The 113,927-nt window shown below is 67.3% G+C and carries 109 protein-coding genes (1 of these 109 cut by a window edge); 40 read left to right on the top strand and 69 right to left on the bottom strand.

Features of this window, described 5'->3' with window-relative positions; genetic code table 11:
- Positions 1-571, top strand: the end of a protein-coding gene (locus D4766_RS00285) for a molybdopterin molybdotransferase MoeA (RefSeq protein WP_120715628.1). The gene continues 605 nt to the left of window position 1, outside the view; the window shows 571 of its 1,176 coding nt (coding positions 606-1,176); its start codon lies beyond the left edge, outside the window; the stop codon is at positions 569-571.
- 68 nt (positions 572-639) lie between these two features.
- A complete protein-coding gene (gene lexA, locus D4766_RS00290) occupies positions 640-1,323 on the top strand; it encodes a transcriptional repressor LexA (protein WP_120715629.1) in 684 nt (227 codons plus the stop codon).
- Positions 1,324-1,326: 3 nt separating this feature from the next.
- Here the strand turns inward: lexA and D4766_RS00295 are convergent, their stop codons facing one another.
- Complete coding sequence (locus D4766_RS00295; protein ID WP_325049091.1) at positions 1,327-3,444, bottom strand: ComEC/Rec2 family competence protein; 2,118 nt, start codon at positions 3,442-3,444, stop codon at positions 1,327-1,329.
- A 134-nt stretch (positions 3,445-3,578) separates the two neighbouring features.
- Here D4766_RS00295 and gltX point away from each other — a divergent pair, with 134 nt between their 5' ends.
- Genes gltX through D4766_RS00310 form a run of 3 tightly spaced genes read left to right on the top strand, consistent with a single transcriptional unit; the run spans position 3,579 to position 6,514 of the window.
- Entirely contained in the window at positions 3,579-5,000 is a 1,422-nt protein-coding gene (gene gltX / locus D4766_RS00300) for a glutamate--tRNA ligase (RefSeq protein WP_120715631.1), read from the top strand.
- 11 nt (positions 5,001-5,011) lie between these two features.
- Positions 5,012-6,298 carry a citrate synthase gene (locus D4766_RS00305; protein WP_120715632.1) on the top strand — a complete coding sequence of 429 codons (1,287 nt, stop codon included), beginning with the start codon at positions 5,012-5,014 and terminating at the stop codon, positions 6,296-6,298.
- 12 nt (positions 6,299-6,310) lie between these two features.
- A complete protein-coding gene (locus tag D4766_RS00310) occupies positions 6,311-6,514 on the top strand; it encodes a hypothetical protein (protein WP_120715633.1) in 204 nt (67 codons plus the stop codon).
- Position 6,515: 1 nt separating this feature from the next.
- On the opposite strand, the gene D4766_RS00315 is transcribed toward D4766_RS00310, so the two are convergent.
- The 4 genes from D4766_RS00315 to D4766_RS00330 form a co-directional block, all read right to left on the bottom strand.
- Positions 6,516-7,898: a sensor histidine kinase gene (locus D4766_RS00315; protein WP_120715634.1), complete on the bottom strand. Its 1,383-nt coding sequence runs from the start codon at positions 7,896-7,898 to the stop codon at positions 6,516-6,518.
- Positions 7,899-7,900: 2 nt separating this feature from the next.
- A complete protein-coding gene (locus D4766_RS00320) occupies positions 7,901-8,851 on the bottom strand; it encodes a hypothetical protein (RefSeq protein ID WP_120715636.1) in 951 nt (316 codons plus the stop codon).
- Positions 8,852-8,877: 26 nt separating this feature from the next.
- Positions 8,878-10,074 carry a hypothetical protein gene (locus D4766_RS00325; RefSeq protein WP_120715637.1) on the bottom strand — a complete coding sequence of 399 codons (1,197 nt, stop codon included), beginning with the start codon at positions 10,072-10,074 and terminating at the stop codon, positions 8,878-8,880.
- 71 nt (positions 10,075-10,145) lie between these two features.
- Entirely contained in the window at positions 10,146-10,448 is a 303-nt protein-coding gene (locus D4766_RS00330) for an Hpt domain-containing protein (RefSeq protein WP_120715639.1), read from the bottom strand.
- Positions 10,449-10,519: 71 nt separating this feature from the next.
- On the opposite strand from D4766_RS00330, the gene D4766_RS13645 reads away from it, so the two are divergent.
- Complete coding sequence (locus D4766_RS13645; protein WP_162935600.1) at positions 10,520-13,165, top strand: coiled-coil domain-containing protein; 2,646 nt, start codon at positions 10,520-10,522, stop codon at positions 13,163-13,165.
- 33 nt (positions 13,166-13,198) lie between these two features.
- Here the strand turns inward: D4766_RS13645 and D4766_RS00340 are convergent, their stop codons facing one another.
- The 22 genes from D4766_RS00340 to D4766_RS00440 form a co-directional block, all read right to left on the bottom strand.
- Complete coding sequence (locus D4766_RS00340; protein WP_120715640.1) at positions 13,199-13,468, bottom strand: DUF1467 family protein; 270 nt, start codon at positions 13,466-13,468, stop codon at positions 13,199-13,201.
- The gene (locus tag D4766_RS00345; RefSeq protein ID WP_234024828.1) at positions 13,465-15,117 is read right to left on the bottom strand and encodes a ribonuclease J; all 1,653 of its coding nucleotides are present in this window, start codon (positions 15,115-15,117) and stop codon (positions 13,465-13,467) included. Before D4766_RS00345 ends, D4766_RS00340 begins: the two co-directional genes overlap by 4 nt.
- A gap of 1 nt (position 15,118) precedes the next feature.
- On the bottom strand, positions 15,119-15,919 hold the full coding sequence (locus tag D4766_RS00350) for a type III pantothenate kinase (RefSeq protein ID WP_120715644.1): 801 nt from the start codon (positions 15,917-15,919) through the stop codon (positions 15,119-15,121).
- A gap of 19 nt (positions 15,920-15,938) precedes the next feature.
- Positions 15,939-16,649: a biotin--[acetyl-CoA-carboxylase] ligase gene (locus D4766_RS00355; RefSeq protein ID WP_120715646.1), complete on the bottom strand. Its 711-nt coding sequence runs from the start codon at positions 16,647-16,649 to the stop codon at positions 15,939-15,941.
- A gap of 10 nt (positions 16,650-16,659) precedes the next feature.
- A complete protein-coding gene (gene nuoN / locus D4766_RS00360) occupies positions 16,660-18,123 on the bottom strand; it encodes an NADH-quinone oxidoreductase subunit NuoN (RefSeq protein WP_120715647.1) in 1,464 nt (487 codons plus the stop codon).
- Positions 18,123-19,694 carry an NADH-quinone oxidoreductase subunit M gene (locus D4766_RS00365; protein WP_120715649.1) on the bottom strand — a complete coding sequence of 524 codons (1,572 nt, stop codon included), beginning with the start codon at positions 19,692-19,694 and terminating at the stop codon, positions 18,123-18,125. Before D4766_RS00365 ends, nuoN begins: the two co-directional genes overlap by 1 nt.
- On the bottom strand, positions 19,694-21,754 hold the full coding sequence (gene nuoL, locus D4766_RS00370) for an NADH-quinone oxidoreductase subunit L (RefSeq protein WP_120715651.1): 2,061 nt from the start codon (positions 21,752-21,754) through the stop codon (positions 19,694-19,696). Before nuoL ends, D4766_RS00365 begins: the two co-directional genes overlap by 1 nt.
- Positions 21,755-21,762: 8 nt before the next feature.
- Positions 21,763-22,068, bottom strand: a complete 306-nt coding sequence (gene nuoK / locus D4766_RS00375; protein ID WP_120715652.1) for an NADH-quinone oxidoreductase subunit NuoK — start codon at positions 22,066-22,068, stop codon at positions 21,763-21,765.
- Positions 22,065-22,682 carry an NADH-quinone oxidoreductase subunit J gene (locus D4766_RS00380; protein WP_120715654.1) on the bottom strand — a complete coding sequence of 206 codons (618 nt, stop codon included), beginning with the start codon at positions 22,680-22,682 and terminating at the stop codon, positions 22,065-22,067. The genes nuoK and D4766_RS00380 overlap by 4 nt, the downstream gene beginning before the upstream one ends.
- A gap of 15 nt (positions 22,683-22,697) precedes the next feature.
- Positions 22,698-23,183 (bottom strand): NADH-quinone oxidoreductase subunit NuoI, encoded by a 486-nt coding sequence (gene nuoI / locus D4766_RS00385; protein WP_120715656.1) that lies wholly within the window; start codon positions 23,181-23,183, stop codon positions 22,698-22,700.
- The gene (gene nuoH / locus D4766_RS00390) at positions 23,180-24,223 is read right to left on the bottom strand and encodes an NADH-quinone oxidoreductase subunit NuoH (protein WP_120715657.1); all 1,044 of its coding nucleotides are present in this window, start codon (positions 24,221-24,223) and stop codon (positions 23,180-23,182) included. The genes nuoI and nuoH overlap by 4 nt, the downstream gene beginning before the upstream one ends.
- Entirely contained in the window at positions 24,220-24,453 is a 234-nt protein-coding gene (locus D4766_RS00395; RefSeq protein ID WP_120715659.1) for a hypothetical protein, read from the bottom strand. The genes nuoH and D4766_RS00395 overlap by 4 nt, the downstream gene beginning before the upstream one ends.
- Positions 24,450-26,465 (bottom strand): NADH-quinone oxidoreductase subunit NuoG, encoded by a 2,016-nt coding sequence (gene nuoG, locus D4766_RS00400; protein ID WP_120715660.1) that lies wholly within the window; start codon positions 26,463-26,465, stop codon positions 24,450-24,452. Before nuoG ends, D4766_RS00395 begins: the two co-directional genes overlap by 4 nt.
- Complete coding sequence (gene nuoF, locus D4766_RS00405) at positions 26,465-27,754, bottom strand: NADH-quinone oxidoreductase subunit NuoF (RefSeq protein ID WP_120715662.1); 1,290 nt, start codon at positions 27,752-27,754, stop codon at positions 26,465-26,467. Before nuoF ends, nuoG begins: the two co-directional genes overlap by 1 nt.
- Positions 27,754-27,897, bottom strand: coding sequence for a hypothetical protein (locus D4766_RS13650; protein WP_162935601.1), 144 nt, complete (start codon positions 27,895-27,897; stop codon positions 27,754-27,756). Before D4766_RS13650 ends, nuoF begins: the two co-directional genes overlap by 1 nt.
- Positions 27,891-28,559 carry a complex I 24 kDa subunit family protein gene (locus D4766_RS00410; protein WP_120715664.1) on the bottom strand — a complete coding sequence of 223 codons (669 nt, stop codon included), beginning with the start codon at positions 28,557-28,559 and terminating at the stop codon, positions 27,891-27,893. The genes D4766_RS13650 and D4766_RS00410 overlap by 7 nt, the downstream gene beginning before the upstream one ends.
- Before the next feature lie 114 nt (positions 28,560-28,673).
- Positions 28,674-29,885, bottom strand: coding sequence for an NADH-quinone oxidoreductase subunit D (locus tag D4766_RS00415; RefSeq protein WP_120715665.1), 1,212 nt, complete (start codon positions 29,883-29,885; stop codon positions 28,674-28,676).
- On the bottom strand, positions 29,882-30,448 hold the full coding sequence (locus D4766_RS00420) for a hypothetical protein (RefSeq protein ID WP_120715667.1): 567 nt from the start codon (positions 30,446-30,448) through the stop codon (positions 29,882-29,884). The genes D4766_RS00415 and D4766_RS00420 overlap by 4 nt, the downstream gene beginning before the upstream one ends.
- Positions 30,445-31,392, bottom strand: a complete 948-nt coding sequence (locus tag D4766_RS00425) for an NADH-quinone oxidoreductase subunit C (RefSeq protein ID WP_120715668.1) — start codon at positions 31,390-31,392, stop codon at positions 30,445-30,447. Before D4766_RS00425 ends, D4766_RS00420 begins: the two co-directional genes overlap by 4 nt.
- A gap of 14 nt (positions 31,393-31,406) precedes the next feature.
- Complete coding sequence (locus tag D4766_RS00430; RefSeq protein WP_234024829.1) at positions 31,407-32,012, bottom strand: NuoB/complex I 20 kDa subunit family protein; 606 nt, start codon at positions 32,010-32,012, stop codon at positions 31,407-31,409.
- Entirely contained in the window at positions 32,003-32,377 is a 375-nt protein-coding gene (locus D4766_RS00435) for an NADH-quinone oxidoreductase subunit A (protein ID WP_120715670.1), read from the bottom strand. Before D4766_RS00435 ends, D4766_RS00430 begins: the two co-directional genes overlap by 10 nt.
- A gap of 100 nt (positions 32,378-32,477) precedes the next feature.
- On the bottom strand, positions 32,478-33,908 hold the full coding sequence (locus D4766_RS00440; protein WP_120717953.1) for a coniferyl aldehyde dehydrogenase: 1,431 nt from the start codon (positions 33,906-33,908) through the stop codon (positions 32,478-32,480).
- Positions 33,909-34,039: 131 nt separating this feature from the next.
- Here D4766_RS00440 and D4766_RS00445 point away from each other — a divergent pair, with 131 nt between their 5' ends.
- A complete protein-coding gene (locus D4766_RS00445) occupies positions 34,040-35,236 on the top strand; it encodes an acetyl-CoA C-acyltransferase (RefSeq protein WP_120715672.1) in 1,197 nt (398 codons plus the stop codon).
- Here the strand turns inward: D4766_RS00445 and D4766_RS00450 are convergent.
- Entirely contained in the window at positions 35,233-35,703 is a 471-nt protein-coding gene (locus D4766_RS00450) for an SH3 domain-containing protein (protein ID WP_120715674.1), read from the bottom strand. The genes D4766_RS00445 and D4766_RS00450 overlap by 4 nt on opposite strands.
- Before the next feature lie 100 nt (positions 35,704-35,803).
- Here D4766_RS00450 and D4766_RS00455 point away from each other — a divergent pair, with 100 nt between their 5' ends.
- A complete protein-coding gene (locus D4766_RS00455; protein WP_120715676.1) occupies positions 35,804-36,811 on the top strand; it encodes a 2-hydroxyacid dehydrogenase in 1,008 nt (335 codons plus the stop codon).
- Positions 36,812-36,850: 39 nt separating this feature from the next.
- The gene (locus tag D4766_RS00460) at positions 36,851-37,279 is read left to right on the top strand and encodes a nuclear transport factor 2 family protein (RefSeq protein ID WP_120715678.1); all 429 of its coding nucleotides are present in this window, start codon (positions 36,851-36,853) and stop codon (positions 37,277-37,279) included.
- Positions 37,280-37,288: 9 nt separating this feature from the next.
- Here D4766_RS00460 and D4766_RS00465 read toward each other — a convergent pair whose 3' ends face one another.
- The 6 genes from D4766_RS00465 to D4766_RS00490 all read right to left on the bottom strand — a co-directional run bounded on the left by D4766_RS00465 (position 37,289) and on the right by D4766_RS00490 (position 44,733).
- Complete coding sequence (locus D4766_RS00465; protein ID WP_234024830.1) at positions 37,289-38,680, bottom strand: NAD(P)H-dependent flavin oxidoreductase; 1,392 nt, start codon at positions 38,678-38,680, stop codon at positions 37,289-37,291.
- A gap of 44 nt (positions 38,681-38,724) precedes the next feature.
- Positions 38,725-39,447, bottom strand: coding sequence for a class I SAM-dependent methyltransferase (locus D4766_RS00470; RefSeq protein ID WP_120717955.1), 723 nt, complete (start codon positions 39,445-39,447; stop codon positions 38,725-38,727).
- A 38-nt stretch (positions 39,448-39,485) separates the two neighbouring features.
- Positions 39,486-40,613 carry a peptide chain release factor 2 gene (prfB, locus tag D4766_RS00475; protein WP_120715680.1) on the bottom strand — a complete coding sequence of 376 codons (1,128 nt, stop codon included), beginning with the start codon at positions 40,611-40,613 and terminating at the stop codon, positions 39,486-39,488.
- A 107-nt stretch (positions 40,614-40,720) separates the two neighbouring features.
- Positions 40,721-41,266 (bottom strand): peroxiredoxin, encoded by a 546-nt coding sequence (locus D4766_RS00480; protein ID WP_120715682.1) that lies wholly within the window; start codon positions 41,264-41,266, stop codon positions 40,721-40,723.
- Positions 41,267-41,292: 26 nt separating this feature from the next.
- On the bottom strand, positions 41,293-43,809 hold the full coding sequence (locus D4766_RS00485; RefSeq protein WP_120717956.1) for a penicillin-binding protein 1A: 2,517 nt from the start codon (positions 43,807-43,809) through the stop codon (positions 41,293-41,295).
- Positions 43,810-43,860: 51 nt separating this feature from the next.
- Positions 43,861-44,733, bottom strand: coding sequence for an N-acetylmuramoyl-L-alanine amidase family protein (locus tag D4766_RS00490; protein WP_120715684.1), 873 nt, complete (start codon positions 44,731-44,733; stop codon positions 43,861-43,863).
- A 458-nt stretch (positions 44,734-45,191) separates the two neighbouring features.
- Between D4766_RS00490 and D4766_RS00495 the strand changes: the two genes are divergently transcribed.
- A complete protein-coding gene (locus D4766_RS00495; protein ID WP_120715685.1) occupies positions 45,192-47,990 on the top strand; it encodes an Rne/Rng family ribonuclease in 2,799 nt (932 codons plus the stop codon).
- Between the two features lie 155 nt (positions 47,991-48,145).
- Complete coding sequence (locus D4766_RS00500) at positions 48,146-48,979, top strand: MBL fold metallo-hydrolase (RefSeq protein WP_162935602.1); 834 nt, start codon at positions 48,146-48,148, stop codon at positions 48,977-48,979.
- Here the strand turns inward: D4766_RS00500 and D4766_RS00505 are convergent, their stop codons facing one another.
- Positions 48,980-49,606, bottom strand: a complete 627-nt coding sequence (locus D4766_RS00505) for a class I SAM-dependent methyltransferase (protein ID WP_120715689.1) — start codon at positions 49,604-49,606, stop codon at positions 48,980-48,982. It abuts the gene before it with no gap.
- A gap of 86 nt (positions 49,607-49,692) precedes the next feature.
- On the opposite strand from D4766_RS00505, the gene mobA reads away from it, so the two are divergent.
- Positions 49,693-50,475: a nucleotidyltransferase family protein gene (gene mobA, locus D4766_RS00510; RefSeq protein WP_120717957.1), complete on the top strand. Its 783-nt coding sequence runs from the start codon at positions 49,693-49,695 to the stop codon at positions 50,473-50,475.
- Here the strand turns inward: mobA and D4766_RS00515 are convergent.
- The 3 genes from D4766_RS00515 to D4766_RS00525 all read right to left on the bottom strand — a co-directional run bounded on the left by D4766_RS00515 (position 50,454) and on the right by D4766_RS00525 (position 53,574).
- Complete coding sequence (locus D4766_RS00515) at positions 50,454-50,960, bottom strand: nucleoside/nucleotide kinase family protein (RefSeq protein WP_162935603.1); 507 nt, start codon at positions 50,958-50,960, stop codon at positions 50,454-50,456. The genes mobA and D4766_RS00515 overlap by 22 nt on opposite strands.
- A gap of 211 nt (positions 50,961-51,171) precedes the next feature.
- Positions 51,172-51,903 carry a methyltransferase family protein gene (locus tag D4766_RS00520; protein WP_120715693.1) on the bottom strand — a complete coding sequence of 244 codons (732 nt, stop codon included), beginning with the start codon at positions 51,901-51,903 and terminating at the stop codon, positions 51,172-51,174.
- An 87-nt stretch (positions 51,904-51,990) separates the two neighbouring features.
- Positions 51,991-53,574 carry a lipopolysaccharide biosynthesis protein gene (locus D4766_RS00525; RefSeq protein WP_120715695.1) on the bottom strand — a complete coding sequence of 528 codons (1,584 nt, stop codon included), beginning with the start codon at positions 53,572-53,574 and terminating at the stop codon, positions 51,991-51,993.
- Between the two features lie 146 nt (positions 53,575-53,720).
- On the opposite strand from D4766_RS00525, the gene sdhB reads away from it, so the two are divergent.
- The 4 genes from sdhB (at position 53,721) to D4766_RS00545 (ending at position 56,856) form a co-directional block, all read left to right on the top strand.
- Complete coding sequence (gene sdhB, locus D4766_RS00530) at positions 53,721-54,503, top strand: succinate dehydrogenase iron-sulfur subunit (protein ID WP_120715697.1); 783 nt, start codon at positions 53,721-53,723, stop codon at positions 54,501-54,503.
- Positions 54,504-54,505: 2 nt separating this feature from the next.
- Positions 54,506-54,976, top strand: a complete 471-nt coding sequence (locus D4766_RS00535; RefSeq protein ID WP_120715699.1) for a PaaI family thioesterase — start codon at positions 54,506-54,508, stop codon at positions 54,974-54,976.
- Complete coding sequence (gene zapE, locus D4766_RS00540) at positions 54,973-56,088, top strand: cell division protein ZapE (RefSeq protein ID WP_120715701.1); 1,116 nt, start codon at positions 54,973-54,975, stop codon at positions 56,086-56,088. Before D4766_RS00535 ends, zapE begins: the two co-directional genes overlap by 4 nt.
- A 69-nt stretch (positions 56,089-56,157) precedes the next feature.
- Entirely contained in the window at positions 56,158-56,856 is a 699-nt protein-coding gene (locus D4766_RS00545) for a pirin family protein (protein WP_120715702.1), read from the top strand.
- Here D4766_RS00545 and D4766_RS00550 read toward each other — a convergent pair.
- From D4766_RS00550 to D4766_RS00605, 12 genes are all read right to left on the bottom strand, one after another.
- Positions 56,853-58,748: an XrtA/PEP-CTERM system amidotransferase gene (locus D4766_RS00550; RefSeq protein ID WP_120715703.1), complete on the bottom strand. Its 1,896-nt coding sequence runs from the start codon at positions 58,746-58,748 to the stop codon at positions 56,853-56,855. The two genes, D4766_RS00545 and D4766_RS00550, sit on opposite strands and share 4 nt — an antisense overlap.
- 10 nt (positions 58,749-58,758) lie before the next feature.
- A complete protein-coding gene (xrtA, locus tag D4766_RS00555) occupies positions 58,759-59,754 on the bottom strand; it encodes an exosortase A (RefSeq protein ID WP_120715704.1) in 996 nt (331 codons plus the stop codon).
- Positions 59,744-60,967, bottom strand: coding sequence for a TIGR03087 family PEP-CTERM/XrtA system glycosyltransferase (locus D4766_RS00560; RefSeq protein WP_120715705.1), 1,224 nt, complete (start codon positions 60,965-60,967; stop codon positions 59,744-59,746). Before D4766_RS00560 ends, xrtA begins: the two co-directional genes overlap by 11 nt.
- Positions 60,967-62,025: a FemAB family XrtA/PEP-CTERM system-associated protein gene (locus tag D4766_RS00565; protein WP_162935604.1), complete on the bottom strand. Its 1,059-nt coding sequence runs from the start codon at positions 62,023-62,025 to the stop codon at positions 60,967-60,969. Before D4766_RS00565 ends, D4766_RS00560 begins: the two co-directional genes overlap by 1 nt.
- A complete protein-coding gene (locus D4766_RS00570; protein ID WP_194955800.1) occupies positions 62,022-62,912 on the bottom strand; it encodes an XrtA system polysaccharide deacetylase in 891 nt (296 codons plus the stop codon). Before D4766_RS00570 ends, D4766_RS00565 begins: the two co-directional genes overlap by 4 nt.
- Positions 62,913-62,928: 16 nt before the next feature.
- Positions 62,929-64,065 carry an XrtA/PEP-CTERM system-associated ATPase gene (locus D4766_RS00575; RefSeq protein ID WP_120715707.1) on the bottom strand — a complete coding sequence of 379 codons (1,137 nt, stop codon included), beginning with the start codon at positions 64,063-64,065 and terminating at the stop codon, positions 62,929-62,931.
- A 19-nt stretch (positions 64,066-64,084) separates the two neighbouring features.
- Positions 64,085-65,710: a preprotein translocase subunit YajC gene (locus D4766_RS00580; protein WP_120715708.1), complete on the bottom strand. Its 1,626-nt coding sequence runs from the start codon at positions 65,708-65,710 to the stop codon at positions 64,085-64,087.
- A gap of 4 nt (positions 65,711-65,714) precedes the next feature.
- Positions 65,715-66,794 carry a P-loop NTPase family protein gene (locus tag D4766_RS00585; RefSeq protein WP_120715709.1) on the bottom strand — a complete coding sequence of 360 codons (1,080 nt, stop codon included), beginning with the start codon at positions 66,792-66,794 and terminating at the stop codon, positions 65,715-65,717.
- A gap of 13 nt (positions 66,795-66,807) precedes the next feature.
- Positions 66,808-68,319, bottom strand: a complete 1,512-nt coding sequence (locus tag D4766_RS00590) for an XrtA system polysaccharide chain length determinant (protein WP_120715710.1) — start codon at positions 68,317-68,319, stop codon at positions 66,808-66,810.
- A 14-nt stretch (positions 68,320-68,333) separates the two neighbouring features.
- Entirely contained in the window at positions 68,334-68,981 is a 648-nt protein-coding gene (locus D4766_RS00595) for an XrtA/PEP-CTERM system exopolysaccharide export protein (RefSeq protein ID WP_120715711.1), read from the bottom strand.
- Positions 68,982-69,154: 173 nt separating this feature from the next.
- Complete coding sequence (locus tag D4766_RS00600; protein WP_120715712.1) at positions 69,155-70,384, bottom strand: pyridoxal-dependent decarboxylase, exosortase A system-associated; 1,230 nt, start codon at positions 70,382-70,384, stop codon at positions 69,155-69,157.
- Positions 70,381-71,895 (bottom strand): acyl-CoA ligase (AMP-forming), exosortase A system-associated, encoded by a 1,515-nt coding sequence (locus tag D4766_RS00605; protein ID WP_120715713.1) that lies wholly within the window; start codon positions 71,893-71,895, stop codon positions 70,381-70,383. The genes D4766_RS00600 and D4766_RS00605 overlap by 4 nt, the downstream gene beginning before the upstream one ends.
- A gap of 26 nt (positions 71,896-71,921) precedes the next feature.
- On the opposite strand from D4766_RS00605, the gene D4766_RS00610 reads away from it, so the two are divergent.
- From D4766_RS00610 to D4766_RS00625, 4 genes are read left to right on the top strand one after another with little or no spacing between them, the layout of a single operon-like run.
- Complete coding sequence (locus D4766_RS00610; RefSeq protein ID WP_234024831.1) at positions 71,922-72,896, top strand: GNAT family N-acetyltransferase; 975 nt, start codon at positions 71,922-71,924, stop codon at positions 72,894-72,896.
- Positions 72,897-72,931: 35 nt separating this feature from the next.
- A complete protein-coding gene (locus D4766_RS00615; protein WP_194955775.1) occupies positions 72,932-73,222 on the top strand; it encodes an acyl carrier protein in 291 nt (96 codons plus the stop codon).
- The gene (locus tag D4766_RS00620) at positions 73,219-73,917 is read left to right on the top strand and encodes an alpha/beta hydrolase family protein (RefSeq protein ID WP_407701499.1); all 699 of its coding nucleotides are present in this window, start codon (positions 73,219-73,221) and stop codon (positions 73,915-73,917) included. The genes D4766_RS00615 and D4766_RS00620 overlap by 4 nt, the downstream gene beginning before the upstream one ends.
- Positions 73,914-74,690: a hydrolase 1, exosortase A system-associated gene (locus D4766_RS00625; protein ID WP_120715714.1), complete on the top strand. Its 777-nt coding sequence runs from the start codon at positions 73,914-73,916 to the stop codon at positions 74,688-74,690. Before D4766_RS00620 ends, D4766_RS00625 begins: the two co-directional genes overlap by 4 nt.
- On the opposite strand, the gene D4766_RS00630 is transcribed toward D4766_RS00625, so the two are convergent.
- The 7 genes from D4766_RS00630 to D4766_RS00660 form a co-directional block, all read right to left on the bottom strand.
- Positions 74,687-75,889 carry a class I SAM-dependent RNA methyltransferase gene (locus D4766_RS00630; RefSeq protein ID WP_120715715.1) on the bottom strand — a complete coding sequence of 401 codons (1,203 nt, stop codon included), beginning with the start codon at positions 75,887-75,889 and terminating at the stop codon, positions 74,687-74,689. The two genes, D4766_RS00625 and D4766_RS00630, sit on opposite strands and share 4 nt — an antisense overlap.
- Positions 75,886-77,283 carry an NAD(P)H-hydrate dehydratase gene (locus D4766_RS00635; protein ID WP_120715716.1) on the bottom strand — a complete coding sequence of 466 codons (1,398 nt, stop codon included), beginning with the start codon at positions 77,281-77,283 and terminating at the stop codon, positions 75,886-75,888. The genes D4766_RS00630 and D4766_RS00635 overlap by 4 nt, the downstream gene beginning before the upstream one ends.
- Positions 77,270-77,626 (bottom strand): hypothetical protein, encoded by a 357-nt coding sequence (locus D4766_RS00640; RefSeq protein WP_162935605.1) that lies wholly within the window; start codon positions 77,624-77,626, stop codon positions 77,270-77,272. Before D4766_RS00640 ends, D4766_RS00635 begins: the two co-directional genes overlap by 14 nt.
- The gene (gene ilvD / locus D4766_RS00645) at positions 77,623-79,467 is read right to left on the bottom strand and encodes a dihydroxy-acid dehydratase (protein ID WP_120715718.1); all 1,845 of its coding nucleotides are present in this window, start codon (positions 79,465-79,467) and stop codon (positions 77,623-77,625) included. The genes D4766_RS00640 and ilvD overlap by 4 nt, the downstream gene beginning before the upstream one ends.
- Positions 79,468-79,533: 66 nt before the next feature.
- A complete protein-coding gene (locus tag D4766_RS00650; protein WP_120717962.1) occupies positions 79,534-80,265 on the bottom strand; it encodes an N-formylglutamate amidohydrolase in 732 nt (243 codons plus the stop codon).
- Positions 80,265-81,074 (bottom strand): 4-(cytidine 5'-diphospho)-2-C-methyl-D-erythritol kinase, encoded by an 810-nt coding sequence (locus D4766_RS00655; RefSeq protein WP_120715719.1) that lies wholly within the window; start codon positions 81,072-81,074, stop codon positions 80,265-80,267. Before D4766_RS00655 ends, D4766_RS00650 begins: the two co-directional genes overlap by 1 nt.
- Before the next feature lie 309 nt (positions 81,075-81,383).
- Entirely contained in the window at positions 81,384-83,033 is a 1,650-nt protein-coding gene (locus D4766_RS00660; RefSeq protein ID WP_120715720.1) for an electron transfer flavoprotein-ubiquinone oxidoreductase, read from the bottom strand.
- Positions 83,034-83,059: 26 nt separating this feature from the next.
- Here D4766_RS00660 and D4766_RS00665 point away from each other — a divergent pair, with 26 nt between their 5' ends.
- The 6 genes from D4766_RS00665 to D4766_RS00690 all read left to right on the top strand — a co-directional run bounded on the left by D4766_RS00665 (position 83,060) and on the right by D4766_RS00690 (position 88,885).
- The gene (locus D4766_RS00665) at positions 83,060-83,869 is read left to right on the top strand and encodes a uracil-DNA glycosylase family protein (protein ID WP_162935606.1); all 810 of its coding nucleotides are present in this window, start codon (positions 83,060-83,062) and stop codon (positions 83,867-83,869) included.
- The gene (locus tag D4766_RS00670; protein WP_120715722.1) at positions 83,866-85,635 is read left to right on the top strand and encodes a lytic transglycosylase domain-containing protein; all 1,770 of its coding nucleotides are present in this window, start codon (positions 83,866-83,868) and stop codon (positions 85,633-85,635) included. Before D4766_RS00665 ends, D4766_RS00670 begins: the two co-directional genes overlap by 4 nt.
- Positions 85,635-86,162: a molybdenum cofactor biosynthesis protein B gene (gene moaB / locus D4766_RS00675; RefSeq protein WP_120715723.1), complete on the top strand. Its 528-nt coding sequence runs from the start codon at positions 85,635-85,637 to the stop codon at positions 86,160-86,162. Before D4766_RS00670 ends, moaB begins: the two co-directional genes overlap by 1 nt.
- Before the next feature lie 39 nt (positions 86,163-86,201).
- Positions 86,202-87,287 (top strand): PA0069 family radical SAM protein, encoded by a 1,086-nt coding sequence (locus D4766_RS00680; RefSeq protein WP_120717963.1) that lies wholly within the window; start codon positions 86,202-86,204, stop codon positions 87,285-87,287.
- A gap of 138 nt (positions 87,288-87,425) precedes the next feature.
- Complete coding sequence (locus D4766_RS00685; protein ID WP_120715724.1) at positions 87,426-88,493, top strand: PAS domain-containing protein; 1,068 nt, start codon at positions 87,426-87,428, stop codon at positions 88,491-88,493.
- A gap of 5 nt (positions 88,494-88,498) precedes the next feature.
- Positions 88,499-88,885, top strand: coding sequence for a response regulator (locus D4766_RS00690; RefSeq protein WP_120715725.1), 387 nt, complete (start codon positions 88,499-88,501; stop codon positions 88,883-88,885).
- On the opposite strand, the gene D4766_RS00695 is transcribed toward D4766_RS00690, so the two are convergent.
- The 5 genes from D4766_RS00695 to D4766_RS00715 all read right to left on the bottom strand — a co-directional run bounded on the left by D4766_RS00695 (position 88,882) and on the right by D4766_RS00715 (position 93,182).
- Complete coding sequence (locus D4766_RS00695) at positions 88,882-89,385, bottom strand: GNAT family N-acetyltransferase (protein ID WP_120715726.1); 504 nt, start codon at positions 89,383-89,385, stop codon at positions 88,882-88,884. The two genes, D4766_RS00690 and D4766_RS00695, sit on opposite strands and share 4 nt — an antisense overlap.
- 16 nt (positions 89,386-89,401) lie before the next feature.
- A complete protein-coding gene (locus D4766_RS00700; RefSeq protein ID WP_120715727.1) occupies positions 89,402-91,201 on the bottom strand; it encodes an acyl-CoA dehydrogenase C-terminal domain-containing protein in 1,800 nt (599 codons plus the stop codon).
- A 12-nt stretch (positions 91,202-91,213) separates the two neighbouring features.
- Positions 91,214-91,672: a MerR family transcriptional regulator gene (locus D4766_RS00705; protein WP_120715728.1), complete on the bottom strand. Its 459-nt coding sequence runs from the start codon at positions 91,670-91,672 to the stop codon at positions 91,214-91,216.
- 33 nt (positions 91,673-91,705) lie between these two features.
- Complete coding sequence (gene hisI, locus D4766_RS00710; protein WP_234024833.1) at positions 91,706-92,086, bottom strand: phosphoribosyl-AMP cyclohydrolase; 381 nt, start codon at positions 92,084-92,086, stop codon at positions 91,706-91,708.
- Positions 92,087-92,420: 334 nt separating this feature from the next.
- A complete protein-coding gene (locus tag D4766_RS00715; RefSeq protein WP_234024834.1) occupies positions 92,421-93,182 on the bottom strand; it encodes a ComF family protein in 762 nt (253 codons plus the stop codon).
- A gap of 38 nt (positions 93,183-93,220) precedes the next feature.
- Between D4766_RS00715 and D4766_RS00720 the strand changes: the two genes are divergently transcribed.
- Entirely contained in the window at positions 93,221-93,982 is a 762-nt protein-coding gene (locus D4766_RS00720) for a class I SAM-dependent methyltransferase (RefSeq protein WP_120715729.1), read from the top strand.
- On the opposite strand, the gene ppdK is transcribed toward D4766_RS00720, so the two are convergent.
- From ppdK to D4766_RS00735, 3 genes are all read right to left on the bottom strand, one after another.
- Positions 93,979-96,675, bottom strand: a complete 2,697-nt coding sequence (ppdK, locus tag D4766_RS00725) for a pyruvate, phosphate dikinase (protein ID WP_234024835.1) — start codon at positions 96,673-96,675, stop codon at positions 93,979-93,981. The two genes, D4766_RS00720 and ppdK, sit on opposite strands and share 4 nt — an antisense overlap.
- A gap of 102 nt (positions 96,676-96,777) precedes the next feature.
- Complete coding sequence (gene glyS, locus D4766_RS00730) at positions 96,778-98,997, bottom strand: glycine--tRNA ligase subunit beta (protein WP_120717967.1); 2,220 nt, start codon at positions 98,995-98,997, stop codon at positions 96,778-96,780.
- The gene (locus D4766_RS00735) at positions 98,994-99,896 is read right to left on the bottom strand and encodes a glycine--tRNA ligase subunit alpha (RefSeq protein ID WP_120715730.1); all 903 of its coding nucleotides are present in this window, start codon (positions 99,894-99,896) and stop codon (positions 98,994-98,996) included. Before D4766_RS00735 ends, glyS begins: the two co-directional genes overlap by 4 nt.
- A gap of 50 nt (positions 99,897-99,946) precedes the next feature.
- On the opposite strand from D4766_RS00735, the gene D4766_RS00740 reads away from it, so the two are divergent.
- From D4766_RS00740 to D4766_RS00765, 6 genes are all read left to right on the top strand, one after another.
- On the top strand, positions 99,947-100,909 hold the full coding sequence (locus D4766_RS00740) for a TraB/GumN family protein (protein WP_234024836.1): 963 nt from the start codon (positions 99,947-99,949) through the stop codon (positions 100,907-100,909).
- Entirely contained in the window at positions 100,906-101,781 is an 876-nt protein-coding gene (locus tag D4766_RS00745) for a TraB/GumN family protein (protein ID WP_120715732.1), read from the top strand. Before D4766_RS00740 ends, D4766_RS00745 begins: the two co-directional genes overlap by 4 nt.
- Positions 101,782-101,900: 119 nt before the next feature.
- Complete coding sequence (locus tag D4766_RS00750) at positions 101,901-102,602, top strand: 50S ribosomal protein L25/general stress protein Ctc (protein WP_120715733.1); 702 nt, start codon at positions 101,901-101,903, stop codon at positions 102,600-102,602.
- A gap of 32 nt (positions 102,603-102,634) precedes the next feature.
- Positions 102,635-103,189, top strand: coding sequence for an AAA family ATPase (locus tag D4766_RS00755; RefSeq protein ID WP_162935607.1), 555 nt, complete (start codon positions 102,635-102,637; stop codon positions 103,187-103,189).
- Positions 103,190-103,203: 14 nt separating this feature from the next.
- Positions 103,204-103,773, top strand: a complete 570-nt coding sequence (gene pth / locus D4766_RS00760) for an aminoacyl-tRNA hydrolase (RefSeq protein WP_120715735.1) — start codon at positions 103,204-103,206, stop codon at positions 103,771-103,773.
- Entirely contained in the window at positions 103,773-104,378 is a 606-nt protein-coding gene (locus D4766_RS00765) for a CPBP family intramembrane glutamic endopeptidase (RefSeq protein WP_120715736.1), read from the top strand. The genes pth and D4766_RS00765 overlap by 1 nt, the downstream gene beginning before the upstream one ends.
- Here D4766_RS00765 and D4766_RS00770 read toward each other — a convergent pair.
- Positions 104,375-104,644: a hypothetical protein gene (locus D4766_RS00770; RefSeq protein WP_162935608.1), complete on the bottom strand. Its 270-nt coding sequence runs from the start codon at positions 104,642-104,644 to the stop codon at positions 104,375-104,377. The genes D4766_RS00765 and D4766_RS00770 overlap by 4 nt on opposite strands.
- A 64-nt stretch (positions 104,645-104,708) precedes the next feature.
- Between D4766_RS00770 and ychF the strand changes: the two genes are divergently transcribed.
- Together ychF and D4766_RS00780 are read left to right on the top strand one after the other, a co-directional pair.
- The gene (gene ychF, locus D4766_RS00775; protein ID WP_120715738.1) at positions 104,709-105,809 is read left to right on the top strand and encodes a redox-regulated ATPase YchF; all 1,101 of its coding nucleotides are present in this window, start codon (positions 104,709-104,711) and stop codon (positions 105,807-105,809) included.
- A 70-nt stretch (positions 105,810-105,879) separates the two neighbouring features.
- Entirely contained in the window at positions 105,880-106,677 is a 798-nt protein-coding gene (locus D4766_RS00780) for a DUF1206 domain-containing protein (protein ID WP_120715739.1), read from the top strand.
- Here the strand turns inward: D4766_RS00780 and D4766_RS00785 are convergent.
- Entirely contained in the window at positions 106,661-107,065 is a 405-nt protein-coding gene (locus D4766_RS00785; protein WP_120715740.1) for a MerR family transcriptional regulator, read from the bottom strand. The two genes, D4766_RS00780 and D4766_RS00785, sit on opposite strands and share 17 nt — an antisense overlap.
- A gap of 42 nt (positions 107,066-107,107) precedes the next feature.
- On the opposite strand from D4766_RS00785, the gene D4766_RS00790 reads away from it, so the two are divergent.
- Genes D4766_RS00790 through D4766_RS00805 form a run of 4 tightly spaced genes read left to right on the top strand, consistent with a single transcriptional unit; the run spans position 107,108 to position 110,345 of the window.
- Positions 107,108-107,848: a MauE/DoxX family redox-associated membrane protein gene (locus D4766_RS00790; RefSeq protein WP_120715741.1), complete on the top strand. Its 741-nt coding sequence runs from the start codon at positions 107,108-107,110 to the stop codon at positions 107,846-107,848.
- 10 nt (positions 107,849-107,858) lie between these two features.
- Complete coding sequence (locus D4766_RS00795; RefSeq protein ID WP_234024837.1) at positions 107,859-108,443, top strand: DUF305 domain-containing protein; 585 nt, start codon at positions 107,859-107,861, stop codon at positions 108,441-108,443.
- An 11-nt stretch (positions 108,444-108,454) separates the two neighbouring features.
- Positions 108,455-109,879, top strand: a complete 1,425-nt coding sequence (locus D4766_RS00800) for a hypothetical protein (RefSeq protein WP_234024838.1) — start codon at positions 108,455-108,457, stop codon at positions 109,877-109,879.
- A 1-nt stretch (position 109,880) separates the two neighbouring features.
- Positions 109,881-110,345, top strand: a complete 465-nt coding sequence (locus D4766_RS00805; protein WP_120715742.1) for a MaoC family dehydratase — start codon at positions 109,881-109,883, stop codon at positions 110,343-110,345.
- A 29-nt stretch (positions 110,346-110,374) separates the two neighbouring features.
- Here D4766_RS00805 and D4766_RS00810 read toward each other — a convergent pair whose 3' ends face one another.
- Together D4766_RS00810 and mutL are read right to left on the bottom strand one after the other, a co-directional pair.
- Positions 110,375-110,875, bottom strand: a complete 501-nt coding sequence (locus tag D4766_RS00810) for a hypothetical protein (RefSeq protein WP_120715743.1) — start codon at positions 110,873-110,875, stop codon at positions 110,375-110,377.
- A complete protein-coding gene (gene mutL / locus D4766_RS00815) occupies positions 110,875-112,674 on the bottom strand; it encodes a DNA mismatch repair endonuclease MutL (protein ID WP_120715744.1) in 1,800 nt (599 codons plus the stop codon). The genes D4766_RS00810 and mutL overlap by 1 nt, the downstream gene beginning before the upstream one ends.
- 191 nt (positions 112,675-112,865) lie before the next feature.
- Here mutL and D4766_RS00820 point away from each other — a divergent pair, with 191 nt between their 5' ends.
- Positions 112,866-113,909: a rod shape-determining protein gene (locus D4766_RS00820; RefSeq protein WP_120715745.1), complete on the top strand. Its 1,044-nt coding sequence runs from the start codon at positions 112,866-112,868 to the stop codon at positions 113,907-113,909.
- The last annotated feature ends 18 nt before the right edge of the window (positions 113,910-113,927 follow it).

Consider the following 113,927-nt stretch of genomic DNA (forward strand, 5'->3'; position numbering starts at 1 on the left):
GATCGCCGGTCTCGCGGATGCCGAACGAGTGGGGCCGGTGCCCGACGATCATGCGAAATTGCTGGCGGCGTTCGAAAACGCGAGCGACGCCGACGTCATCGTGACGACCGGCGGCGCTTCGGTGGGCGAGCACGACCTCGTGCGTCCTGTGTTGGAGGACTGGGGCGCGCGGATCGATTTCTGGCGGGTGGCGATCCGGCCGGGAAAACCGCTCATGATCGGTCGACGCGGCTCGCAATGGATCGTGGGTTTGCCGGGCAATCCCGCCTCGGCATTCGTCACCGCATTCTTGTTCGTCCTTCCCGTGCTTCGCAGGCTCGGCGGGGCATCGGCGGACGAAGCCTCGCCTAAGGCTCTGCCGGCGATCCTCGCGGACGGCGTGCCCGCCGGCGGAAGGAGGCGCGAATTCCTCCGCGGCATCCGCAAGGGCGCGACGGTCGTTCCGATTGCCGAGCGCGATAGCAGTGCGCTGCGCGCATTGGCGGCGGCCGATTGCCTTATCGACCGTCCCGCCAATGCGGATGCCTTGACTGCCGGGGCGCCTGTCGCGGTCTATCCGCTAGACGCTTGACGCCGCTAACGAAGTTTCCTAATTGTTCCGCGTTCGTTCCCGAATTGGAACGCTTGTGGAGTAGCCGGATGCTCACCGCCAAGCAACGCGAATTGCTGCAGTTCATCACCACCCGCCTCGAGGATGACGGAATCTCGCCGTCCTTCGAGGAGATGAAGGAGGCGCTCGACCTCAAGAGCAAGTCCGGCGTCCACCGTCTGATTTCCGCACTAGAGGAGCGCGGCTTCATCCGCCGCCTTCCCAACCGCGCCCGCGCGCTGGAAGTCGTGCGGCAACCCGAGGACATGGTCGCCGTGCCGAGGGCCAAGGCCAACGACAACGTCGTGCCGCTGCGCGCGCCGGCTCCTTCGCGGCCGCGACCGGCTAACGACATCGTCGAGCTACCTCTCCACGGGAAGATCGCTGCGGGCGTACCGATCGAGGCACTCGAGAGCGATCGCACCCTGCCCGTCCCCGCCGCGCTTCTGGGTCCCGGCGATCACTACGCGCTGGAGGTTTCGGGCGACTCGATGATCGAAGCCGGCATCTTCGACGGCGATTTCGCGCTCGTGAAGAAGACCGATGTCGCCCGCGATGGCGAGATCGTCGTTGCGCTCGTCCGCGACGAAGAAGCGACCCTCAAATACCTTCGCCGCGAGAACGGGATGATCCGGCTCGACCCCGCCAACGGGGCCTACGAACCGCAGGTGTACCGGGCGAACGAGGTGCAGGTGCAGGGCAAGCTGGCCGGCCTTCTCCGCCGCTACCACTGATCGCTATCGGTATCGCTCGGCCGCATTGCGGCGGGCGGTCCACCACGGATGGTCGCCCTGCCGGGCGGCCACCGTCGTGAGGCGCGGCGGGTCGAGCGTTATCGCCAGCCCGCCGTTCGCATCCAGAAACCGGCGATCGGCCTTGAGCCAGCGCGGCCGGCAGCTGGCGGGCAGCCAGCGGTCGGCGACGACGATGTCCGACCGTTCGCATGCCGCCGCCAGCGCGCGTTCCTCGATCCGCGACCTGCTTCGGGCGAGCAGCACGGTCCAGGTTTTCCCTCCGCGATCGATCGCCAAGGCGCAGAAGTCGGCGCTGCACCGCGCGCCGGGCCAATCGGCGATCGCCAGCGGATCGCCCTTCATACCGGCCATTTCGAGCAGATTGTCGCGCGCATAGTCGCTCCGCCCTTCGCGCAGGACGAGCAGGCGATCGCCCTCGCCGGCGATACCGACATGTCGGCCATCGCCCGAAACCAGCATGTCGGGCGTCGGCGTGACCAGCAACATGCCGCCGGCTATCGCAATCGAAACGAAACCCCACAGGCGCCGCCGCCCCTTCCACAGCGCCAGCCAAAGAAGGCCGGCTATGAACAGTGCGTACGTTCCCCACCCCATCTGCGGCATGAGACGAACCGCCCCCGGCTGTGCGGCGGTGTAATGCGCGATACCGAGGAGGAGATCGAGCGATTGCCCGGCCAGCCACCACACCGGCCCGCCGAGCCCGAACAGGTCGAGCACGAGCGCAAGCGCGATCAGCGGCATCGACGCAACCGTCACCAGCGGAATGGCGACGACGTTCGCGATCGCGCCGTAGAAGCCGGCGCGGTGGAAGTGGAACAGCACGATCGGCATCAAGGCCAGTTCGATGACCACGCCCGTCAACAGCAGCATGGCGGCGCGGCGTCCTGTCCTGGACAGCCAGCTTTCCTCGCGCGGGACGAGGAACGCGCGGATCGGCGCGGCCTCGTGGAGGGCGACGATCGCGACGACCGCGGCGAAGCTCATCTGGAAGCTCGGCCCCATCAGGGCCTCGGGCCAAATGAGCAGGACGGCGAAAGCCGCAGTGGCGACCATCCGCATGGAAAGCGCCTCGCGCCCCATCGCCAGCGCGGCGAGCACGAGCAGGGCGCCGATCACGCTGCGCACCGTCGGCACCTCGGCCCCTGTCAGCAGCGTGTAGGCGATGCCGGCGCCCGCACCGCACACGGCGGCGACCAAGGGCAGGCGGATCCGAAGCACCAGCCAAGGCCACAGCGCCAGCAGCCTCAAGGCCAGAACATAGGCCGCCGCAATCACCGCGCTCACGTGTACGCCGCTGATCGACAGCAAGTGGGTAAGGCCGGAATCGCGCATGGCGACTTCGTCGGCTTCGGCGATCCCGCCCCGGTCACCGCTGGCGAAGGCGGCGGCGATGCTTCCCGCCGATCCGTCGAGCCTCGAGCGGACGTGCGCCGACAAGGCTCGCTGGATGCTAGCGACGCTTCCCCCGGTCGCCGTAGGTTCCACCACCTCGATGTCGCCGATGGCGCTTCCCGTCGCGGCGAGGCCCGCGAACCAGGCCGTGCGCGCGAAATCGTAGGCGCCGGGGACCATCGGCGGGGCAGGTGGCATCAGCCGCGCGCGCACCCTCACCCTTGCGCCTTCGGCTACCGTCGCGGGCATCGCTTGCGTCGGTACGTTGAGCCGCACCTTACGCGCCGTTCCGGTTTCGGCGTCGCGATAGGCGAGGACGAGCCGAACCCGGCCTTCCGCAGGCTGGTTCTGGCGTGAAAGCACTCGGCCGTCGATCCAGCTCACGCCAGGCCGGGCAAGAGGCTCCGCGCCGACCGTCGCCGAGCGCATCCAGATCGCACCGGTGCCGAGCGCGATCAACAAGGCGACGGCAGTCACGGCGGCGTGCAGATGTGCACGCCCATCATGCCCGCGCCATGCCGCTTGCGCCCCGATGGCAATCAAAACGCTCGCGCCGATCATGGCCAGCCAAGCGACCGGTCCGGGCAGGACGAACCATGCGCCGACCCCCCCGGCGAAGGCGACCGTCATCCACGGTGCCCGGTCGAATCCCGCCGTGGCCAGAAACGCTTCCGCCCGGTCGGCGAAACCTGCGGGGAGGCTGGACAAGGGCGCGCCCATGGGCCAAGACTGCTGCAATGCAGCATCGCCCGGTGGAGCCCCCTGCTCCTCACCCCCGGAGAGGGGCACCAGCGGCGCGGTACCGATCGCCATGATTGCAACGGATAAGGACGAGATTTCGGATGGCAAGCGCTAGCGCGAAAGTGGTCACCCGCTTCGCCCCCTCGCCTACCGGATTCCTGCATATCGGCGGCGCCCGCACCGCGCTTTTCAACTGGCTTTATGCCCGCCATCATGGCGGCACTTATCTGCTACGGATCGAGGACACCGACCGCGCCCGCTCGACCGAACCTGCGATCGAGGCGATCTTCGACGGTCTGCGCTGGCTCGGGCTCGACGGCGACGAGCCTGCGACCTTTCAGTTCGAACGCTCCGCCCGGCATGCGGAAGTTGCACACGAATTGCTGGCGAAGGGCGCGGCCTACCGCTGCTACCTCACCCCCGAAGAACTCGCGGAGCGGCGCGCCGCGGCGCAGGCGGAGCGGCGGACCTTCCGGATCGACAGCGAGTGGCGCGATGCCGACCCCGCGACCTGGCCTGCAGATGCGCCGTACGTGGTCAGGATCAAGGCCCCGCGCGAAGGCGAGACGACCATCGCCGACGAGGTGCAGGGCTCCGTCACCGTCGCGAACTCGGAGATCGACGATTTCGTCCTGCTCCGGTCCGACGGTACGCCGACCTACATGCTCGCGGTCGTCGTCGACGATCACGACATGGGCGTCACCCACGTCATCCGCGGCGACGACCACCTCAACAACGCGTTCCGGCAGATCGTCATCCTGAATGCGATGGGATGGCCGGTGCCGACCTACGCGCACGTCCCGATGATCAACGGTGCCGACGGCGCAAAGCTGTCGAAGCGGCATGGCGCCATCGGGGTCGATGCCTACCGAGACGAGATGGGGCTGCTGCCCGAAGCGGTGTTCAACTACCTCCTCCGCCTGGGCTGGGGCCACGGCGACCGGGAGGAGATCACCCGCGAGGAAGCCATCGAGCTGTTCGACCTCGCCGGCGTAGGCAAGAGCCCGAGCCGCTTCGACATCAAAAAGCTCGAAAACCTCAACGGCCACTACATTCGCGAGGCGGACGACGCGCGTCTTGCCAGTCTCGTCGCGCCCCGGATGGGGCCGCATGCCGACGAGGCCCTTCTCGCCCAGGCCATGCCGCAGCTCAAACTGCGCGCAAAGACCCTCGACGAGCTCGCCGCGGGTGCGGCGTTCCTGTTCAAGGAGCGCCCGCTTGCCCTCGACGAGAAGGCGGCCGGTTTGATGACCGACGACGCGCGGGACCTGCTTGCCCGCATTTCCGCGCGGCTTGTCGGCGAGGCGGACTGGACCGTTCCGGCGCTGGAGGCGAACCTCAAGGCCTTCGCCGAGGACCTCGGCCTCGGGCTCGGCAAGCTCGCCCAGCCGATGCGCGCGGCGCTGACCGGCACGACCACTTCACCCGGAATTTTCGACGTACTCGCCCTGCTGGGGCGCGATGAATCGCTGGCGCGTCTTGACGCGCAGGCGGCACGCGCCGAAGCGGGCCCGGCAAACTAAGGAGACCGACGATGGCCGACAAAACGGCGACCCTTAATTACGGCGGCACGGACACGACCCTGCCCGTCCTCGAAGGCAGCGTCGGGCCCGAGGTCATCGACATTCGCAAGCTCTACGGCCAGACCGGGGCCTTCACCTACGATCCCGGCTACAAGTCGACCGCGAGCTGCGAGAGCGCGCTCACCTACATCGACGGCGACGAAGGCGTGCTGCTCCATCGCGGCTATCCCATCGGCCAGCTGGCCGAACAGTCGACCTTCATGGAAGTCAGCTACCTGCTGCTGAACGGCGAGCTGCCGACGCAGGACGAGCTCGACGACTTCACCTACACGATCACGCGTCACACGATGATCCACGATCAGATGCGGCAGTTCTATCAGGGCTTCCGCCGCGATGCGCACCCGATGGCGATCATGTGCGGCGTGGTCGGCGCACTGAGCGCGTTCTATCACGACAGCACCGACATCTCCGACCCGGAACAGCGCAAGATCGCCAGCCACCGGCTGATCGCCAAGATGCCGACGATCGCGGCGATGGCATACAAGTATTCGGTCGGGCAGCCGTTCCTCTATCCCGACAACTCGCTGAGCTACACCGGCAATTTCCTGCGAATGACTTTCGGCGTCCCGGCCGAGGAATACGAGGTGGTGCCGGCGGTCGAGAAGGCGATGGACCGGATCTTCATCCTCCACGCCGACCACGAACAGAACGCCTCGACCAGCACCGTGCGCCTCGCCGGTTCCTCGGGCGCCAATCCGTTCGCGTGCATTTCGGCCGGTATCGCCTGCCTGTGGGGACCGGCGCATGGCGGCGCGAACGAAGCGGCGCTCAACATGCTGCGCGAGATCGGCACGCCCGACAAGATCCCGCATTACATCGACCGCGCCAAGGACAAGAACGACCCGTTCCGCCTGATGGGTTTCGGCCACCGTGTGTACAAGAACTACGATCCGCGCGCGACGGTAATGCAGAAGACGGTGCGCGAGGTGTTCGATGCGCTGAAGGTCGACGATCCGCTGTTCGAAACCGCGCTGCGGCTCGAGGAACTGGCGCTGAAGGACGACTACTTCATCGAAAAGAAGCTGTTCCCGAACGTCGATTTCTACTCGGGCGTTATCCTCTCGGCGATCGGATTCCCGACGACGATGTTCACCGCGCTCTTCGCCCTCGCCCGCACGGTGGGCTGGGTCGCGCAGTGGAACGAGATGATCAGCGATCCCGCGCAGGTCATCGGCCGTCCGCGCCAGCTCTACACCGGACCGACCCAGCGCGACTACGTGCCGGTCGATCAGCGCTAGGGCGACTGGTCTATGCGCGCCCTGCGGCTGCTCGCCCAGATCCTCGGGGTCGCGCTCGTCCTCGCGGGCGGATTGTGGGCCTTGCAGGGGCTGGGGCTGGTCATGTGGCCGGCCGAAAGCTTCATGCTCGCCGAGCGCAAGTGGGCGCTCTACGGCGGCATTACCGTGGTGATCGGCGTCGTGCTGTTCTGGTGGGGCAGCCGACGCCGGGTCTAGGCTAGGCGCGCGGCAGCGTGAGGGTGAAGGTCGCGCCCTTCCCCGGCTCGCTCGCCACGGTCAGGTCCCCGCCCATCGCGCGCGCCAGTCGGCGCGAAATGTAGAGGCCCAGCCCCGATCCGCCATCGTTGTTGCGGCCAAGTCGTTCGAACTTCTCGAAAACGGCCTCGTGTTGGTTTTCGGCGAGGCCGGGACCTTCGTCCGTCACGCTGATTGCCGCGCGTGCGCCGGCATCGTCCAGCGACAACGTAACGGTCGATCCTTCGGGCGAATAGCGGACCGCGTTGCCGACGAGGTTGAGCAGGATCTGCAGGACCCGCCGGAACTCCGCGATCGCCGACAGGCTCTCGCCCTCGCCCGGCGCCACGAGATCGATGCCGCGTTCGCGCGCGCGGACGCCGAGAATGCCGACCGCCCGCTGCGCGACATCCGACAGGTCTATACGGTCGGGCGCGGTGGCGAAATCTTCGGCCTCCACCACCTCCAGATCGGACAGGTCCTCGATCAGCGCGAGGAGGTGCTGGCCAGCCGCGGCGATGTCGGCGGCGTAGTTGCTGTACTCGTCGGCCAGCGGCCCGGCGAGACGCGAACGGATCGTCTCGGCGTTAGCGATGATCCGCGCGATGGGCTGGCGCAGGACGGGCGTCAGTTCGCGGCCGAACGAATGGCCGGACTTCACGCCGGGTTCGGGCGCGCGCGGCGTCGCTTTGGCCATCGGCACATCGGCGACGAGCAGCAGCTCGAACCCGCCGCTCGCGCCATCGGGTTGCCCGATCGGAACGAGCGTGACCGTCCACCGCCGGTCCGATCCCGGAACGGTGCACTCCGCGCCGTCGAGCAACCGCCAGTGCACGGGCTGCCGATGGGCGACCGCGGGAAACTCGACATGCTCCGACCACGGCCTGCCGGGCTCGTCGCGCATCGCCCTGGCAAGGTCGGCAAGGTCGGGCGCGTGCGCGTCCACCGCGAGAACCCGCTGCCGGCCATCGAGCCGGGCGACCAGTTCGGCAAGGCCGCGATCGATCTCGAGCTTTCGGTCGTTGACCTCCTCTTCCGACAAGGGCGCGCGCGGGGCGGTCTGCCACGCACCGACCGCTATCGAGCAGCCGCCGTCGGTCCCGTTGGCCTCGTCGCCGTTGTCGGGCGCAATCTCGACCCAGGCGCGGACGGTATCTTCGCCGTCGAACGCCTCGATCGTGCGGGCCAGCCTGAGGCCGAGCGTCCGGGCCTTGCGCACCACCTCGAGGAGTTGCGGCACGGCGAGCGTTCCGGGCAGCTCGCCCCCGCAGCGGCGCTGGAGACCGGCCAGCGGCTCGTCGGCCGACACCAGGCGATCGAGCGCGTCGGTGCGCGCGCGGGCGATGACGGCGTGAGCGGAAGCCATGATCAGTACGCGCCGACGCGGGCGGATGCAGCAAGCAGCGCGGCAGCGCGGTCGGTCCGGAGCGCATCGAATCCCTCGGGCAGCGACACGTCGGGGTGGATCGTCAGGAACTGTTCCTCGATCTCCTTGGGCTTGAGGCCCGCGGCGCGCAGCGACAGCGCAAGCCGGGCGAGCTGGCGATCGTTGGTGGCGACGATGGCGAGATCGCGCTCCTGATGGGTCATCGCCGACAGCGCGGTGAGGAACAGGGCAACCCCGCCGTGTCCGACCGCGAGTGCAGCGCGGGCACCTGCCCCCATTCCGGCGACGAGCCGGGCCAGCAGGCCGAGCCGGCCAGCCGATTCGTCGTAGGCTTCACGCAGCTTCGCCGCGACGGGAGCGGTATCGCCCTCCGCCCCGTTCGCCCACACGGACAGCGCGGCGTGGAACAGGTCGGCAGGCAGTTCGCCCAGCGGCAGCTCCATGCGCCGCTGATGCTGGACGAAGCGGGCCTGCGCTGCGAGCGCGCCCATCGCCGCGCTCGCCACGGCGGTATCGTCGGATGCCACCAGCGCCTGCAACAGCGGCGACAGGACGGGATCGATGGCGTTCTTGCTCTCCAGCCGTGCGACGAGATGCCATTCCAGCGCGCGGGCGTGGCAGTGCGCGACCAGACGCTCGTCCATCAGCAATCGCTGCACGAGATCGTCGCGCATCCGGTCGGCGAACCCCCGCGTGTCCGCCATGTCCCGGCTTTCCGCCTCGGCGACGAGCAGTTGCCGCGCGATATCGCCGGTCATGGCGCGGACGCGGCTGACGATCTCGTCGCTGAACAGCGAATGGTCGTGGTTGGCAAGCAGGTGGCCGAGCACCGGGCCGACGGTGCCGAGCACGACGTCGCCTTGCGCGAGTTCGTCGCGCAGGACGGCTTCCACCGGCGCTTCGCTCGATTGGGGCATGACCGCATCGTTCATCGTCGGCCGTCCTAGCGCCCCTGTGGTTAAGCCCGCGTTAGCTGCGCGCTTGGGGCAAGGAGCCGCAATCCGAGCGCCGCAACCGAGAGCAAGGCGATGCCGGGCGCAAAGATGCTTGCCGCCGCCAGCACTGCCGCGACCGACAGCACGAGAACCCGGTCGCCGAAGGGGCGCAGCAACGACGGTGCCACGTCCTCGCGCGCCAGGCGCATCGCGGCGACAATGACCGCCGCGGCGAAGGGCGCGCTCCAGTCGCCGAACGCTGCGGGGCTCGCCGCGCATGCAATCAGCGCCAGGTCGAGCGCCGCATCGCGCGCGGCGATCGGCCAGCGCTTCGGCGCGATCCCGCTTCCGGCCGCGGCGAAGGCGTCCAAAGCCGTCCCGGTCGAAGCGATGAACGCCGCCACCGCCAGCATCGCCAAGCCGATGGCGCTGTATCCGAAATAGCCCGTCGTGGCGCCCCCGGCGGTGAGCAATCCGCTCGCCGCCGTCAGGGCGACCGGCAACTGCGGGCGGCGCGCGATCGAGCGGGTGAGCCAACGCGCCGTGCGATAGGCCAGCGTGTCGCTCGGACGCGCCGGTCCCGGTTCCGGCACCCCGCGGGCATACCACAGCGGCTCGAACCGCGCGGCGACCTTCGCGTCGGACAGGGTCGCCCAGCGGCCTTCGTCGAGCCACTGGTCCGGTACCTCGACGCAGCGCGTGCCGCGTTGGAGGGCGATACGCAGCAGCCCGGCGGAAGGATCGGCATCGGGTGGCAGGTCGGCCAGCGCCTCCACCGCATCGCCGCGCGTGGCCAGCACGCCGGCCCATGCGCGGTCGCGGTCGATACGCTCGAACCCCCAGGGTACGGCCCGCTCGGCTGCGAAGACCCCGATGCCGGCGCGGCCCGAAAGCGCGTCGTGCAGCCATTCGCGGTCGGGCAGGATGCCGGGCGCAAAGACGAACAGCGTGTCGGCCGCCGCGACGAGACCGGAGAGCATGCGGGCGCGCCAAACCGCGTGGAATTTCGCCCCCCGGCGCTCCGCTTCGCGCTGCAGCGCGGCCACCTCCGCCACCGGTTCTGGTGCGAGGCAGACGATCCGTTCGCATTCGAGCGCGAGCGCGGCGTGCAGTTGGTGCCAGGCAATGGGCTGCCCTGCGAGACGCGCGGGCGTGCCAGACGCGCCTTCGCCGTCCGCTTCCTCCGCCAATCGATCCAAGGTGATCAGCGCGATGCGCACCGCTGCCCGCTCCTGCCGCAAAGGTCGGCAGGGTTACGGCGCGCCAGGGTATTTGGCTAGCGTCGGAAAGCCTAAGGCGCGACGAAGCGGTCGCGGAACCGTTCGATCCGGCGCAGCACCGTGGGCTCGCCCGGCGCGGCGGCCACGGCTTCGTCGGCAAGGTCGATGAGGTCGCCGGCATGGAAGCTCGCGGCGAGGCCCTTCAGGCGCTGGGCCGCGACCGTCCAGTTCCCGTCGCAGCGCGCCCTGCGCATGAGGTCGAGATGATGATCGAGGCTGTCCGCGAACGCGGCGCGAAGCTCGGCGAGCAGCGCGGGATCCTCGCCTGCGGCAGCCGCGAGCGTCGCGTCGAATGAACCCTGTTCGTATGCCATCGGCGGCAATCCTAGGTCCGCGATGATTAAGACTCTGTTGATCATGTCTGCTTTGGTGTAAATTCGCCGGCATGAGTGGGGGATCACACATCCGGGCCGTGGGCCACGGAAGCGGCGCCGACGCGCCCGGCGAGGCTATCGCGGAGGGCAGCGAGCTGCTGGTTCTGGAAGAGGACTGGGTCGCCGATTCGCCCGCCGGAGACCAGTGGACGGAAACGCAGTGGATCGACGAGCCCGAGCGCCCGCGCGGCGAATGGCTCGCCCCTTCGCTCGCCGGACTGGCGATCGCGGGATGGACCGGCTTCTTCGTCTGGGCGCACCTCCCCGCCTTCACCGGCGGCGCGGCGCCTGCCGAATGGAGCGAGCTCGTGTCGCAGTGGGCGATGCCGGTTCTGCTGGTCGTCGGCGTCCTGTTGCTCGCGCTGCGCTTGAGCCGGCGCGAGGCGGGCCGTTTTGCCGACGCCGCCGTGTCGCTGCGCGGCGAATCCGAGGCGCTCGAGGCACGTCTGTCGGTCGTGAACCGCGAACTCAGCCTCGCGCGCGAATTTCTCGCAAGCCAGACCCGCGATCTCGAATCGCTCGGCCGGGTGGCGACGCAGCGTCTGTCGGAAAATGCCGACCGCCTGCAGGACCTCGTGCGCGACAACGGTACCCAAGTCGAGGCGATCGCTGGCGTCAGTCGCTCGGCGATGGAAAACATGGACCGGCTGCGCGGTGACCTGCCGGTCATCGCCAACGCCGCGCGCGACGTGTCGAACCAGATCGGGGCCGCGGGCAACACCGCCCACGGCCAGCTCGACGAACTGGTCGCCGGGTTCAACCGCCTCAACGAATTCGGGCAGGCGAGCGAACGACAGGTCGCGGTGCTGCGCGACCGGGTCGATGCCGCCCTCGCCGCTTTCGGTGCGCAGGCCGCCCAACTCGACGAGATCGCGGGAGCCCGCTTCGCAGCCTTGCGCGACAAGAGCGAGGCATTCCGCGCCGAACTCGACGGGCGCGAGGTCGAAGCGCTGGCCGCCATGCGGCACCGCGCCGACCGCCTGCGCGAGGAGATCGGCGAGGCATCGGGCGAACTCGACACGCAGGAAGCAGAGCTGCTCAAGTCGCTGCAGGCCCGCGTCGCCTCGATCCGCGAGAGCGCCGATGCGATCGGCGTCAGTCTCGTCGGGGGAGAACGCGAAGCCATCACGGCATGGCGAACCCGGGTGGAAGAGTTCAAGGCGGACTTCGAGAATGCCGTCCGCCATGTCGAATCGATTGATCAGGCCGCGAAGACCGGCGCGGCAGAGCGCCTGCGCGTCATCAGCGAGGAAGCCGAGCTCGTCGACGCGAAGCTGACCCAGTCACATGCGCTTTTCGTGGAGGAGATCGGCCGTCGCCGTGCACAGGCGACCGAGCTTGCAGCCGAACAGGCCCACCTCATCGGCGCGCGCCTTGCCGAAATCGACGCCGCCATTGCCGAGCGGCGCGAAGCCCATGCCGCGCATTCGGCGACGCTGGTCGCTCAGGGCGAGGAGATCGCGGGCAAACTGGCCGCGCTCGGCCACGAGATGGAGCGTGCGGCGGGTCACGGCCGCATGGCCGGCGGCGACCTTGTCGCCGCGCTCGATTCGCTGAGCGATCGACTGGGCGCAAGCCGCGCGGAACTGGGCGACACCGATCGCCGCGTGGCCGAACTCACCGAAGCAAGCGTCCGGCTGCTCGAACTGATTCGCGCCAGCGCCGAACACAGTCGCACCGACCTTCCGGCCTCGATCGGCGATGCTGAGCATCGTCTTGCCGAACTGGGCCGTCAGGGCGAGGCGCTTGGGCTGATGCTGGGCGACGCGGGCGAGAAGAGCCGCGCCGTATCGGACTATGTCATCGTCGCGCAGCGCGAGGGCGCGGCAGCGATGGAGGCGGTCGATGCCTTCCACGAGCGCACCGCCGATGCGCACCGCGACACGCTGGCGCAGATCGCGATCGTCCGCGATCACCTGTCCGAGCTCGCGGATCGCACAGAAGCGCTCTCGGGCGCGGCGCAGGGCAGCCTGCGGGCGGCGATCGCGGAACTGGAAGAGGCAGCGGGCGGTGCGGTCGCGGGAATCGAAACCGGTGCCGCCGACCGGATCGAGAAAGTCGCCGCGCGTATCGCCGACGAGGCGACCGCAGCGGTCGACCGGGCCCTCAAGGTCCGTGTCGGCGACGCGCTGTCCGAACTGGAAGCCGGCGCGGCCGAAGCCGTCGGCGCGGGTCGCGATGCGGCGATCCAGCTTCGCGACCAACTCGCCAAGGTCAACGAATTGGCAGGGCATCTCGAAAGCCGGGTTGCCCTCGCCCGCCAGCGTGCGGAAGAACAGGTCGATACCGACTTCTCGCGCCGGGTCGCGCTGCTCACAGAGAGCCTCAACAGCAACGCGATCGATATTGCGCGGGCGCTCGACAGCGACGTAAGCGACACCGCGTGGACGAGCTATCTGCGGGGCGACCGCGGAATCTTCACCCGCCGGGCGGTGCGCCTGCTCGAACCGTCGCAGGCGCGCGACGTGGCCGAACTGTACGACGGCGACCGCGATTTCCGCGAACACGTGAACCGTTACATCCACGACTTCGAGACGATGCTGCGCACGATGCTGTCGACCCGCGACGGTCACACGATCGGCGTCACCCTGCTCAGCAGCGACATGGGCAAGCTCTATGTCGCGATGGCGCAGGCGATCGAACGGCTGCGGGACTGATCGTTCGCTCCGGCATGCCGCGCTGGCGCGGCGCTACACGGCGTCGATCGGGTAACCGAGCTTTTCGAGCGTGATCCAACCGTAAGTGTAGTTCGCCACCCACAGCGCGGTGAGCACGGCGGCGATGACCGTCGCCCGCTTGAGCAAGCGACCGGGGCGGAAATTGGCCGGCGCACTGTCGGCCTGCCCCGGCGTCTTTTCCAGCCCCATCTCCTCGTGCGTCCGCACGCCGAACGGCAGCAGGACGAACGCCGTCCCCACCCAGACGAGGAAGTAGATCGCCAGGATCGACGTCCACTTCACGCGGCATCTCCGGGCATGATCACGCGGACCTGTGGGCGCTTTCCGCTCCAGCGGGTGGCGGCGCGGCGGGCGGCGAGGCGCGCGGTTTCGGCCAGCTTGTCGCGGTCGCGCGCGTCGGCACCGCGCAGCTTGCCCAGCGCCTGCGCAACGTCCCGCTCGGTCTCGGCGACGAAGGCTGCGTAATCCTCGTCGAGCGGCAGGCCGATCCCCTCCACGAAGATGCCGCCCTTGGGGCCGACGACGACCACGACGATGCCCTCGCGCGCGAGGCGGCGGCGCATGACCACCGCATCGCCGTCGGCGGGCGCGATGATGTCGCCGTCGAGGACGAGGCGGCCGCTGCGGACTTCGGCCAGCTTGCCCGGCTTGCCCGGGGCGAGGCGGACGATGTCGCCGTTCTTCTGGACGACGGCCTGCGGGATCCCGTTAGCCTTCCCCAGTCGCGCCTGTTCGGCCATGTGGCGCATCTCGCCGTGGACCGGCACTAGCACCTGCGGGCGCAGCCATCCGTACAGCGCTTCCAGCTCGGGCCGCCCGGGATGGCCTGAGACGTGGATCATGCTCTGCCGGTCGGTCACCATCACGATGCCGCGCTGGGCGAGGATGTTCTGGATGCGCCCGATGGCAAGCTCGTTGCCGGGAATCTGGCGGCTCGAGAACAGGACGACGTCGCCCGCCGATAGCTCGATGGGATGGTTCTCCTCGGCGATCCGGGCGAGCGCGGCGCGGGGTTCGCCCTGCCCGCCGGTCGCGACGATCAGCACCTCGCCGCGCGGCAGCCCCATCGCCGTGTCGAAGTCCACCGTGTCCGGCAGGTCGGCGAGATAACCGTTGGCCTGCGCGACCTCGATGATCCGGTCGAGCGAGCGGCCCGCGACGCACAGCCTGCGCCCCGTCGCCTCGGCCACGGCACCCAAAGTATGCAGCCGCGCGACGTTGCTGGCGAACGTGGTGACGAGCACGCGGCGGCCGTCCCATTTCGCCACCTCGTCGTGCAGGGCACGATAGACCGCCCCTTCCGATCCGCTGGCCGACGGATTGAACACGTTGGTGGAATCGCACACGAGCGCAAGTACGCCCTCGTCGCCGATGTCCTGCAGTTCCTCTTCGGTGGTCGGTTCACCGACAATGGGTTCCTCGTCGAGCTTCCAGTCGCCGGTGTGGAATACCCGCCCGTGGGGGGTGTCGATCAGCAGGGCATGCCCTTCCGCGATGGAATGCGCGAGCGGGAGGTACGAAATGTCGAACGGGCCGAGGCTGAACTGCTCCAGATCCTCGACCACCACGAGTTCGACCTCGTCGACAAGGCCCGCCTCCTGCAGCTTGCGGCGGACGAGATCGGCGGTGAACGGGGTGGCGTAGAGGGGCACGCCGAGGTCCGCGGCGAAATAGGGTACGGCCCCGATATGGTCCTCGTGCGCGTGGGTGAGGACAATCCCCTCCAGCGCGTCGGCACGCTCCTCGATGAAATCGAGGTCGGCGAACACGAGGTCGATGCCGGGATATTCGTTGCCGCTGAACGTCATACCGAGATCGACCATCAACCAGCGGCCCTGGCAGCCGTAGAGGTTGACGTTCATCCCGATCTCGCCCGATCCGCCCAGGGCAAGGAACAGCAGTTCGTCCTCGGGCGTGTAATCCTTCTTCAAATCATTTCGCCTTCTGGCTGGCGCGCTCGGCCAGGATGGCGAGCCCGTCGAGGGTGAGGTCGGCATCGACGGCGTCGAAGATGTCGGTGTGCTTGTCGAACAGGATGGCGAGCCCGCCGGTCGCGACGACCTTGGCCGGCCGGCCGATTTCGGCGCGCATGCGGGCGATCAACCCTTCCATCATCGCGACGTAACCCCAGAACACGCCGATCAGCATCTGGTCTTCGGTGTTGCGGCCGATCACGCTGTCGGTGCGCGGCGCCTCGATGGCGATCCGGGGCAGTTTCGCCGTGTTGCCGACAAGCGCGTCGAGCGACAGGTTGATGCCCGGCGCGATGATCCCGCCCTTGTAGGCGCCGGTGAAGTCGACCGCGTCGAACGTCGTCGCGGTGCCGAAATCCACCACGATCAGGTCGCCCTCGAACTTCTCGTGCGCCGCGATGGTGTTGAGCGCGCGGTCCGCGCCCAGCGAGTTGGGCTGGTCGACATCGACCGCGATCCCGTAGGCCGCGTCCCCTTCGCCGGCGACGAGCGGGGTGATGCGGAAGTATTTCTCGGCCAGCGTGGTGAGGTTGTGGATCGCGCGGGGGACGACCGAGCCGACGATGATCTGGGTGATGTCCTCGCGTGTCACCCCCTCGATCGCGAGCAGCTGGAGCAGCCAGACCGCGTATTCGTCGCCGGTGCGGCGCGGGTCGGTCGCGATGCGCCAGCGCGCCTTGATCCGGCGCCCCTCCTCCCCTTGCAGGTCGAAGAGCGCGAAGACGACATTGGTGTTGCCGACATCGGCGGCGAGGAGCATCGCGAGTGTCCTTTCGCGTTCAGGCGAGAAATACGTCGCCGGCGTGGATAGTCCGGATCGTCCCGTCTTCCAAACGCAGCATCAGCGAACCGGTTGCGTCGAGGCCCACGAACCGGCCGCGCGCCTCCCCGCCGGCGGGCTCGTGAACGGTCAGCGGGGTGCCTGCGGGATGGGCGGCGAGCTGCCACCGGCGCAGGAGCGGTTCGATACCGACCGAGCGCCAGCGTTCCAGCTCGCGGTCGAAAGCGGCGGCAAGCGCCGAGGCGAAGCCGTCGCGCCCCGGCGCGGGCCCGAGCGAGGAGAGAGCCAGGGTCTCGCGACCGGGCACATCCGGGGCGGAGGCGAGATTGACCCCGATGCCCACGACGACGGCGTCGCCCTCCCCTTCCAGCAGGATGCCGGCCATCTTGGCACGACCGATAAGCAGGTCGTTCGGCCATTTGAGCGACAGGGCGGCGGGATCCGCCAGCAACGGGGCGACCGTTTCGTAGAGCGCGAGACCCGCCAGCAACGCCAGTGTGTGCGGCGGGGGATCGTGCGGCCCCCTGCGGACGACGGTCGAGCCCATGAAGTTGCCCGCGCCGTCGGACCATGCGCGGCCTTGCCGCCCGCGCCCAGCAATCTGTCGGTCGGCGACCAGCCAGTCGCCCTCGGACACGCGCTCGCCCGCGCGCAGGGCGGCGAGCAGATCGGCATTGGTCGATCCGGTCTCGGCGACCGTGGTTATCAACGCGGCGCGCTCAAGCGGCGAGGAACAGCGCAGCGGCCGCGGTGTCGGTGAGGTTGCCGAGCCACCCCATCAGAAGATAGCCCAACGGCGAAATCACGATCGTCGACCCGATCAGGAGCGTCCAGTGTGCCCGGTCGTTGCGGCCGTTCACCCGATCGACGGCGTCGTCGAAGAACATCACCTTGATGACCTTGAGATAGTAGAACGCCCCGATCACACTGCCTGCGATGGCTATCAACGCCAGCGGCAGCAGGTTCGCCGCCACCGCCGCGTTGAAGATGACCAGCTTGGCATAGAAGCCGAGCAGCGGCGGTATGCCCGCAACGCTGAACATCACCAGGGCGAGGCACCACGCGATACCGGGTTGCGTGCGGCTGAGACCAGCGATGTCGCCGAACGTTTCGAGCTGGTTGCCCTCCGCATCGCGCAGCATCAGCACCGCGACGAAGCTGCCGATCGACATGACGACGTAGATTGCGAGATAGACGAGCATCGCGCTCGCCCCCTGCGCTGTCGCCGCGGCGAGGCCGACGAGGATGAAGCCGACGTTGTTGATCGAGGAGTACGCAAGCAGCCGCTTGAGGTTGTCCTGCCCGATCGCGCCGAGTGCCCCGACGACTATCGAGGCGAGCGCGACGAAGGACACCACCTGGCGCCAGGCGTCGGGTTGCCCGCCGAACGCGTCGATGGCGACGCGCATCAGCAGCGAGATCGCCGCGACCTTGGGGGCGGTCGAGAAGAACGTCGTCACCGGCGTCGGCGCGCCTTCGTAGACGTCGGGCGTCCACATGTGGAACGGGACTGCCGAGATCTTGAATGCGAGCCCCGCGAGGACGAAGATCAGGCCGAAGAGCGCCCCGGTGGACAGGCCGGTCGCCATAGACGCCCGAATGCCGGCGAAGCTCGTCGTACCGGCGAACCCGTAGGTAAGGCTCATGCCGTAGAGAAGGATGCCGCTCGCGAGCGCGCCGAGCACGAAATACTTCAGCCCCGCCTCTTCCGACCTACTGTCCGTGCGCAGGAAAGCAGCGAGGACATAAGCCGCCAGACTGTTCATCTCGAGCCCGATGTAGAGCGTCATGAGATCGGCGGCCGAAACCATGAGGCTCATGCCGAGCACAGCGAACAGGATAAGCACCGGATATTCGGCGCGCATCGCGTCCCACCGCGCGAAGAAGCGCGGCGCGATCATCAGGCTGGCCGCGGCCGCGATGTAGATCAACAGCTTCGAGAAGGCGGCGAACGCATCGACGCGCAACTGCCCGAAGAACGCCTGCGTGCCCGCCCCCATGTCGCCGCCCGACAGGACGGGCACGGTGAAGGCGGCGGCGCCGAACAGGATCGCGACCGCGGCGACGGAGATCGCCCGGCTCGCCTTGTCGCCCAGCCACGCGGCGGCGAGCAGCAGGATCAGGCCGCCGATCGACAGGATCGTCTCGGGGACGATCAGCGAAAGCGAAGTCTGAAGGTCCATCAGTGCTGGCCCTCCGCTTCACCGCCGTGTTCGGCGCCGGTCCCTTCGGCATGCGGCATCGCGTTGGCCGCCTGCGTGCGGCGCCCGGTCTGCGCGAGCGCACTGTCGTAGTGTGGCTTGGCGCGGGCGACGCGGGCGTCGAGCGCGGCGATATCCTTGCGCATGGGGGCGAGGAAGCTTTCCGGATAGACGCCCATCCACAGCACCGCCGCGGCGATGGGGGCGAGCATCAGCCACTCGCGGGCGGTGAGGTCGGGCATGGCGGCGGCATCGGCGTTCTTCTGCACGCCGAACGCCACCCGCCAGTACAGGTACAGCATGTAGGCCGCGCCGAGGATGATGCCGGTGGTGCACACCAGCGTGACGAAGGTGGATACCTGATACGTCCCGGCGAGGCTGAGGAATTCGCCTACGAACCCGCTGGTGCCGGGCAGTCCGATGCTGGCCATCGTGAACAGCAGGAAGAAGATCGCGTACTTCGGCATGTTGATCGCCAGCCCGCCGTAGCGGTCGATCTCGCGCGTGTGCAGCCGGTCGTAGATCACGCCCACACACAGGAACAGCGCGCCCGATACGAGCCCGTGGCTGAGCATCACGATCATCGCCCCTTCGAGGCCCTGCACGTTGAAGGCGAACAGGCCGATGGTCACGATCCCCATGTGCGCGACCGAGGAATAGGCGATAAGCTTCTTCATGTCGTGCTGGACCAGCGCGATGAGGCTGGTGACGATGACCGCGATCATGCTGAGCGCGAAGATAAGCCAGGCCAGCTGCGCGCTCGCTTCGGGGAACATCGGCAGGCTGAACCGAATGAAGCCGTAGCCGCCCATCTTCAGCAGCACGCCCGCCAGGATCACCGAACCGGCGGTGGGTGCCTGCACGTGCGCGTCGGGCAGCCAGGTGTGCACCGGCCACATCGGCATCTTCACCGCGAAGCTCGCGAAGAAGGCGAGGAACAGCCAGGTCTGCGCGCGCGGATCGAAATCGTACTGCATCAGCGTGGGGATGTCGGTCGTGCCGGCGGTGTTGATCATCCACAGCATCGCGACCAGCATCACGACCGAACCGAGCAGCGTGTAGAGGAAGAACTTGTAGCTCGCGTAGATGCGGTCCTGCCCGCCCCAGATGCCGATGATGAGATACATCGGGATGAGGCCGGCTTCGAAGAAGATGTAGAACAGCAGAATGTCTTGCGCCGCGAACACGCCGATCATCAGCAGTTCCATGAACAGGAACGCGGCCATGTATTCGCCGACCCGCTTCTCGATCGAATCCCAGCTGGCGAGGATGCAGATCGGCATCAGGAACACGCTGAGCACGATCAGCAGCAACGCGATCCCGTCGATCCCGAGCGCGTAGCTGAAACCGGAGAACACCTCCGCCCGCTCGACGAACTGCCACTGGGCACCGCCGACGTCGTAACTCGCCCACAGCGCGATGCCGAGCGCGAGGTCGACAAGCGTGGCGACGAGCGCGACCATGCGCGCGGCCTTCGCCTCGAGGAAGAAGCAGGCCAGCGCGCCGACCAGCGGCACGAGCAGCATCACGGAAAGGATCGGGAAGCCCCCCATCAGAACAGAACCCAAGTAATCGCGGCGACGAGGCCGATCAGCATCCACAGGGCATAGGTATTGAGGAAGCCCGACTGGATGCGCTTGGCCCCCACGGTCCCCTGCGCCACGGCCCAGGCCGCGCCGTCGGGGCCGAACCGGTCGATCGTGCCCTTGTCGATCCACTTCCAGAACTTGTCGCCGAACCAGAAGGCCGGGCGGACGAACAGCACGTTGTAGAACTCGTCGAAGTACCACTTGTTGAACACGAAGCGATACACCGGGCCGAGCTGCTCCGCGACCATGCCGGGGAAGCGGGTGTTGCGGATGTAGCCGTACCAGGCGGTCACGAAGCCGAGCACCATCACGATGAACGCGGCGTACTTCACCGGCCACGGCACGGCGTGCATCGCGTGGATCAGGTTCTCGTTGTAGAAGATCGCGCCCTGCCAGAACCCTTCGGTGTCGAGGAAGGCGGGGGCGAACACCTGCCCCGCCGCGATCGCGCCGAGCGACAGCACGCCGAGCGGCACGAGCATCGGCCACGGGCTCTCGTGCGGGTGATACCCCGCGGTCCCGTCACCGTGGTCGGGATCGGGTACGTGGTGTGCGACATCGTGGCCCGCGTCTTCCTGGCGGGGCGGGTTGTGCTCATCGGGCTCGTCGTGTCCGTGATGGACAGCGTGCTGGATGTGCTCGCTCTCCGCCCAGCGCGGCTTGCCGAAGAAGGTGAGGAACACCAGCCGCCAGCTGTAGAAACTGGTCAGCAGCGCGGCGAACACGCCCATCCAGAACGCGAAGCTCGCCATCTCGGTGCCGCGCGCGAACGCGACTTCGATGATCGCGTCCTTCGACCAGAAGCCGGCGAAACCGAGGTGCAGGTCGTAGATGCCGAACCCGGTGATCGCCAGCGTACCGGCCATCATCGCCCAGAACGTGAGCGGGATATGCTTACGCAGGCCCCCGTAATACCGCATGTCCTGTTCGTGGTGCATGGCGTGGATCACGCTGCCCGCGCCGAGGAACAGCAGCGCCTTGAAGAAGGCGTGCGTGAACAGGTGGAACATGGCCGCGCCGTATGCCCCGACGCCGGCCGCGAAGAACATGTAGCCGAGCTGCGAACAGGTCGAATAGGCGATGACCCGCTTGATGTCCCACTGCGTCGTGCCGACGGTCGCCGCGAAAATGCAGGTCGCAGCGCCGATGAACGTCACGAAGGCGAGCGCGATCGGCGCGGTCTCGAACATCGGGCTGAGGCGGCACACCATGAACACGCCGGCCGTGACCATCGTCGCGGCATGAATCAGCGCGGAGACCGGGGTCGGACCCTCCATCGCGTCGGGCAGCCAGGTATGCAGGCCGAGCTGCGCCGACTTGCCCATCGCGCCGATGAACAGGAGGATGCAGAGCACGTCCATCGTGTCGACGCGGTAACCGAGGAACCCGATCGTCGCGCCCGCCATGCCCGGCGCGGCGGCGAGGATCTCGGGGATCGAGGTCGTGCCGAACACCAGGAACGTGCCGAAAATGCCGAGCATGAAGCCGAGATCGCCCACGCGGTTGACGACGAACGCCTTCATCGCCGCCTTGTTGGCGCTCGGCTTGCGGAACCAGAACCCGATGAGGAGGTAGCTTGCGAGCCCCACCCCTTCCCAGCCGAAGAACATCTGGACGAGGTTGTCCGCCGTCACCAGCATCAGCATCGCGAAGGTGAACAGGCTGAGATACGCGAAGAACCGGGGCTGGTCCGGGTCCTCTTCCATGTAGCCCCAGCTGTAGAGGTGGACGAGCGCCGATACGGTGGTGATGACGACCAGCATGACCGCGGTCAGCGTGTCGACGCGCAGCGCCCAGTCGAACGTCATCGTGCCCGACTGGACCCACTGGAGAACCTGGACGACCTGCGGATCGGCGGTGCCGTTGAGGAACGACAGGAAAATCGGCCAGCTCAGCGCGCACGAGACGAAAAGCGCGCCGGTGGTGATCGACTTGACCACCGTGTTGCCGAGCGCGCGGTTGCCCAGCCCGCCGACGATGGCCGCGAGCAAGGGTCCGAAGACGATGATGAGTATCGGATGCACGGGCTCGCTTACCCCCTGAGCCGGTCGACGCTGTCGACCGCGATGGTGCCGCGGCCACGGAAATAGATGACGAGGATCGCAAGGCCGATCGCCGCCTCGCCGGCGGCCACGGTCAGCACGAACATCGCGAAAATCTGCCCGGTGAGATCGCCCAGCGCGGCGCTGAACGCCACGAGGTTGATGTTCACCGCGAGCAAGATGAGTTCGATCGACATCAGGATGACGATCACGTTCTTCCGGTTGAGGAAGATGCCGAGCACGCCGAGCACGAACAGGATCGTGCCGACGACGATGTAGTGTTCGAGACCGATCACAGCTGCACCCCTTCGCCGACCGTTGGCTTCACGTTGCGCGTCGCCTCGTCCGGGCGGCGGCGGATCTGCTTCGAGATGTCCTGCGGGCGGGTGTCCTTGCGCTCGCGGTGGGTCAGCACGATCGCGCCGACCATCGCCACCAGAAGGATGATGCCCGCGCTCTCGAACAGGAACAGGTACTGCCCGTAGAGGACCTGGCCGATCGCGGCGATGTTGCTCGTGGCGACCGGCGCGACCTGATCGGCGGTGGCCGGGGCCAGTTCGAGCCGGCCGGCCTGATAGGCGCCGATGCCGAACACCAGCTCGGCCAGCAGCACCAGCGCGATCAACAGCCCGAGCGGGAAGTTCTTGACGAACCCGGCGCGCAGGGCGGCAAAATCGATGTCGAGCATCATCACCACGAACAGGAACAGCACCGCGACCGCGCCCACGTAGACGATGACCAGCAGCATCGCGATGAACTCCGCGCCCGCCAGCACCATGAGGCCGGCGGCGTTGAAGAACGCCACGATCAGCCACAGCACCGAGTGCACGGGATTGCGCGCCGTGATCACGAGCACCGCGGAGGCGATCGTGAGGGCGGCGAAAAGGTAGAAGGCGGCAACCTGGATCATGTTTCGGCGCGGCCCCTATCGGTAGGGCGCATCGGCTTCAAGGTTCGCGGCAAGCGCCCGCTCCCACTTGTCCCCGTTGGCCAGCAGTTTCGCCTTGTCGTAGAGCAGCTCCTCGCGCGTTTCGGTCGCGTATTCGAAGTTCGGCCCTTCGACGATGGCATCCACCGGGCAGGCTTCCTGGCAGAAACCGCAGTAGATGCACTTGGTCATGTCGATGTCGTAGCGGGTGGTCCGCCTGCTGCCGTCCTCGCGCGGTTCGGCCTCGATCGTGATCGCCTGCGCCGGACACACCGCCTCGCACAGCTTGCACGCGATGCAGCGTTCCTCGCCGTTGGGATAGCGGCGCAGCGCATGCTCGCCGCGGAAACGCGGGGACAGCGGGTTCTTCTCGAACGGGTAGTTGATCGTCGCCTTGGGCTTGAAGAAGTACTTCAGCGTGAGGGCGTGCGCCTTCACGAACTCCCACAGGGTGAACGACTTGATTAGGTGCGCGACGGTCATCCGTACCTCGTGAACATGAGCCAGCCCGATACGAGCACGACGAACAGCAGCGACAGCGGCAGGAAAACCTTCCAGCCCAGCCGCATGAGCTGATCGTAGCGGTACCGCGGCACGGTCGCCTTCACCCAGCTGAAGATGAAGAAGAAGAAGAAGATCTTGAGCAGCAGCCAGACGAAACCGGGGATCCAGTAGAGGAACCCGATTTCGAACGGCGGCAGCCAACCGCCGAAGAACAGCACCGCGTTCAATGCGCACATCAAGAGCACGTTGGCGTATTCGCCCAGCCAGTAGAGCGCGAAGCTCATCGAGCTGTATTCGGTCTGATACCCGGCGACGAGCTCGCTCTCCGCCTCGGTCAGGTCGAACGGCGCGCGTGCGGTCTCCGCCATGCCGCTGATGAGGAACATGACCCACATCGGAAACAGCAGCAGGTTGAACCAGTAGCCGTTCACGATGCCGAAGCCATGCCCGCGCTGCGCCTCGACGATGGCGTTCATGTTGAAGCTGCCGGCGTAGAGCACCACGCAGATCAGGATGAACCCGATCGAGACCTCGTAACTGATCATCTGAGCCGCGGCGCGCATCGCCGAGAAGAACGGGTACTTCGAGTTACTCGCCCACCCGGCGATCACCACGCCGTAAACGCCGAGGCTGCTGATCGCGAGCACGTAGAGCAGCCCGACGTTGATGTCCGCCAGCACCGCGCCCGAATTGAACGGGATCACCGCCCACGCCAGCAGCGCCACGGTAAAGGTGATGATCGGCGCGATCAGGAACAGGCCCTTGTTCGCCGCCGAGGGAATGATGGTTTCCTGCAGGAACACCTTCAGCCCGTCGGCGAAGCTCTGCAGCAGGCCGAAGGGACCGACGACGTTAGGGCCCCGGCGCAGCGCCATCGCCGCCCAGATCTTGCGATCGGCGTAGATGATCATCGCCACGCCGAGCATCAGCGGCAGCGCGATGAGGAGGATGCCCGCGATGGTCGCGAGGAACCACGCCCAGCCCGCGTCCATGCCCCACTGGATGAATTGCGCGGTCATTCCGCGGCCTCCCGCTTAAACAGCCAGATGTCGAGGCGCCACACGATCGCCGCACCCAAGAAGGGAATAGCGGCAGAACTGAATGCGCCGGCGAGGCCCGCAAGCATCGCAGCAGGTGCGCTCACCTGGCTCGCCGCGAATATTGCGACGAGAGGAGTGCCGACGAAAAGTACAACAGCCAAGACGAACAAGATCTTAGCCGCATTCAGCATCAAGCTGGAATAGCTCATTCCGCGGCCTCCCGGATGTCGTCGCCGTGAAGGAGTTCGGCCGAGCATTCCTGCATCACGACGCTCGCCCGCGCGATGGCGTTGGTGAGGTAGAAGTCCTTGATCGGGTAGCCCGCGATCCGGCCTTCCGCTTTCGTGCCGCCCGATGCCGGCAGCGCGCCGTAGTCGGCCAGCCCCTCGACGCCGAGCGCGGGCACTTCGGCGATCATCGCGGCCTGGAGTTCGGCGAAGCTGTCGAACCCGACCGTCACGCCCAGCGCATCGGCCAGCGCGCGCAGGATCGTCCAGTCCTCCCGCGCATCGCCCGGGGCGAACACGGCCTTTTCGGCGAACTGCACGCGGCCTTCGGTGTTGACGTAGGTCCCGTCCTTTTCGCTGTAGGCGGCGGCGGGAAGGATGATGTCGGCCGCATGCGCGCCCTTGTCGCCGTGGTGGCCGATGTAGACCTTGAGGCTTTTGCCGAACGCCGACCAGTCGACCTCGTCCGCGCCCAGCGCCAGCACCACCTTGGGTGCGGCGTTAACGATGTCGGCGATGCCCCCGTCCTGCGCGTAGCCGAGCATCAGCCCACCCATACGCGCGGCGGAGAAGTGGAGCACGTTGAACCCGTTCCACGCGCTTTCGCCGTCGGCCGAGGCCGGGCGCGCCCAGTCCAGGCCGAGCAGTGCGTCGTGGGCGCCTGCCGCGAGCCCCGCCCCGCCAACGATCACCGCCGGCCGTGCGGCCTTGGCGAGCGCTTCGGTCACGTGGCCCGGCAGGTCGTGGAGGACCGCGGTGTCGTCGCCCAGGAATTCGGCCGGGAACGTCGTGTCCCAGCGCGGTCCGACCACGAATACCTTCGCCCCGCGCTTGGCCGCCTTGCGCAGGCGGACGTTCACCAGTGGCGCTTCCCAGCGGACGTTGCTGCCGACGATCAGGATGGCGTCGGCCGTCTCGATACCGGCGAACGTCGAATTGAAGTTCATCGCGGCGAGGTTGCCGGTGGGATAACGCATCCCGGTCTGGCGGCCCTCGAGCATGGTCGAGCCGAGCGCGTTCACCAGCTTCTTGGCCGCGAACATCGTTTCGCAATCGACCATGTCGCCCGCGATCGCGGCGATGCTCGCGCCCGGTTTGGCGTCGGCGATGGCGGCAAACGCTTCGTCCCAGCTCGCCTGCTGCAGCTTGCCATCCTTGCGAATGAACACCTTGTCGAGGCGGCGGCGGGTCAGCCCGTCGACCATGTAGCGGCCCTTGTCGCTGAGCCACTCCTCGTTGACGTCGTCGTTGATGCGCGGCAGCGCGCGGAGCACCTCGCGCCCGCGAGCGTGGAGCGTGATGTTCGCACCCACCGCGTCGCTGACGTCGATCGACAGGGTCTTCTTCAATTCCCACGGCCGCGCCTCGAACGCGTATGGGCGCGACGTAAGCGCACCGACCGGGCACAGGTCGATCACGTTGGCCGACAGTTCGTGCTTGGCCGCCTGTTCCAGATACGTTGTGATCTGCATGTTCTCGCCGCGATAGAGCGCGCCGATCTCGTCCACGCCGGCGATCTCTTCGGAGAACCGCACACAGCGGGTGCAGTGGATGCAGCGCGTCATCACCGTCTTGATGAGCGGACCCATGTACTTCTCGGTCACCGCGCGCTTGTTCTCGTGATAGCGCGATCCGCCGCGGCCGTAGGCGACCGACTGGTCCTGCAAGTCGCACTCGCCGCCCTGGTCGCAAATCGGGCAATCGAGAGGGTGGTTGATAAGGAGGAACTCCATCACCCCTTCGCGCGCCGACTTCACCATCTGTGTGTCGGTACGGATTTCCTGCCCCTCGGTCGCGGGCAGCGCGCAACTCGCCTGCGGCTTGGGCGGCCCGGGCTTCACTTCGACCAGACACATGCGGCAGTTGCCCGCGATGCTCAGGCGTTCGTGGTAACAGAAGCGCGGGATCTCCTTGCCGGCAAGCTCGCACGCCTGCAGCACGGTGGCGCCATCGGGCACTTCGATCGTTTCGCCATCTACGGTGACTGTGGGCATTATTCGGCGGCCTCCGCCATGTTTCCGGCTGCGTGGATCCGCCGCTCCAGTTCGGGGCGGAAGTGCTTGATCAGGCCCTGGATCGGCCATGCCGCCGCGTCGCCCAATGCGCAGATGGTATGCCCTTCGACCTGCTTGGTGACCTGGTGCAGCATGTCGATTTCCTCGACCGCCGCGTCGCCGGTGCGCAGGCGTTCCATCACGCGCCACATCCAGCCCACGCCTTCGCGGCAGGGGGTGCACTGGCCGCAGCTTTCGTGCTTGTAGAAGTAGCTGATGCGGCTGATCGCGCGGACGATGTCGGTGGACTTGTCCATCACAATGATCGCAGCGGTGCCGAGGCCGCTGCCGACCGCCTTCAGCCCGTCGAAGTCCATCGCGCAGTCGATAATCTGGTCGGCGGGCACGAGCGGGACCGAGGAACCGCCGGGGATCACCGCGAGGAGGTTGTCCCACCCGCCGCGGATGCCGCCGCAATGCTTCTCGATCAGTTCGCGGAAGGGGATGCTCATCGCCTCTTCCACGACGCACGGCTTTTCCACGTGGCCGCTGATCTGGAACAGCTTGGTGCCCTTGTTGCCCTCCGCACCGAAGCTGGAGAACCACGCCGCGCCGCGGCGCATGATCGTGGGGGCGACCGCGATGCTTTCGACGTTGTTGACCGTGGTCGGGCAGCCGTAGAGACCCGCGCCGGCCGGGAACGGCGGCTTGAGGCGAGGCTGGCCCTTCTTGCCTTCCAGGCTCTCGATCATCGCGGTTTCTTCGCCGCAGATGTAGGCGCCCGCGCCGCGGTGGACGAACACGTCGAAGTCGTAACCCGAACCGCAGGCGTTCTTGCCCAGCAGCCCGGCGGCGTAGGCCTCGTCCCGCGCCTTGAACAGCACTTCGGCCTCGCGGATGTATTCGCCGCGGATGTAGATGTAGGCCGCGCGCGCGCGCATCGCGAAGCCCGCCACCAGCGCGCCCTCGAGCAGCTTGTGCGGATCGTGCCGCATGATCTCGCGGTCCTTGCACGAACCGGGCTCGGACTCGTCGGCGTTGATGACGAGGAAGCTAGGCCGGCCGTCCTTCGATTCCTTGGGCATGAAGGACCACTTCATGCCGGTCGGGAAGCCTGCCCCGCCGCGGCCGCGCAGGCCCGACGCCTTGATTTCGTCGATGATCGCGTCCTGCCCGCGGGCGAGGATCGACTTGGTATCGTCCCAGTCGCCGCGCGCCTCGGCCGCGTTCAAGCCTGCGGCTTGGTAGCCGTAGAGGTTGGTGAAGATGCGGTCCTTGTCGGCAAGCATCAGCCGAGGCCTCCCTGCGAGAGGAAATAGATGGCGGCAACGATGATCAGGATGATCGCGCCGAACTTGACCACGCCCATCAGGACCTTCCATGCGAGGAAGATCAGCACGAGCGCGACGATGATCGTGACGATGCTCACCATTCACCCCGGTAGTCGTGGTTCTCGCTCACCATCGCCGTGAGGCTGCTGAGCGCACCGACCGGCTCCACCGTGTGCCGCTCGGGATCCTGCGTGCCTTCCTCCGGTTGCTCGCCGCGCTCAAGCGCATCGAGCACCGCGTCGAGGCGCTCGGGGGTGAGGTCCTCGTAGTTGCCGTCGTTGATCTGGACCATCGGGGCGCTGGCGCAGTTGCCCATGCACTCGACCTCGGTCAGCGTCCACAGGCCGTCGGGCGTGGTGTGGCCCTTCTTCATACCGCGCGCGTAGCAGGCGTCGAGGATGTCGTCCGACCCGCGCAGCATGCACGGGGTAGTGCCGCAGACCTGCACGTGGAAGCGGCCGACCGGCGCGATGTTGTACATCGTGTAGAACGTCGCGACCTCGAGCACGCGGATCACCGGCATGGCGAGCTCGGCGGCGACGAATTCCATCACCGGCAGCGGCAGCCAGCCCTGCGTGTTCGTCTCCGCGCCGACCTGCCGCTGGGCGAGGTCGAGCAGCGGCATCACCGCCGAGCGCTGACGCCCCTCGGGATAGCGCGCGACGATGTCTTTCGCGAGGGCCGCATTTTCGGCGGTCCAGGCGAACGAGCCCCACCGCTCGCGCAGTTCGGGCGTATCGGGTGCGGGGGCTCGGTCAGCCACGACGAAACCTCCTGTTCGTCGCCCCAGCGAAAGCTGGGGTCGCTGGCCAACTGGCGTTGCGCGTGAGGAGAGCGATCCCAGCTTTCGCTGGGATGACGATGCAGCAAGTTTCCATCACCGGTCGCACTCCCCGAACACCACGTCAATTGCGCCGAGGATGGCGGTCGCGTCGGGCAGCATGTGGCCCTTGGCCATGAAGTCCATCGCCTGCAGGTGGCTGAACGCGGTCGGGCGGATCTTGCAGCGGTAGGGTTTGTTCGACCCGTCCGACACGAGATAGACACCGAACTCGCCCTTGGGGCTTTCGGTGGCGACGTAGACTTCGCCCGCGGGAACGTGGAAGCCTTCGGTGTAGAGCTTGAAGTGGTGGATCAGCGCTTCCATCGACTGCTTCATCTCGGCGCGCTTGGGCGGGACCACCTTGCGGTCCTCGCTCGCCACCGGGCCCTCGGGCATTTCGGCGAGGCACTGCTTCATGATCCGCGCGGACTGGCGCACTTCCTCGACGCGGACCATGAACCGGTCGTAGCAGTCGGAGTTGGTGCCGACCGGGATGTCGAAGTCCATCCGGTCGTAGACGTCGTAGGGCTGGCTTTTGCGCAGATCCCACGGGATGCCGGCGGCGCGGATCATCGGGCCGGAGAAGCCCCAGGCGACCGCATCGTCCTTGCTCACCACCGCGATGTCGACGTTGCGCTGCTTGAAGATGCGGTTGTCGACCACCAGGCTCATCGCGTCCTCGAACAGCGTCGGCAGGCGGGTGTCGAGCCAGTCGGCGATGTCGGTCAGCAGCTTGAGCGGCACGTCCTGGTGCACGCCGCCGGGCCGGAAATAGGCACTATGCATGCGCGCGCCGCTCGCCCTCTCGAAGAAGTTCATGCAATCTTCGCGGATTTCGAACAGCCACAGGTTCGGCGTCATCGCGCCCACGTCCATCACGTGGCTGCCGAGGTTGAGCATGTGGTTCGAGATGCGCGTCAGTTCGGCGAAGAACACCCGCAGGTACTGCGCGCGGATCGGCACCTCGACGTTGAGCAGCTTCTCGATCGCGAGGACGTAGCTGTGCTCCATGCACAGCGGGCTGCAGTAGTCGAGCCGGTCGAAATACGGCAGCGCCTGAAGGTACGTCTTGTGCTCGATCAGCTTCTCGGTGCCGCGGTGGAGCAGGCCGACGTGCGGATCGATCCGCTCGATGATCTCGCCGTCCAGCTCCATCACCATGCGCAGCACGCCGTGCGCCGCGGGATGCTGGGGCCCGAAGTTGATCGTGTAGTTGGTGATGACCTCGTCGCCGGTGGTGGGCGACTGTTCCAGTTGCATCGTCATGGCGTGCAGTTCCACGTTCCGGGCGAGAACACCGTCTCGCCGCCGGGGCCGTCGACCTTCAGGTCGGCCGACCATTCGTTGCGCCCCGCGTTGATCGTCGGCGCGCCGTCGCCCCGCAGCACCGCGACAGTGTAGCCGCCGCCGGTCAGCGTGGGTCCGCTCTCGACATACTGCGGCCCGCCTTGCGCCGCGCCGGGGAGGACGACCTGGCGGCCGTCGATCACGAGCACGCCGTTGCCGCTGGCATCGGTGGTATCTTCGGCCCCCACGACCAGCAACGAACGGCCCTGGTAGATGAACGAGCAGCCGCCCTTGATCCGGCCGAGCGCACGCGGTGCTTCCTTGGTTAGCGGGGTAAGCTGCGCCTTGCCGGTGGGCGCGACGACGGGCTGCGCGTTGACTTCGGCAACGCTGGGCACCGGGCCGTTTGCGGCAAGCGCGCCGCCGACGCCAGCGCGCTGCGCGAAGTCGCCGGCGTTGTCGCCGCCGGTCGCGGCATCGTCGCCGGATTTCGAGCACGCGGCCAGGACGGCCACGGCAGCAAGGATCACGGCGCGTTTCATTCGCCCTCGCCCTTCTTCTTGCGCGGCGCGCGCGGCTTCTTAGGCGCGGCTGCCTTGTCGGGCTCGGTCGCGAGTTCGGTGTCGCGTCCCTTGCCCTTGCGCGGCTTGCGTGCGGGGCGGGTCTCGGTCGGCTCGGGCGCATCGGGCGCCGGGGTGCCGGTGTCGACGGGCACGGGTTCGCCCTGCCCCTGGCCCGACACGGTGCCGCCCTTGCCGGCGGGCGCGACGTGTTCGGCCGCCTTGGAATCGGTCGGCTCGCCGGCGCCGCTCACGCCCTTCTTCGGGGTTTCCTTGGGCTCGTGGACCGGCGGAGTGGCGGGCTTCTCGGCAGCCTTCTCGTCGCCCGGCAGCACGTAGTCGGCGCCTTCCCACGGGCTCATGAAATCGAACTGGCGCAGGTCCTGCGGCAGCTCCACCGGCTCGTACACGACGCGCTTCTCGTCCTCGGAATAGCGCAGCTCGGTGTAGCCCGTGAGCGGGAAGTCCTTGCGGAAAGGATGCCCTTCGAACCCGTAGTCGGTGAGGATACGGCGCAGGTCCGTGTTGCCGGCGAACAGCACGCCGTACATGTCGAACACCTCGCGCTCGAGCCAGCCGGCGTTGGGCCACAGCGTGGTCACGGTCGGCACCGGCGTGCTTTCGCTGGCGGTGCACTTCACCATGATGCGGTGGTTCTTCGTCAGGCTGAGCAGCATGTAGACGACTTCGAACCGCTCGGGCCGGCCCGGATAGTCGGCCCCGGCGATTTCCATCAGCTGCTGGTAGGCGTGATCATCGCGCAAGGTGCGCAGCGCATCCTCGATGCTGTCGCGCGCCACGGTGAACAGGATTTCGCCATGCTCTTCCTTCGCGGAGACGAACATGTCGCCGAGCGCGCCCGACAGCGCGGCTTCGACGCCTTCGTTCGATGCGATCTTCGGGGCGGGGTGGAGGACGGTTGCCATTTAATGCGCGCCCCTCACCGCTCGATCGTGCCGCTGCGGCGGATCTTCCGCTGCAGCTGCATCACGCCGTAAAGCAGCGCCTCGGCGGTCGGCGGGCAGCCGGGGACGTAGATGTCCACCGGCACGATCCGGTCGCATCCGCGCACGACGGAATAGCTGTAGTGGTAGTAGCCGCCGCCGTTTGCACAGCTGCCCATGCTGATGACGTACTTGGGGTCCGACATCTGGTCGTAGACCTTGCGCAGCGCCGGGGCCATCTTGTTGCACAGCGTGCCGGCCACGATCATCACGTCCGACTGGCGCGGGGATGCGCGCGGGGCGACGCCGAACCGCTCCATGTCGTAGCGCGGCATGTTGACGTGGATCATCTCGACCGCGCAGCAGGCGAGGCCGAAAGTCATCCACCACAGCGAGCCCGTGCGCGCCCACTGGAACAGTTCCTCGGTCGAGGTGACGAGGAAGCCCTTGTTGTCGAGCTCGGTCGACAGCGCGTTGACGTAGCCTTCGTCGGGCAGGCGGCTGTCGGGGTGCAGTGCCCAGTTCTCGGCCCCCGTCCGGGTGGTCGTGGCCCCCGGGTTCGCAAGGATGTGATCGAGTCCGGGCTGGCGATCTACTCCCATTCCAGAGCTCCCTTCTTCCAGGCGTAGGCAAGGCCGATCGCGAGTTCGCCCAGGAAGATCATCATCGTGGTCCACCCGGCCCAGCCGGTCATGTCGAGGCTGACCGCCCAGGGGAACAGGAACGCGGCCTCGAGGTCGAAGATGATGAACAGGATCGCCACCAGATAGAACCGGACGTCGAACTGGCTGCGCGGGTCCTCGAACGCGGGGAAGCCGCATTCGTACTCGCTGTTCTTTTCCGCGTTCGGGTTGTGCGTGCCGGTCAGGCGGCTCACGCCCATCGGCAGGAACACGAACAGGCTGGAGAGCCCGAGGGCGATCCCGAGGAAAATCAGGATCGGGAGGTATTGCGACAGGTCGACCAAGCGTCTGACTCGTTTGCTTTGTAGGTTCGCCTGCGCCCTAGAAGCCAGCGCCCCCCGGCGCAAGGCCGCGGGGTGCCGATTATCGACGCCTTGCTTGCGCCTACTTCATCATTCCCTTGATCGCCTTGTCGGTCGCGCTGCCATAGGGCGGCTTCAGCCCGCCCAGCTTGGCGATGTCGATCTTAGGCTGCGAATAGATGCTGCGGGTGTGGCTGAACTCGCGGAACCCCTCGGGCCCGTGATAGCTGCCGATCCCGCTGGGGCCGACCCCGCCGAACGGCAGGTCGTCCATCGAGACGTGGAAGACGACGTCGTTGACCGTCACCCCGCCGCTGACCGTGCGGGTCAGCACCTGTTCGCGCTCGCCGCTGTCGTCGCCGAAGTAGTAAAGGCCGAGCGGCCGGTCGTGCGCGTTGACGTAGTCGATGGCCTCGTCGATCGCCTTGTAGGTCTTGACCGGCAGCACCGGCCCGAAGATCTCTTCCTGCATCGCGGCCATGTCGTCGGTGACGTTGCGCAGGATGGTGAGCGGCATCTTGCGGGTGTTGGAGTTGCCGAAATCCTCCTCACCCGGATTGACCTCGATCACCTCGGCGCCCTTGGCGCGCGCATCGGCGACGAGGCCCTGCAGCCGGTCGAAGTGCTTATCGGTAACGACGCTGGCGTAGTCGTCGTTGGCGAGCAGCGTCGGGTACATCTCGTGGACGCCCAGCTGCACCGCGGCGATCGCGCCGTCCTCGACCTCTTCGGGCACCATCATGTAATCGGGCGCGAGGCAGATCTGGCCCGCGTTCATCATCTTGCCGAGCGCGATCCGCTCGCCCGCCTTCTTGAGGTCGGCGTTCTTGCCAAGGAAGACCGGGCTCTTGCCGCCGAGTTCCAGCGTGACGGGAACGAGGTTCTTGGCCGCCGCCTCCATCACCTTGCGCCCCGTTGCGGTCGAGCCGGTGAAGACGAGGTGGTCGAACGGCAACTCGCTGAACGCGTGCGCCACGTCGGGCCCGCCGGTCACGACCGTGCACTCCGCATCGTCGAAACGCCGCGCGACGAGTTCGGCCATCAGCTCGCTGGTGCGTTCGGTGAACTCGCTCGGCTTGATCATCGCCCGGTTGCCCGCGGCGAAGACCTGCATCAGCGGCCCGAAGCTGAGGTTCACCGGGAAATTCCACGGCGAGAGGATACCGATCACGCCCTTCGGCTCGAACCGCACCTCGGCCTTTGCGCCCAGCAGCGCGAGCGGGAACTGCACCTTGCGCTTTTCCGGTTTCGCCCAGCCCGACAGGTTCTTGAGGCAGTACTTGCCGAATCCGATCGTGCTGGAGATGTCGGTCATCATCGACTGCTGGACCGAACGGTTGCCGAAGTCCGCGCTCATCGCCTTGCACAAATCCTCGGCGTTTTCCTTCAGCAGCGCGTTCGCCCGTTCGATCCGGTCGCGGCGCGCGTCGAGCGGCTCGGGCCGGGCGGCGACGAACGCCTCGCGCTGTTTCTTCAGCAGGGCTTCGAGATCGGGCTTGCGGTCGTCGGCCATCGGGATTCTCCGTTCGCGTTGCGCTTTGCCACGGGTGTCGGGCATCGCGCCGCGATTGGCAAGCGCGCCGGTTTGCCTTTGCCGCAGTGCAGCACTAGATCGCGGTCAACACGAAAAGCGAAAGGTCCGTCATGCCCACCTTCTCTCAAGCCGATCCCGTCGTCGTCCTCAGCTACGCCCGCACCCCGATGGGCGGGATGCAGGGCGCGCTGTCCGAGGTATCGGCGACCGATCTCGGCGCGACGGCGGTGAAGGCGGCGGTCGAGCGCGCAGGCGTGTCGGGCGAGGATATCGAGCGGATCTACATGGGCTGCGTGCTGCCGGCCGGCCTCGGCCAGGCCCCTGCCCGCCAGGCGGCGCTGAAGGCGGGGCTGCCCAAGTCCGTCCAGGCGACCACCGTCAACAAGGTCTGTGGCAGCGGCATGCAGACGATTATCATGGCGGCCGAGGCGCTGGCCAGCGGCAGCATGGACGTGGCCGTCGCGGGCGGGATGGAGAGCATGACCAATGCGCCGTACCTTCTGAAGAAGCACCGTTCGGGCGCGCGCATCGGCCACGACACCGCCTACGACCATATGTTCCTCGACGGGCTGGAGGATGCCTACGACGCGGGCCGCGCGATGGGCACGTTCGCGCAGGATACCGCCGACGAATACCAGCTGACCCGCGAAAACATGGACGACTACTCGGTGGAATCGCTCCGCCGCGCGAACAAGGCGATCACCAGCGGCGCCTTCGCCGACGAGATCGTGCCGGTCACCTTCTCGACCCGCAAGGGCGAAACCACCGTCGATACCGACGAGCAGCCGCCCAAGGGCAACCCGGAAAAGCTGCGCCAGCTGCGTGCCGCCTTCGCCAAGGACGGCACAATCACCGCTGCATCGTCCAGCTCGATCAGCGACGGCGCGGCGGCCGTGGTGCTGGCCCGCGAAAGCGTGGCGAAGGACAAGGGTGCCGAGCCCGTCGCGCGCATCGTGGCGATGGCCGCTCACGCGCAGGAGCCCAAGGACTTCACGGTGGCCCCCGTCGGCGCGATCCAGAAGGTGCTCGACAAGGCGGGCTGGTCGATCGGCGACGTCGAACTGTTCGAGGTCAACGAGGCGTTCGCCTGCGTCGCGATGTTCGCGATGAAGGACCTCGGCATCCCGCACGACAAGATCAACGTGCACGGCGGCGCGACCGCGCTCGGCCATCCCATCGGTGCCAGCGGCACGCGGATCGTGGTGACCCTGCTCAACGCGCTGAAGCAGAAGGGCCTGAAGCGCGGCGTCGCATCGCTGTGCATCGGCGGCGGCGAGGCGACCGCCATCGCCGTCGAGCTCGTCTAGGGCTCGCCCGCACCCCACAACCGGTCGGCGCGCATGAAACCGCGCCGGCCGCCCACGTCGATGCGGCACCAGCCGGCATCGCACGCGTCGAGCCTGGCGACCACGCCCGGTTCGGCGTTCCAGTTGAGCCGCGCGGCATCGGACGGCTCGGCGCGGATCGCCGCGAGCCCCTCGCCCACGACCAGCGCGCCGCGATCCTTGCTCAGCAGGTTGGCGGTGACCCAGCCCTCGTCGCCCGCGGGATCGCGGACCAGCCGCCAGCCTTCGTGTACGCGGATTACCTTCAGCGGCAGGCCTTCGCGGTGATAGACCCAGCGCACGGGAAAATCGCGGCCGGGGCCGGCGCGCATGTTCAGCGTCTCGGCCCGGATCGATGCCCAGTAGGGCACCTCGCGCTCCTGCGCGGTAGCGGGCGAGAAGGCGGACGCGGCCAGCGCGATGGCGGCGAGGATGGGCAGAAAACGCATGGCGGGCCGGCAGATAGCGCGCCGGCCTCTGCTCGCGCAAGCCCGGCGCGGTGCGCGCACGCTTGACCGCCCCGCCCCCTTACCCCTAGCCCCCACCGCGATGACCGACACGCCCACTCCGCGCCGCACCGCCCCGCCCCGGGTCGTCGTTACCCGGCACCTGCTCCCTTCGGTCGAAACGCGCCTGACCGAACTGTTCGACACCCGCCTCAACGAAAGCGACGAACCCATGTCGCGCGAGGCGCTTTCCGAGGCGATGCGAACAGCCGACGTGCTCGTGCCGACCGTCACCGACCGGATCGACGCCGAACTGATCGACGCTGCCGGTCCGCAGCTTGGCCTCATCGCCAGTTTCGGTGCAGGGGTGGACCATATCGACCTTGCCGCCGCGCGGGCGCGCAAGATCGTCGTCACCAACACACCCGGCGTCTTCACCGACGATACCGCCGACCTCACGATGGCGCTGATCATCGGGGTGCCGCGCCGGCTGCGCGAGGGGACATCGCTGATCCGCGGCGGCGAGTGGAGCGGATGGGCGCCCAGCGCCCTTCTTGGCCGCAAGCTGTCGGGCAAGGTGCTCGGCATCGTCGGCATGGGTCGGATCGGCCAGGCGGTCGCCTTCCGCGCGCGCGCCTTCGGGCTCGATATCCGTTACCATAACCGCCGCCGCCTGCCGCAGGCGGTGGAGGCGATGTTCGGCGCGACCTGGGTGGAGAGCCTCGACGATCTTCTCGGAGACGCTGACATCGTCAGTCTCCACTGCCCGTCGAACCGCGACACCAAGGGCATGATCGGCGCGGCGCGCATCGCCGCGATGAAGCCGGGCGCGATCATCGTAAACACCGCCCGCGCCGATCTCGTCGATTACGACGCGATGATTGATGCGCTGGAGAGCGGGCACCTTGGCGGCGCAGGTCTCGACGTGTTTCCCGAAGAACCCCGCGTCGACGAACGCCTCGTCGCCCTGCCCAACGTCATCGCCCAGCCCCACATCGGCAGCGCCACGATCGAAGGGCGCGAACAGGCCGGCGAACGGGTCATCGCCAACATCCGCTTCTGGGCCGACGGCCACCGCCCGCCCGACCAGGTGCTGGAGGGGCTGGTCTAGCACCTTGCGCCGAAAGCGTGTTGCTATAGGCAGCGCGCGATGGACGACTTCGCCTCACGCATCGAAGCCCTCGAACACCGTTGGATGCGCGCCTGGATCGCGCGCAATCGGGGTGACATGAAAGAACTGGCGGCGCGGGACATGATAGTCCTCTTCGGCGCGGATACGCCAGCGATCCTCGACCGCGTAAGCTGGCTCGATGCCACGGAATCGCGCTTGCGCTGCGGTTCTTATCGCTTCGGCGCGGTCTATGTTCGGCGGCATGGCAAGTTTGCGGTATTCAGCGCGCCGGTGGAACTCGACGTGTCGATCGACCGCGAACCGATCATGACCAGGGCGATGGTGACGACCGTCTGGCGACGCACCGCAGTGCGCCGTCGATGGCAGGCGATCGAGCGGGTGATCGCGGGCCTTGCCGACCACGCCGATCTGCCCGGAGCCGTCCGCTCGATGCAGCTGTGGCGCTGAGCCGGGAACTCAATCCCCGGTCAAAATCCGGTCGACCAGTTCCTTCACCGTCGGCGTGTAGTTGTTCGAGTAGAACGGGTCCTGCTTGAAGCGGTAGGCCGCGTGCCCCGCGAAGGCGAGATTTTCGTCCGGGTCGCCGCCGTGGGCGATGTCCTGCAGGGTCTTCTGGATGCAGAAGCTGCGCGGATCTGCGAGGCGACCGGTCGTGTGGTTGTCGTGATCCTTCCAGCTCGAGAATTGGCAGTGGCTGAGGCAGCCCATACAGGCCTGCTGGTCGGCGCGGATCTGCTCCGCGCTTTCGGGTGTCGCGAAGACGACGGTATCGTCGGGCGTCTTCAAGGCTTCGGTGAAGCCTTCGTGCATCCAGGCCAGCGCCTTCCTCTGGTCGCCGGGGTGAACGTAGAAATACTTCGCCTTGCCGTGATCCGAAAGCGGGATCGTGCCGTCTTCCTCGTCGCGCTTGAAGATCGGGATCTGACGCTCGCTGCGGTGCATCAGGTCGTAGAGGAACGGGGTCTTCACCGCGCTCGAGTAGAACCCCGTCGGGCTGAACTTGTGCAGCAGCACGTCGCCCGGTTCGACCGTGCGGAGCATGTCCTTCCAGACTTGGGGGATGGGGCTCTCGCGCGTCAGCAGCGGGCGGGTGCCGAACTGGAACAATACCTTGCCGAGCTCGGGATTGTCGATCCAGTCGTTCCATTCGCGCAGGAACCACACGCCGCCGGCCATGACGATACCGGTCTCCTCCGACACGCCGAGTTCGCGCATCGTGTCGCGCAGTGCCTTCACGCGGGGATAGGGATCTTCCGGCTTCGTCGGGTCCTCGGCGTTGGACAGGCCGTTGTGGCCGCCGGCAAGCCACGGGTCTTCGTAGACGACCGCGGCCATCAGGTCGGGCACCTTGGAATAGCTGCGCTTCCACAGCGCGCGGAATGCGCGCGCCGAGCTGACGATGGGGAGGTAGTGGACGTTGTGCTTCGCTGCGATCTCGGCGAGCTTGTAGGGCATGCCCGCGCCGCAGGTGACCCCGGTTATGAGACCGGGGCAGTTCTCCAGCACGCCTTCCAGCACCTGTTGCGCCCCGCCCTGTTCCCACAGGACGTTAATGTTGATCGCGCCCCGGCCGCCGGCGATCTCGTGCGCGCGCTTCACCTGTTCGGTGGCGCCGTCGATGGCGTAGCGGACGAGCTGATGAAACCGTTCGACCCGGGTCGCCTGCGGGTAGACCTGCGGGATGGGGTTGCCGTCCTCGTCGTAACTGTCGGCGTTGACCGCGCTCACCGTGCCGATGCCGCCCGCGGCGGCCCAGGCGCCCGAGCTCAGGTGGTTGGTGGCGGACACGCCCTTCCCGCCCTCGACCAGCGGCCAGACTTCCCGGCCGCCATAGACGATCGGCTGCAACCCTTTGAACGCGGTGGAAATCTCGAACTCTCCCGTAATCTGCTTTACTGCGCGGCGGCCTGCGTCGCGACAATATCCTGCTGGCACGGCTTTATGTCGGCCGGGTGCGGTCTGGTAGCCTTACGCTTGAACTGTGCATAGTATCCGGCAAGGCCCGGCGCCTTCTCGAACCCGTCGAGTTCGAAACCGACCCGCTCGAACTCGCAAGTGAGGAGCAGCGGGGCGATGCCGTGCTGGCCGGTGGGGCGGTCCATGTCGACCACGATCACCCGCCCGTCCTTCCGCACGCTCGGCCACAGCCGCCAGAGAAACGCGTAGGGTTCCTCCACCTCATGATACATGTGGACGAGGAACACGCGGTCGAAACTGTGGCCGGGCAGTTTCGGGTCGTCGGGCGTGCCGAGCCGGATCGAGACGTTGTCGAGCCGTTCGCGCTCCACCCGCTGGCCGAGCCGGGACAGCGCCTTGCGGTCGATGTCCTGCGCCAGCACGCGGCCGCGCGGGCCGACCCGTTCGGCGAGGCGGACGGTGTAGTAGCCCTCGCCCGCGCCGATATCGGCCACTGTCATGCCGGGCGCGATGTCGGCGAGGTCCATGACGGTCTTCGCCTCGCCCACGCTGTCGCGCTGGTTTTCGTTGGAGAACTGGTTGCTGACGACACCGGCGACGTCGCGCTGGGCGCGGGGGAAATCGCGCGCGGTCTCGGCCCGGCCGCCGTCGGCGCCCGGCCCGGCAAACTGACACCCGGCGAGCAGGCTCGCGGCCATCAGCAGCGCGGCCTGACCGGCGGATGCCGCGCGCCCGGTCACTCGGTGTCCTCGACCTCGACCGCCTCGCCCGTCACGCGCTGCGCCAGGGCGGCCGAAATGAACGGATCGAGCGCGCCGTCGAGCACGTCGTCGGGCGTCGGCGAGGTGTAGCCGGTGCGCAGGTCCTTCACCATCTGGTACGGCTGCAGGACATAGCTGCGGATCTGGTGGCCCCAGCCGATCTCGCTCTTTTCCTGATACTCCCCGCTGGCCGCCGCCTCGCGCATGGCCATCTCGCGTTCGAACAGGCGCGCCTTCAGCATGTTCATCGCGATGTCGCGGTTCTTGTGCTGGCTACGGTCCTGCTGGCTGGCGACGACGATGCCGGTGGGCACGTGGGTGATGCGGACCGCCGAATCGGTGGTGTTGACGTGCTGCCCGCCCGCGCCGGACGCGCGGTAGGTATCGGTCTTGAGGTCGGCCGGGTTGATCTCGATGTCGATGTTGTCGTCGATCACCGGATAGACCCAGACCGAACTGAAGCTCGTGTGGCGCCGCGCGCTGCTGTCGTAGGGGCTGATGCGGACGAGGCGGTGCACCCCGCTCTCGGTCTTGGCATAGCCATAGGCGTTCTCGCCCTTCAGCAGCAGCGTCGCGCTCTTGATGCCGGCCTGGTCGCCGGCCTGGTATTCGACCGTTTCGACCTTGAACCCGCGCCGCTCGGCCCAGCGCGCGTACATGCGCAGCAGCATCTCGGCCCAGTCCTGGCTCTCGGTTCCGCCGGCGCCGGCGTGGATTTCGAGATAGGTGTCGTTGGAATCGGCCTCGCCCGACAGCAGCGCCTGCACCTTGTCGGCATCGGCGCGTTCGGCGAGCCGGGCGAGCGACTGGAGGCCCTCGGCCTCGATCTCGGCATCGCCCTCGGCCTCGCCCATCTCGACGAACTCGATCGCGTCGGCCATCTCGCTCGAAATTTCCTTCACCGTGCCGATCGCCCCGTCGAGCCGGCGCCGCTCGCGCATGACCGCCTCGGCTTCCTTGGGATCGTTCCACAGGTTCGGGTCCTCGACCCGCGCGTTCAGTTCGTCGAGCCGGCGCAGCGCGCGTTCCCAGTCGAGCGACTGGCGCACCAGCGCCAGCGCGGCTTCGATACGGTCGATGTGGGCCTGCCCCTCGGCACGCATGATATCAGAACTCCAGCAGGATCGGCCCGCCGCTTAGCGAACGGGACGACAACGGGAAAGGGGGAGCGGCGCGAGCGGTATGCGCGCGCCGCCGATGGAGGACCGGCCTAGCGGCGACTGCCGGCCTGCAGCTTCTTGACCGCGTCCAGCGTCAGGCGGACGTGGTCCTTGTAGTCGAGGTCCGAGTGCACGAACACGACGCGGCCCTTGCGGTCGATGACGTAGCTGGTCCGTTCGGTGAGGCCGGTGCTCTTGCCGTCGCGCATCAGGTCGACATCGTAGGCCTTGACAATCTTCGCGTTGGCGGAACCGACGGCGAACTTGTCGCGGCATTCCTTCTGAGAGAATTCCTTCAGCGTCTCGATATTGTCGTTCGAGAGGCCGACGACCGTCGCGCCGTAGCGGGCGAACTCGGGCGACGCGTCGGCAAACGCGTTGGCTTCCAGCGTGCAACCCTTGGTGAAGGCCTTGGGGAAGAAATACAGCACCACCGGTCCTTTCGCGAGGGCACTGCGCAGGTTGAAGCCGAAGGGCTTGCCGGCCTTGGCCGCCTGCGTGGTGAACATCGGCGCCCTGGCTCCGGCGGGCAGGCTGGCGGCGGCGGGCACTGCGGCGAGCGCGACGGCGGCGGCGAATGCGGCGAACGCTTTCATGGGTTTTGTCCTGTCTGCGGCGCGCATCAGTAGATGCCGCCCTGTTCCTCGACGAAGTCGGCGGGGCGCTGTTCCTGCTGGCGGCGGACCGTCGTCTGCCGGGCGCTGGCCTGCCGCCCGCGGCGGATGATCTCGAGGATCTCGTTGCGCTTGGCCGCGACCTCGTCCTGGCGGGTGGCCCGCGGCGGTTCGGTGTCGGGCTTGAAGGCCTCCCAGATCACCGAGGCCATCGGATCGGTGGTCGGCCACGCGTCGAACACGCGCTTGCCGCTGCGGCGGTCGATCCGCACCATCCGCACGCCGGCCGGCGCGACGAAGGGTTCGTCGGACCAGTAATCGCGGGTCGCCTTGACGAAGTCGATCATCATCGGCGCCGCGGTGTTGCCGCCCTGCACCCATCCGCCCAGATTGCGCGGCTTGTCGTAGCCGATGTACATCCCTGCGATAAGATCGGGGCTGCCGCCCACGAACCATGCGTTGGTCGGGCCCGAGGTGGTGCCGGTCTTCCCGAACAGCGGCAGTTCCAGCGCGCGCAGGCGCACCGCGGTGCCGCGCTGCACGACGCCTTCGAGCATGTGGACGACCTGGTACGCGGTGCGCGGGTCGATGACCTGGCGGCCCGAAGGGTTGAGGCGCGGCATCGCCTTGCCGTCCCATTCGGCCATGTTGCAGCCGTTGCAGTCGCGCCGGTCGGCCTTCCAGATCACCTTGCCCCGGCGATCCTGCACGTAGTCGATCAGCGTCGGATTATGCAGTCGTCCGAAGTCGGCGAGCGCGGAATAGGCGTTCACCATCTTCATCACGGTCGTGTCGCCGGCACCCAGCGCGAACGCGGGATAGTTCTCGTACTTGCCGATGCCGACCTTTTCGAACGTCCGGGTGACGTTGGGCATCCCGGCGTCCATCGCGATGTGGACGGTCATCAGGTTGCGGCTCTGTTCGAGGCCCCAGCGCATCGTGTGCACGCCGCCGCCGCCGCCGCCGAAGTTGCGGAAGCATTTTTCGCCCAGCGCCGCGCCCTGGTAGAAACAGTACGCCTGGTCGGGCACCTCGGTCGCGGGGGTCATGCCGTGGTCGAGGCCGGTGGCATAGACGAACGGCTTGATCGTCGATCCGGGCTGGCGCAGCGCCTGAGTCGCGCGGTTGAAATCGGACAGGCGGCTGTCGAACCCGCCCTGCATCGCCAGCACCCGACCGGTTGCCGGTTCCTGCGCCAGGAAGCCGCCCGAAACGGTCGGGACCGTGCGCACCGCGAACGAATTGCCCGACGGCGCGGCGGCGATCACATCGCCCGCCTTCAGCGCGTCGGGCATGCCAGTGAGCGGCGCGGTCTCCCCATCGGAGAAACCGATCGTGCCGCTGCCGCCGCTGCGCCTGGTCACGACGCCGATGCGCCAGTCCTTGTAATTGATGCCGAGCGGCGAGGCGGCGAGCTGCGACTGCCAGGTGTCGTCCGACACGTCGATCGTCGCCAGCGGGCCGCCCCAGCCCTTGCCCGCGTTGTAGCGCAGGATGCCGCCGCGCAGCGCATCGCGCGCCGCTTCCTGCAGCTTCGGATCGAGCGAGGTGCGGACCCACAGGCCGCCCGCGTACACGCTGTTCTTGCCGTCGTCGGCCGTCTCGCCGAACTTGCCCATCAGCTCGCGGCGCACTTCCTCGAGGAAGTAGCCGGCGTCGACCGTGGGTACGGTCGAGCGAGAGGGCTTGAGGCCGAGCGGCTGCGCCTTGGCCGCCGCGCCTTCGGCCGCGGTGACGAAATCGTTCGCGACCATCTGGTCGAGCACAAAGTTGCGGCGCGAAATCGCCAGCTGCTCGTTCTGCTTGCGCCCGTAGCGTTCGGGTGCCTTCGGCAGGATCGCGAGGAAGGCGGCTTCGGACAGGGTGAGGTCGCCCACGTCCTTGTCGAAATAGGCCCGGGATGCCGCCTGCACGCCGTAGCTCCGGCGGCCGAGCGGGATCTCGTTGAGGTAGAGCTCGAGGATCTGCGGCTTGGTCAGCACGCCTTCGATCCTGCGGGCGAGGATCATTTCCTTCAGCTTGCGCGTGACCGAGTATTCGTCGCCCAGCAGGATGTTCTTGGCCACCTGCTGGGTGATCGTGGACCCGCCCACCGCGCGCCCGGTGCGGGCCGGGTTGAGGTAATCGAACACCGCGCCCATCGTGCCGGTGATGTCGACGCCGCCGTGGGTGAAGAACGTCTTGTCCTCCGCCGCCAGGAACGCCTCGATCAGCGGGCGCGGGAAATCGGCGTATTGCAGCTGGACGCGGCGCTCGCGGGCATAGGAATGGACGATGTTGCCGTCGATGCCGCGCACGATGGTGGGCAGCGGCGGCTCGTAATCGACCAGCGTCTCGGCATCGGGCAGCCCGCGCGACAGGACGACCCACAGGATGATGAGGAACAGCAGCCCCGCCGCCGCGAGGCTCGCCAGCCAGCGAAACCAGCGCCGCTCGCGCCAGTTGCCGCGCAGCCAGGCGATGGCTCCGTGGGTGTCGCGCCGGATACGGTAGCGGATATGTTCGAGCGTGGTCGTGTCGGCCATGGTCAGCGCGCGCCTTAGCACGGCCATTCCGCCGCGCGCCAGCGCCAATGGTCAGGTCGCGTTCGATTGGCGGGCGAAATAGATGCGGATCGCCCGCGCCATGACTTCGGCGAAGCGCTGCCGCCCCTCGGGCGAGGCAAGGCGTTCGGCCTCGTTGCGGTTCGAGATGAAACCGGCTTCGTAAAGCACGCTCGGCACGTCGGGCGCACGGAGCACCGCCAGTGCGGCGGAGCGGCGCGGCTGCGGATGGAAGGCGAGCACCCCTTCCCCCTCGCGCGCGACCAGCCGGGCGAACTCGGCGCTGTCACCCTGCGTGCGGCGCTGGGCCAGTTCCACGAGGATCGTGGAGACGGTGTCGTTCTCCCCCGCCAGCGCGACGCCGTTGACCATGTCGGCGCTGTTCTCGCGCGCGGCGAAGCGGGCGGCGGCCTCGCTCGATGCCTCGTTCGACAGGGTGTAGATGCTCGCGCCCGAGACCTCGCCGATCTCGCCGGCCGAATCGGCATGGATCGACAGGAACAGGTCCGCACCCAGTGCCCGTGCGATGGCAAACCGTTCGCCCAGCACGAGGAAGCGGTCGTCGTCGCGGGTCAGCGCCACGCGCACCCCGCCGTCGGCGACGATCCGGTCGCGCAGCGCGGTCGCGAGTTCGAGCACGAGGTCCTTCTCGCGGTATCCCTGCCCGCTCGCCCCCGGATCGTGCCCCCCGTGCCCCGCGTCGATCACCACCAGCGGGCGCGAGCGGTCCTGCGGGCCGTATACCTTCGGCAGGTCGGCCGGTTCGCCTGCGGGCGGCAGTTCGAGATGGATCACGTATCCCCGCCCCAGCGTCGGCACGTCGAGCGTCCGGCCGAAGGCGTAGAGTCCCGCCAGCAGGGCGATGGGGGCGAGGAACACCATCCAGAGTTGCGCGCGCAGCGACATTGCGCGCCTTGGTGACGGCCATGTCGCGCCAGCGCAATATGGTTGCCGTGTTAATCCCACGCTGCTAGCACCGCCGGCGACCGGGTTTCCGCCCGTACCGACCGGCAGGCACGCATTTTCGCGCGCTCCGCGGCGGGGCGGACCGGCATTTACCGGGGCGGGGTCCTCCCTCCCTTCGAAGACCAGGTTGACGCAAGCGATGAGCCTTCCCGCCCCGCAGTTTCCGTTGTCGCCGAAGGGCGATGGCGCGATGCTGCCGGTCCGGTCCGCGCCGATTTCGCGCAGGCTTTCCCTTGCAAAGACATCATTCCGGCCCGCCGCCACCGTGCGCGCGGGCCGGTTCGTATCGGCCGCCCGTCCGCAGTCATGCGGCGACGGCATTCCACCACTAGGATGCGCGCCCCGCTTCCCGTCCGACGGACGTCGAGCGGCGCGGCTGCGCGCACGGAGAACTTACAATGGCAACGCGCATGCTCATCGACGCGCGCCACCCGGAAGAAACCCGGGTCGCAGTCCTCAAGGGTAATCGGATCGAGGAATTCGATTTCGAATCTGCCGAACACAAGCAGATCAAGGGCAACATCTACCTCGCCAAGGTCACCCGGGTCGAACCGTCGCTACAGGCAGCCTTCGTCGATTTCGGCGGCAACCGCCACGGCTTCCTCGCGTTCGGCGAAATCCATCCCGACTACTACCAGATCCCGAAGGAAGATCGCGAACGCCTGCTGGCCGAAGAGGCCGAGGCGATCGAGGAAGAGTCGCGACTGCGCGCGGAGGACGAAGAGGAAGGCCACTCCCCCGGCGACGAATACGATGCCGAGGACGAGACCGGCGAATCCTTCGTCGAGGAAATCGCCGAGGACGGGGTCGAGGAAATCGACACCTCGGAAAAGGACAATGTCGCCACGATCGAGGCCGGTCACGTCGAGAACGGCGACGATGACGAATTCGGCGACGACGACGAAACGGGCGCCGAAAACGACGCCGAAAATCGGCAGCGCCGCGGCCGTGGCCGCGGCCGCCGGCAGGGCAAGGGCGGCAAGCCCGGCAGCCGCGCCAAGCAGGTCGACGAAGTCCGCGCCAAGCGCATGGCGCTGCGCCGCCGCTACAAGATCCAGGACGTCATCCAGCGCCGCCAGGTCCTGCTCGTCCAGGTCGTGAAGGAAGAACGCGGCAACAAGGGCGCCGCCCTCACCACCTATCTCAGCCTTGCCGGCCGCTACTGCGTGCTGATGCCGAACTCGAGCCACGGCGGCGGGATCAGCCGCAAGATCAGCTCGGCCGCCGACCGCAAGCGGTTGAAGAGCATCGTCAGCGACCTGTCGCTGCCCAAGTCGATGGGCCTGATAGTCCGCACCGCCGGCCTCCAGCGCACCAAGCCCGAGATCAAGCGCGACTTCGACTACCTCGCCCGCCTGTGGGACGAGATCCGCGAGAATACGCTGAAGTCCAGCGCCCCCTCGCTGATCCACTCGGACAGCGACCTCATCAAGCGCGCCATCCGCGACATCTACAACAAGGAAATCGAGGAAGTCGTCGTCGAGGGCGAGGCCGGTTACAAGTCGGCCAAGGAGTTCATGAAGCTCCTGATGCCGAGCCACGCGCGCCGGGTGAAGGCCTACAGCGACCCCGTTCCGCTGTTCCAGCGCTACGGCGCGGAAGACCAGCTGCGCGCGATGTACGACCCCGTCGTCCAGCTGAAGAGCGGCGGCTACCTCGTCATCAACCCGACCGAGGCGCTGGTTTCGATCGACATCAACTCGGGCCGCTCCACGAAGGAGCACGGGATCGAAGCGACCGCGCTGAACACCAACCTCGAGGCTGCGCGCGAGATCGCTCGCCAGCTGCGCCTGCGCGACATGGCCGGCCTCGTGGTCATCGACTTCATCGACATGGAATATTCGTCGAATATTCGCAAAGTCGAGAAGTGCATGAAGGAGGCGCTGAAGAACGACCGCGCCCGCATCCAGGTCGGCCGCATCTCGGGCTTCGGCCTGATGGAGATGAGCCGCCAGCGCCTGCGCACCGGTGTGCTCGAAGCAACGACCCGCGAATGCCCGCACTGCGACGGCACCGGCCTCGTCCGCACCGCCAGCTCCGCCGGCCTCAGCGCACTGCGCCTGATCGAGGACGAAGCGGCCAAGGGCAAGGGCACCGTCATCAGCCTCTATGCCTCCACCGAGGCGGCGATCTACCTGCTCAACGCCAAGCGCGCCGATCTCGCCGAGATCGAGGAGCGCTACGGCGTCAACGTCGAGGTCATCCCCGAAGGCGAGGACGAAGGGGCCAAGATGCGCGTCGGCAGCAGCGGCCCCCGCCCGACCGTCGCCCCGAAGTTCGAGCCGATCGTCGAGGACGTCGAGGACGACGAACCGGTCGAGGACGACTACGAAGACGAGGACGCCCACGATCAGGAGGATCGCGAAGACGAACCTTCCGACGATCGCGGCGGCCGGAAGAAGCGCCGCCGGCGCGGTGGCCGGGGCCGCAAGGAACGCGGCGACGGCGAGAACGGTGAGGATACGGCCGGTAGCGATGCCGACGACGGCGACGATGCCGACGAAAGCCGCGAGCCGGCCTCCCGCGACGACGAGGATGGCGAGGACCGCCCGAAGAAGCGCCGCCGCCGTGGCGGTCGCCGCCGGCGCGGCCGCGGTCGCGATGGCGAGAACGGCAGTGAAGCGCTCGAAGACAAGGGTGAGGATGGCGACGAAGACGCCGTCACTCCGGCCGATGCGGAGGCGCTGCAGAATGCGGTCGGCGACGCGGTCGAGGACAGCATGTCGGTCGTCGGGACCGAGGAGCAGGCGGAAGAGCAGACCGACAAACCGGCTCCCCGGAAGCGTACACGCCGGAAGAAGGCGGACGTCGAGACGCCCTCCGATACAGCTCCGACCGACGAAACGGTCGTCGGCGAGCCGGATGCGCCCGAGCCCGCCGCCGATGACGCCGCCCCTGCCAAGCCCAAGCGCACCCGGCGCAAGAAGGCCGATGTAGAAGCGGAAGGCGATGCCGAAGCGTCGGCATCCGAGGCGCCGTCCGCTTCGCAAGAGCCGGACGCCAAGCCGAAGGCACGCCGGTCGCGCGCCCGGAAGGCCGCGCCTGCATCCGAGGATACGGCGAGCGCCGATCCGGTGACCGCCCCGGCGGAGGAACCGGCCGCACCTGCAGAGACGGTCGAGGCCGCGGCCGACGAGCCGATCGCGGAAAAGCCCGCTAAGCGCGGCGGATGGTGGCAGCGCACGTTCGGCGAGTGATCCAGGCCGGATGAAATCGCGCGAAGCCGCCGCCGGCCGTCCGGCCCATCACCGGGCCGGCGGCGGCTTCCGCAATCCGCCGGGCAGCCCCCCGGCAGACGGCGGGCCTGCGCGAGTTCCTGCGCTTCATGTTGGTCGACATGCGGCGGGCAAAGGTGCCGCCTATCCCCGCCGGTCATGTCGCGCCCGCCCCGCCCGACCTGGCGAACCTTGCCGAGAACGAGGTCGCATGGCTTGGACACGCCTGTTTCGCCTTGCGCATGGCGGACAGGCTAATGCTGACCGACCCTTACCTGACCCGCACCGCCGGACCATTCGGAATAGGGCCGAAACGGTTCGTCCCCTCCCCGGTTCGCGCCGAAGACCTGCCGCGGGTCGACCTCATCGCGATCAGCCACAACCATTACGACCATATCGATGCGCAGGCTCTGAAGGCCTACCGCTGGCGCGACGAGACGCCGGTCGTCTGCCCGCTGGGCGTCGGCGCCTTGATCCGCCGGCTCGGGTTCGCGCATGTCGTCGAACTGGACTGGTGGCAGGACCGGGCGCTCGGCGAACTGGCGGTCGCGTGTCTGCCGGCGGTTCATTTTTCCGGACGCGGCCTGCTCGACCGGAACCGCACCCTGTGGGCGAGCTTCGGTTTCGTTTCGGACACGCGCAAGGTGTGGTTCGGCGGCGATACCGCGCCGGGCCCCGTTTTTCGGGAGATCGGCGCGCGCGCTGGTCCGTTCGATCTCGCGATCGTGGGGATCGGTGCCTACGAGCCACGCTCGATCATGCAGGCCAGCCACGCCACGCCCGAGGAAGGCATCGGCATCGCCCGCGATCTGCGCGCCAGGGCAGCGCTCGGTATGCACTGGGGCACCATCACGCTGACGCCGGAAGACCCGTTCGAGGCGCCCGGCAGGTTTCGCAGGGCTGCGCTGGAGCAGCAATTCGGGGAGGCGAATGCGTGGACCCTGCCGATCGGCGGGGTCCGGGCCTTCTGATCACTTGCGGGCGACGCCCCATTCCATCCAGCCCATGAACCTGGGCGCGCCGGGAAGATAGCCGCGACCGAGCGGCTCGACCGAGAAGCGCCCGCCGCGAAGGGCCGAACCGACCTGACGGGTCAGGTGGCAACCACCGGCCAGCGACTTCCAGACCGGCTCGACACGATCCTGCCACTTCGCAGGCCCGGCATCGGGCGCGCGGCCATGCTCGGCGAACAGAAGCTGCCCGCCCGGCCTGAGGACGCGGTGCATCTCCGCGATGGCGCGCTGGTGGTCGCTCACCGAACACAGCGTGTAGGTGCAGACGACCGTGTCGAACGTCGATGCCGGGAATGGGATGTCCTCGGCCACACCGCGGCGAATATCGCACGGCAGATCGCTCTTGCCCGTCCTGCGACGGGCACCGTCGAGCAGGGGCTCGCTGGGGTCGATACCGGCGAAAGCGGTGATGCGGGCGGGATCGTAGAAACGCTGGTTGAGGCCGCCGCCGCAGCCGATCTCGAGAACCCGGCCTTCGGCAAGCGGAACGACTTGCGCACGCAGGCGCGCGATCGCCTTCTGTCCGCAGGCGGCGGTGACGACCTTCGGCATCACGTGCGCATCGTACCAGCGTTGCAGACCCATCGCATTCCCCCTCCCGGCGCGACCAGCGTTACTGCCCAGTCTTAATGCTGGAGATAAACCTGGCAATCGGGCAAAGCGCGCGGACCGTGATTGCACCCGTCCCCGCCCTCGTCCTCGCCGGATCGCGTCCGGGGCCCGACCCCCTTCTCGCCGGAAGCGGGCTAGCGACGAAGGCGCTGCTGCCGATTACTGGCAAGCCGATGCTGGCCCATGTCCTGACTGCTCTGGCGTCGTCTCCGTTCGTCGGCCCTGTCACGGTCGTGGCGCAAGAGACCGGGGTCCTGTCCGCTCATCCGGCGCTATCAAAATACCCGGCTCGCTGGCGTTCATCGGCAGGCTCGATCGCCGATGCGGTTCGTGCCGGGATGGAGGACGCCGGCGGGCCGCTGTTCGTCACGACGGCGGACAATGTCCTCCTGACGCCATCCATGATCGCTCAGTTCCTGGGTGAAGCGGCGGGGACGGACGTCGCGATCGGGCTCGTCGAGCGGCATACGGTCGAGGCTGCCGGGCACTCCACCCAGCGTACTTGGCTGCCTTTTCGCGGCGGGGCATGGTCGGGGGCGAACCTCTTCCTGCTCGGCGGCCCGCAAGTCCTTCCCCTGGTCGAGTTCTGGCGCGCCCTCGAGCAGGACCGCAAGAAAGGTTTGAAGTTGCTCGGCGCATTCGGCCCCGGCTTGTTCCTCGGGGCCGCGCTTCGCCTCATCGACATCCATGTGTTCGCGCGAAGGGCCGCAGGGCGCTTCGGCCTCGACGCGCGCATCGTCGCCATGAGTGCCGCGGAAGCCTGCATCGATGCCGACAAGCCGTCCGACCTGCCGGTGATCGAAGCGATCCTGGCCGAACGTCAGGCCGAGGCGAGCGCCTGATCGACGGCGGCGATCGCCAGCGCCAGTTCCTGATCGTAGGGCATCGTGGCGTCGAGGTCGACGATGGGCGCGCCGCTGAACATGAGCGCCGGCACGGTCGCGACCTTGCGCTCGATGAGAGGACGGGGGTGGTCGGGCTTTCGCGCCATCACCGTGTCGACATCGACGCTCAGCCGAATGACGAGGGTGGGCCGCCAACCGGCCATGTCCTCGTAAAGCGCCCGCTCGCGGCGTTTCAGGCGGGCGATCGCTTCGGTAGGCGCCGCTCCCGCCATGATCGGCCCGTCGTGCAGGCCGGGCACCTCGATCTGAGGGTAGCGGTCGGTGACGACGACGATGCCCCGTTGCCGCATTGCGAGCAGCGTATCGAACTGCTTCCGGCGCTTCCGGGATCGACGCAAGGCATAGCGCGCTGCCAGAACACCGGGAATCTCGCCGGATGGATCGCGCAACCTGTCGGCGATGCCCTCCAGCCAGCCTTGCACGGCCCTGCCGATAATGGGCCAGCGCCCGATCGCGCGGCCTTGTTCCCCCGATCCGAGGCCGAGATACCCACTTTGCGCCGGGCGCGAGCGACGCACGTGCGCAAGGATGTCCGCAGCGAGAGTGGACTTCCCCGAGCCGTCACTGCCGACGACGGCAATCAGAGGTGCGAGCCGTACGTCGCCAGCCGAAGCCCCATGCCCGGCCATCGCTTCAGCTGAGTTCCTTGAAGAACCCGACCATCTTGAGGCCGCCGATGATGAAACGCACCACGACCAGCGCAAAGTATGCGGTAACCCAAGGACCGGTCAGTTGCGCCACGTCGAAGCCGGTCCGGGCCCACCAAGTCAGAAAGACGGTCGTCGCGAGGAGGAACAGCTTGTTCTGTTCGCGCCAGATCATCCGCTTCCACCAGAAGGGATACTTCGGCGACACCCAACCGTGCAGGCGCGGCAGCAGCGAAGGTACCGATTCCGCCCAGCGTGCATGCGCCTCGCCGAATTTACCGCGCAGGAATTCCTCCTCGTAAGTGGAAATCCGCTCGTAGATCAGCGTGGCGATCAGGAACACCAGCGCACCCCAGACCCAGCTGCCGGACAACATGGCAAGGCCGGTGAAGTTGACGATGCGTCCCACATACAGCGGGTTCCGCACCAGGCTGTAAGGGCCGGTCGTGTTGAGCTCCGAGGCTTCCGCCGCGACCTTTGCGCGGCCCGACGTGCCCAGCGCCGCCCAACCGCTCGTGAACACACGGATCAGCGCACCCGCGCTCGCTACTGCCAGCGACAACCAGAACCATGCGCGATCGCCCGCCTCATTCGCGAACGGTCCCATGTCGCGGGTGAGGTAGGCTATCAGCACCGCGATCGCGATGACCGTGTAGATATACGTGCCGCGAATGAAGAACAGGCGCTTGCCGCTACGGGCGAGTTCGTGCTGGTACATGCGTTGAAAAGCCCCGGGGTGGCCCGTCGCGTCGGCGATCTTCGGGCGAAATGACGGCGCGCCTTTAGCGGCAGCGGCCTCGGCAGGTCAATGGACGGCCGTATCGGGCGGAACCAAGCGCAGTCTCCGCGCCAGTTTGCCCAGCGATGCCCGGTCGTCGAGCGGGAGCGCGATCCGCAACGAACTCCAGATCGAGATCGCGGCGACGATGAAGACTGCGGGAATGGCCAGTTCGTTTCGCAACGTCAGATCCGCAAGGTCCGCCACCGTTCCGCCGATCAATGCGACAACGGCGACTTTCAGGGCAACGGATGGTGTCCGGCGATCGAACGGATGCAGGCGCTCGGCAAGAAAAAGCTGCACCATAGGTATCGCGGCCATGACGACGAAGCCGATCGACATGGCAAGGGTTATACCAGTCAGCGGATCGACGAGGCCCACGATCTCCCGACCTGCCAGCACGGCGATCAGAACACCGAAAACGCTCGCGGTAATCTGGTGTTTGTAGTGCGCTATCACCTGGAGAACGGGCAATGATATGCCTAGCGCAGCTTCGACCGCGCGGGCGAAAACGAGAATGACCACTGCCGCCGCCGCCGGATCGGCCTGGCTGCCGAACAGACTGAGGATGGCGAACCGGCCCCCTGCGATGACCGCGGCTAACGGAAATGCGATCGCTACGATGACCCGCAGGGCGTATCCGTAGATCGCCGCCACCTGACTTCGATCGGTCCGTTCCGCGCTCGCGGCCAAGGGTGCCATCACATACACGAACGCGATCCGGACGAGCTGCACGACGCTCGAAAGCTTGCGTGCGATCGTGAACAACCCCGACGCCCGCGCCCCTGCCGCGCCGGGAAGCAACTGGTTGAGGATGAGAGCCGGCGAATCGCTGAATATGCGCGCCACGACATTCGAAGGCAGGATTGAAAATCCGGCCAGCATCGTCTGGCGCGCCGTATCTCCCCACCATCGGCCGCGCAGAAGCAAATCGAGCCGGTAATACTGCCGGAGCAGTCGCACGCACAGAACGGCGGTTATGGCCAGCGAAGCGATATGCGCGACGAACAGACCGAACAGTCCGAAGCCCAGGAGATACAGCGCTCCGGCAAGGGCGAGCCGGATGATTTGCTCCCAGACAATCCGCAAACGGATTTCCGCTCCGAAGACCATTCGTGCACGCAGGGCGGACGTCGCGATCTCGACAAACGCCCAAAGCGGCAGGGTCCAGACGAAGACCTGGACCGCGGGCACGAGCAGATGCCGGTCCTCCTCGGCGACGTTGAGCAACGGCGCTAGATCGCCAGCGAACGCCGCAATGATCGCTGCGACCACGATGCACGGCCCTACGCCTAGAACCAGCGCGGTCCGGAGCGCCTCCGCCGCCTCCGCATCACTCGCCGATTTCGGAACGGTGCGCTGCATCGCGCTCGTCATGCCGAGATCGAAGACGTTCTCGATGAGGTTCACCGCCGACCACATCACCGCGTACATGCCGTACCCGGCCAGGCCGAACATCAGCACGTAAAGCGGCTGCGCGACGATCTCGACGACGGCGCCGAGGCGCGCGAGGATGGTCGAGCCCAGTCCACGCGCGACACGTCGGCTGTCGACGGTTTCGCCGTCGCCGCTGTCTGCCGGGGTCTCGGGAATGTCGGCGCTCTGGCTCATCGGAGCCCGCGCCAGTAAGGCCAATTGCGCGCGAAGCAAAGCGGCCTGCGCAAATGTCATGTTCCGCAGGCGTTCGCTCCCCTTGCCCTCGTGCGCCCAGACGCTAGATAGACCCCACGCACCCGCGAACGAGGACACTTGCGCCGATGGCCACCTTCACCCTGCCGAAGAATTCGACGATCAGCGGCAAGGGCCGCGCCCACAAGGCGGAAGGTGCCGCGCGCGTTCGCAGTTTCAAGATCTATCGCTACGATCCGGACAGCGGCCAAAACCCGCGTTACGACACGTTCGAGATCGACCTCGACGATTGCGGGCCGATGATCCTCGACGCACTGATTAAGATCAAGAACGAGATTGACCCCACGCTCACCTTCCGCCGGTCCTGCCGCGAGGGGATCTGCGGTTCCTGTTCGATGAACATCGACGGCAAGAACGGCCTCGCCTGCACCACGGCGATCGAGGATCTGAAGGGCGAAGTGCGCATCACCCCGCTGCCCGCGATGCAGGTGATCAAGGACCTCGTCCCTGATTTCACCCACTTCTACGCCCAGTACGCCAGCATCCGTCCGTGGCTGCAGACCGTCAGTCCTACGCCGAGCGGCAAGGAGCGTCTTCAGAGCCCCGAACAGCGTGAGAAGCTCGACGGCCTTTACGAGTGCATTTTGTGCGCCTGCTGCTCGACCGCCTGCCCGAGCTACTGGTGGAACAGTGACAAGTTCCTCGGCCCCGCGATCCTGCTGCAGGCCTATCGCTGGCTCGCCGACAGCCGCGACGAGATGACCGGCGAACGGCTCGATGCGCTGGAGGATCCGTTCCGACTCTATCGCTGCCACACGATCATGAATTGCGCGAACGTGTGCCCCAAGGGTCTTAGCCCGGCAAAGGCGATCGCCGAGATCAAGAAGATGGAAGCCGAGCGGCACATCTGACGTTGGCGAAGCGCGCGGACGAGATATTCGAGCACGGGCCGGATCCGGACAACCCGGGCTGGCGGCACTGGAATCTCAAGGACCAGACCGTCTTCAACGGCGCGGTAATGGGCAAGCTCGTCACCCGCGTCGACGATGACGGCCGCAGCCGCTTGCGGATGTTTCCCGAGCGCCGGCACCAGAACCTGCAGGGGATGATCCACGGCGCGATCACGCTCTCGCTGATCGACATCAGCCTTTTCACCACGATGCACACGATCGGCACGGGCGACGCCGGGCCTTCGGTGACTATTGAACTCAGCACGCAGTTCGTCGGCGGCGGCGACCCCCGGCGCCCGCTCGACGCGGTGTGCGAAATCGTGCGCGAAACCGGCAGCCTCGTGTTCGTACGCGGCGAGGTGGTGCAGGAGGATGACGCGGTCGCCAGCTTCTCCGGCATCGTGCGCAAGATGAAACCGCGCCCGCAGCAATGACCGGTATGCTCGCGCGGTACGAGGCGCTTGTCGAGGCGGGCGAGCTGCGCGCCGATGCGGACCAGCGCGCGGCGGCCGAACGGCTCGACCGGCTTCAGGCCGAATTGCAGGCCGACAAGCCCGGCGGGCTGCTGTCCGGCCTGTTCGGTCGCAAGGCTGCCCAGCCTCGCGGCATCTACATGTGGGGCGGGGTCGGCCGCGGCAAGTCGATGCTGATGGACCTGTTCGTCGAGACGCTGCCGATTGCGGCCAAGCGGCGGGTCCATTTTCACGAGTTCATGCTGGAGGTCGATCGCCTGATCCGAGACGAGCGGGCGAAGGAGGCGGGCGATCCCATCGCTCCCGCCGCAGCACGCATCGCCGCCGATGTCCGCGTTCTGGCCTTCGACGAAATGGTGGTGAACAACACCGCCGACGCGGCCATCATGGCGCGGCTCTTCACCGCGCTGATCGTCGACGAAGGCGTGACGGTCGTGACCACCAGCAACCGCCCCCCGCGCGATCTCTACAAGGACGGGCTCAACCGCTCGCTGTTCCTGCCCTTCATTGCGCTGGTCGAGGAGCGTCTCGACGTCGTGCCGCTCGATGGTCCGACGGATTACCGGCTCGACCGGCTCGCGGGAATCGACACCTGGCATAGCCCGATCGGCGACGAGTCCACCGCGCAGGTTCGCGAAGCCTTCTTCCGCCTCACCGACTATAAGCCCGAGGATGCGGCGAACGTGCCGAGTGCCGAGTTGGAGCTCGGCGGCGGGCGCACCCTGCACGTGCCCAAATCGCTCAAGGGCGTCGCGGTGTTCAGCTTCAAGCGGCTGTGCGGCGAAAACCGCGGCGCGGCGGACTACCTCGCCATCGCGCGGGCCTATCACACGGTCATCGTTGTCGGTATCCCGGCAATGGGGCCGGACAACCGCAACGAAGCGATCCGCTTCACCAAGCTGGTGGATGCGCTCTACGAGCACAACGTGAAGCTGTTCGTCACCGCGGCGGCCGAGCCCGAACATCTCTACGCCGCGGGCGACGGCAGCTTCGAGTTCGCCCGTACCGTCAGCCGGCTCGAGGAGATGCAGAGCGCCGACTACATGGCCCACGGCCACGGTGTGGAGGGTTGACCGCGCCGCGATGCGCCCCACATCGGACCCCTTCCGGCGTCAACATCCCGCCGAGGTAGGTACCGTACCATGATCGACATCCGTCCGCGCGACAGTCTGGCGCATCGCAACCATGGCTGGCTCGACACCCGCTATCACTTCAGCTTCTCCGACTACCACGATCCGGCCCGCATGGGCTGGGGCGCGCTTCGCGTGTGGAACGATGATCGGATCGATGCGAAGAGCGGTTTCCCGCCCCACCCCCACCGCGACATGGAAATCGTAACCTTCGTCCATTCGGGCGCGATCAGTCACCAGGATTCGCTCGGCAACAAGGGCCGGACGGTCGCGGGCGACGTACAGGTGATGAGCGCCGGGACGGGCATCACCCATGCCGAGTTCAACCTCGAGGACGAGAAGACCGACCTGTTCCAGCTGTGGATCATGCCCGACCGTGCCGGCGAGAAGCCGAGTTGGGGCACGCGCGAGTTTCCCCGCGGCGATCGCTCGGGCGACTGGACGGTCCTTGCCAGCGGTACCCCCGATGCGGACGATGCGTTGCCGATCCGCGCCGATGCGAAGGTACTGGCGACAACACTGAAGGCGGGCGAAACGGTACACTTTGACGCCGACCCGGCTCGCCACCAGTACCTGGTCGCGGTGGACGGCCGCTTCCGGGTCAACGGGCATGAGGCCGGTGCGCGTGACGGCGTGGCGATCACCGGCGAAAGCGCCATCGAGGTCGAAGCCATCGAGGACGCCGAGCTCGTCCTCGTCGATTCCCGCTAGGCGACGCCGAGCCGCGCCAGCGACTTGTCGAGCATCAACAGCTGCCAGAGTAGCCGCGAATGGTCGGAGCGCCCCGAGATGTGCGCTTCGGCCAGCGCGGCGACGCGATCCGCGTCGAACCAACCCGTGCGCCCGAGCGAAGCGCCGCGCGCGATCGCCCGGGCCTCTCCGGCAAGAGGGCCGCGCAGCCATGCGGCAATGGGGGTCACGAAGCCCTGCTTGGGCCGATAGAGCACGTCGCGGGGCAGGTGCCGCTCCATCGCGTGCTTGAGCAACCACTTGCCCTGCCCGCCCCTGATCCGCATCCCTTCCGGCAAGGTCGCGGCGAACTCGATCAGCCGGTGATCGAGCAAAGGCTCGCGCGCCTCGAGGCTGACGGCCATGCTGGTGCGGTCGACCTTGGTTAGGATGTCGCCGGGCAGCCAGAAGGCGAGGTCGGCATACTGCGCGCGGTCCAGACCCGAGCGGCCCGGCGCGTTCGCCATCAGCTCGATAAAGGGCGCCTCGGCGCGATATTCGCCCAGCTCCCGCGTCATTGCCGGGGAGTACAGGCCCCCCCGCAATTCGGGGGCGACGACTGCCAGCGCCCGGGCGTAACCCGCCTCTCCGCTCGCGGTGAGCGACTGGAAAGTCGTCTTGGCGCGCAAGGGCCGCGGGGCCCAGTCGGCTTTCGGCCAGATGGCCCCGAGCGTTCCGAAGACCGGTCCGCGCAGTCCTGCAGGCAGGATGCCGCGCGCACGTTCCTCGGCGGCGTGGAAACGATGGCGGCGGTATCCGGCGAATGCCTCGTCCGCCCCGTCGCCCGAAAGCGCGACGGTAACGGTCTCGCGCGCGAGCTGGCAGACACGCCAGGTCGGCAGAGCAGACGCGTCGGCGAAGGGTTCGTCGAACATCGCCGCGAGCCGATCGATCTCGGTGAAATCGCCTGCCGAAACCACACGCTCGCGGTGATCGGTGCCGAATTTCTGCGCAATTTCGCGTGCGTAATTCGTCTCGTCGAGGGCTGCATCGTCGAAACCGATGGAGCACGTGCGGACAGGATCGCGGCTCGCTTCGGCCATCAGCGCGACCACGCTGGAGCTGTCCACCCCGCCGGACAGGAACGCGCCCAGCGGCACGTCGGCAGCCATCCTGCTGGCAACGGCTTCCCGCAGCCGGAAGAGCAGCTCGGCTTCGAGGTCCGCAGCCTTCTCGCGCCGGCGCTCCGCGAAGCTCACGTCCCACCAGCGCACCGCCTTTGCCGGCGGCGCGTCGTGCCGCAACAAGCGGTAGTGGCCAGCGGGCAGTTTCTCGACGCCCCGCAGGATCGAGCGGTGATCGGGTACGTAGCCCCAAGCGAGGTAATCCTCGATCGCGAGCGGATCGACCTCGCGGCGCAGCAGCGGGTGGGCGAGCAGGCCCTTCAGTTCCGATGCGAACGCCAGGCTGCCGTCGCTGAGCTGCGCCATGTACAGCGGCTTCACCCCGAGCCGGTCGCGCGCGAGGAACAGCTCGCGCCGATCCGCGTCGTAGATCGCGAATGCGAACATTCCGTGGAGGCGACTGAGGCAGCCGGGCCCCCACTTCTGCCACGCGGCAAGGATCGTCTCGCTGTCGCCGTCGGTCCGGAACCGCGCCCCCGCCGCCTGCAACTCGGAGCGCAATTCGCGGTAGTTGTAGATCTCGCCGTTGAAAACGAGCATCGCGCGCCCGTCGGCGCTTGCCATCGGTTGCGGTGAGCCAGCGAGGTCGATGATCGAGAGCCGCCGGTGGCCGAGCCCGACGCCGGGGCCGGTCCACACCCCTTCTCCGTCGGGCCCGCGATGCGACATGGCATCGCACATCGCCTTCACCCGCGCCGGATCGACCGGCTTGGGCGTGCCGCAATGGAAGAGGCCGGCAATCCCGCACATGGCGCGGCGCCTAGACTACCGCCGCCAGAACGGCAAAGGCGATTGCGACGGCGACGATGCCGCCCAGCATCACGCCTGCGGCAACGTAGGGTCCGGCAAAGCGCAGCAGCGGGTGCGCGTCCGCCTCCGCCGCCGACAGGCCGGCCTCTGCCGGTTCGCGCTCGACGAAGCGCCATGCGACACCAAGCACGGTGGCGATCACCACCGCGAAGAACACCCATCCATAGACGATATGATCGAACCCGCTCGCCCGCTCGATTCCGACGTATTGGGCGACGAAGATCGTGCCCCATGCGCGCAGGCCGTTCGCGACGATCGACACGATCGCCGCCCCTACCACCAGCGCAAGCCGGCGGCGCCAGCTGCGAAAGCCGGTGTAGGCCAGCAGCACGGTCAATGCGACCATCGCGATGAGGAACTTCACGCCCGAACATTCCTCGGCCACCACGAACTTGCCCGCCGGGGTATCGATAAACAGGCCGTCGATCTGGGCGGGGACGCCCGAAAGATGCGTGAGCGCGATCGTCATGCGCGCGGTCATCTGCTGCAGCACGGGAATGAGCTCGTCGCCGAAGGGAACGAGGAAAGCCGCATAGGCGAGCGGAAAGGCTGCGACGAGCGCAACCCGCAGGCCGAGGGTCGCAAGTGTCGCGCCCTGGAACGCCATGACCGTGCCCGCCTGCGCCACCAGGTTGATATCGAGTGCCCGCCCCGCAGTCCACAGGGCCAGCCCCGCCCCGAGCCATCCGAGGCCGGGAAGCCACGGCTGAGGAGAGAGTCTCGCCAGATCGTCTCGCCGCAACCAGACCAGCCACGCGATTATCGCGGGCACCAGAAGCACGTGGTTGTAGGTATCGATGTCCCACCACTGGTGCGCCATTTCCCGCCATTCGGCGAAGGTCAGCGCAAACAGCGCGGCCCAAGCGATCGCCAGACGCGACAACGCTGCCGGCCACGCGGTTGCCGATGGCGAGCGCGCTGCCGGAATGACGAGATCAGGCGGCATCGCGCGCGGCCGCCCTTTCTCCGAGCAACACCGCGAGCGGCGCGAGTGCCGCGTCCCAGCCCTTGCGTTCGATCACGAAGCGGCGGGCGGCGGCGCCCATCGCGCGGGCCCGGTCCGGATCGGCGAGAAGCGCAAGGATACGGGCTACGAGCGCTTCGTCGTCCCTACCGACCGCGTAGTGTTCGCCGTCGACCGCGTCGATGCCGGTCGCCGCTTCATCCGAAAGCACGACCGGCCGCGCCATTGCCATCGCCTCCAGCACCTTGTTCTGCACGCCGCGCGCGATCGCGAGCGGAGCCAGGACGATGTCGGCGGCTGCGACAAACGGGCGCACGTCAGGCACTTCTCCCCAAACGCGCGTACCCTCCACGCCGTCCAACGCCAGCACACACGCATCCGGAGCGCGTCCGACGACGTGAAAGCAGGCGTCGGGGTGTACACTCCGGATCGCCGGCATCAATCGCCTGCTTGCGCGGACAACAGCCTCGACATTGGGCGGATAATCCATCTGCCCGGTGAAAACGAAGTGCGGGCCTGCCTCGGTGGCGAGGTCCGGATGCAGTGAAACTTTCGCCGGGTCGAAGACTGCGGTGTCGATCCCGTTGCCCACCGCCGTCACATGGGCGGGCGATGCCCCGATCCGGCTGCGAAACAGGTCCGCTTCGGCCTCGGTAATGAGGATGGTCGCGTCGGCGCGGGCGGCGAGCCGGCGCTCTTCCGCCGCGAGGAGGCGAGCCTCGCGGGCGTATAGGACCGCCGCCGGCCCCTTGCGCTGGAGGGCGTAGGCTTCGAACTTCGCCGAATCGACGTCGCACAGGTCGACGATCACCCGCCCGGCAAAGTCGGGGGGTGCATACTGGCCCATCTGTCCCGAGAAGACGAAGATCGTGTCGATCGGCCGCGTCGCTACCGTGTGCGCGACCCATTCGCGTAAATCCGGATTGTCGAACGCCGTCAGGCTGACGGGCTTCCCGCCCGCGATTGCCCGCATCCCGGCGAGCGGCAGGCTCAGGGGCCGGCGGGCGAGGCGGTGGCTCGTCGCCACGCGCGCGAGGTCGGGTTCGGCGGAGAAGTCGGCAGCGGTCTCGCCCAGCGTAGCGACGTGGACCGTCCCGCGGGCGGCAAGCCATTTCAGCAGGTGGTGCGAGCGGATCTTGTCGCCGCGGTCGGGCGGGAACGGGATTCGATGCGCGATGAACAGCGTCTCGCCCATCAGGCGAGGCCGCGGGCGATCGGCGGGCCGAGCCGGTTGGCGACCGCCAGCGGCAGCCGTTTCCACAACGCGATCTTGGCCGAATAAGCTTCGCTCGTGGGATCGACGTCGCGTGCCGCGTGACCCGGCGCGGTCCAGGTCGCGTAGGCCAACGGCTGGGGCGCGAAGCCCCAGTTTTTTTTATATGCGAACGCACCGCTGCCGATCTTCGAGCGACCGAAATCGAAGGTATCGCACCCGCGCCGCCGGGCATGGCCCATGAGTTCGTAATACATGCGCTCGTTGGCGCGGGTCGCACGGGCAGCATGGGTGCCCCCGCCCCAATAGGGCATGGCAGCGCTGCCGTGGTAGAGCGTAAGCACGCTCGCGACCGGCGCCCCGCCGAGACTGAGGGTCAGGATGTCGGCGTCGAACGCGTCCAGCACAGCGTCGAAGAGTGCGCGCGGAAAGACCGGAGTGCCCAGGTTGCGCACGCTGGCCGCATAGACCGCATAGTGCGCGCGGCGGTCTTCATCCGAGGTGCCGACGCTGATGGCGAAATCGCGGTCCAGTCCCTTGCGGACTTCGGCCCTCTGCTTGCGCGGAATGGCGAGAAGCTGGGCCTCGTCGTCGGGTGCGAGCGGACCGGAGAACCCGGCGTGACTGTCGGTCCGCACGGCCCAATCGGCCGGCGCAATGCCGCCGCGCAGTTCGACCGAGGCGCACGCGCGCCGCGCAGCCAGTTCGCTTGCCGCGCGGCACAGATCACGGGCGATCGACGCGCTGTCGGCAAGCGGCCCGCCGCCGACCGCAAAGCCGCTGGAAACGAGCGCGCGAGGGAACAGGGGCGAGTGGACTTCGGTAAGCGGGAGCCAGCCTGCCAGCGTGCCGTCCCGCTCCGCCACCAGGCCGAGTGCCCGCTGGCCGGTCCCCGTCTCGACGGCGTGCAGCCAGGCGGGCCGGTGGAACGGGGTGCCGTTCGTTTCGCGGACGAAGCCTTCGATCCGCGCTACTTCGCCCGGATCGCGCAAGTCGGCGAGCGCAATGCGCTCGGCCGTGTGGGCGAAGGGGGCGTTCACGCCGCGCGCTCCGTCAGCAGTGCCGCCTCGCGCATGGCGATGGCGTCCATCCGGCCCCATTCGAACTCGCGGACCAGAGCGGCGAGCTTGCCCGCCATCGCTTCGAGCCGGGTGTAGTGCCGCAGCTTCGAGCGCAAGGGTGCATCGGGCACGCGAGGCTGGCCGGGATCGACTTCCCACGGGTGGAAATAGAACACCGCCGGGCGGCCTTCGCGCCGGTTGACCTGCCGGATCGCCCAGCGGCTGAAGGCGTAGGGCAGAACGCGAAAGAACCCGCCCCCGCCCGCCGCCACGCGCCGTCCGCCCAGTATGGCGGTGGTCACCGGGATTTCGACCAGTGGACTGTTCGCGACGGGAAGGAAGGCGAAGCGCGGGGCTTCGGCCCATCCGTAGTGATCGTGCGCGATCGGCGCGACCGACGAGCTGTAGAGATAACCTTGCGCGGCGAGCTCCTCGTGCGCCCACGGGGTACGCGCGTCGATCGAGAAGCTGGGTGCGCGGTAGCCGGTGACCATCTGGCCGGAGGCATCTTCCAGCACACGGCGCGCGCGGTCTATGTCCGCGGCGAAGCTCGCCCGGTCCAGCGTATGGACGCGCGCATGGTCCCATCCGTGGCTGGCGATTTCATGCCCGGCATCGGCGATCCGGCGGATCATTGCGGGATGGCGCCGGGCGACCCAGCCCAGGGTGAAGAACGTCGCAAGCACCTCCGCCCCGGCAAACAGGTCGAGGATGCGGGAGACGTTGTCTTCCACGCGAAGCGGGAGATCGTTCCACGCGTCTCGGCCGATCACGGTCTCGAATGCACCGACCTGGAACCAGTCCTCGACATCGACCGACAATCCGTTGACGACGCGGCCGCGGGGGCCGGCGGGAATGGGGGACATTTCCACGCGGCAGGTCTCAGGCCGCCACGCGCGGTGCGTCCGCCTCGAACCACTCGATCAGCATCGTGAGGACGTGGCGGACCGCGTCTTCCTGTTCGGCGATGCGGCCTTCCAGCGTCGCGAGGCGCTCCGCGAGTTCGGGCGACGGATCCTCGCCCGCGCTGGCGGCGAGGTCGTCGATCGCCTGCTGGAGCGAGGCGATCTGCGCGTCGCGTTCCTCCAGCAGCGCCTCGACCTTCGCGCGCGGCGGCGACGGCGGCGCGAAGGCGTGCTTGATCGGCCCGGACGCGGGCGCGGCCTCGATCCGGGGCAGCGGCTTGGGCGCGGCCATCGGGAACGCGGCGTCGCCCTCCATTTCCTTGCGGACCGAGGCGAGCATGGCCGAATCGATGCGCGTGCGCTGTTCGACCGCGCCCAGCAGCATCAGCCGGCTCATCACCTGGTTGATGCGGCGCGGGATGCCGCCGGTCGCCTCGTGCAGGTCGGTGAAGACGCGCTGGTCGAACGCCGGGTTGCCGACCCAGCCCACGCATTGGAGGCGATGGACGACGTAGGGCTCGATCTCGTCGCGCTCCATCGCATCGAGGTGATGGGCGGCGATCACGCGCTGCCGCAGCTGTTCGAGCGAGGCGTGCTCGGCGAGCACCTGCTTGAACTCGGGCTGCCCGAGCAGCAGGGTCTGGAGCAGCGGGTGGGAGCCTAGCTGGAAGTTCGACAGCATCCGCAGTTCCTCCAGCGCCTCGACGCTGAGGTTCTGCGATTCGTCGACTACCAGCAGGCAGCGGCGGCCCGACCGGGCTTCCTCGTGGAGGAACCCTTCGATCGCACCGAGGGCCGCGGCCTTGTCGCCGGGTTCCACTTCGATGCCGAACGCCTGCGCGGCGATCATCACCATTTCCTCGCCATCGAGGTTGCTGGTCACGATCTGGCCGACGGTAAGCTGCGCCGGGTCGATCTTGCGCATCAGGTGCGCAACGAGCGTGGACTTGCCCGCCCCCACCTCGCCGGTGATGACGATGAAGCCTTCCCCCTGCGCGAGCCCGTAGCCGAGGTAGCTGAGCGCCTTTCGGTGCGTGTTGCTCTCGAACCAGAAATTTGGGTCGGGGGTAAGCTGGAAGGGGCGCCCGGAGAGACCGTAGAAATCGTCGAACATCGTCTTGTCTTCCTGGTCGTCAGAAGTCGTAGCGCAGGCCGAGCAGCGCGGCCGCGGTGGTGAGGTCCTGGCCTGCGACATCGCTATCGAGGCTGTCGAGGTTGAGCGCGGCGTTGGCCGACAGCCCGTCGAGAAGGTATCGGCGGTAGGCCGCCGACGCGCCGAGGACGGTGGCATCCCCGCTCCCCGCAAAGCCGCTGAGGAAGCGCTGGGCGCGCCCGTTGAGGCTCCACGAGTCGCGCGGGCCGAATTGGCCGGACACGTAGGTCGCGAGCCAGTAGCTCTGATCGACGACGCCGTTCGCGGCGGCGAGCGCGGTACCCGGCGCGGCGATGAAGGTGCGGCGGTCGTAGCCGACGCCAATCCCGCTGGAGAGGCGCCCGTTGGTCGCATTGTAGCTGGCCGCGACGCCGCGGCTGCGGAAGACGGCGGAGCGGACCGAGCCGAACGCGCCGTTGAGGCAGTTGCCGCCTTGCGTGCTCGCGACGCAGCCGTCGATCTGGCCCGTCACCGGATTGCGGATCGCGGCGAATTCGGTCGGCAGGTTGCGGAGCGCATTGTTGAGCGTGCCGCCGAAGCCCTGCACCGCGTCGTAGACGGCGAGGTTCACCGAACTGCGGCTGTCGGGTGCCCACGCGAAGCTGCCGTAATAAGTAGTCGAATCGTAGCGCCTTCCGATGTGCGCCTCGGCTGCAGTGCGGGACGAAGGACGCCACACGACGCCCACGTCCCAGATGATGCCCGATGTGTCGTAGGCGAGCCGGCGGGGGGACGACTTGTCGGTGACGAGCCGTCCGTCCGCGCCCACCAGGGGCACGCCCGCGGCATCGCGCACCGCGTCGCGCGCGGATACCTCGACGTCTTCGTAGCCGACCCCGCCCACCGCCGCGAGGTTCGGGCCGAGCGGTACGGTGACGTCGGCGCGGACATTGAGGTCGCGCACCCGCTGGTCGAGGTTGCCGATGTCCTCCTGGTAGAACCCGCCGCCTACTCCCACGCCGACCGGCAGCGCGGTACCGGGCCGAAGGCCGACGTGGACGCCCGCGCTCTGGACCACGCTGTCGTCGAACACGTCAACCGGCGCGGCACCGGGCGCAGTGACGACCGCGTCGGGCGCTTCCACCCGGGTGTAGCCGATGCGGTAGTTGGCGTTGATTTCGGCGTCGCCCGCGCTGGTGTGCACGGTGGGGCCGGCGTAGGCGGAATAGATCCGGCTTTCGTTCGGCCCGCCCTGCAGGCTGCTGGTGCCCGAACTGGCCGAGCCGTTGTCCGTGATGCGCGTGCGCGAGGCGAGCGCCCCGCCCTCCACCTGCACCGCGTTCGGAACCACGCTGGCATACCCGCGCGCGAGACCGGACAGCGTCGCGGTGTCGGCAACCGAGCTGTCGTAGCCGAAGTTGCGTTCGTAGCGGATGGAGGCCGAACCGCCGTTGTTGCGGCCCTGTACGCTCACGTCCACTCCGGTCGCGACCTGGGTGTAGGTGACGGTGTCGCTGCCGGGCGACAGCTCGACCGCGACGACTTGGTTCGCCTCGATGTAGGGGTCGATGCGGACGACCTTGCGGCTGTCGCCCCGGTCCTGGGCATGGGCCGGCACAGCGACGACGGCAACGGCGCCGGCGATGAAGAGGTGATAACGCTTCATGGCTCTATCCCTCGTGCCCGTAATAGGTGCCGAACTTGCGGCCGCTCGGGCTGAAGTGCGCCGCGTTGAGCAGCAGCTTGATGTCGGTGCACGCGCCGAGAAGCCCGACTGCATCCTCCAGCGCGCTACGGCCGGTCTGGTCCGCGCGGCAGACGAGGATGGTCTGGCCGACGTGCCGCGCCAGATCCGCCGCGGGCGACGCGGCGAGCGCCGGAGGGCTGTCGAACACGAGCATGCGTCCGGGTGCCCCGCGGGTCAGGCGATCGAATATCTCCGCGGTCCGCGCGCTCGCCAGCCATTCGCCGTCGGGTCCGTCGCGGCCGCCCGCGGGCAGCACGAAAAGGCCGGGAATGTCCGTGGCGAGGACGAGGTCCTCCACCCGTAGCGAGGGATCGGCGAGTGCGTCCATCAGGCCGGGCGCGCGGGGGAGCCCCAGCGTGGCGAGGATCGACGGCTTGTGGAAGTCGGCATCGATCAGCACGACCTCGCCGTCCTTTTCGCCGGCCATCGCGATCGCGAGGTTGGTCGCGCAGAAGGTCTTGCCCTCGCCGGAATGGGGCGAGGTAACGAGGACTCGGCGAGCGGCAGGATCGCCATGAGCGGCGGCAAGCACCTGCCGCTTCACGATGCGGAACTCCTCGAGGAGCGCGGTCGCGCCGTCTTCTGGCACGGCGATGCCGCGTTCGCGCAAGCGCGCGCGATCGAGTGCGTGTCGCTTTCCGGCGAACCGGACCGCCGGTTCGATCGGATCGGTCTGGACTACCATGCGCGGCGCCGCGGAAACTGGCAGGGCCGGTTCGGGCGCCTTTTCGGCCACTCGTTCGGCAATCGGTTCGGCGGAAGGCATGAACGCCGGTTCTGCAGAGGCAACGGCTGCCGCCTGATCCCTGGTTTCGGCACGGCGGACCGGCCGGGCGCGCTTCATCACGGGCTCTTCGAGTGTGGCGGGCATCGGCGCGGCACGGAAGGGGTCGAACCCGAACGCACCGCTCGCCCGTTCGAGCAGCGAGCTTTCCACGGTCGTCTTCGGCGCCGGTTCGCTGCCGGGTTCGCCCGGAAGCGGAATCTTGCTGTGTTCGGTCATCGGTCCGGTTCCCTCACGCCACCATGCCGCGCTGGACGAACTCGATGCCCAGCAGGACCACGAAGAGCCCTCCCAACGCACCGGTGCCGGCGTAGAACATCTTCATCCGTTTCGCTCGCAGCGCGCGGGCTCCGTCGTTCAGCGTCTCGGAAATGGTCCCGAGCACCGGCAGATCGAGCGCGCGCTCAAGACCGTTCGCGGTGGCGAAAGTGGAACGCAGCCGGCTCAGCGCGAATGTCGAGCCGATTCCCGCAGCCAGTGCGGCGAACAGCACGCCGAACAACAGCAGCGGCCGATTGGGCGAAGCAGGCTGACGGGGAGCGGTCGGCGGATCGACGACGTCGAACTTGAAGCTGGAGCGCTCGCTTTCGACCTGGCCGCGCAGGCGCATTTCCTCTCGGTTCTGGAGGAGCTCGTCGTACTTTTTCTTGAGCACGTCGTAGTCGCGGCTGATGCGGTTCGCCTCGGCGGCGACCGCAGGTTCGCTCGCCTGATCGCCCATCGAAGCACTGACGTCGGACTGCAGCGCCGCCTTGCGGGCGATAAGCGCGGAGACGTTCGCCTCGCGCTCTGCCTTGATCGCGACGAGGGAGGAATAGGCCGGGTTCGGCGTACCGGCCGAAGCCCCGCCCCCGCCGCTGCGCGCGAGAAGCGCGATCTGGCGTTTCAGCGCGATCACGTCCGGGTGGCTGTCGGTAAGGCCGCGGGCCTGCATCCCGGCGAGCTGAGCCTGGGCCTGGCCCATCGCGGTCGAATCGCTGCCGCCACCGGCGCCCGCCAGCATGCGCGGCGTACCGGCGAGCTGGCCGTTGATCGCCGCGAGCGCGCTCTGCGCCGCGGCAAGATCGGCATCCACCCCGCGCAATTCCTGGCGCGAGCTGGCCAGCCGGCCCGAGATGGCGCCGGCACCGCCGACCAGTTCGGGATGCTGCGCTTCGAAAGCGGACAGCTTGCCCTCTGCCGCCTCGAGCTCCGCCTTGCGCTGTTCGAGCTGCTGGTCGAGGAACACGACCGTGTCGGCCACCTCGCCGCGATTGCCCGCGATGTTTTCCTCCCGGAAGATGTCGATCAGTTTCTGGACGACGGCCTGCGACAGTTTCGCATTCTCGGCATCGCTGAGTTCGCGCTTGCCGATCGTGGCGGTGATCGTGAAAATGCTGTCCTCGACGCTTTCGACCTTCACGTCTTCGGCGAGGTTCTGCACCGCGCGGTCCATCTCGCGCTGGCTGGCGATGCCCCGGCCGAGGTCTGTGGCGCGGACGACCTTTTCGAGGTTCACCGCACCCGCGAGCGTCTTCTTCACGCGCTCGATCTCGTCCTTTCCGCCGTTGGCGATCTTCAACTGGTCGCTGAGGACGTCGTCGAACTGGACGTAGATGCGGGCCTTCGATTCATAGGTGTTGGGAATGAACGCGATCGCGATCCAGCCCAGCAGCGCGATAGCCCAGGCGACGCCCAGCACCATCCACCGCTTGGCCCAGGCGGACCACGCGGCGGCGCGCAATTCCTCGAAGACTTCGTTCATCTCTCGCGTGACCTTCAGAACATGCTTTCGGGGATGATGATCACGTCGCCGGGCTGCAGCATGACGTTGGCGCGGCTCTCGCCCTTCTTCAGCAGGTCGCCGAGCCGTAGGGCGTATTCCCTCTGCCGGCCGGACTGCTTGTCGAACCGGATCAGTTTGGCGCGGTTGCCGGCGGCGAATTCGCTGAGGCCGCCGACTGCGATCATGGCGTCGAGCACCGTCATGTTCGCGCGGTAGGGAATGCTCGCCGGCTTCTCGGTCGCGCCGATGATGCGGACCTGCTGGCTGAAGGTGCCCGCGAAGTTGGTCACGATCACGCTGACCAGCGGTTCCTCGATGTATTGCGAGAGCTGGAGGCGGATGTCCTCCGACAGCATCTTGGGCGTCTTGCCGACCGCGGGCATGTCGTTGACCAGCGGGGTCGTGATACGGCCATCGGGGCGGACCTGGATTTTCTCAGCACTGAGCTCGGGATTGCGCCAGACATTGATCGTCAGCTCGTCGAGGGGACCGATGATGTAGGCTTCGCCGGGCCCTTCCTGCATCGACACGAACGACGCGGGAGGCAGTTCGCTTCCCCCGCCGGTCGACGCGCAGCCGGTCAGCGCCATTGCTGCAAGCGCCAGGCCGGCAAAGGATCGGGTTAGCAGTGTGCGCAACATGGATGCATCCTCGCGGTATGGGCGACCCCGCCGGAGCATCCGCCGGGAGCGACCCGGCGCACCGGTGGGCGCGTGTATGGGGCCGCTATCTCGCGGAAATTGGTGAACATACTGTTAGGGACGAGAGCGTTTACCGGGGCGGTCCCGAAGCGGGACAGGCAGCCGGGAAACCCTTAAACCAGAAGTTGACGCGCGGGTCCTTGGCCGAGGAACATCGCCGGGCTCGCGGTCGCTCCGTAGGCGCCGGCGCAGAAAACCGCGACGAGATCGCCGACTTCGGCGCGCGGCAGGCGTGCCTTGTCCGCGAGCCGGTCGAGCGGGGTGCACAGGCAGCCCACGACGTTAGCCTCGTCGTCAGCTTCGGCACCGAACCGGGTCGCGATGGCGACCGGGTAATTGCGGCGCACTACGGTCCCGAAATTGCCCGACGCGGCGAGTTGGTGATGCAGCCCGCCATCCGTGACGAGGTAGGTCTCGCCGTGGCTTTCCTTGCGGTCCACGATCTCGCACAGGTAAACACCGGCCTCGCCAACGAGATAGCGGCCAAGCTCGATGCACAGGTCGGTATCCGCAAGCGTGCCCGGCAATGCGGCGAAGCGTTCCGCCAGCTTTTCACCTACCAGCGCCAGATCGACCGGATCGTCGCCCGCAAAGTAGGGAATGCCGAAGCCGCCCCCCATGTTCAGCTTCGGCAGCGGCCCGTGGTCGACTTCGCGCGCCAGCCTGTCGGCTAGGTCGAGCACGTTGCCCTGCGTCTCGGCAATGGCCTCTGCATCGAGGGCCTGGCTACCCGTGTAGATATGAAGCCCGCGCCATTCGGCTCCGGCGACGATCAGTTCGCGGGCGATGGCGGGCACATGCGCGGCATCGATGCCGAACGGCTTGGCGCCGCCGCCCATCTTCATTCCCGACCCGCGCAATTCGAAGTCGGGATTGACCCTGATCGCGATGCGGGGCGGCCTGCCGATCCGGCCACCGATGGCGAGCGCGCGGCGGACTTCGCCCTCGCTTTCGCTGTTGAGTGTCGCGCCGGCGGCGATTGCGGCTTCCAGTTCCGCATCGCGTTTGCCGGGCCCGGCAAAGCTGACGAGCTCTGGGTCGATGCCCGCCTCGACAACCATCGCCAGTTCCCCGCCCGACGCGATGTCGAACCCCTCGACCAGGGGGGCCATGTGCTGCAGCACCGGCCGCCAGGGATTGGCCTTCACCGCATAGTGGATCGCGAGGCGGGCGGGCATCGCGGCGCGCAGTTCGGCGACGCGGCGGTCGAGATGGCTGCGCGAATATACGAAGACCGGGGTGCCGCCGGCTTCGGCCACAAGCTCGCGCGCAGTACGTCCGCCGATGGCAAGCTCGCCGTCCTTAGGCTCGTATCCGGCGGGGATTGGGCCGAGCGGTTTCATGCCGCCATCTCGGCTGCCAAGGCGTTCCTGTCCAGCTTGCCGTTCGGGTTGCGCGGCAGTTCGGCGTAAGCGCGCACGGTGCGCGGCAGCATGAAATTGGGAAGCGCCGCGGCCAGCGCCTTGCGAAAGGTTTCCAGGTCGAACCCTGCCAACGGACGCACCGCGAGGCTGACGGCGTGGCCGAGTCGCTCGTCGGGGAGGCCGACCGCCACCGCTTCGGCTACGAGGCCGGTGGCGACGGCGGCGTCCTCGACCTCCTGCGGGCTGATCCGGTTCCCGGCGCTCTTGATCATCGCGTCGCGCCGGCCGACGAAATAGAGCAGACCGTCCGCCGCCCGGCGCACACGGTCGCCCGACCACACGGCCGTGCCCCCGTATTGCGAGGCGCGCGGCGCAGGCCGGAAGCGTTCAGCGGTCCGCTCCGCATCCTGCCAGTACCCTTGCGCCACAAGCGGCCCGGCGTGGACCAGTTCGCCCTCGGCATCGTCGGCGGCGACATTGCCGTCGTCGTCGATCACGAGGATCTCGGCGAAGGGGATTGCCTTGCCCATCGAGGTCGGATGGCTGTCGACCAGCGCCGGGTCGAGGTAGGTCGAACGAAACGCCTCGGTCAGGCCGTACATCGGGAATAGGCGCGCCTTCGGAAACAGTTGGCGGAGCGAGCGCACGAGCCCTTCGGTGAGCGCACCGCCGCTGTTGGTAAGCCGCCGCATCCTGCGCGCCGCGTCCTCGGGCCAGTCGATCTCGACCAACTGGACCCACAGCGGCGGCACCGCGGCGAGCGTCGTCACGCCGTGCCGGCTGCAGGCCTTTACCACGTCCTTTGGCATAAGGTAGTCGAGCGGCACCACGCACCCGCCGGCATACCAGGTACTCAGCAACTGGTTCTGTCCGTAGTCGAAGCTCAGCGGCAGCACGCCGAGCGTGACGTCGTCGCTCGCGAGATCGAGGTAATGCGCCACGCTGACAGCGCCGAGCCACATGTTCCCATGGCTCAGCATCACGCCCTTGGGCTGCCCGGTCGAGCCGCTTGTATAAAGTATGGCGGCCAGATCGCCGGGATCGTGGTCGGACGGGCCGAGCGGATCGCATTGCTCGACCTGCGCCCACAGGTCCTCCTCGGCCACGCACGCGCATCCGGGCGGGAGGTCGCCATCCGCGAGGCTCCCCAACCGCGCACGGTTCGCCACCAGCAGCACCGCGCCACTGTCGGTCATAATGTGGGCGACCTGCATTCGCTTGAGTAGCGGGTTCACCGGCACGTGCACCAATCCCGCGCGGGCGCAGGCAAGCGGAAGCAGACATGTCGCCTCGCCCTTGGCTGCCCAGCTCGCGATGCGATCGCCCTTGTCAGCGCGGTCAGTCAGCCATGCCGCCAGCTTGCCGACACGGGTTCTTAAGTCCTCGTGGTTAAGCGTGCCGCCGCGCAGCACCAGCGCCGGCGCCCCGGCCTTGCCCCGTTCGGCAAGGTGATCGAGCGGCCGGGGCCGGGGGTCGAGCGTGGACGGCATGGTTACTCCGGAAGGATTCATTCGCGTTGGGCGCGGTCAGCTATCACGACACGGTTAACGTCTTGCAAGTCGCAGCGCCCACCGGCGCCACGGCAGGCGGGCCGTTCGACCGCGCCGAATGGTTTGCGCTGCTCGCCGATGCCGGACAGGTACCGGTCATCGCGCAGGCAGGCGACGTGCAGCTGATGCTGACCGCCGCCAACGGACGCATCGAACCCTTGCGCAACTGGTACGCCTTCACCTGGCGTCCGCGCGGCGACAATCCGGTCCTCCTTGCCGCGATCGCCCGCTCCCTGCGAGCGCGCACGCACCGGGTCACGATGTGGCCGGTTCCGGACGAGGACGGAACTGCAACGCGGCTCGCCGACGCGTTTCGCACCGCCGGTTGGCATGTCGTGACCGGGCCGTGCGACCACAACCACGTGCTCCCCATCGCCGGCCGGTCGTTTGCCGAATATTGGGCCTGCCGTCCCGGTTCGATGCGCACGACGCTGAAACGCAAGGCCAAGAAAGTCGCCGTGACGATCCACGATCGATACGACGCCGATGCGTGGTCGGACTACGAGGCGATCTACGCGCAAAGCTGGAAGCCCCAAGAAGGCGATTCCGACCTGCTGCGCCGCTTTGCCGCGGCGGAAGGCGCCGCGGGTCGCATCAGGCTCGGGATCGCGCGCACGCCCGACGGCGCGGCGGTCGCGGCCCAGTTCTGGACGGTCGAGAACGGCACTGCCTACATCCACAAGCTGGCCCACCGCGAAAGCGCCAAGCCCCTGTCGGCCGGGACCACGCTGAGCGCGGCGATGTTCGAACGGGTGATCGACGGCGACGGGGTCGATCTCGTCGATTTCGGCACAGGCGACGATCCTTACAAACGCGACTGGATGGAATTGGACCGCCCGCGCTACCGCATCGATGTGCTGGACCCGCGGCAACCGAAGGCCTGGCCCGCCTTGGTCCGGCACAAGTTAACCGCGCTTGCACCCCGCCGGTCGGCTCGCTAGGCGCAGCGCGCTTTCGATAGGGGGAACCTGCCCAAGTGACCGACGGCCATCATCTCGCAGCCAGCCGGGGCGAAATCGACACGAAACTTCGCGCGATCCTGTGCGACGTGCTCGGTCTCGATGCCGGCCGCGTGGCGGAATTCGATGCCGACACGGGGCTGTTCGGCCACCTGCCGGAACTCGATTCCATGGCGGTCGCGGGCCTGCTTACCGAAATGGAAGACCGGCTCGATATCGTGATCGACGACGACGACGTCGATGGCGAGATGCTGGAGACCTTCGGCGGCCTGCTTTCCTTCGCCGAGGGCAAAGCCGCCACCGCGTGACCCCGTTCGAGCTTCTCGACTGGCCGTGCCCCGCCCCCGGCGGACCGCGCGAGGAGATGGCGCTCGCCTTCGATCGGCGACGCGCGCACCGCGTACTCGTCCTGCCGGCCTGGTTCGACGAAGCGAACAAGCTGCGTCGCCAGACGGTGGAAACGATGCGCCGGCTCGATGCCTCCGGCATTGACGCGGTGCTGCCCGACTTTCCCGGGTGCAACGAAAGCGAGGCACCGCTTTTCCATCAGACGCTGGAAGGGTGGCGGGGAGCAGCAGAGGCTGCGGCGAAGCATTTCCGCGCGACCCATGTGCTGGCGGTCCGGGCGGGCGTCATGCTTGCACCCGAAGGCCTCCCGGGGTGGGCCTGGGCACCGACCGGCGGGCGGCTGACCTTGCGGGGAATGATGCGCGCTCGGACTATCGCGGCAAAGGAAGCGGGGCGCGCCGAGCGGACCGAGGACCTGCAGGCTACCGGGCGAAGCGAAGGAATCGAGCTCGCCGGTTGGCACATCGGACCGACGCTCTTCGCCGCGCTCGAGACGACCGAACCGGCTGGCGAGCTCGAGGAAATCGAACAGGCCTCGCTCGGCGGAAGTGCGCTGTGGCTGCGGGCCGAACCTGCCGAGGACGCGAAACAGGCCGATGCCCTCGCCGCGCTGATTGCGGCAGCTCTGCCCGAAATGGCGGCTGACACGCCGTGACCCGCCTCCACCTTACCTTCGAATGCGACGGTACGACGCTTGCCGGCACGCTCGACCCGGCGCCCGGCACCGGCGGTCTGCTCCTGGTGACCGGCGGCAACGAGATTCGCGGCGGTACCTTTTCCGGACAGGCGGCGCTCGCCGCACGGATCGCCAAGGCCGGCTTCTCGGTCTTCCGCTTCGACCGCCGGGGCGTGGGCGACAGCGGCGGCACAAACCGCGGCTTTCGCAAGAGCCGGCGCGACATCGAAGCGGCGCTCGCAGCCTTCCGAGCGATCGCGCCGCAAGTCGACCGGGTGGTCGGGTTCGGCAATTGCGACGCGGCGAGCGCGCTGATGCTGGGCGAAGGCGCTGGCTGCGACGCGCTCGTCTTGTCGAACCCGTGGACCATCGAAGACGAAGCCGACACCCCGCCCCCGGCCGCGGTACGCGCGCGCTATGCCGACAAACTCAAGGATCCGCGCGAGGTGATGCGCCTCGTAACTGGCGGCGTGAACCTCGGGAAACTGGCCCGCGGGCTCATGCAGGCGGCCAAGCCCCGCTCGGCGCCCAGTTCGCTGGCGGCCGACATGGCGAAGGGGCTGGCGGCATTCGATGGGCCGGTGCGGATTCTTCTCGCCTCGGCCGACCGTACGGCGCAGGTCTTCGAGGAGCGCTGGGAGGCCGGCGACGATCGCGTACGCCGTTGCGACCGGGCGAGCCATGCCTGGATCGAGCCGCACGCCCGCCAGTTCCTCAACACGCAGCTCCTCGAAATGCTCCGCCGCGCCTAGTCGGCACCGCGCACGAACAGGCTGGCAAGCTCGACGTGCGTCGACCAGCGGAACTGTCCGACCGGGCGCAACTCAGCAAGCCGGAAACCGGCATTCACCAGCGCGCGTGCATCTTTCGCCCAGCTTGCCGGATTGCAGCTGATGTAGACGACGCGCGCGATACCGCTGGCGGCGATCCGCGCGACCTGTTCTCGCGCGCCGGCCCGTGGCGGATCGAGCAGGACGGCTTCGAATGCGCTGAGTTCACCGGGTTGTAGCGGACTGCGGAACAGGTCGCGGTGGTGGGCAGCGACCCTGCCCCCCGTCCGCGCACCTGCCGCCCTGCAGGCGAGATGGGCATCGCGCGCCGCCTCGTATGCCGCGACCGGGCGGTCGAGTGCGAACGCGAACGTACCGAGGCCCGAAAACAGGTCGGCCACCGGTGCGTCCCCGGCGGGCAACCACTCGCGCGCGGCGCTTATGAGCGCCGCTTCGCCGTCGTCGGTCGCCTGCAGGAATGCGCCCGGCGGCAGCGCGACGGGCATACCGCCAAGCGTGATTGTGACAGGCTCAGGTTCCCACACCGCTTCCGGGCCGTATCCGAGATCGACCGTCAGCCGCGCGAGGCGATGGTCCTGTGCGAAGGCGAGCGCCGCTTCGGTCGCCTCCAGACCCTCCATCGCGAAGCCCTTCAATCCGCAGTCGACGCCCTGGTCTGCAAGCGTGAGGTCGACATCGACCGCCCACCGTCCGCGCTGTGTGGCGAGCAGGCGTCGGAGCGGAGCGACGAGTGCGAACAGTTCGGGCCGCAGCACATGGCATTCGGCCAGATCGACGATCCTGTGCGATCCCGCTTCGCGAAAGCCGAGCACCACCTTGTCGCTCGCCGCCAGTGCATGCAGCGTCGCACGGCGTCGGCTTCGCGGCGGGGACAGGTGCGGCTCGGTGAAGTGTGCAGGCTCGATACCCTGCCCTTGTGCCGCGTAGAGCACGCGGTCGCCGACGAAGCGGGCAAAGGCGACCTCGTCCAGATGCTGGAGTAGGCATCCACCGCATCGCCCGAAATGGCGGCACGGCGGGATGGCGCGGTGCGGCCCCGCCTGCACCGAGCCATCCGGCAGAACGACGTCACCGGGCGCAGCCAGCGCGACGTGCCGGCCGCTCGCCGTCACACCGTCGCCTTTTGCGGCGGTACGAACTATTTCCTCAGGTTCGATCACAGGAAGTGCGCGTAAGCCGCTGGCAACGCGGCGACAAGATCGTCCGCAATGAAATTAGGCCCGGCCGCGCGGGCTGCCTCTGCGTGCAGCCAGGCCGCTTCGCCGGCGGCCTCGAACGGCCGAGACCCGGTTGCGAGCCGGCTTGCCGCAAGTCCTGCCAGCACATCGCCCGTGCCCGCGCTCGCGAGCCATGTGGGCGCCGGCGGCATGTAACCGAGCCTTTCGTCAGGCGCCGCTATTACGGTATCGGGGCCTTTCGCGAGTACGGTGAGCCCGCTCCGTCCCGCCAGTTCGCGTGCCTGCGCGACCTTGTCCCCCGCAGCGATGCCGAGCGTCTCGCACAGCTTGGCCAGTTCGCCTTCGTGCGGGGTGAGCAGCAGCCGCGCGGCGTCGACACCTTCGAGCAAGTCGTCGTCGAGAAGATGCAGCGCGTCGGCATCGAGAACGGTGGGCATTCCGGCACCGAGCGCGGCGCCAAGCCGCCTGCGCGCATCCTCGCCCCGCCCCAGCCCCGGCCCGATCAGCAGCGCTGACCAGCGCCGATCGGCGAGCGCGCTGTCGAGTTCGCCGCCGTCCACCACCAAGGCGGCGGGGGCGGCCGGGTGCGAATGCGCCGAAAGGAGCTTCACGTACCCCGCCCCGCCCCGCATTGCGGCAGTGGCCGACAGGATCGCCGCGCCCGGCATGGCCCCGGCGACAATTCCAACGAGTCCGCGCATGTACTTGTGCGCATCGCGGGCCGGCGGGGTGAACCGCGGACGGGGCACAAGCCTTGCCGCCCCCTCGACCGATACGATCCCGATGTCGACAAGGCGCGTTTCGCCAAGCCTTCCGAGCGCAGGCATCCGGAAATGCGCGGGCTTCCACGCACCCAATGCGAGGGTGAGGTCGAACGAGGGCACTTCGCCCAGCAGCGTTCCGTCGTCTGCCGCGATCCCGCTGGGTAGATCGATCGCGACCGCGAAATCGTGCGTCGCAACGAGCCCAGCGAGCAGGACTTCGTGATTTGCGTCCAGCGGGCGGGACAGGCCGGAACCGAACAGGCAATCGACGAATACGCCGCCGTGTGCGCCGTCATATCCGCGCGCGACATCGCCGCTCCAGGCGTTCCGAGCATCGCGTGCAGCGTCCGTCTTCGGTTCGGACGGAGCGATCACCCGCACGGTCAGGCCGGCTTCGCGCAGAACCCTTGCAATGACGTAACCGTCGCCGCCGTTGTTGCCCGGTCCGCAGAGCACCGTGACCGATCGGCCGGTCGCAACGCGCCGGATCCATTCGGCAGCCCCATGCCCGGCGCGGTCCATCAGGGCGACGACCGACGTTCCGGTAATGACCAGCGCGTTTTCCGCCGCGCGCATCTCCGCCGCGGTGAGTACCTGGTCAGCGGCGCGCATCGAGATCGGCCGGGAAGCGATAGCGATCCGTGCCCACGGTGACCTGCAGCACCGGGGGTTCGCCGACGAGTTCGTTCGCCGCTTCGTCGGCCCCGTCGATGGCGACCATGCCGGAACGGTTTTCGGCGATGCGGAACCGGCGAAACTGGCCGCCGGGGTGACGAACGACGAATTCCGGCCCCTGTTCGCCGGCGACTTTCTCGACGAGGCAATCAGGCCCGAAATCCGAACCTTCGCCAAGCGCGCACTCGATCCGGCTCGCGCCCGGCGCCGCTTGCGGTTGCTCTTCGCCGCCCGAACAAGCGGTCAACGCCAGCGAAAAAGCCAGGACGACGACCCTCATCCGCGGCGGAGCCTGCTCACGTCGCGGACGGCCCCGCGGGCGGCGCTGGTCGTCATCGCGGCGTAGGCTTCGAGCGCGGGCGAAACCTTGCGCGGACGCGGCTCGGCGGGTGCCCAGTTACCTTCGCGAAGTTCGCGGCGGCGCGCCAGTTCGGCATCGTCCACGGCGAGTGCGATCGACCTGTTCGGTATGTCGATTTCGATCCGGTCGCCATCTTCGACAAGCGCGATTGCCCCGCCTTCCGCCGCCTCGGGGCTGACATGGCCGATGCTGAGCCCGCTGGTTCCACCTGAGAACCGTCCGTCCGTAATCAGCGCGCAGGCTGCGCCAAGCCCCTTCGACTTGAGGTAGCTGGTGGGATAGAGCATTTCCTGCATCCCCGGCCCGCCACGCGGACCTTCGTAGCGGATCACGACCACGTCGCCCGCCTGCACTTGGTCGGTCAGGATCGCGGTTACTGCGGCGTCCTGGCTTTCGAACACCTTCGCGGGGCCGCTGAATTTGAGAATGCTTTCGTCGACCCCTGCGGTCTTCACGATGCAACCGTGCTCGGCGAGGTTGCCGAAAAGCACCGCGAGGCCGCCGTCCTGGCTGAATGCGTGTTCCCTGGCCCTGATGACGCCGCCGCGGCGGTCGGTGTCGAGATCGTCCCACCGGCGATTCTGGCTGAACGCGGTCTGGGTCGGTACCCCGCCAGGAGCAGCGCGGTAGAACTCCTGCACGCTGGGGTTGTTGGTGAGGCGAATGTCCCAGTCGGCCAGCGCATCGCCCATCGTGGGCGAATGCACGGTCGGCAGTGCCGTGTGCAACAACCCTGCCCGATCAAGCTCGCCAAGGATGCTCATGATGCCGCCGGCGCGGTGGACGTCCTCCATGTGGACGTCGCTTTTGGCCGGCGCCACCTTGCACAGGCACGGCACCGCGCGGCTGAGACGGTCGATATCGGCCATTGTGAAGTCGACCCCAGCCTCGTGCGCGGCGGCCAAGAGGTGAAGCACCGTGTTGGTCGATCCGCCCATGGCAATGTCGAGGCTCATGGCGTTCTCGAACGCTTCGAAAGTGGCGACGTTGCGAGGCAAAACGCTCTCGTCGCCCTCGCCGTAATAGCGTTTGCATAGCGCCACGACGAGGCGTCCGGCGCGCTCGAACAGGCCCTGCCGGTCGGCGTGGGTGGCGAGGACCGATCCGTTGCCTGGCAGCGAGAGGCCCAGCGCCTCGGTCAGGCAGTTCATCGAGTTGGCGGTGAACATGCCCGAACAGCTGCCGCAGGTCGGACAAGCGGCCTTCTCGATCTCGTCGACTTCCGCGTCGGTGAATGTCTCGTCTGCGGCAGCGACCATCGCATCGACGAGGTCGAGCGCGACTTCCTTGCCCTTCACCACGACCTTGCCCGCTTCCATCGGCCCGCCGCTAACGAAGACGGTCGGCACATTGATCCGCAGCGCGGCCATCAGCATGCCGGGGGTGATCTTGTCGCAGTTGGAGATGCACACCATCGCGTCGGCGCAGTGGGCATTGACCATATATTCGACGCTGTCGGCGATGAGTTCTCTCGAAGGAAGCGAATAGAGCATCCCGTCGTGCCCCATCGCGATACCATCATCGACCGCTATCGTGTTGAATTCCTTGGCCACCCCGCCCGCCGCCTCGATCTGCCGCGCGACCAGTTGGCCCAGGTCCTTGAGATGCACGTGGCCCGGTACGAACTGGGTGAAGCTGTTGACCACCGCGACGATCGGCTTGCCAAAATCGCCGTCCTTCATCCCCGTCGCGCGCCACAGCCCGCGGGCACCGGCCATGTTCCGGCCGTGAGTAGAGGTTTTTGAACGAAGGTCGGGCATCGGGCAGATCCTTGGCTGGAGCGGCGGGCCTAGTCCAGCGCGGGCCGCCGCCCCAGAGGCTTTTCCTTAGGCCGACTCAAGCATGAGTGACACTTGTCCGGCGATGTCGGCGATCATGTCCGCCCAGCGCGCCTGACCGGCCTCGGTGGCGATCTGGTCCTGCCGCACCTCGATTGCGAGGTAGTGCCGCCCGTGCGCCTCGGCATGGCGGTTCATCGTCGCGTTGAGTTCGCGGCCCGAATACGGCTCGTTGTCGCCCACGGTCAGCCCCTGTTCGCCGAACAACCGGATCGCGTGGCGCGCAGGTGCGTCGTCGGTGTTGTAGAGCAGCGCGACCTCCCACGGCCGCTCCTCGACCTTGCTCGAAAGGGCGGGCGTAAAGCTGTGAAGAGAAATGATTAAGGCCGGGTCGACGGCAACCAGCCACTCTGACAGCGCGGCATGGTAAGGACGGTGGAAGCGGTCGAGCCGCCCTTCCACATCGGCGCCGATATTGCCCGCGATCAGGTGCCCGTCGCTGCTGGTGGGGACGACAGCCGGGTTGTCCTCTTCGCGGTGCAGATCGCACACGAGGCGGCTGACGGTGGCGAGATGCGCGGGGACGCCATGACGTCGCGCCATGCGTTCGGCCACGCCTTCCACACCGATGTCGATCGCGATGTGCTCGTTCAGCAGCGCGGGTTCGATGCCAAGTTCGATATCGTCCGGGACATGGTTCGAAGCGTGATCGGCAACCAGGACGATACCGCCACGCGGGGGTTCAGGTCCGATTTGCCGGTAAGGCTGCCATTCGCTGATCAAGGACGCAGCTTTCCGCTCATTTGCCACCAATCTGGATGATCGGCCGCCAGGCGCGCGGCGGCTTCGCGCCGAGCCTCGGGGTCGGAATAGAGCGCGAAGCACGTCGCGCCCGAGCCCGACATACGGGCGAGCGTAGGGCCGGTTCCTTCAAGCGCTTCGAGCACGGTGGCGATTTCGGGCACAAGCCCGATGGCTGGCGCTTCGAGATCGTTGCGCCCCTCGGCGGCGATCCGCAAGGCCGGCCCGTTCGGGAGGGGTCCGCGGTCCTGCCCGTCCCACCCCGCAAACACCGGTCCGGTGGCAAGCGGTACGCGCGGGTTGACAAGGAGGACAGGAGTATCCTCCAAATCATTGACCACACTTGACAATTCGGTGCCGGTGCCGTTGCCGAGGCACATTTTGCTCTCGACGCAGGCGGGCACGTCCGCGCCCAGCTTCGCAGCGCGCCCGCGCCAGTCGTCTGGCAGGCCGTGGAGCGCCTCGAAGATCCGGAACACCGCCCCCGCATCCGCCGACCCGCCCCCAAGCCCCGCGGCGACCGGCAGGTTCTTTTCGAGCGTCAACCCCAGCCCCTGCGATCGCGGCAGCTTCGCCAGCGCCTGAGCGACGATATTGCCAAACGGATCAGCCAGTTGCGGGGCGAACTCGCCAACCACTGTCAACGCGTTTCGTTCGGCGACGCGCGCGGTCAGCTTGTCCCCCGCATCGACGAACGCGAACAGCGTCTCGAGCTCGTGATACCCATCCTCCCGCCGCCGCCGCACATGCAGCGCGAGATTGATCTTGGCGTAACCGGTTTCGTGCACCCTAGCCGCCGCCTCCCGAAAACATCACGTAAACCGCAAATAGTGCCAGCGCGCACCCCATCCAGACCACGACGACTAGCACGAGCTTGGCTGATTTCCTCCCAAGGTGGAGAGTGGCCGCCGGGACGGCTGCCCCGAACACGAAGGAGGCGACTGCCGATAGCGATACCAGGCTTCCTGCTGGGCATCGGAATACGGCCCATATCCAAAGGACCAGGCTACCAGCCCCATCACGACGATGTTCAACGCCGCGAGCGCGGCCGCGCAACCTGGTCGCCCTCGACCCACTTCCAACGCTCCGCGTCAAAGTCACATATTCGGATAGTTCGGCCCGCCGCCGCCTTCGGGCGTGACCCAGGTGATGTTCTGGTTGGGGTCCTTGATGTCGCAGGTCTTGCAATGGACGCAGTTCTGCGAGTTGATCTGGTATTTCGGCGCGCCGGTGGCTTCGTCGACAAGCCATTCGTAAACGCCTGCCGGGCAGTAGAACTGCGATGGGCCGCCGTAGACGCCGAGCTCGCTGCGCTTCTGCAGCTCCATGTCCTTGACCTTGAGGTGGACCGGCTGGTCCTCGGCATGGTTGGTGTAGCTGAAGCTGACGCTGGTCAGGCGGTCGAAGGTGATCTTGCCGTCGGGCTTGGGGTACTCGATCCGCGGGAACAGGTCGGCGCGCCCGGTCAGCTCGTAGTCCGGCTCGTGCTTGAACGCCGGGATGATCGGCATCTTGAGATAGCGCAGCCACATGTCCACGCCGGCCACGATCGTGCCGAAGTCCCCGCCGAACTTGGCGACCGCGGGCTGCGCGTTCTGGACGAGCTTGAGCTCGTGCGCGATCCAGCTGTCACGCACCGCCGCGTCGTAATCCATCAGTGCGGTCTTCTCCTCGCCCCGACCGATCGCTTCGGCGATGCTTTCGGCGGCGAGCATTCCGCTCTTCATCGCGGTATGGCTGCCCTTGATCCGCGGGACGTTGACGAAGCCCGCCGCGCAGCCGATCAGCGCGCCGCCGGGGAACGCGAGCCTCGGCACCGACTGCCACCCGCCCTCGTTGATCGCGCGCGCGCCATAGGCGACCCGCTTGCCACCTTCGAGGTATTCGCGGATCGCCGGGTGCTGTTTCCAGCGCTGGAATTCCTGGAACGGGCTGACCCACGGGTTCTTGTAGTCGAGCGCGGTAACGAACCCCAGCGCGACCTGTCCGTTCGCCTGATGGTAGAGGAACCCGCCGCCCCAGCTCTCGCTTTCGGACAGAGGCCAGCCTTGCGTGTGAATCACGCGCCCCGGCACGTGCTTCTCGGGATCGATATCCCACAATTCCTTCACGCCGAGCCCGTAGACCTGAGGCTGGCAATCGGCCTCGAGGTCGAACTTCGCCTTCATCTGCTTTGTGAGGTTGCCGCGAGCGCCCTCGGCGAAGAGCGTGTACTTGGCGAGGATTTCCATGCCCGGTTGGTAGTCCGCCTTGTGGCTTCCGTCGGCAGCGACGCCCATGTCCTGCGTGATGACACCTGCAACCGCACCATCCTCTCCGATGATGACCTCCGCGGCGGGAAAGCCGGGAAAGACCATCACGCCCAGCCCCTCGGCCTGCTCGGCCAGCCAGCGGCAAAGATTGCCGAGCGAGCCGGTGTAGCACCCGTCGTTCGACATGAACGGCGGCATGATCATGTGGGGCAAGCTGGTCATGCCGGTCTTCGATAGGACCCAGTGCCAGTTGTCGGTAGTCGGGGTCTCGGCCATCGGGCAGCCCTGATCCCGCCACTCGGGCAGCAGTTCGTCGAGCGCCCTCGGGTCGACGACGGCACCCGAAAGGATGTGCGCGCCGATCTCGCTGCCCTTCTCGAGGACGATCACCTCGAGTTCGGAATTGATCTGCTTCAGCCGGATCGCGGCGGCGAGGCCCGCGACGCCTCCGCCGACGATCACAACGTCGCAGGGCATCGATTCGCGTTCGCTCATGGTATTCCTCGTTCGAAAACTGTCCGATGTGCTTGATTGCCCCGGCGGGGGAGGTCAAGACCGGATGGATGGTGCCTGCCCCCTTCTCATCGCTCAAAGCCGACATCGCGGCCGCGCTCGACTGGTGGCGTATGGCCGGGGTCGACGCCGATTACGTGGATGCGCCGATCACATGGTTGGCCGATCCCAGAGCTGCCGAGGTTATCGAAGCTGCTCCGGCGCGGCAGAAGCGCGAACCTGCGCCCGTCGTTTCTGATCCGCAGCTCGGCGGACCATCGGAGAACTGGCCGCGCGAACTGGCGGCGTTCCGGCAATGGTGGCTGGAGGAACCCTTGCTCGACGAGGGGGGCCTTTCACCGCGCATCGCTCCGACGGGAGAGGTGGGCGCAGACCTGATGGTCATGGTCGCCATGCCCGAGGAAACCGATCGCACGAGCCTGCTGGAAGGGCCGCAAGGCGCCCTTCTCGACGGCTTTCTACGCGCGGCGAGATTGTCGCGGGATCGGATCTACATCGCCTCCGTCCTGCCACGCCACACTGTCCTGCCGGATTGGGCGGCACTCGATCGGCAAGGCCTTGGCAAATTGGCTGCGCATCATGTCGCGTTCGCGCAGCCAAAACGGCTCGTCGTGTTTGGGCAAAGCGTCCCGTCGCTCGGCGGGCACGATCCGGCGCAAGGTCCGCCGCAAGGTAGTGCCGCGACAGCCTTTTTTAATCATGAGGGCGGCAGGGTTTCCTCGCTCTTCCAACCCGGGCTCGCGCGGTTGCGGGACAAGCCGCAGCTTCGGGCCCGGTTGTGGAAGCGCTGGCTGGAATGGACGGACGAAGCGGAATGACACGGATCGGTGGACGGCGCGGCCGGATAGCTCTGGCCATTGCAGGTGCGCTCGCCTGCGCGACATCGACCCCCGCCCTCGCCAGCAGCGCCGCCGAGTATTTCCGCGCCCGCGCCGTGTCGAGCACGGTGCCCGAGCTGCTCAGCAATTCCGAACGTGAATGGTATCGCGGCCTGTTCGCCGCGATCGACGCGAAGGACTGGACCCGCGTCGATACTTTGTTCGCGGAGAAGCCCGACGGTCCGCTGCATCACGTCGCGAAGGCGGCATACTACCTCGATGCAGCCAGCCCCAGGGTCGAGTTGCCGGCGATCGAGGCGTGGCTGGCGCAGGGCACTCAACTGCCGATGGCCCAGCAGGTCGCCGGGCTGGGCCTGAAGCGCGGCATGGTGGCCATGCCGGGCCTGCCGGTCGAACAGCAGCTCGTCTCGCAAGGCTACTCCCCGCGCCGCGTCCTTCCAAATGCGGTGAACGACGGCACCATGCCTGCCGAGGTCAAGTCGGCCATCCTCGAGCGGATCAAGAACGACGACCCCGACGGTGCGCGCTTGCTGCTCGACGGTGTGGATGCGGGTCTTTCGGCGGCGGCGCGTGCCGAATGGCGCCAGCGCGTCGCGTGGAGCTACTACATCGAGAACCAGGATGCCGCCGCGCTCGGGATGGCGCAGACGGTGCGCAATGGCGGCAACGGTGCCTGGGTCGGCGAAGGCGATTGGGCGGCGGGCCTCGCCGCGTGGCGCCTCGGCGATTGCGAGAGCGCGGGCGAAGCATTCAAGCGCGCGGCGGGTTCGGCGCAGAACCTCGAACTGACGGCGGCCGGATATTACTGGGCGAGCCGCGCGGCGATCCGGTGCCGTGAACCGCACAAGGCGGCCGAGTACCTGCGCGGCGCGGCACGGCTCGACGAGACCCTCTACGGAATGCTCGCTCGCGAGGCGCTGGGCCAGGAACTGCCCGGCGGCCGGCGCACCGCGGACTTCGATGCCGCCGACTGGCAGCGCCTGCGCGATGCGCCCAACGTCCGCACGGCAGTGGCGCTGGCCGAGATCGGCCGCGATTCGCTGGCCGACGAGGTCTTGCGGCACGAGGCGAAGATCGGTCCGGCAAGCGAATACGACGCCTTGAGCAGGCTCGCCCGCGAACTCGGGCTTCCGTCCACCCAGCTATGGATGGCGGCGAACGCCCCGCGCGGCGCGAAGGCGGAGCCCACGTTGCGCTATCCCGCGCCGCGCTGGCAGCCAGTCAACGGATGGAAGGTCGATCCCGCGCTGGCGTTCGCGCACACCTTGCAGGAATCGCGGTTCCAGGCCGGTGCCGTCAGCCCCGCAGGCGCACGCGGCCTGATGCAGATCATGCCGTCCGCGGCGAAAGACCATTCCGGCACGCTCGGCTATTCCGGCAGCGCGAGTGACCTCAACCGGCCCGAAGTGAACCTGGCATTCGGACAGCGGCATCTGTCCATGCTGCGCGACAGTGCGGTGACGGGCGGCCTGCTGCCCAAGATCATGGCCGCCTACAACGCCGGCCTGACCCCGCTTTCGCGGTGGAACAGCGAGGTCAAGGATCAGGGCGATCCGTTGCTATTCATGGAAAGCATCCCCTACTGGGAAACGCGTGGATACGTCGCGATCGTGATGCGGAACTACTGGATGTACGAACGGCAGGCTGGTGCGGGCAGCGACAGCCGCCGCGCGCTGGCGCAGGGCATGTGGCCCACGTTCCCCGAATTGGCCGGAACCGGTGCCGTGCGGATTTCCGCGCGCTGATGGCGATCGATACCGACCGTCAGTTCCGGCCCATCAACATCGCGTTGCTGACGGTATCGGATACGCGCACCGCCGCCGACGACACGAGCGGCGATATCCTTGCCGCGCGCATAGAGGCAGCGGGCCACACCCTCGTGCAACGTGCCATCGAGAAGGACGATGCCGACGTCCTCGCGAATCGCCTTAACACGTGGATCGACGATCCCGAGATCGATGCCATCGTCAGCACCGGCGGAACCGGCCTTACCGGACGCGACGTGACGCCCGAGGCGCTGGACCGCATCAAGGACAAGGATATTCCCGGCTTCGGCGAACTGTTCCGCTGGCTGAGCTACAAATCGATCGGGACCAGCACCGTGCAGAGCCGCGCACTCGCCGTCGTCGCGCGCGGAACGTATGTGTTCGCGCTGCCCGGGTCGAACGGCGCGGTGAAGGACGGATGGGACGGCATCCTCGCCGAACAGCTCGACAGCCGCAATCGGCCTTGCAACTTCGTCGAGCTGATGCCGCGCCTGCGGGAAACCTGACGCTACCGCCCAGGCAGTGTTCCATGTATGTTCTGCTTCATGGAGCGCAGATTCGATCCCGAGATCGCCGGTCGCGGCGCGCAGGGCGCAAAGGTCCCGACCCGGTTCGGGCTGGCCGAGCGCGAGGTCGACGGCGACTGGCGCGATCACGTGGAGGCGCTGGGCGGCCCCCCGGTCAAACTCCGTACGACCGTCACCGAGGAACGGCCGAAGACCATCCTCAGCTTCAACACCTCGCCCGACGTTCCCTTCGACCGATCGGTAAACGCCTACCGCGGCTGCGAGCATGGCTGCGTCTATTGCTTCGCGCGTCCAACTCACGCCTATCACGACCTGTCGCCGGGTCTGGACTTCGAAACCAGGCTTTTCGCGAAGCCCGATGCGGCGCGCCTGCTGCGCGAAACGTTTGCCAAGCCCCGTTACCGTCCCAAGCCACTTGCGATGGGCACCAACACCGATCCCTACCAGCCCATCGAGCGGCGTTACCGGATCACGCGGCAAGTGCTCGAGGTGTGTCTCGACGCGCGCCACCCGGTCACCATCACCACGAAATCCGACCGGGTGTGCGACGACATCGACCTCATTTCCGAAATGGCGCGGCGGCGGCTCGTCGCGGTGAGCATATCGGTGACTTCGCTCGACCCGAAACTTTCTGGCAAGCTGGAGCCGCGGGCCGCCGCGCCCGCTAAGCGGCTCGCTGCGTTGGGTGCGCTCGTCAACGCAGGCGTGCCGGTGCACTGTTCGGTGTCCCCAATCATCCCTGCCATCACCGACGAGTTCATGGAAGAGATCGTCTCGCGCGCCGCCGCGCTCGGCGTACCCTCGGCCGGATGGATCCCTCTGCGCCTGCCGCACGAGGTTGCACCGTTGTTTCGCGAATGGCTGAGCGTTCATTTTCCCGAGCGCGGCGACAAGGTCATGAGTATCGTGCGTTCGATCCGCGGCGGGCGCGACAACGATCCCGATTTTTTCACCCGCATGAAACCGACCGGCGTCTGGGCCGACCTGTTCCGCGCGCGTTTCGCGATTGCTTGCCGACGCGCGGGCATCCAGAAGCAACGCTTCGAACTCGACTGCACCGGATTTCGCCTGCCCGAAACGGGGGGTCAGATGCGCCTGTTGTGATGAGGGATTTCTCAGCCCGTGAATAGACATCGACCAGACGTGTTCATGGAACCAAATGGCTTGCATAAGGTTTTGATACGAAGCTCTCCGCTCTGGTCGCGGCGGAGTAGTTCAAACTTAGGGGCAATCGGGGCTTAAATGGACGACGACACACGGGCGAACCCCCGCTCGCAGGCGAACACTCTGCCGAACGAACACCCGACCCACCCGGACTACGAGCATTTCGCGGGTGCGACCGGCCTTCTTTTCGAACAGGCCATGGCACAAACGCGGATGGCGGTGATCCTCACGGACCCGCGCCAAGAGGATGATCCGATCGTTTTCTGCAACGAGGCGTTCTGCAACCTTACCGGCTATTCCCCCGGCGAAGTGATCGGACGGAACTGCCGCTTTCTGCAGGGTCCGAAGTCCGATCCGGTCACCGTCACGCGAATGCGCGAAGCAATCCGAACCGAAGAAGTCGCGGTCGTCGAGGTACTCAATTATCGCAAGAACGGCGAAGAATTCTGGAACGCGCTGCATTTGGGGCCGATCTACGACGAAGGCGGGAAGCTCCTGTATTTCTTCGGGAGCCAGTGGGACGTCAGCGATATCCATCAGGCGCGCGCCGACGAAAGACATGCACGCGCCATGGCGCGCGAAGTTTCGCATCGGCTGAAGAATGTGTTCGCCGTCATCGGGGGCATCGTGAACATCACCGGCCGCGCGATGGGTTCGCTCGACGTGTCGAAGAAGATCAACGAACGGATTCAGGCCCTCGGCCGATCCTACGAGCCTACGCTCGACGATGCGTTTACCGGACGGATCGAAGTCGGGCAGGCTATCCGATCGGTGGTGCGCCCCTACGACCCGGAGGGCAACCGCATCCGTTTCCACGGGAACGGCGCGCGGGCGGAACCCAATACCGTTTCCGTCATCGGTCTCACCCTGCACGAACTGGCCGCCAACGCGAACAAGTACGGCGCGCTGTCGAACGAGGACGGGTCGATCGACGTTGCCTGGAGGGTGGAAGAGGGCGACAGCGGGCACCAGCTCGTCATCGAGTGGACGGAAAGCGGCGGACCTCGGCTCGACGGACCCCCGCAGTCCGAGGGGACCGGCTACACGATTGCGCAGAGCCTCCTGCAATATTCGCGCGGAACGCTGCGCCCCGAGTGGAATGCCGAAGGTCTCCACGCAATCTTGACCATTCCGGTAGCAGGCTGAAGTCCATGCAAGTCAAGCGCTACCTGATTCTCGAGGACGAGCCCCTCATCGCGATGGACCTGATGTTCGCGTTCGAGGATGCGGGGGTCGACGCGGTTACCGCGGTTTCCTGTCGCGAGGCTGTCGCCGAGATCGAGCGAGACCAGCTCTGTGGCGCCGTGCTCGACGTGAACCTCGGTCACGGCGAAACGTGCGAGGAAGCCGCGCGCCGGCTCACCGAACAGCGCATTCCGTTCGTGCTCCATACCGGCGACCTCAACCGCGTCGGCGAGTTCCTTCGCAGTCTCGGTGCGCCGATCCTCGCCAAACCGCGCGCAGCGGACGAGGTGATCCGGTTCGTGATGGACATGGTCGACGGAGAAACGGACCGAGACGCGGCGCCTTCGTCCTAACCCGACAGAGGCCGCTGCATGTAGACCGTATCGAGGGTGCGGCCGAACTTGCGGCCCACGGCGCGCATCCGTCCGGCCTCGACGAAACCGCACCGCGCGTGAAGTCCCATGCTTGAGGGCTCGGCCCCTCCGATGACCGCAATTATCTGCTCGAAACCGCAGTCCCGGGCGCCATCGATCAACGCTTCGAGCAATCCCCGCCCGATCCCGCGACCGGTCACTTCCGGAGCAACGTAGATGCTATCCTCGCACGTGCGCGCGTACGCAGGACGGTCGCGAAATTGCGCGACGTAGGCGTAGCCGACCACCGAACCCCCCGCTTCGGCCACGAGAAACGGCCAACCCCGCTCCGCGATCGCGCCAATCTTTTCGGCCCAGAAAAGCACCGGCGGCGGATCGATGTCGAACGTCGCCGTTCCGTGCAGTACGTGATGCGCGTAGATCGCCGCGATCGCCTCGGCATCGCCTGGCAAGACGGTGCGGAAGGTGATGGCGGTCACGGGGGCAGGCTGCGGCTCAGGCGGCGGTGAGGAAGGCGTCCTCGTCCAGCGCCATCATCGCTTCGCCACCGGCCTCGATCTTGCGCCGCAGCGCACCGCAATCGGGCACGAACCGTTCGAAGAAGTAGCGTGCCGTGGTAAGCTTGGCTTCGTAGAACGCCTTGTCGCCGGCGCCCGATGCGACCTGTGCCGCGGCGACCCGCGCCATCTTCAGCCACATCCACCCCAGGGACACGATGCCCATGATCGTCATATAGTGATGCGCGCCCGCGCCCAGGTTATTGGGATTGGCCATCGCGTTCTGCATGAACCACATCGTCGCAGCTTTCTGCTCGCCGACCGCCTTGGCCAGCGCATCGCCCATCGGCTTGAGATCGCCTTCCGCGGCCGCAGCTTCTTCTTCGACCTTCGCAAAGAATGCCTGGATCGCCGCCCCGCCCTTGCTCGCGAGCTTGCGACCGCACAGGTCCATCGCCTGGATGCCGTTCGTGCCTTCGTATATCTGGGCGATCCGTGCATCGCGCACGAACTGCTCCATGCCCCATTCGGCGATGTACCCGTGGCCGCCGAACACCTGCTGCATCTGCACCGCGGTGTCGAAACCCTTGTCCGTGCCGTACCCCTTGATGACCGGGGTCAGCAGGCCGAGCAGATCGTCGGCGGCGGTTTGCTCCTCTTCGCTCACGGCCTTGTGCGTCATGTCAACCTGAAGCGCGGCGTATAGGTAGAGCGCGCGCATCCCTTCGGTGAAGGCCTTGGCGTCCATCAGCATGCGGCGCACGTCGGCATGCACGATGATGGGATCGGCCTTCTGTTCGGGTTCGGCGGGTCCGGTCAGCGCCCTCCCCTGGCGCCGGTCGCGGGCGTAGGCGACGGCATTCTGGTATGCGACTTCGGCCTGGCTGAGACCCTGGATCCCTACGCCGAGGCGGGCGGCGTTCATCATCACGAACATGGCGGCGAGACCCTTCATCTCTTCGCCCACCAGCCAGCCCGTGGCGCCGTCGTAGTTCATGACGCAGGTCGCGTTGCCGTGGATGCCCATCTTGTGCTCGATGGAGCCGCACTGCACCCCGTTGCGCTCGCCCAGCGAGCCATCGTCGTTGACCAGCACCTTGGGCACCACGAACAGGCTGATGCCCTTGCTGCTGTCCGGCGCCCCCGGAGTCTTGGCGAGGACTAGGTGGATGATGTTCTCGGTCAGGTCGTGCTCACCGGCGGAAATGAAAATCTTCGTGCCGGTGATCGCATAAGTGCCGTCGCCCTTCGGCTCCGCCTTCGTACGGATCAGGCCGAGGTCGGTACCGCACTGGGGCTCGGTCAGGTTCATCGTGCCGAGCCATTTGTTGGCGATCATGTTGGGCACGTATTTCGCCTTCAGCTCGTCACTGGCGAATGCCAGCAGTGCGCTCACCGCTCCGGTGGTGAGGCCGGGATACATCCCGAACGCCTGGTTGGCCGACGATACGAACTCCTCCATCGCGAAGCCGAGGACGTGGGGCATGCCCTGCCCACCGACTTCCTCCGGCTGCGACAGGGTGGCCCAGCCCGCTTCGACGTACTGGTCGAACGCCGCCTTGAAGCCGGTCGGGGTCGTCACCGATCCGTCGGCATGGCGGGTGCACCCTTCCTGGTCGCCGATCGCATTGATCGGCGCGATGACTTCGGCGCAGAACTTGCCGCTTTCGTCGATCACCGTGTCGATCAGGTCGGGCGTCGCTGCCTCGAAGCCCGGGCGGTTGCCGAGGCCGGGCAGGTCGAGCATTTCGTTGATGACGAACTTCGCGTCGCGCGTGGGGGCGGTGTAAGTGGGCATGATGGATCCTTGTTATCCGGCGTCGTCGGCATCTTCGACGATGTCCTCGACGTGGGCGACGAATTGGGTGAGTTCGGCGATGGCCGAATCGATATCGGCCCGCTGCGCCTTCAGTTTCTCGATGTGCGTGCGGCACTTCTCGATCGTGACGCGGCGCTGTTCCTGCCGGCCGTCGCCGAGATCGTATAGGTCGATCATCTCGCGGATTTCGCCGAGACTGAAGCCGACGTTCTTCGCGCGCATGATCCAGGCGAGGCGCGCGCGATCGCGCTTGGAATAGATCCGAGCCAACCCCACTCTGCGCGGGGCGATCAAACCCTCGTCCTCGTAGAAGCGGAGCGCGCGGGCCGTGCAGTCGAACTCTTCCGTCAGGTCGGATATCGAGAACTGCTCACGCTCGAGCCGATCCGGGCGATCGATATGTGCGCCCTGATGTGCGGTTGCGGAAGAGTGTCGGGCGGGTTCGGCCATACGGCGCGAAATAGCGACTGCTTTACGTTTGCGTCAAGTCTTGACGGGCCGGAGAGTTTCGCCGTCGAGTTCGCGATAGAAGCAGCTCGTTAGTCCCGTATGGCAGGCGGGCCCGGCCGGTCGGCACTCGAGCACGAGTGCATCCTGGTCGCAATCGACGCGGATGCGCTCGACCGCCAACACGTGACCGGACGTTTCGCCCTTCTTCCAAAGGCGCCCGCGCGAGCGCGAATGGAAATGCGCGAAGCCCGTTGCGCGGGTCATTTCCAGCGCTTCGTTGTCCATGAACGCGACCATGAGAATCTCTCGCGACCCCGCATCGACGACGACCGCGGACAGGAGACCGGCAGCGTCGAACTTGGGCGTGAACGGGGCATCCGGTCGCTCTGTGGGAATGAATTCGGTTTGTTGCACGATAACCACAGCAATCTTTCAAAATCGGCGCTTACGCAAGATGGCGCTGTCATGAACGAACGTTCGGTGAGACACCAAGGTGCGCGGACGGAAACAGAAGCGCGGCCGGAATGCCGGTGCCGAAAGAGCGCCAGGTTCAGGGATCATCGCCGGACGACACGCGAACAATTCGCGACTTCGGCGATGCGACGATGAGGGATCGGATCCAGGCGACTGCTGGGGGGCGTCGCCGCAGTCCAGATCTTCTGGGCGGGTCCAATATGTTTCGTCACGGTACGCCCGGGGTTCGCGCCCCGGGCGTTTCCGTTTGAGCCTTCCCTCTTCCAAACCAAGCTCACGCGTCGTCGATCACGCGAGCGAAACATGCGATCACCACCTTCTGCGCCCCCGCCTTTTTAAGAGCCCGCACGCAGGCTTCGCTGGTAGCCCCGCTTGTGAGCACGTCGTCGACGAGCAATATCCGCGCTCCGGCAACGCGGGCTCGTCCGCTGGACGAAAGGGCGATCGCACCGGAGAGCGCCCGCGCCCTTGCCTTACGCCCGAGACCGCCCAGACTCGGCGTGCGCTTTGTGCGCCGCAGGAGATCGACGGCGAGTTCCTGCCCGGTCGTGCGCGCCAGTTCCTTCGCAAGCAGAGCCGCCTGATTGTACCCACGGCTCCACAGGCGCCAGCGATGCAGCGGGACGGGCGCGACCAGCCAAGCGCCTTCGAGAACCGGCAGGCGCGCCGCGATCAGGCGCGCCAGCATCGGTGCCAGGGCAATCCGGCGCCCGTGCTTGAATGCCAGCACCAGCTTGCGCGACGCCGGTCCGTAGATGGTGCCGGCCGCGATGCCGTCGTGGCGGGGCATTGTGGCCATGCACGGCGCGCACATCGCGTTCTCGTCCACCGCGAAGCCGCTCAGCGGCCGTTGGCATGCGGCGCACGCCGGCTCGCCGGGAATGTCGAGCATAGCCCAGCACGTACTGCATAGCCCGCTCTGCGCGTCGATGGCATCGCCGCACAAGGGACAGCGCGGCGGGTACACGAGGTCCACCACCGGAGCGAGGCTATCGCCGATGACGCGCGCGAACCCCATCCTCGTCAGAAGCGCCATCTTGCAAGCCGCGCGTCTCTCGCGCAGGAAAGCCGGCGATGGCGACCCGCGACGGACCCCCGACGATCTTCAGCCGGAGTCGCCTCGATGCGCGTGCCGCGCGGGCACGACAACTCGCCGCGCGAAAAGATGCCGCCGGATGGCTGGCCGAGGCGCTGGTCGAGGACGCGGTCGAGCGGATCGAATTCATGATGCTCGAGTCCGATCGCGCACTTGTCCTGGGAAAGGGTGCGAGCGAACTCGGGCGCCTTCTCGAACGCAAGGGCTGGCGGGTCACGGTGGCCGATCCCGGTACGCTCGATCTCGAAGCGCCCTACCCGTGGCGCGGGTTCGGACTGATCGTCAGTTTGGGAGTGCTCGACACCGTCAACGATCTGCCCGGCGCACTGATCCACCAGCGGCTCGCGCTCGACAGCGGCGGGGTCATGCTCGCCAACATGGTCGGCGCGGGCAGTCTGCAACGACTGCGCGGTGCCCTGCTCGCCGCTGATGGCGAGCGGCCGGCAGCGCGGCTGCATCCCGCGGTCGATGCGCAGGGCGGTGCGGCATTGCTGCAGCGAACGGGTTTCGCGCGGCAGGTGTCCGACGCGTGGACCCTGCGGCTGCGGTACAGCGCGCTCGACGATCTCGTCGCCGACCTGCGCGCGCAGGGCCTTACGAGTGCGCTGGCCGATGCCGCGCCGCCCGTTACGAAGGCCGGCCTCGCTGCAGCGCGGGCGGCGTTTCTCGACGAAGCCGACCGGCATGGCCGGGTGGTGGAAACATTGGAAATCCTGACGCTGACCGGCTGGCAAAATTAAGCGTCCCCCGCCCCCGCTCTGAGCGCCGCTTGCGCGGCAGCGAGGCGGGCGATGGGAACGCGGTACGGGCTGGCGGAAACGTAGTCGAGGCCGACCTTCTCGCAGAACGCGATGCTCGCCGGGTCACCACCGTGTTCGCCGCAAATGCCGAGCTTGATGTCGCTGCGAGTGCCCCGCCCCCGCTCCACGGCGATTTCGACAAGCTCGCCCACGCCGTCGATGTCGATGCTGACGAACGGATCGCGGGCGAACACGCCCTTGTCGACGTAAGCGCCAAGGAATCGGCCGGCATCGTCGCGGCTGACCCCGAGCGTCGTCTGGGTGAGGTCGTTGGTCCCGAACGAGAAGAAAGTCGCTTCCTCCGCGATCTCTCCCGCCATCAGCGCGGCGCGCGGAAGTTCGATCATCGTGCCCACGAGATAGTCGATTCTGGCGCTCCTCTCCGTGAACACCGCCTCGGCGGTGCGGTCCACCAGCGCGCGCATCAGTTCGAGTTCGCGCTTCGACGAGACCAGCGGGATCATCACCTCGGGCACGGGTGCCTCGCCGTCGGCGGCGACATCGCAGGCCGCCTCGAAGATGGCGCGGGCCTGCATCTCGTAAATTTCGGGATAGGTAATCCCGAGCCGGCAACCGCGATGGCCGAGCATGGGATTGAATTCGTGCAGTTCGGCGGCGCGGCGCTTGAGGTGGTCGGCGCCGAACCCGGTTGCCTCGGCCAGTTCCTCGAACTCGGCATCGCCCTGCGGCAGGAACTCGTGCAGGGGCGGATCGAGCAGGCGGATGGTGCACGGGCGCCCTGCCATCGTGCAGAAAATTTCGGCGAAGTCCGCGCGCTGTTCGGGGAGCAGCAGGGCAAGCGCCTTGCGGCGGCCCGCTTCGTCTTCGGCCAGGATCATCTGGCGCACCGCACTGATGCGGCTGGCGTCGAAGAACATGTGTTCGGTGCGGCAGAGGCCGATGCCTTCCGCGCCGAAGCTCACTGCCATGCGGCAGTCGACCGGTGTTTCCGCGTTGGTGCGCACGCCCATCCGGCGGTGGCGATCGGCCCATTCCATCAGGGTGCCGAAGTCGCCGGCGAGCTCGGGCTCGATCGTCGCGACCTCTCCCGCCATCACCTGCCCGGTGCTGCCGTCCAGCGTCAGCACGTCGCCCTCCGCGAGGTCGCGCCCGGCGATGCGCAGCGTGCGCGCCTTGAGGTCGATCGACACCGCGCTCGCGCCGGAGACGCAGCAGCGCCCCATTCCGCGCGCGACGACCGCCGCATGGCTGGTCATCCCGCCGCGCGCGGTGAGGATGCCCTGCGCCGCGTGCATGCCGTGAATGTCTTCGGGCGATGTCTCGACGCGAACGAGGATGACCTTCTCGCCCCGCCCCGCCCACGTTTCGGCGGTATCGGCGTCGAGCACGATCCGGCCGCTGGCCGCCCCGGGGCTGGCGGGCAGTCCGGTCGTCAGCACGTCGCGCGGGGCTTCGGGGTCAAGCGTGGGGTGAAGCAGCTGATCGAGCGCCATCGGATCGATGCGCAGGATCGCGGTTTTCTCGTCGATCAGTCCTTCGCCCGCCATGTCGACCGCCATCTTGAGGGCGGCCTTGGCGGTTCGCTTGCCGGTGCGGGTCTGCAGCATCCACAGCTTGCCGCGTTCCACCGTGAATTCGATATCCTGCATGTCGCGGTAATGGCCCTCGAGCAGGTCGAACACGCGCGCCAGTTCGCCGTAGGCGTCGGGCATCGCCTCCTCCATCGAGAGCGGCTTTGCCCCCGCCCGGTCGCGCGCGGTGCGGGTGAGGTATTGCGGCGTGCGAATGCCGGCGACCACGTCCTCGCCCTGCGCGTTCACGAGCCATTCGCCGTAGTAGGCGCGCTCGCCGGTCGCGGGGTCGCGGGTAAAGGCCACCCCCGTCGCCGAGGTGTCGCCCATGTTGCCGAAGACCATCGCCTGCACGTTGACCGCGGTGCCCCACCCGGCCGGGATGTCGTTGAGCCGGCGATAGACCTTGGCCCGGTCGCTGTCCCAGCTGTCGAACACCGCCGCGATCGCGCCCCACAGCTGTTCGGTCACCGTTTGCGGGAAGGGTCGGCCTAGCTCGCCCTCGGCGATGCGGCGGTATTCGGCGACGAGCGCCTGCCAGTCCTCCGCCTCCATCTCGGTATCGGCGTAGTAGCCCTTGTCTTCCTTGGCGATCTCGAGCGCTTCCTCGAACAGGCCGTGGTCGAGCCCGAGGACGACGTCCGAATACATCTGGATGAACCGGCGGTAGCTGTCCCAGGCGAAGCGGGCATCGCCGCTGGTCTTTGCCAGCCCCTCCACCGTCTCGTCGTTGAGGCCCAGGTTGAGAACGGTATCCATCATTCCGGGCATGGAGACCCGCGCCCCCGACCGCACCGAGACCAGCAGCGGATCGTTCGCATCGCCGAACCGCTTGCCGACACTGCGCTCGATGTGGCCGACCGCTTCGCCCACCGCGCGGCGGAGCTCCGCGGGGAACTCGCCCCCTTCGTTGAGGTAGCGGACGCATTCCTCGGTCGTGATCGTGAAGCCGGGGGGCACCGGCAGGCCGATGTCGGCCATCTCGGCAAGGTTCGCGCCCTTGCCGCCGACGATCGTCTTGTCCTTCGCGCGCGGGTCGCCGGAGGTGGCGCCGCCGCCGAATGGATAGACCGTCTGCAAATCGCTTACCTTCCCTGTCACGCCGATCCGGGATATTATCCGATACCGGTCCGGCAACCCAAACCATTGCCCGTGTTGAACTTTCGGGCAATTGCGGGGGTCGCGTTTGTCACCTTCCGCCCGTCACCCTTCGATCTTGCCGAAATCCGCCACGCGGTGCACCGCATCGCGAAAGGCGCCGAGTAGATCGAGCCGCGCCGATCGCCTGGCCGGATCGGCATCGTTCACCGTCACGTTTTCAAAGAACCGGTCGATCGGCGCGCGAAGCGTAGCCAGCGCCGCCATCGCCCCGGCGAAATCCTCCGCCTCGACCGCCGCGGCGGCGCGCGGCCCCGCAATGTCGAGCGCATCCATCAGCGCCTTTTCGTCCGGCTCGGGCGTGTAGGAAAGCTGTTTGTCGGTTTCGAGCTTCGCCCGCACGACCGCCGCCATTTCCGGGTCGTCGACGAGCGCCAGCGGGTCCTCTTCGCCGGTGCGCGGGATGCCTTGCGTGGTGTTGGCGCCGTGCCAGCCTTCCTTCTTGAGGATGTTCGCCGCGCGCTTGTACCCGGCCAGCAGGTTCGCGCCGTCCTCGGTGCCCATGAACGCCTGCAGCGCATGGACCCGCGCGAGTAGGCGGACGAGATCGTCCTCGCCGGAGTCCTCGTCATTTTTGGGCGCGAACACCGCGTCGATCAGGTCGTGGCGGACACCGGCTTCGCGCTGCTGGACCTTGAGGCGGTCCGCGAAGAATTCGAGCAATTCGCCATCGGCAATCGGCATCCGCAGGCCATTGGCCTGCACGATCCGGATAACGCCGAGCGCTGCGCGGCGAAGCGCGAACGGGTCCTTCGACCCGGTCGGCTTTTCGTCGATCGCGAAGAAGCTGCGGAGCGTATCCAACTTGTCCGCTAGGCTCACCGCCACCGTCACCGGCGCGGTGGGGACTTCGTCACCCTGCCCGACCGGCTTGTAGTGGTCGCGGATGGCGTCGGCGACGGCATCCGGCAGACCCTCGGCGCGGGCGTAGTAGCCGCCCATCAGACCCTGCAGTTCGGGGAATTCGCCGACCATTTCGGTGACGAGGTCGGCCTTGGCGAGCTGCGCGGCCTGCTCGGCCTGGTCCGCCAACTCCTCTTTCGTCATCCCAGCGGAAGCTGGGATCGCGGGCGAGGTGGCGCTGCTATCGAGAGCGGTCCCAGCTTTCGCTGGGACGACGATATCGGATTCGACCAGCCAGCGTGCGAGCTTCGCTACCCGGTCGACCTTGTCGGCGACGGTGCCGAGCTTTTCGTGGAACGTGATCCGCTCGAGCTTCTTCGCGTGATCGGCGAGCGGCGTCTTGCGGTCCTGCTCCCAGAAGAAACGCGCATCGGACAGGCGCGCCGCGAGGACCTTGCGGTTGCCGTCGACGATCGCCGCGCCGCCGTCCGCCGCCTCGATATTGGCGGTGCAGACGAAGGCGTTTGCCAATTTTCCGTCCGCGGAGTTGCACACGAAATATTTCTGGTTGGTCCGCGCGGTGAGCTGGATCACCTCGGGCGGGACGTCGAGATAGGCCTCGTCGAACCGGCCCAGCAGGGGCACCGGCCATTCGGTGAGGCCTGCGTTCTCGATCACCAGCCCCTCGTCCTCGACGAGCGTCAGGCCGGCGTCGGCGGCGGCCTTTGCAGCTTCGGCGCGGATCGTGTCCTGCCGCTCGGCATCGTCGACGATGACGTGGCAGGCGCGCAGCTTCTCGGCATAGTCGTGCGCGCCGCCGATGGTGACCGGGCGGTTCGAGTGAAAGCGATGGCCCATCGTCGCGTAGCCTGAAACGACCGGACCGACCTCGCACTCGACGAGATCTTCGCCGAGGATCGCGACGATCCCCGACAGCGGGCGCACCCAGCGCAAGGACTCGGTCGAGAGCGACGCCTCGCCCCAGCGCATCGATTTGGGCCAAGGGAAGGCGCGGACGATCGACGGGATTGCCTCGGCCAGCACTTGGCGCGTGGCGCGCCCGGGCTTGTCGATCACCGCGAAATATGTGTTGCGGCCCTTGACCTCGCGCAGCTCGAGTTGGTCGCGGGTGACGCCGGCCTTGCGGCAGAACCCGTCGATGGCGGCATCGGGCGCGCCTTCGGGCGGGCCCTTGGCCTCTTCCCTGACCGCCGCGGTCGCGTGCGGCAGGTCCTTCGCGATCAGCGCGAGGCGGCGCGGGGTGGACCATACGGTCACCTCGCCCACCGCGACGCCCGCCGCGTCCATCTCGGTAAGGAACAGGCGTTCGAGATCGGCGCGCGCCCCAGCCTGCATGCGCGCGGGGATTTCCTCGCTACGCAGTTCGAGGAGGAAGTCGCTCCGGTCTTCGGTGCCGCTCATGCCGACCACCCCGGATATTCGGCGGCCCAGCGGCCGGCTTCCTTCGCCATGTAGGCCTCGCAGCTTCCCCGCGCGAGGTCGCGCACGCGGCCCATGTAGCTGGCGCGTTCCTGCACGCTGATCACGCCGCGCGCCTGCAGCAGGTTGAACGCGTGGCTCGCCTCGATCGCCTGCTCGTAGGCGGCGATGGGGACATCATGGGCCAGCGCGTTGCGGCACTCCGCCTCAGCCTTGGCGAACAGATCGAACAGCGCGTCGGTATCGGCAACCTCGAAGTTCCACTTCGACATCTGGCGCTCGTTTTCGAGAAAGACCTGGCCGTAGCTGGTCCCGCGCCCGTCGAAATCCAGATCGTACACGTTGTCGACGCCCTGAATGTACATTGCGAGGCGTTCAAGACCGTAGGTCAGCTCGCCGGCGACAGGCTTGCAGTCGAAGCCGCCCATCTGCTGGAAGTAGGTGAACTGCGTCACCTCCATTCCGTCGCACCAGACCTCCCAACCCAGCCCCCACGCGCCCAGCGTTGGGCTTTCCCAGTCGTCCTCCACGAAGCGGATGTCGTGCTTCAGCGGGTCGATGCCGATCTCGACGAGGCTTTGCAGGTACAGATCCTGCAGGTTCGCCGGGCTGGGCTTCAGGATGACCTGGTACTGATAGTAATGCTGCAGCCGGTTGGGGTTCTCGCCATATCGCCCATCGGTGGGGCGGCGGCAGGGCTGCACGAACGCGGCGTTCCACGGCTCCGGCCCCAGCGCGCGCAGCGTCGTCGCGGTGTGGAACGTGCCGGCCCCCATCCGCATGTCGTAGGGCTGGAGGATCAGGCAGCCGTTCGCGCTCCAGAAATCGTGGAGCGTGAGGATCATGTCCTGGAAGGACTTGGACGGGTCGCGCGCAGTCATTGTGCGGCGCGCAATGGCAGGGCGGTTTGGGACGGTCAACAACGGCGCACTTGAAGTCGGGACGCAGCCGCCCCAACCTAGCCGGTACGATGGACGGTACCTTCTTCTCGCACCTGCGCAAACGCGCATCGGTCGCGATCGCCGCAGCCGGTGCGCTGCTCGTCTCCGCCTGCGCGACGGTGCCCGTCGCCGAGCCCGCGCCCCGGGTCGAAGGGCCCGCGCTGTGGAAGGTGGTCGACGCCGACACCACGATCTACCTGTTCGGTACGGTGCACGCCCTGCCAAAGAACGTGCCGTGGATGCGCGGCGCGATCGGCCCGGCGCTCGAAAGCGCGGACACGCTGGTGACCGAGGTCGACATCTCCAACCCCGACGTGAACGCGATGCAAAAGGTCGTGCTGGAAAAGGGCGTGCTGCCCGCTGGCCAGACCTTGCGCGGCCTGCTCACTCCCGCGCAGCGCGCCACTTACGAAACGGCGATCGTCAAGCTGGGAATGCCGGTCGAGGCGTTCGACCGGTTCGAACCGTGGTACGCCTCGCTGATGTTCGCACTCGTCCCGCTGGCGAAGGCCGGAATCGTGGGCGAGAACGGCGTGGAGAAGACGCTGGCGAGCGGCGCCGGCGCGACGAAGAAGCGCGCTGCGCTGGAAACCATCGACTACCAGCTGTCGCTGTTCGACGAACTGCCGCAGGACGCGCAGATCGATTACCTGATGAAGGTGATCGAGGGGAACGGCGACATCAAGGCGCAGCTCGAAAAGATGATGGCCGAGTGGCTGGCCGGCGATGCCGATGGGCTGGCCGACCTGATGAACGAGGATTTCGAAGGCGACAGCGCGCTGCTCGAACGCCTGCTCTATCAGCGCAACGTGACCTGGGCGGGATGGATTGCCGATCGCCTGGCGACGCCGGGCACGGTGTTCGTTGCGGTCGGGGCCGGCCACCTTGCCGGGCCGAAGAGCGTACAGGCCGCCCTCGCCGCGCGCGGTATCCAGACGACCCGCGTCCAGTGATCCGCGCGCTCGCCGCGTTCGCGATCGCCGCGGCGCTGGCCGCTTGCGGACGGGATCCGGCGCCCGACCTGCCCGCCCCCACGCCCGCGCTGTGGAGCGTGACCGCGCCCGATGGGCGGCCGGCGGGTTGGCTGTTCGGCACGATCCACGCGCTGCCCGATGGGGCGAACTGGCGCACGTCCGGGATCGAGAAGGCGATCGTCGATGCCGACCTGCTGGTGGTGGAGGCAAAGGGCCTCGACGATTCGCGCAAGCTGTCGGCCACCTTCACCCGGCTGTCGCATTCCGACGGGCTGCCGCCGCTGTCCGAGCGGGTCGCGCCGGCCCTGCGCGAACGGCTCCGTTCGCTGCTGGCCAAAGGCGGCTACCGCGAGGCGGACTTCAAGGCGACCGAGACGTGGGCCGCGGCGATCACCCTGGCCCAACTCGCCGACGATTCGATCGGCGAGAACGGTGTCGACCGTGCGCTGATTAAGGATTTCGGCGCGCGTCCGGTCGAGGAACTGGAGGGGATCGAGGGCCAGTTCGCGATCTTCGACACCCTGCCCGAGGCCGACCAGCGCGACCTGCTCGGCGCGGTGGTGGAGGACGACACGATGGACGCCGAGGACAGCGCGAAGCTCGCCCGGTTGTGGCTCGCCGGCGACATGGACGCCATCGCGAAGGAGGGGGACGAGGGTATGCTCGCCGATCCCGATTTGCGCGAAGCCCTGCTGGTCCGCCGGAACAAGGCGTGGGCCGCGAAGCTGGAGGCGCTATTCGCCTCCGGCCGCAAGCCGCTCGTCGCGGTGGGCGCGGCTCACATGGCCCCGCCCTCCGGCCTGCCCGAGTTGCTGACGGCGCGCGGCTACACGGTCCGGCGGGTGCGCTGATGCGCCCCGGCGGCCTTGCTTTTGCGGGCTGTCCCCGCTAACGGCGCGCGGTCCGGCGTCATGGTCATCCCTGGAGGCGTGGCGGACCGGATGTTCAGTACACTTCGAAAGGCAATACCATGAGCGACGCTCTGACCCTGCCGGCCGAGGCGCGCGAACGGGCTGGCAAGGGAGCCTCCCGTCATCTGCGCCGCGAAGGCCGCGTTCCCGCCGTTATTTACGGCGGCAGCGAAGAACCCACCATGATTCACGTCGAGGCGAAGGAACTGGTCCGCCAGCTCGGCACCGGCCACTTCATGAACTCGATCGTCATGATCGACCTCGGCGGCAAGTCGCTGCGCACCCTGCCCAAGGATGTCGCGTTCGACCCGGTCACCGATCGCCCGATCCACGTCGACTTCCTGCGCCTCGCCAAGAACGCCAAGATCCAGGTCGCCGTGCCGGTCGTGTTCCTCAACGAGGAAGCAAGCCCCGGCCTCAAGAAGGGCGGCGTGCTCAACGTCGTGCGCCACGACCTCGAACTCGTCTGCGAAAGCGACAAGATCCCCGACCAGATCGAGATCGACGTGACCGGCAAGGACGTGGGCGATTCGATCCACATCAGCGAAGTCACGCTGCCGGCCGGCGCCGAAAGCGCCATCACCGACCGCGACTTCACCATCGCCACCCTGGTCGCCCCCTCGGCGCTCAAGAAGGCCGAAGGTGCCGAAGCCGCTTCGGGCGACGGTGCTGGTTCCGACATGGAAGCCGGCGAAACCGCCGCGACCGAACAGGGCGTCGACGACGATGCCGCGCTCGAGCAGGAAGAGAAGAGCGAGTAAGCTCTCCCTCTTTGCCACGGCAAAAACACACGATGCGCCGGTCCAGCGATGGGCCGGCGTTTCGCGTTCAAGGGGAGGCGAATTCAATGCAGCGTGTACTCGTCATCGGATCGCCCGGAGCAGGCAAATCCACCTTTGCCCGCGCACTGGCGAGGCGGACGGGTCTGCCCCTCATCCACCTCGATGCCGAGTTCTGGCTGCCCCATTGGACCGAGCGCGACGAGACCGAATGGCAGACGAAGCTGTCCGGGCTGGTTGAAGGAAACCGGTGGATCATCGACGGGAATTACGGAAGCAGTCTGCCCGTGCGGTTTGCACGCGCCGATACGGTGTTCTTTCTCGACTATCCCACCGCGACCTGCCTTGTGCGTGCCGTCAAACGTATCGTGACGAGCCACGGCAGGGTGCGCGCGGATTCCGCGCCCGACTGTGCCGAGCGATTTGACCTTGCGTTCCTGAATTACATCACGCTGTTCAGGCGAAGGAAGCGTCGCAAGATCATTGCGTGCCTGGACCGGTTCGGGGGCACCACGGCGGTGTTCCGCCGGCCTGTCGAGGCGGAGGCCTTCCTCGACCGGCTGGCATAGGCTAGGCGGCCGCCATGCAAATCTGGGCAGGTCTGGGCAATCCGGGCGGGCAGTATGCGCTGCACCGCCACAACGTGGGCTTCATGGCGATGGATGCCATCGCCGAGGTGCACGGCTTCGCGCCCGAGGCCAAGAAGTTTTCCGGCTGGGTGCGCGAGGGACGCATCGGGAGCGTGAAGGTACTGCTGCTGAAGCCTGCCACCTTCATGAACGAAAGCGGGCGCGCGGTGGGCGAGGCGCTGCGGTTTTACAAGCTGGGGGTGGAGGACCTCACCGTCTTCCATGACGAGCTCGATCTTGCCCCGATGAAGGTCAAGGCGCGCACCGGAGGGGGGCTGGCGGGGCATAACGGCCTGCGAAGCATCAACCAGCATTTCGGCCCGGACTTCCGCCGCGTGCGGATCGGGATCGGCCATCCCGGGCACAAGGATCGGGTGACCGGCCACGTCCTCGGCAACTATGCCAAGGCGGAAATGGACCCCCTCGCCGACATGCTGGCCGCCATCGCCGCCGAAGCGCACTGGCTGGCCGAGGGTGACGAGGCCCGCTTCATGAGCGACGTGGCTCTGCGACAGCAAGACTGATGGGCGAGCGCAAACCGCTTCCCAACGGCAGTCTGGCGTTGCTGATGGGCATGCAGGCGGCGTTCTTCACCCTGCTTGGCTTCATCGCGTGGAGCCTTTCCGGACGCTCGGCCTCCCGGTTCGTCGAGATAACGCCCACAGCGCTGCTCTCGGGGTTCGGCCTGGGTCTCGGCCTGATCCTCGTCGGCGCGCTGGTACAATGGCTTGCGCCGCACCTGTTCGAGCGGGTCGCCCGTCTCCAGCACGGCACGGCCAAGCTGCTCGGCGGGAGGCAGGACTTAAAAATGTTCGCCTGGATTTCCCTCTGCGCCGGCATCGGCGAGGAGGCGCTGTTCCGAGGTGGGCTGCAGACCCTGCTCGCCGACTACCTCGGCGACACAGCGGCCGTACTCCTTGCAGCCGCTGCTTTCGCCCTCGTCCATTTCGCGAAGCCGCCGATCGCTGCGGTGATCTTCGCCTTAGGATGTCTATTCGGCGCGGTCTACGCGGCGACCGGCAGTCTCGCGACGGTCATGGTCGGCCATTTCGTCTACGATGTCTGGGCGCTCCGAGCCCTTTTCGAGACGCTGGACCGGCTCCATCCGGAATCGCCGACGATCCACTAAAGGTCGATTTTAGCTCCCGCCTTAGGCGTCCAGCCCAGCGCGTTCATGCAACCGATGAAGAAGTCGCGCTTCGCATCGACCCCGGTCACGAATTCGACTTGGTCGAAACAGGTCTTTTCCGCCTGACGGTACGGCGTGCCGAGACGCGGGCCGTTCCACTGGTCTCCGTTCGACGTCTGACAGGCGGCGAGGAGGATCGCCGGGGCGAGGAGGACGGCAAGGCGCTTCATCGCGCGGCACCATAATGCCGCGAAGCGCGCTGTCATCTTCCTTTATCACGGCGCGCTCGCTAAGGGCGGCGGCACGTCCCCCACCTTCCCGGAGTTACCGATGGGTTTCCGTTGCGGAATCGTCGGGCTGCCCAATGTCGGCAAGTCCACGCTGTTCAATGCCCTTACCGAAACGCAGGCTGCGCAGGCCGCGAACTATCCGTTCTGCACGATCGAGCCCAACGTCGGGCAGGTCGCCGTGCCGGACGAGCGGCTCGATCAGATCGCCGCGATCGCGGGCAGCGCGAAGATCGTGCCGACCCAGCTCGCCTTCGTCGACATCGCGGGCCTGGTGAAGGGCGCGAGCAAGGGCGAAGGCCTCGGCAACCAGTTCCTCGGCAACATCCGCGAAGTGGACGCGATCGTTCACGTCCTGCGCTGTTTCGAGGACGACGACATCCAGCACGTCGCCAACAAGGTCGATCCCATCGCCGATGCCGAGGTTGTCGAGACCGAGCTGATGCTTGCCGACCTCGAAAGCCTGGAAAAGCGCGTCCCCGCCGCCCAGAAGAAGGCGACCGGCGGCGACAAGGAAGCCAAGGTCATGGCCAGCGTGCTCGGCCAGGCGCTGGAATTGCTGCGCGAGGGCAAGCCCGCCCGTCTCACCCAGCCCAATGGCGACGACGAGGAGCGCGTGTTCGCGCAGGCCCAGTTGCTGACCGCCAAGCCCGTCCTCTACGTCTGCAACGTGGCGGAAGACGACGCGGCCGAAGGCAACGCGCTCTCGGCGCAGGTCTTCGCGAAGGCCGAGGCGGAAGGCGCGCAGGCTGTCGTTGTTTCTGCCGCGATCGAAAGCGAACTCGTTTCGATGCCGGCGGAAGACCGGGCGGAATACCTCACCGAACTGGGCCTGACCGAGAGCGGCCTCAGCCGGGTGATCCGCGCCGGTTATCGCCTGCTCGGCCTCCAGACGTTCTTCACCGCCGGGCCCAAGGAAGCCCGCGCATGGACTTATCCCGCCGGGGCCAAGGCCCCGCAGGCCGCCGGCGAAATCCACACCGATTTCGAACGCGGCTTCATCCGGGCTGAGACCATCGCCTTCGACGATTACGTGGCGCTGAAGGGCGAAAGCGGCGCGCGCGAGGCGGGCAAGCTGCGGCAGGAGGGCAAGGAATACCTCGTGCAGGACGGCGACGTGATGATGTTCAAGTTCAACGTCTGATCGCCGACGGACGATCGGGCGGGCACAATCCGCCGGGTCGTCCGTTGCCCCTGCCAAAGGGGAGATACCGATGGACGTCGACAAGTCGAAGCAATTCATCACGCTCGTGCGCCTCGGCTACGCCGCACGGGGCGTGACCTACATCCTGCTGGGTTACCTGGCGCTGAGCACGCGGGGCGCGGCGAAGGAAGGCGCGTCGTCGGTGTACGATTACCTGCAGGAAGTGCCGTTCGGCACGCCGCTCCTGTGGATTATCGCGCTCGGCCTGCTCGCTTACGCGGCGTTCAAGTACGTATCGGCCTTCGCCGACATCCAGCATCGCGGCAGCGACGGCAAGGGTCTTGCCAAGCGCATTGGCGACGCCGCGAGCGGTGTGGCGCACACCTTCCTCGCCTATGCCGCCTATCAGTTCGCGACCGGCGACAAGCAGGCCGCGTCCGGCGGGCAGAGCCAGGAAATGGCCTCGGGCGTGCTGGCCTGGGAAGTCGGCGCGGTGATCATCGGCATCGTTGGCCTGGGCTTCCTCGCCGGAGCGTTCATGCAGGGCAAGAACGCGGTCACGGGCGATTTTATGAAGCATATCGCAGGTCGTGCGCCCTCGGCGGTCGAAGCGGTCGGCCGGGCGGGAAGCGCCGCGCGCGCGGTCGTCTTCGCGCTGATTGGATGGTCGCTGATACAGTCGGCGTGGCTGTCCCAATCGGAGAGGGTCAGCGGCCTCGGCGAAGCGATCATGGGCCTGCGCGACAATGGCGTTATCTACACCCTGGTGGCGATCGGGCTGCTGATGTTCGGCGTGTTCAGCCTGGTCACCGCGCGGTACCGCATCATCCCCGACATCCGGAAGGGCGATCTCAAGCCGAAGCTGTAGGCTCGTCGAACGCGGCTAGGATGGGGCATGGCCCCGCCCCGCCCTTCGCGCAGTCAGCCGCGAGGCGCGACAGGCTCGCACGGGCCTGCTCGAGCCGCGCGATCTCCAGGTCGAGCGCGGCGATCCGCTCGCGGGCCATTTCGCGAGCACGAGGCCGGTCGTCGATGCGGTCGAGGTGGATCAGCTCGGCAATCTCGGCCAGCGTGAACCCCGCCGCCTGCGCCCCGCGCACGTAGCGCAGCCGCCGAACGTCGTCGGGTCCGTAGTGGCGACCGCCCGCGGCATCGCCCGCTGGCGACGCGAGCAGTCCCTTGCGCTGGTAGAAACGCACCGTCTCGACGCCCACCCCGCCCTGTTTGGCGAGTTCGGAAATGCGCAGCGCAACCATCGCTTGACTCCGTACCGTAGTACGGAAGGTATAGGACTTCGCATGAAGGATGCAAAGACCGCGACCCTGGCCCGCATGGTCATGGATAAACACATCTGCCCCTACGGCGTGAAGTCGAAGTGGTTGCTGGAAAAGCACGGCTACACGGTCGACGACCAGTGGCTGACCACTCGCGAGCAGACCGACGCCTACAAGGCCGAACACGGCGTCGAAACCACACCGCTGACGATCATCGATGGCAAGCAGATCGGCGGATACACCGACCTGCTCAGGTTCTTCGGCAACCCGCTGCCCGACAAGGACGCGACAAGCTACAAGCCGGTCGTCGCCGTCTTCGCGATCGCGGCCGGTCTGGCCTTGGCCGTCAGCTATGCCACGGTAGGCTCGCCCTTGACCGTCCGGGCGGCCGAATGGTTCGTCAGCTTTTCGATGGCGATCCTTGCCATGCTGAAGCTGCAAGATGTCGAGAAGTTCTCGACGATGTTCGTCGGCTACGACCTGCTGGCGCGGCGCTGGGTGCCCTACGCCTACGCCTATCCTTTCCTCGAGGCGCTGGCGGGCATCCTGATGGCGGCACGCGCGCTCGATTGGCTGTCGATACCCGTCGCGCTGTTCATCGGCAGCATTGGCGCGGTCAGCGTGTTCTACGCAGTCTACGTGCAGAAGCGCGAGCTCAAGTGCGCCTGCGTGGGCGGGTCGAGCAACGTGCCGCTGGGCTTCGTTTCACTCACCGAGAACCTGTTCATGATCGGCATGGCGGTCTGGATGCTGGCGCATGGCTGAGGAGAGACCGATGGACCAAAATTCCGAAAAGCCCGCGATGGGCTACGGCCGGTTTGCCGCGATGATCGCGGTTTCCACGGTCGTGATGTACGGTCTCATGTACCTCAACACTTACGCGACGAGCCACATCTGGTGGAGCCAGACGCGCGCGTGGATGGCGTTGCTCATGGGCGCCGTGATGGCGGTGATCATGCTCGGCTTCATGCGCAAGATGTATCCGAGCCGGTCGACCAATCTTGCGATCTTCGGCGGAGCGATCGCGGTCTTCGCCCTGTCCCTATGGCTGGTCCGAAGCCAGGAGACGGTCGACGACGTCAGTTACATGAAGGCGATGATCCCGCACCACTCGATCGCGATCATGACGAGCGAGCGCGCGCACATCAAGGATCGCGAGGTGCGCAAGCTGGCCGACGCGATCATCGATGCGCAGATTCGCGAGATTGCCGAGATGAAGGCAATGATCGCCCAGCTCGAGGCGAGCCCCGTCCCCGCCGGTGCGCCCGACCTGCCGAGCTACCGCGACGCCGACCGACCGCCCCCGCCGCCTCAGACAGACGAGTCGACCGGCATCGACACCCAGAAACCCATCAACTGAAAGACCGACTGATGCTTCGTTCCACGACGGCCATCGCCGCCGCGCTTGCCGCTGCCTCGCTTGCCAACCCCGTTTCGGCGCAGGACCATTCCGGGCACGCGATGCCCGCCCCGGCACCGGCACCGACTTCGACGCCGCCGACCGCGCCGGTCGATCATACCCGCATGGACCATGGCGCGATGGACCACGGGGCGATGGATCACTCCCAGATGGATCACTCCCAGATGGACCACGGGGCCATGGGACATGCCGGGATGGATCACGCTGCGATGGGGCATGAAATGGCCCACTCCGGCGAGGGCTCCGGCACCGCGCGCCTCCCCGTGAACGAGAGCATGAACCACGGCGCTATGGTGAGTCTCGGGGGCGATACCACCCTGATGCTCCACGGGTTCGTGTGGCCGGTGTATACCGACCAGACCGGGCCGCGCGGAGACGACAAGTTCTACGTCCAGTCGATGGGCATGGCGACGCTGAACGGCGAATTCGCCGGTGGCCGCTGGATGGCACGCACGATGATGAGCCTCGAGCCCGCCATGCGCCACGACGGCTACCCCAACCTGTTCGCCACCGGCGAGGTTGCCTATGGCGAGCCGCTGGTCGATCGCCAGCATCCGCACGACCTGTTCATGGAGCTGGCCGGGCGGGTCGATTTCGACATCGCGGACGGCACCACCGCTTTTCTGTACGGCGGCCCGGTCGGCGAGCCCGCGCTGGGGCCCAGTTCGTTCATGCACCGCGCCAGCGCCCGCTACAATTCCGAAGCGCCGATCACCCACCACTGGTTCGATTCCACCCACATCACCTACGGCGTCGTGACCGCCGGCGTGGCCGCGCGCCGGTTCCAGCTGGAAGGCAGCGCCTTCCGCGGGCGCGAACCCGACGAGTTCCGCTGGAACATCGAGACGCCGAAGCTGGATTCCTGGTCGGTCCGGGCGAGCTTCGCGCCGTCGGACGCGCTTATGTTTCAGGCGAGCTACGGCTTCCTGAAGTCGCCCGAGGAACTCCATGCCGACGAGAACGAGAAGCGCACGACGGCATCGGTGCATTACAACAACGGACGCGGGCTGTCGGCCACCGGCGCGTTCAGCGCGAAGAAGCTGGTCGAGGCGGACGGCAGCGGCTCCGAACCCGTTCTCACCGCGTGGCTCGGCGAAGTAAACTACGACATCACCGACCATCACACCGTGTTCGGCCGGATCGAGAACGTCCGCAACGCCGAGCTCTTCCCCGATCATTCCGACCCGCTGCACGACCGGTCGTTCCGGGTGACGAAGTTCCAGGCCGGTTACGCCTATCGCCTGCCGCTGGGTCCGGTGAACCTCGCTCTCGGCGGGACGGTCTCGGCATTCGCGAAGCCGGACATGCTCGATTCCTATTACGGAAAGAACCCGATGGGCTACACGGTGTTCGCCCGATTCAGCCTGGGGGACTAGCATGCAGTATTTCGAGGACATCGAGCCGGGGCGTACCGCCGCCTTCGGCCGTTACGAAGTGACCGCCGACGAGGTCCGCGAATTCGCGAGCAAGTACGATCCGCAACCGTTCCACCTGAGCGAGGAGGAGGCGGCCAAGACCCATTTCGGCCGCATCTCCGCCAGCGGGTGGCACACCTGCGCCATGACGATGGCGATGCTGGTCGAGAACCTGAAGGCGAACCGGCAGGCGGGCCTCGGTTCGCCCGGTATCGACCAGCTGCGCTGGATCAAGCCCGTCTATCCCGGCGACACATTGCGCTGCGAAAGCACGGTGATCGAGAAGCGTCGCAGCCAGTCCCGGCCCGAGATGGGCATCTTCAAGTCCAGCCTTACCGTCTTCAACCAGAACGACGAACCGGTGATGACGATGATCTCGAACGGTCTGATCCAGGTCCGCGACCCGGACGCTCCGATCGAGGGATAGGCGACTATCCTAAGGCGGGATCAACCCGGTCACGAGCCACACTGCGCGATGCCGGGGCTTTCGTAGACGACCTGGTCCCGGTCGTTGCGCAGGATGAACTGCGCGGGATAGTTGATCACCTCGCTGCCGGCTTCCTCGCCCTCTTCCTCGCTGAGATCGAGCATGAAGGACCAGGCGCCCGCGGTGTACTTGCCCTTCGCCCCCAACGGCAATGTCCCGCTGCCGATATCGGGCGCGAAGGTCACGAGCTTTCCGTCGATCTTCATGTATCCGCGGCCGGGCTGAGCGAACGCGACCGCCCCGATGCTGCCTTTCGGCGCGAAGTTGCAGCCCGCGCCGTAGAGGTCGTAGCGTTCGACATCGGGCGCGCCGATCGTTTCGGGGGTGACCGGCACGGGCGGCGGCACTTCGGCGGCCTTGACCGCGGCGATGTCCGCCTCGTCCTGCCGCGCCTTCTCGACCGGGTCGACCTCCGGCTCGCCGCACGATGCGAGCAGCACAAGCGCCGAAATCATCACAACCAACCGCATCAGTGCCTCCCGAACAGTTTCTCGACGTCTTCCATGCGCAGCTTGACCCAGGTCGGGCGGCCGTGGTTGCATTGCCCCGAACGAGGCGTCGCTTCCATTTCGCGCAGGAGGGCGTTCATTTCCGCCACCGACAACGTGCGGCCCGCCCGAACGCTCCCGTGGCAGGCCATCGTCGCGAGGACGAGGTCGAGCTTCTCTCCGAGAAGCAAGGCTTCCCCGTGATGGGCAAGATCGTCGGCGATGTCGCGCAGCAGCTTTCCCGGGTTCGCCTTGGCCAGTGCATGCGGCAGGCTGCGGACCAGCATGGCGGCGGGGCCGAACCGCTCGATGGCGAGGCCCATCGCGCCGAGCTTTTCCGCCGCCCCTTCGAGGCGGTCGCAGTCGACCTCGTCCATCTCGACCACGTCAGGGATCAGCAGCGCCTGCGGGCGTGCGGTGGCCTCGCCCGCCCCGGCCGCCTTGAGCCGTTCGAGAACGAGCCGTTCGTGCGCGGCGTGCTGATCGACGAGGACGAGCCCGTCGGCTGCCTCCGCGACGATGTAGGTCTGCGCCACCTGCCCGCGCGCGATGCCGAGCGGGAAATCCTCCGCCTGCTCGGGGAGGCGTTCGGCTTCTTCCGCCCGGCCCTGCGGGCTGGCCATGACGTCGCCGTGAGCGCGATAGGGCTGCGTCGCCTCGCGCACCGATGTCGGCGCCGCGGACCAGTCGCGTCCGGCGAAGATCGACGCGAGCGCCGGCGCGGGTTCGGCCGTCCACTTGCCCATCGCCGCCGCATCGGGCGCCTGAGCGCTGCGCCGGTCCCCGGTCGCGAGCGAACGGCGCAGGCCCGAGACGATGAATCCGCGTACGCCCTGCGCATCGCGGAAGCGGACCTCGGTCTTGGCCGGGTGGACGTTGACGTCGACGTCCTCGGCCGGCAGTTCGAGGAACAGCGCGAGTACCGCGTGCCGGTCACGCGCGAGCATGTCGGAATAGGCGCCCCGCACCGCGCCGACGAGCAGCCGGTCCTTCACCGGGCGACCGTTCACAAACAGGTACTGGTGATCGGCCACACCGCGGTTGTAGGTCGGCAGCCCGGCGATACCGCCCAGCGTCATGCCGTCCCGCTCCAGCGCAATTCCGACGCCGTTGTCCTTGAGTTCGCGCGCGACGACCTGTGCGACCCGGTCGGCCAGATCCTGCCCGGGCTGGAGCGAGAGGACCGTGCGCCCTCCCCGCCCTTCGGCATCGTGGTCGAGCGTGAAACCCACATCCGGCCGCGCCATCGCGAGGCGCTTCACCACGTCGAGGCAGGCCGCATACTCGCTGCGCGCGGTGCGCAGGAACTTGCGGCGTGCGGGCACTTTGGCGAACAGGTGCTCGACCCGCACGCGGGTGCCCGGCGGCAGGGCGGCAGGCCCCTCGTCCACCAAAGCTCCGTGATCGACGACCCTGCGCCAGCCCGCATCGGCCGCGCGCACCCGGCTTTCCAGCGTGAAGCGCGCAACGCTGGCGATGCTGGGCAATGCCTCGCCCCGGAAGCCGAGGGTGGAGACCTGCTCGATGGCCTCGTCGGGCAGCTTCGAGGTGGCGTGCCGTTCGAGCGCCAGCGCCATTTCGGCCGCGGTCATCCCGCACCCGTCGTCGGTCACCTCGATGCGGGCAAGGCCGCCTTCCGATAATGCGATCGCGATGCGCGTGGCGCCGGCGTCGATGGCGTTCTCGACCAGTTCCTTCAGAGCCGCCGCCGGACGCTCGACGACCTCGCCCGCGGCGATGCGGTTCACGAGAGCTTCGGGCAGGCGGCGGATTTCGGCCATCGATCGCGCTCTATCGACCAACTGTCATATTTTCGAGGCGATCCGTTCAGATAGCCGGGGAACATGGCGAAAATTTTTAGCCTTTTGCGGGGCCATTCGGTAAGGGACCGTCATTCCCCGTCACCCCCGGGCCAAAGCTGTCGCAGCTTCCTGCGGCAGTGGCTTGAATTATAAACGGATTGTCAGGCGCAATGGGCTTCTTCTCGAATCTCCTCAAGTTCGGCTCGCAGAACATGGCGATCGACCTCGGCACCGCGAACACGCTGGTCTACGTCGAAGGTCAGGGGATCATCCTCAACGAGCCGTCGGTCGTGGCGATCGAGACGCTTAACGGCATCAAGCGCGTGAAGGCCGTGGGCGAAGACGCGAAGATGATGATGGGCAAGACGCCCGACAGCATCGAGGCGATCCGCCCCCTGCGCGACGGCGTGATCGCCGACATCGAGATCGCGGAGGAGATGATCAAGCACTTCATCCGCAAGGTGCACGGCAAGAAAAGCCTACTTCGCTATCCTGAAATCGTGATTTGCGTGCCCAGCGGCTCGACCAGCGTCGAACGCCGCGCGATCCGCGACGCCGCATCGAATGCGGGCGCAAGCCAGGTGTACCTGATCCTCGAACCGATGGCCGCCGCGATCGGGGCCGACATGCCGGTGACCGAGCCTGTCGGCAGCATGGTGGTCGACATCGGCGGCGGCACGACCGAGGTCGCGGTGCTTTCGCTGCGCGGGCTCGCCTACACCACGTCGGTCCGCACAGGCGGCGACAAGATGGACGAGGCGATCGTCAGCTATGTGCGCCGCCACCACAACCTTTTGATCGGCGAAGCCACGGCGGAGCGGATCAAGAAGGACTACGGTATCGCCCGTCCGCCCGTAGACGGCATCGGCGAGACGATCACGATCAAGGGCCGCGACCTCGTCAACGGCGTGCCCAAGGAAATCCAGATCAACCAGGCGCACATCGCCGAGGCGCTGAGTGAACCGATTGGCGCCATCGTCGAAGGCGTGCGTATCGCGCTGGAAAACACCGCGCCCGAACTGGCAGCGGACATCGTCGATCAGGGCATCGTGCTCACCGGCGGCGGCGCGCTGATCAAGGGCCTCGACGATCACCTTCGCGAAGAGACCGGTTTGCCGGTATCGATCGCGGAAGATCCGCTGAGCTGCGTAGCGATCGGCACCGGCCGGGCGATGGAAGATCCGGTCTACCGCGGCGTTTTGATGACCGCCTGACCTGAGGGGTTGAACTGA

The organism is Tsuneonella amylolytica, assembly GCF_003626915.1.
Taxonomy (GTDB): Bacteria; Pseudomonadota; Alphaproteobacteria; order Sphingomonadales; family Sphingomonadaceae; genus Tsuneonella; species Tsuneonella amylolytica.

Bases quoted from the DNA above. Each gene is read 5' to 3' on its own strand.
- D4766_RS00820 (WP_120715745.1), top strand. From the start codon at position 112,866: ATGGGCTTCTTCTCGAATCTCCTCAAGTTCGGCTCGCAGAACATGGCG.
- mutL (WP_120715744.1), bottom strand. From the start codon at position 112,674: ATGGCCGAAATCCGCCGCCTGCCCGAAGCTCTCGTGAACCGCATCGCC.
- D4766_RS00545 (WP_120715702.1), top strand. From the start codon at position 56,158: ATGATCGACATCCGTCCGCGCGACAGTCTGGCGCATCGCAACCATGGC.
- glyS (WP_120717967.1), bottom strand. From the start codon at position 98,997: ATGAGCGGCACCGAAGACCGGAGCGACTTCCTCCTCGAACTGCGTAGC.
- D4766_RS00490 (WP_120715684.1), bottom strand. From the start codon at position 44,733: ATGTCGCTGCGCGCGCAACTCTGGATGGTGTTCCTCGCCCCCATCGCC.
- D4766_RS00445 (WP_120715672.1), top strand. From the start codon at position 34,040: ATGCCCACCTTCTCTCAAGCCGATCCCGTCGTCGTCCTCAGCTACGCC.
- lexA (WP_120715629.1), top strand. From the start codon at position 640: ATGCTCACCGCCAAGCAACGCGAATTGCTGCAGTTCATCACCACCCGC.
- nuoI (WP_120715656.1), bottom strand. From the start codon at position 23,183: ATGACCGTCGCGCACCTAATCAAGTCGTTCACCCTGTGGGAGTTCGTG.
- pth (WP_120715735.1), top strand. From the start codon at position 103,204: ATGCAAATCTGGGCAGGTCTGGGCAATCCGGGCGGGCAGTATGCGCTG.
- D4766_RS00790 (WP_120715741.1), top strand. From the start codon at position 107,108: ATGAAGGATGCAAAGACCGCGACCCTGGCCCGCATGGTCATGGATAAA.
- D4766_RS00665 (WP_162935606.1), top strand. From the start codon at position 83,060: ATGTGCTTGATTGCCCCGGCGGGGGAGGTCAAGACCGGATGGATGGTG.
- nuoF (WP_120715662.1), bottom strand. From the start codon at position 27,754: ATGCTTGCCGACAAGGACCGCATCTTCACCAACCTCTACGGCTACCAA.
- D4766_RS00700 (WP_120715727.1), bottom strand. From the start codon at position 91,201: ATGCCCACTTACACCGCCCCCACGCGCGACGCGAAGTTCGTCATCAAC.
- D4766_RS00485 (WP_120717956.1), bottom strand. From the start codon at position 43,809: ATGGCCGACACGACCACGCTCGAACATATCCGCTACCGTATCCGGCGC.
- zapE (WP_120715701.1), top strand. From the start codon at position 54,973: ATGACCGGTATGCTCGCGCGGTACGAGGCGCTTGTCGAGGCGGGCGAG.
- D4766_RS00310 (WP_120715633.1), top strand. From the start codon at position 6,311: ATGCGCGCCCTGCGGCTGCTCGCCCAGATCCTCGGGGTCGCGCTCGTC.
- D4766_RS00640 (WP_162935605.1), bottom strand. From the start codon at position 77,626: ATGAGGGTCGTCGTCCTGGCTTTTTCGCTGGCGTTGACCGCTTGTTCG.
- D4766_RS00365 (WP_120715649.1), bottom strand. From the start codon at position 19,694: ATGGGGGGCTTCCCGATCCTTTCCGTGATGCTGCTCGTGCCGCTGGTC.
- D4766_RS00805 (WP_120715742.1), top strand. From the start codon at position 109,881: ATGCAGTATTTCGAGGACATCGAGCCGGGGCGTACCGCCGCCTTCGGC.
- D4766_RS00770 (WP_162935608.1), bottom strand. From the start codon at position 104,644: ATGACAGCGCGCTTCGCGGCATTATGGTGCCGCGCGATGAAGCGCCTT.
- D4766_RS00560 (WP_120715705.1), bottom strand. From the start codon at position 60,967: ATGGGCGAGACGCTGTTCATCGCGCATCGAATCCCGTTCCCGCCCGAC.
- D4766_RS00420 (WP_120715667.1), bottom strand. From the start codon at position 30,448: ATGAAACGCGCCGTGATCCTTGCTGCCGTGGCCGTCCTGGCCGCGTGC.
- D4766_RS00315 (WP_120715634.1), bottom strand. From the start codon at position 7,898: ATGGCTTCCGCTCACGCCGTCATCGCCCGCGCGCGCACCGACGCGCTC.
- D4766_RS00635 (WP_120715716.1), bottom strand. From the start codon at position 77,283: ATGCGCGCCGCTGACCAGGTACTCACCGCGGCGGAGATGCGCGCGGCG.
- D4766_RS00480 (WP_120715682.1), bottom strand. From the start codon at position 41,266: ATGAAAGCGTTCGCCGCATTCGCCGCCGCCGTCGCGCTCGCCGCAGTG.
- prfB (WP_120715680.1), bottom strand. From the start codon at position 40,613: ATGCGTGCCGAGGGGCAGGCCCACATCGACCGTATCGAAGCCGCGCTG.
- D4766_RS00575 (WP_120715707.1), bottom strand. From the start codon at position 64,065: ATGTTCGACGATTTCTACGGTCTCTCCGGGCGCCCCTTCCAGCTTACC.
- D4766_RS00785 (WP_120715740.1), bottom strand. From the start codon at position 107,065: ATGGTTGCGCTGCGCATTTCCGAACTCGCCAAACAGGGCGGGGTGGGC.
- D4766_RS00680 (WP_120717963.1), top strand. From the start codon at position 86,202: ATGGAGCGCAGATTCGATCCCGAGATCGCCGGTCGCGGCGCGCAGGGC.
- ychF (WP_120715738.1), top strand. From the start codon at position 104,709: ATGGGTTTCCGTTGCGGAATCGTCGGGCTGCCCAATGTCGGCAAGTCC.
- D4766_RS00720 (WP_120715729.1), top strand. From the start codon at position 93,221: ATGGCGACCCGCGACGGACCCCCGACGATCTTCAGCCGGAGTCGCCTC.
- D4766_RS00765 (WP_120715736.1), top strand. From the start codon at position 103,773: ATGGGCGAGCGCAAACCGCTTCCCAACGGCAGTCTGGCGTTGCTGATG.
- D4766_RS00705 (WP_120715728.1), bottom strand. From the start codon at position 91,672: ATGGCCGAACCCGCCCGACACTCTTCCGCAACCGCACATCAGGGCGCA.
- D4766_RS00305 (WP_120715632.1), top strand. From the start codon at position 5,012: ATGGCCGACAAAACGGCGACCCTTAATTACGGCGGCACGGACACGACC.
- D4766_RS00440 (WP_120717953.1), bottom strand. From the start codon at position 33,908: ATGGCCGACGACCGCAAGCCCGATCTCGAAGCCCTGCTGAAGAAACAG.
- gltX (WP_120715631.1), top strand. From the start codon at position 3,579: ATGGCAAGCGCTAGCGCGAAAGTGGTCACCCGCTTCGCCCCCTCGCCT.
- D4766_RS00800 (WP_234024838.1), top strand. From the start codon at position 108,455: ATGCTTCGTTCCACGACGGCCATCGCCGCCGCGCTTGCCGCTGCCTCG.
- D4766_RS00585 (WP_120715709.1), bottom strand. From the start codon at position 66,794: ATGACCGAACACAGCAAGATTCCGCTTCCGGGCGAACCCGGCAGCGAA.
- nuoG (WP_120715660.1), bottom strand. From the start codon at position 26,465: ATGCCCACAGTCACCGTAGATGGCGAAACGATCGAAGTGCCCGATGGC.
- D4766_RS00520 (WP_120715693.1), bottom strand. From the start codon at position 51,903: ATGTACCAGCACGAACTCGCCCGTAGCGGCAAGCGCCTGTTCTTCATT.
- D4766_RS00430 (WP_234024829.1), bottom strand. From the start codon at position 32,012: ATGGGAGTAGATCGCCAGCCCGGACTCGATCACATCCTTGCGAACCCG.
- D4766_RS00660 (WP_120715720.1), bottom strand. From the start codon at position 83,033: ATGAGCGAACGCGAATCGATGCCCTGCGACGTTGTGATCGTCGGCGGA.
- D4766_RS00755 (WP_162935607.1), top strand. From the start codon at position 102,635: ATGCGCCGGTCCAGCGATGGGCCGGCGTTTCGCGTTCAAGGGGAGGCG.
- nuoN (WP_120715647.1), bottom strand. From the start codon at position 18,123: ATGGACCTTCAGACTTCGCTTTCGCTGATCGTCCCCGAGACGATCCTG.
- D4766_RS00450 (WP_120715674.1), bottom strand. From the start codon at position 35,703: ATGCGTTTTCTGCCCATCCTCGCCGCCATCGCGCTGGCCGCGTCCGCC.
- D4766_RS00495 (WP_120715685.1), top strand. From the start codon at position 45,192: ATGGCAACGCGCATGCTCATCGACGCGCGCCACCCGGAAGAAACCCGG.
- D4766_RS00600 (WP_120715712.1), bottom strand. From the start codon at position 70,384: ATGAAACCGCTCGGCCCAATCCCCGCCGGATACGAGCCTAAGGACGGC.
- nuoH (WP_120715657.1), bottom strand. From the start codon at position 24,223: ATGACCGCGCAATTCATCCAGTGGGGCATGGACGCGGGCTGGGCGTGG.
- D4766_RS00380 (WP_120715654.1), bottom strand. From the start codon at position 22,682: ATGATCCAGGTTGCCGCCTTCTACCTTTTCGCCGCCCTCACGATCGCC.
- D4766_RS00330 (WP_120715639.1), bottom strand. From the start codon at position 10,448: ATGGCATACGAACAGGGTTCATTCGACGCGACGCTCGCGGCTGCCGCA.
- D4766_RS00395 (WP_120715659.1), bottom strand. From the start codon at position 24,453: ATGAGCTATTCCAGCTTGATGCTGAATGCGGCTAAGATCTTGTTCGTC.
- D4766_RS00595 (WP_120715711.1), bottom strand. From the start codon at position 68,981: ATGTTGCGCACACTGCTAACCCGATCCTTTGCCGGCCTGGCGCTTGCA.
- D4766_RS00750 (WP_120715733.1), top strand. From the start codon at position 101,901: ATGAGCGACGCTCTGACCCTGCCGGCCGAGGCGCGCGAACGGGCTGGC.
- D4766_RS00715 (WP_234024834.1), bottom strand. From the start codon at position 93,182: ATGGCGCTTCTGACGAGGATGGGGTTCGCGCGCGTCATCGGCGATAGC.
- D4766_RS00525 (WP_120715695.1), bottom strand. From the start codon at position 53,574: ATGAGCCAGAGCGCCGACATTCCCGAGACCCCGGCAGACAGCGGCGAC.
- D4766_RS00580 (WP_120715708.1), bottom strand. From the start codon at position 65,710: ATGAAGCGTTATCACCTCTTCATCGCCGGCGCCGTTGCCGTCGTCGCT.
- D4766_RS00460 (WP_120715678.1), top strand. From the start codon at position 36,851: ATGGACGACTTCGCCTCACGCATCGAAGCCCTCGAACACCGTTGGATG.
- D4766_RS00320 (WP_120715636.1), bottom strand. From the start codon at position 8,851: ATGAACGATGCGGTCATGCCCCAATCGAGCGAAGCGCCGGTGGAAGCC.
- D4766_RS13645 (WP_162935600.1), top strand. From the start codon at position 10,520: ATGAGTGGGGGATCACACATCCGGGCCGTGGGCCACGGAAGCGGCGCC.
- sdhB (WP_120715697.1), top strand. From the start codon at position 53,721: ATGGCCACCTTCACCCTGCCGAAGAATTCGACGATCAGCGGCAAGGGC.
- D4766_RS00780 (WP_120715739.1), top strand. From the start codon at position 105,880: ATGGACGTCGACAAGTCGAAGCAATTCATCACGCTCGTGCGCCTCGGC.
- D4766_RS00350 (WP_120715644.1), bottom strand. From the start codon at position 15,919: ATGCTCCTCGCCGCCGATGTCGGCAACACCAATGTCGTCTTCGCGCTC.
- D4766_RS00735 (WP_120715730.1), bottom strand. From the start codon at position 99,896: ATGACTGCGCGCGACCCGTCCAAGTCCTTCCAGGACATGATCCTCACG.
- D4766_RS00470 (WP_120717955.1), bottom strand. From the start codon at position 39,447: ATGGCCGCGAGCCTGCTCGCCGGGTGTCAGTTTGCCGGGCCGGGCGCC.
- D4766_RS00425 (WP_120715668.1), bottom strand. From the start codon at position 31,392: ATGGCAACCGTCCTCCACCCCGCCCCGAAGATCGCATCGAACGAAGGC.
- D4766_RS00605 (WP_120715713.1), bottom strand. From the start codon at position 71,895: ATGCCGTCCACGCTCGACCCCCGGCCCCGGCCGCTCGATCACCTTGCC.
- D4766_RS00670 (WP_120715722.1), top strand. From the start codon at position 83,866: ATGACACGGATCGGTGGACGGCGCGGCCGGATAGCTCTGGCCATTGCA.
- D4766_RS00455 (WP_120715676.1), top strand. From the start codon at position 35,804: ATGACCGACACGCCCACTCCGCGCCGCACCGCCCCGCCCCGGGTCGTC.
- D4766_RS00590 (WP_120715710.1), bottom strand. From the start codon at position 68,319: ATGAACGAAGTCTTCGAGGAATTGCGCGCCGCCGCGTGGTCCGCCTGG.
- D4766_RS00810 (WP_120715743.1), bottom strand. From the start codon at position 110,875: ATGCGGTTGGTTGTGATGATTTCGGCGCTTGTGCTGCTCGCATCGTGC.
- D4766_RS00795 (WP_234024837.1), top strand. From the start codon at position 107,859: ATGGACCAAAATTCCGAAAAGCCCGCGATGGGCTACGGCCGGTTTGCC.
- ilvD (WP_120715718.1), bottom strand. From the start codon at position 79,467: ATGCCCGACCTTCGTTCAAAAACCTCTACTCACGGCCGGAACATGGCC.
- D4766_RS00415 (WP_120715665.1), bottom strand. From the start codon at position 29,885: ATGACGATGCAACTGGAACAGTCGCCCACCACCGGCGACGAGGTCATC.
- D4766_RS00570 (WP_194955800.1), bottom strand. From the start codon at position 62,912: ATGTCCCCCATTCCCGCCGGCCCCCGCGGCCGCGTCGTCAACGGATTG.
- D4766_RS00690 (WP_120715725.1), top strand. From the start codon at position 88,499: ATGCAAGTCAAGCGCTACCTGATTCTCGAGGACGAGCCCCTCATCGCG.
- D4766_RS13650 (WP_162935601.1), bottom strand. From the start codon at position 27,897: ATGGTGAGCATCGTCACGATCATCGTCGCGCTCGTGCTGATCTTCCTC.
- D4766_RS00505 (WP_120715689.1), bottom strand. From the start codon at position 49,606: ATGGGTCTGCAACGCTGGTACGATGCGCACGTGATGCCGAAGGTCGTC.
- moaB (WP_120715723.1), top strand. From the start codon at position 85,635: ATGGCGATCGATACCGACCGTCAGTTCCGGCCCATCAACATCGCGTTG.
- D4766_RS00550 (WP_120715703.1), bottom strand. From the start codon at position 58,748: ATGTGCGGGATTGCCGGCCTCTTCCATTGCGGCACGCCCAAGCCGGTC.
- D4766_RS00685 (WP_120715724.1), top strand. From the start codon at position 87,426: ATGGACGACGACACACGGGCGAACCCCCGCTCGCAGGCGAACACTCTG.
- xrtA (WP_120715704.1), bottom strand. From the start codon at position 59,754: ATGCCGCCTGATCTCGTCATTCCGGCAGCGCGCTCGCCATCGGCAACC.